The organism is Streptomyces sp. NPDC050535 (assembly GCF_044457665.1).
Classification (GTDB): domain Bacteria; phylum Actinomycetota; class Actinomycetes; order Streptomycetales; family Streptomycetaceae; genus Streptomyces.
The window spans coordinates 1-89,091 of sequence record NZ_JBITHE010000027.1; the positions used below are offsets into that span (position 1 = coordinate 1).

The window sequence follows — 89,091 nt, forward strand, 5'->3', positions numbered from 1 at the left end:
AGCCCACCCCCGACACAGCCCACACCCCAACCCGAACCCGCCAACACCCCGACATACACCCCCCCACGCAACACACCCCACCCACCAAGCCCCAGCCGCCAAAGAACTGTGGCTCGTCCAGCGAACCGCCACCGCGCAAAGCGAGTCCACACCCCAGCGCCAGAGCAACAGATCGAACCGCCCCAGAACCTCACCAACCCACCCGGGACGCTTCACCAGCCCGCCTCCAAAGCAACCACGGCCGCGCCGAAGAAGCCCGATCGCCCGACAGACAATGACGGGGCAGACCGCGAGAACTCCGCCCTTGCGTCACACCCCTTCGCCCTCGGACGGGCCCGCAGGAATCCACGGCCGCGGCGAAGACGGGGAACCGCGGGCACACCGGCGACCTGGTGGACGTACTCGATCAGCGCGCTGAAGGCCCGCCGGGGCGGCCGGATCGACGCGCACGGCGCCCTGCCCCAGGTCGATCATTTCGACTGGCTGGCCTGAGTTCCCCGGAGTAGTCCGGCACGGTGTACGCCAGTCGCCCGACGAAAACACCACCTCCAAGACCACCAAGAGCAACATCAATAAGACTGTTCTTAGTGGAGGCAGGCCGGCCCGCTTAAACCAACAATTTCATGCAGGTTGTCGCTCGCGGACGGTGGAGAATGTGCGGGTGCGCGAGGAGTCAGGCGGGGCCTTGGGCGATGCCGTGCTCGTCGTGAACGCGCACTGCGGAGCGGGGTCTTGGCTGTGATTCGCGACTGTCCCCCGCCGGGGGACGCTCTCCTCAAGCAGTGTGCCGGAACTACGCCTGCAAACACCGGCGGGGCAAATCATCATTGCGACGGCCGCAGCGCCCAGCACGAGCAACGTCGTGTCCCGCGGCTGCTGCCGCGCCGTCAGCTGTTCTCGTCACGGTGGCAGCGCGCACTGCCGCCGTGACGAGGAGCTGGCTGCTCTCTGATGGTGGCAGCCGGCCGGTCCCGCTCGGTGGCGGTCCGTCTCACGTCCATTGCCAGGTGGAGAGCATGACATCCAGGTTGTGGGTGGCGTCCGCCAAGTTGTCCGGGTGGTCGGTGAGTTCGAGACGCAGTTGCTCTCTGCCCCTCTCGATCAGGACGATGTGCAGGTTCTTCTCCGGCACGTCCAGCACCAGCGCCCGTGCTCCGGCGATTGTCGTCCGGTGTCCGCCCTCGGCCAGGACCGAGGGGGTCACGTCGTCGATCGGCCAGCGCGTGGTGCGACCGATCCACACTCTGGCGCGTTGGCCGAAGCCCGGCTTTTGCAGCCCCATTTGCGGTTGGACGACCTTCTGTCCGGCTGCGCGGTCCACCGATGTGCCGGTGCGGGTGACGTCGTACCAGCCGGGCGCCAGCCGCATGCGGAAGTCCCCGCCGTCGATCCATCCCCGGTCGCCGATGCTTACGCCGGCCAAGGTCGCCGGATCGACGCGGCTGTGGTCGACGAGGGTGACCGCGCCCGCGGACAGAGCGGCGGCCGCGGTGAGGGCCAGGGCGGCACGGCACCATCCAGACGTCCACAAGCGGGCCGGCGGCCGGACCCGGGCCGGAACGTTCCACGCCGGGACGACACGCTTGCGCAGGGCTCGGTCCCGCAGGGCCGCGCACGGCAGCAGCAGCACCGCGACCGCCACCGCGGTCCAGCCGACCAGGACCTGGACGACGACCCACATGCCCACCGCGACGGGCGGAGTGAGACATCCCCGGGCGGACACCGGCCCCTCGAGGACGTCGATGCAGTTGCCGAGGGTCAGTTGCGCAATGACGACAGGGCTCGCCGCCGCCGCTGACACCGCCGCCGTCAACAGCCCGTAGCTCAGCGGCCGGTGCCGGGCGCGTGCGGTGGCCACCAGAGCGGTCAGTACCACGGCAACGACAGCCGCCCCCATCTGCAAGAAGTAGAACCGGGCGAAGAACTCGCTGTGCCATCGTTCTGTCAACGGCAGCCGGTGGCCCAGCACCGAGGTCAGCGGCAGGAACACCATCAGCAGCGCCGTGCCGGCCAGGCTGGTGCGTACCGATCTGCGGACCTCGGCCGCCCGCACCTCCCGCCGTGCCGAAAGCGACGGCGACGGCGACGCCGACGGCGTGCAAAACGTGCGCCACAGCACGGCCAGGACCGACAGCACCACCATCACCGCCCCCATGGCCAGCAGCACCGGCACCAACCCCGTCGTCACCACGACGGAGACCAGGGTGACCGGAGCGTTGTAGGACGCCGCGAGCCTCAGCATGTCCAGCACCGGGTTGTCGTCGAAGCCGACCACGGACTGGCCCACCAGGACAGCTTGCGTGAGGAAGCTGTAGCCCACGGCGGCCATCGCGACCGCGCACAGGAGCGCGGCAGGCAGGTGCCGTCCGGTGTAGGGCAGCGCCCTGCTGGCCGTCATCCTGTGCCAGCACGCCACCGCCTCGGCGGTCAGCCTGGGCGTGGGGACGGTCGTGAGGAGGACCAGGAGGATCCAGCCCGGAATCCACACCAGCAGATCGTGCGGGTCCGTCCGGGTGATGAACGAGTCGGGGGAAGCCAACGGAGCCAGCGTCGTGCCGGTGGCCAGTCCCAGGCCGTACGGCCACATGCGCCGGTCAGCACCCTCGGGGTGTGCGGACTCGTAACGCCAGCGGCCCACCACGACGACCGCCGCCACCAGGACCCCGGGGACCGCGCTCATCCACAACGGCACAAAGATGAAGTTGCCGAGGACGGACAGGCCCCGCAGTCCCATGAGCGTGACGGTGGTTGTCAGCCCGGCGCCGACACCGCCCCAATATCCGAGTCCGAACGGCAGGCTGGTACCGCAGAAGCGCCGCGCCCGCTCGGCCGGTGTGGGGTGCAGCGTGCGCAGTCCGGCCACCACCCGGTGGCGCGGCACGGGCATGTCCCGCAGCACGCGGGGCAGGGCGCTGGTGTCCCCTTCCCACTCGGCGACCCGCGCGTCCGCCTGGAACTCCCGCGAACGCACCAGGGCGGCCAGCAGCAGGAGGGTGAGGACGCCCAGCAGCAGCGCCTGCGCGAGTGGGCCGAGGACCAGAAGGCGCAGCGGACCGGGGTTGACGAGACGGTTCACCGAGTCCGCCCCCAGCACCATGCCGAAGGACGCTGTCAGGGTGAGGGCGAGGTAGGTCGGTTCGATGTCCCGGTTGCGCAGGTGCGCCAGTTCGTGCAGGACGACCGCGCGGAAGGCGGCGGGGTCGGTGCGGTGGCGGACCACCAGTCCTGTGCTGAGCGCCAGCGTGCGCCGCCGGGGCAGGCCGAAAACGAATGCGGAGGGCACTGCGTTGAAGGGTTCGAGGCGGAAACGCAGGCGGCCCACGCCGGCCAGCCGTCGCAGCCGCTCCAGTTCCTCCAGCAGGTCGGCCGCGTCGGCGGCGGACAGCGGGCTCAGCCGTCGACGCCGCTCGTACCACGCGGGATGGCCCAGGTAGAGCAGCATGCCCGTGCCGAAGACCACGCCCAGGCCGCCGAGCTGGTACGAGAGTTGACGATGATGCACTGGGGCCATGCACTGCCCCCACTGCGTAATCCGCCGGGACTCCCCCTGGTACGCGTCGATGACCGTGTGCAGATCGAGCGGACCGGCGGACGGTTTGGCGGCACTGCCGTCGCCCATCCGTTTCAGGCACTCGGTGAGTACCCGTCCCTGCTGCAGTGCCTCCCCGGGAGGAGTCAGCAGCGTCGAGAGGAACACCGAACAGGAGAGCGTGATCATGATGAGCAGCAGGACGAACAGGAACGTCGTCTCGACGGGTGGCCCGGACCCGCGCCGGCGGCGTACCGGCTCCTGTCCCGCGACGGCTGCCACGGACGGACCGAGCGAAGCCTCGGCGCCGGTTGTCTCCGGCGCGCTCACGCCTCCTCCCCCGCCGGCTCCTCGGCAGCGGTTGTCTGTGCCGGCTCCCCAGGGCCCGCGGCGCGCCGGTCCGAGGCGCCCGGCAGCACTGGGGTGTCCTGCGGGCCGGACAGGGCACCGACGACGGCATCCGCCATCAGCCGCTGCTGCTCCTCGGGCAGGCCCATGGCCCCGGCCTGCTGCAGGACCCGCCGGTGCACCTCCCGCAGGTGTTCGGGGCTGAACGTCACCGTCGGATCCTCACCGGTTTGCGCGCCGTAGCGTGAGCGCAGACGGTCCAGCAGTTCCTCGGCCCTCGCGTGTCCTGCCCGCACCGTCGCCCCCGCGGCCTCCGCACAGAGCGTGTCCCACAGGCGCCGGCAGACCTCGAGCGCCACCGGGCTCAGCAGCACCACCGCTGTCTCGACCCCGATGCCGAGGAGCGTGTCCCGGCCCGTGCGCTCCAGCCGGATGCCCCGCTTGAAGTACTCCTTGCGCATCGCCGAGAACGCCGGCAGTTCGCCGGGCGCCCGGACCTCGACGACCCCGCGCGCGAGCGCCCCGACGACCCGCTGGCCGTTTTCTGGCAGCCGTGTCAACGGCTTCCTCCCCCGAGAAGACATCTGGTGAAGCCGTCACGATAAGAGGCTCTGCGTACCCTTCAGGGCCTTTTCAGCGTAAGAGCCCACATGAAGGGGTGTTGGTGATATTGCCGTGAGGCGATCGGCTGGGCCACGGCTTGCATGACAGCCCACCACGCCCACGGGTTCGCCAACGCAATGCCCCACCCGCTAAACGCAGCTCTCAGAGGACGTTAAGTCCGATCTTCCTCGGCTCGTGATCGCTCGATCGGGGAACTGATCGCCGTAGGAGCCGACCATCAGTCATGTACATGCTGGGATATAGCCATGGAGCGAAGACCGTATCCGAGCGACTTATCGGACGAGCATGGGGCGTTGATCGAGCCGATGTTCACCGCCTGGAAGCAGGACCGGGCGAGCCGTACGGCGACCGAAGCCCCCGGGACCTGTGATCTCCGGGAGGTCGTGAACGCGATCTTCTACCAGAACCGAACAGGCTGTCAGTGGCGCCACCCGCCCACGATCTGCCGTCCTGATCAGCGATGAGCCAGCTCGAATGCGGCCCGGCACTCGGGATCGGGGACGCTGTCCGCCCGGTACCGCTCGTACTCCGCGAACCCGGGGAACGAGAAGAGCGCGTACGCGATGTCGCTGTCGCCCTCGCTGGGCGGGAAGTATCCGTGGCGGGTGCCCCCGAACCGGTTGACGAGGGTGACCCAGCGGCGGCCGTCCTCCTCGAAGTCTTCGATGTGGTCGGGGTCGATCCCGTACTTCAGGTGAATGGTGATCATGTGATGGCGTGATGCTCGAAAGGGGCAGGCCGCATGGAACAGGGTGCCGCGGCGCCTGCTACCCGTGTCTCACCCCCGTCGCCGGCGTGCGGCCACCGCCTGCGGGTCGATGTCCGGGTGGGACCACCGGGATGCGAGGGCCAGGCTGGTCGCACGGCCGTCCGCGACGTGTTCGTGGGCCAGGCGGGCCGCGAGGTCGCCGTCGCGCGCGGCGACGGCCTCGTACAACTGCTGGTGTTCCGCGCACTGCTGCGCCGGGTCGCGCTCGGCGGTCAGGCGGAAGAGCCAGTGCATGCGTGCCTCCAGGGGACGCATCACCGCACTCAGCAGCGCGTTGTTCGCGAGATCGGCGATGTCGGTGTGAAAGGCCGCGTTGGCGGAGGCGATGGCGCTGCGGTCCTGCTCGCGTAGCGCGGAGCGGGCGACGTCGAGGCGGGCTGCCAGGCGTGCCATCCCCTCTTCGTCAGCCCGCTCAGCGGCCAGGCGGGCCGCGAGGGACTCCAGTGATTCGCGTACGTCGAAGAGGTCACGTACATCCGTCGGCGTGAAGGGCGCGACCAAGGCTCCCCTGTGCGGGACCAGCAGCACGAGTCCTTCGGCCGCCAGGAGGCGCAGCGCTTCCCGCAGGGGGATGCGCGAGACCGCGAGTTCCGTGGCCAGGTCACGTTCGACGAGCCGTTCGCCCGGCTGGAGTTCGACCTCGATGATGCGCCGTCGCAGGGTTTCGTACGCATGGTCGCGCAGTGAGCGGCGCCCTGCGTCGAACGGTTGGGCTGTTGTCACCAAGGCTTTTCCTCCACTCGCGAACAGTCCCACAGTAGGCGGACCGTGCGGCAGGACAGCTCCTGCTAACCGCTCGCTAACACAGCCGCAACATCGAACCCGGAAACTGAGGCCTCATAGCGGTATACCACTAACCGGCTCGCGGGCCCCGTCTCCTGGAGGCACCTCAAGTGGCACCTTCCCGAAGTCTCCTCTCCCCCATCGCTGTCGCCGTCTCCATGGCCTCGGGGATCCTCCTGCTAACCGGCTGCGGCGGTTCCTCCGCCGGAGGCACGGACGGCGGTGGCAAGCTCAAGGTCGGCGTGCTCTTCCCCGGCTCGCTCTCCGACGACGGCTTCATGGCCTCGGCCCACCTCGGCTACGAGCGTGCGGCGAAGCAGCACGCCGGCACGGTGGAGTTCAGCAAGGTCGAGCAGGTGGCGACCGCCGACTACGAGAAGGCACTGGTCCGCTTCGCCACCACCTCGGACCTCGTCATCTCCCTCGGAGGACAGACAGACGCCGACGTCCGCAACGTGGCGGCACGCTTCCCGAAGGTGAAGTTCGCGGAGATCGGTGGCCCTGCCGACGGGAAGCCGCTCGCGAATCTCTCCCTGTACGACCCGCAGCAGGCCGAGGCCGCGTTCCTCTCCGGCGCCGCCTCGGCGCTGCTCTCCGAGAAGGGCACAGTCGGATTCGTCGGCGGCGCGGAGCTGCCCGCGATCGTCAACGCCGCGAAGGAGTACGCCAGGGGCGCCGAAGCGGCCGACCCGGACGTGAAGGTCCTCACCCCTCAGTACGTGGGCGACTTCAACGACGTCGCCAAGGCCAAGCAGTCCGCGCTCGCCGACTTCGGCGCGGGTGCGGACGTCCTCGGCCAGATCCTGAATCTCGGCCACAAGGGGGTCGCCCAGGCCGCGGACCAACGCGAGGGGAAGCTGATAGGCGGTCCGATCGCCCACGCCTGCGGAACCGATCCGGCCTACGCCGGATATGTCGAGACGGACATCGGCGCGGAGATCGAGTACGCCGTGGACCATCTGGTCGCCGGTGACTGGAAGGCGGAGGCCGTCCACTTCGGGCTGACCTTCACGGAGCCGCGCAACGACATCGTGCTCTGTGGCACCTCCGACCCGGCCGTTGGCAAGAAGCTCGACGAGCTGAAGCGCAAGATCACGGCCGGGGAGATCACGACCCGATGAGCACGCCTGTTCCCGCCCTGGAGATCACCGGGCTCACCAAATCCTTCGGTACGGTGCGGGCTCTGGAAGGGGTCGGCCTCGTCGTGGAGGCCGGCACCGTGCACTGCGTGCTGGGTGAGAACGGTGCAGGCAAGTCCACCCTCTGCCACGTCGTGGGCGGATCCCTCACGCCGGACGAGGGCGGCCTGCGGCTGTACGGCTCGCCCTACGCGCCGCGCCGGCCGGCCGACGCGCTCGCCGCCGGTGTCGCCATGGTGCACCAGCACTTCAGCCTCGTACCGACTCTCACGGTCGGCGAGAACCTGAGACTGCTGCGACTCCGTGACCTGCCGCGGCGGGTGGCACGGGTGCGCGAGGAGTACGGGCTCGAACTCGACCTCGACGTGAGGGTGAGCGATCTGCCCGTCGGCGTGCGCCAGCGCGTCGAGATCGTGAAGGCCCTCGTGCGGGAACCCAGACTGCTCGTACTGGACGAGCCGACCGGGGTCCTCGGCCCGGCCGAGACGGATGCGCTCCTGGCGACCTGCCGCCGGATCGCCGAGTCGGGGCGCGCGGTGGTGCTCGTGACGCACAAACTCGGTGAGGCGGCGCGGGCCGGGGACACGGCGACCGTACTGCGCGGAGGGCATGTGTCCGGCGGCGGGCCGCTGGCCGACCTGCCACCGGAGCGTCTGGTGCCGCTGATGATCGGGCGGCCTGCCGAATCGCTGGGCGCGGGGCTCGCGGGGACGATCGGTCTTGCCGCCGGCGAAGGTGCGCCGGCGACCAGCGAGGTCGGCACTCCGCGCTCCTCTCCCGCGACGAAGGAGTCCGACGGCCCGTTCGACGTCAGCACGTCCGATGATCAGTGCGATGCCCCGTCCGACGGCCCGGAGTCCGCCACGGCTGCGCGCCGGGCGAAGGGCCGAGCCACCAAGCCCGCGTTGCGCCTCCGCGAGATCAGCGTGCGCCGCTCCGACGGGACGTACGCGCTCGACACGGTCTCCCTCGACGTCGGAGCCGGAGAGATCGTCGGGATCGCCGGCGTCGAGGGGAACGGACAGAGCGAGCTGATGGCTCTGCTCGGCGGCGCGCTCGCGCCCGAAGGCGGGCGGGTGGAACTCGACGGACGGGATCTGACGCGTGGCGCGCCGCGCGAGCGGACCCGGGCGGGACTGGGCGTGGTGCCCGAGGACCGGCACCGCGAGGGGTGCGTGCCAAAGTTGTCGGTCGCCGCGAATCTGTTTCTCGGACGGCTCGGGCGGTTTCGCCGGTACGGGATGTTCCTGAACCGGCGGGCGATGGGCCGGGCGGCGGATGCGGTGCTCGCCGAGCACGGGATCCGGGCGGACGGTTCGGCGGCCCTCCTGTCGTCGTTGTCCGGCGGCAACCAGCAGAAGGTCGTGCTCGCGAGGGAACTGGCGCTCAGCCCGCTGATCTGTCTGGCCGCGGCACAGCCCACGCGTGGTCTGGACATCGGCGCGGTGGGCGCCGTGCACTCCCGCATCCGCCGCGCGTCCGAGGCGGGGGCCGGCGTCCTGGTGGTCTCCAGCGAGCTGGTCGAGCTGCTCGTCCTGTGCGACCGGATCGTCGTGGCGTACCGGGGGAAGCTGCTGGGGCCTGTCGATCCGGCTGAAGCGGACGCCCGGGAACGAATCGGCGCCCTGATGCTCGGCGTGAACACTTCGGAAGCCGGTACGGAGAGTGCGCGCCGCGGGCCGGATCGTGTCGCTCAGGGGCCGGTACGCGATGGCGCTTCCGGGCGCTGAACCTGCCACCGGGTCCGCTCGCCTCCTACTGCGCCCACTGCGGAGGCCTGCCCTTGCGCCGCCTGCGCCGCACCCTTCCCCTACCTGCTTCCACATCCTCACAGGAGCCACCATGTCGCCCCCACCGCTGCCCGCGGCCGCGCCAACCCCCTTTTCACGTAGGCCACTTGCTCGGGCCTCCGTTGCCCTCCGGCACCCCGTCGCCCTCGGCGTCCTCGCCGTCGTGCTCGCCGGCGCCGTGGGGCTCGGACTCGTCATAGGTGCCGGAACGGCGCCGGCGACAGCCTGGGACGCTCTCGTCGAGGGGATGTTCGGATCGCCGTACACCATCGGAAGTTCCCTCAACTCGGCCGCCGTGCTGGCCCTCATCGCCACCGGCTTCACCGTCGCGCACCGTGCGGGGCTGGTGAATGTGGGTGGCGAGGGGCAGCTCTGCGCAGGCGGGTCGGCTGCCGCGGCCGTGGGGCTGGCGCTGCCCGCCGGCATCCCGTCCGCGCTCGGCGTGCCGGTGGTCCTTGTCTCCGGATTCGTGGCGGGCGCCGCCTGGGCCGGGATCGCCGCATGGCTGCGGATGAAGCGAGGAACCAGCGAGGTCATCACCACGCTGCTGCTCAATTTCGTCGGAGTGGGCCTCGTCTCGGTGGCCGTGCACGAGGAGGCGTTGCTGCGCCAGCCCGTGACCTCGTCCGAGACTCTTCCGCAGTCCGCTCCGTTGCCGCCCGGCGCCCAACTGCCCCTGATCAACGGTGCCGAGTCGCCCGCGACCGCGATCGTGGTGATCGCGGCAGTCGCCGCGGTGATCACCGGTGTCGTCCTGCGGCACACGGCCGTCGGTCTGCGGCTCCGGTCCGTCGGGCACTCCCCCGCAGCCTCGGCCCGCCTCGGGCTGCCCGTGGGACGGCTGGAGGCGGCCAGCCTTGCGTTCGCCGGTGGCGCGGCAGGCCTGGCAGGCGCGGCCCTCGTCGCCATCGCCCCATACGTGCTCGCAGAGCACTTCTCCTCCGGCTACGGCTTCTCCGGGCTGGTGGTGGGCCTGCTGGCACGCGGCTCACTCATGGCTGTGGTCGCCGTGTCGCTCCTCTTCGGCTTCCTGACCAACGGCGGCATCAACCTCCAGCTCGCGGCCGAGGTGCCCGCCTCTTCCGTACAGATCGTCCAGAGCCTGCTCGTGCTGTTCGTCGCCGCCGCCATGTTCAACAACACACGCAACGGGAGCACCTCATGAGTGCGGTCCTCGACGAGCTCGCCTCCGGTGGCGTGCGCCTGGCCATCCCTCTCCTCCTCGCCTCGTCGGGCGAACTCCTCAGTGAACGTGCGGGAGTTCTGAATCTCTCCGTCGAAGGCATGATGCTGACCGGCGCCTTCGCCGGCGCCGCGGGAGCACTCGCCTCGGGGAGTGCGAGCGTGGGTGTCCTCACCTCCCTGACCGCGGGGCTCCTGTTCGCCGCTCTTCAGGCGGTGCTCAGCGTCACCCTGCGCGCCGACCAGATCGTCACCGGTATCACCGCGAACGCCCTTGCTCTCGGCGCGACGACGTACGGCTCCCGGGTCCTGTTCGGCGACACCGCGGCCGAGTCCGTGCCCGGCTTCGAACCGATCCCCGTACCCGTCCTGCACCACATCCCCGTCCTGGGCCCCGCCCTCTTCGAACAGACCGCACTCGGCTACGCCGCCTTCGCCATCGCCGCCGCCCTCGCCCTCGGGTTCGGACGCCGCACGGGGTGGGGCCTGGCCCTCGACGCGGTCGGGGAGGACGCGACCGCCGCGGACCGCTGCGGACTTCCGGTACGCACGATCCGGTACGCGGCGGTCCTGGCCACAGGCGCCGTATCCGGCCTGGCGGGTGCCCAGTTGGCGCTGTCGGAGGTGCACGCCTTCAGCGACAACATCACCGGCGGCATCGGCTATCTGGCGGTTGTCGCGGTGATCGCGGGCCGCTGGCGGGCCTGGCCGACGCTGGTTGCCTGCCTGTTCTTCGGCGTGGCGCAGTCTCTTCAATTCGCGGCGCCCACCCTGGGTCTGCACCTTTCCGCGCCGCTCCTGACGACGCTGCCGTACGTCTTCGCACTGCTCGCGGTCAGTGGGCTGGTCGGTCGCAGCCGGGCACCCTCCGGCCTGACGGTCCCGTTCCTGCGCGGCGCCTGACCTCTCTTCGCCGCACCGCTCCCCGCTACTCCGGCGCGCCCTCAACTCCCCCCAAGGACAAACCACATGACCCTGATCCTGACGCGCTCCGACATCCTCAAGCTGCTCGCGGACGCCCGACAGGACGTAGAGGCGGCGGTGGAGCAGTGCCACCTGGATCTCGCGCTCGGCCGTGCCGTCCTGCCGCCCCCGCCCGCCATGCCGCTCCCCGACTCGGACGGAACGTTCCTCGTGATGGCGGCGGCGTCGGTTCCGGCCGGGCTCGCCACGGTGAAGCTGCTGGCAGACCTGCCCGCCAATCGCGAACACGGCCTCCCCGTTCAGCGCTCGGCCGTTCTGGCGGTGTCGGCGGAGACGGGGGCCTGTCAGGCGCTGCTCGACGGGGCCGAGGTCACCCGCGCCCGGACGGCAGCCGCCACCGCGGTCGCCACCCGCGCCCTCGCCCGGAAGGACGCGCGCACGCTCGGCCTCATCGGCACCGGGCCACTGGCCCGCGCCCATGCCCGCGCACTGTTGCCGGGCCGTGCCTACGAACGGGTCGTGCTCTGGGGACGTGCCCCTGCCCGGAGCCAGGAGCTGGCGGCCTGGATCGGTACAGAGCTGGGCGCCCAGGCAACAGTGATGACCGGGCCGCGGGCGGTCGTGGAGGCGGCGGACGTGCTGTGCACGCTGACTCCGTCCCGCGAACCGCTGGTCCGGGGCGCCTGGCTGGCCCCCGGTCAGCACATCAACGCGGTCGGCGCACCGCCGCGCCCCGATCACCGGGAGATCGACACCGAGGGGGTCGTACGCAGCCGAGTCGTCGTCGACGCCTACGCCACGGCCCGCACCAAGTCCGGCGAGGTCCTGATCCCGCTCGCCGAAGGCGCACTCTCCGAGGACGACTTCCGCTGCGAACTGGGCAACGTACTCGCCGGACTCGAACCCGGCCGGACGTCCGACAGCGACATCACCCTGTTCAACTCGGTGGGCGTGGGCCTCCAGGACCTGGCCCTGGCCCGACTGCTGATCGACCTCGCTCACACACAGGGGGTGGGCACGCACGTGGAACTCAGCAGTTGACCGCTGAGCGTCCGGACGATCGACCTGGACGCGCCCCTGGGAGCGCCCTTCGTCAACCGACCCCGCCGACAAGCGTGTTACCGGTGATCGCGCGGGCGCGCTCGCAACGGGTCGGGATCCGTGGCCGTGGTGTACGCGGCGCTGAGCACGTACACGTCATGCCGCGCAGCGCTACCGAGGTCGGGTTCTAAAGTCCGTCCTCGGTGTCGAGGACGGTGCTGGGGGTCCCGGCGGATTAGATGCGCGTCTTGTGGGGACGTTGAGGGGCGGGCGTCAGAGCGCCCCCTCTTGGCTCCGTTTCCGCCCTGCGGGGACGGGCTAGCCGCCGGTACTGCCGAAACATGACGCGACAACGCCCGTATCCCAGTGACCTCTCCGATGCGCGCTGGGGACTGATAGGGCCCTTCTTCACTACGTGGCGGGTCGAGCGCAGGGGCAGGGGCTGGACATCGGTCGGCCGCCCGAGCACGACCTGCGCCGCCTTATGCACGCCATCCTCTATGTCGACCGTTCCGGCATTGCCTGGCGCTACCTGCCTCACGACTTCCCGCCATGGGAAACGGTCTACGGCTACTTCGCCGCTTGGCAAAAGGAAGGCGCCTTCGATCAACTCAACGGCCTCCTGCGTCGTATGGTGCGGGAAGCCGAAGGCCGCGAAGGCGAGCCAACCGCCTGCGTGGTGGACGCGCAGAGCGTGAAGACCTCCGCGAACGTGCCCGCGGCCGGCCAAGGCATCGATGCCGGCAAGAGAATCGCAGGCCGCAAGCGCCACATCGGGGTCGACACCCTCGGCCTGCTCCTCGCCGTCTGGGTCACCGCAGCGAGTGTCTCCGACAACGTCGGCGGCATACACCGGATGTCTCACATCGCCGCCACTCACCCTCGCGTGACCAAAACACGGGCCGACACCGGCTACCGCACCACAGCCATCGACCACGGCGCCGCCTCGGCATCGACGTCGAAGTCGTCCAACGCGAGCCTGGCGTCGCAGGCTTCAAGGTGATCCCGCGACGCCGGGCCGACGAGCGGACCTTCGGCCGGCACATGCACCACCACCGCCCGGCCCGCCACTACGAAACCCACCCACACCGCTCCGCAGCCATAATCCACATCGCGACGATCGACCTCATGGGCCGCAGACTCACCCGCGAACCCAACCCCAACTGGCGCGACACCCGAACCTCGAACCAAACAACCTCGCCGGGACAAAACGCTCTTTGACACATCGACCGCCAGGACCAGGCGCCTCCCTCCAAACGCGGCAAGGACAGTCCGGCCAGCAGGGTCCGTAGCCCGTCGACGTCGATCCGGCCGTTGTTCAGGCCTCCGTACATCGCTCCGCGCCCACGACGGTGCTCGGGCAGCAGCGTCAGGTCCACCGGGGACTTCGGGCCGTCTATCGCAAACGCCTCAGCTCCACGTCCCGCAGCGGCCCTGAGTCGCATCAGTCGAGGGCGTGGCTGCGGCCGGCCTGCAGGATCTCGTCGGAGAGCTCGGGCTCGACGTGGCGTACGGCGCGGGCGAGCATCAGCGCGCCGACCATTTCGCTGAGCAGGCGGATGGCCCTGTGGCGGGCCTCGGCCGGGTCGAACTCGTGGCCCTTCTCCTCGGCTTCGCGCAGGAACTCGGTGGCGAAGCCGGTGAGGTAACCCTCGACGCCTTCGGCGTACGCGCTCTGCACGGCTTCGCTGTGCCGTCCGGCGTCGGTGACCAGGGAGGCGGAGGGACAGCCGCCGTCCGGGGCGTCACGGTGCGCGGTGGACAGATACCCGGCCACGACCCGCTCCAGCGGAGAGCCGGCCTGGCCGGGGCCGTCCTCGATCGTCCGGGCCAGGCTCCCGAGTGAGGCGGCGAAGGAGGCCCCGCACACCTCCACGACCAGGTCGTTCTTGGAGGCGAAGTGGTTGTAGAAGCCGCCGTGGGTGAGTCCGGCTTCCTTCATCAGCTCGGCGATGCCGACCGCGTCGATGCCCTGCGAGCGAAACATGCGGCCCGCCGATTCGAGGATGTTCTGCCGGTTGCGGGCCTTGTCCTCCTTGGTGATCCGCGGCATTGCCGTCCTCTCGCGTCGCTCTCGACTTGACCTTTTCAATGACGCCTCTCATCATAACAGGAGTTCCAATGACACCCATCATCAAAGATCCATGGAACGGGAGCGTCATGCGCGCCATCACCTACGACCAGCACGGAGAAGCAAGGCGGGTACTGCGCCTGGCCGAGCAAGCCGCCCCCACCGCGCCCACATCCGGGCAGGTGCAGGTGCGGGTGCTGTCCCGGCCCATCCACCCCGGCGACCTGGCGGGAGTGCAGGGCTTTCCGGGTGCGCCGCGAGGGCGGTTCGCCACGCCACGCGTTCCCGGCCTGGAGGGAATGGGCGTCGTCGAGACAGTCGGCGAGGACGTGCGGGATCTGCGGCCCGGTCAGCGGGTCGCCTTCTTCCCGGTGCCAGGCGCGTGGAGCGAACTCCTCACGGCACCGACCGATCTGGTGGTGCCACTCCCCGAGGGCCTCGGCGACGAGACGGCGGCCCTGATGCTGGTCAACCCGCTCACCCTGCTCACTCTGCTGCGGGCGGTCGAGGACGCCCAGCGCGGCCAGGCAGGTCCGGTGGTGCAGACGGCCGCCGGTTCGTCGGTGGGAAAGCTGGTCAGCGCCGCAGCGCTCAAGCACGACATCCCACTGGTCAATCTGGTACGCGGTGCCACGGGGGCACAGGCCTTGCGGCAGCGCTTCCCCACACTGCCGACCATCTCGACGGCCGACGCGGACTGGCGCACTCGAGTCCGGGACGCGACCGGCGGCCGGGGTGCCCAGGTCGTACTGGACGCGGTGGGCGGATCCCTGACCGGTGAGCTGGCCGGGCTGCTCGACGACGGCGGCACGCTGATCACTTACGGACAGCTCGGTTCAGGCAGCACCCCGCTGGAGTCGCTCGCGCTGACACCGCGGGCCCTGACCGTGCGGGGCGTGTCCATCGGCCAGTGGATGACCCGCACGCCCGAGGAACGGGCCGAGGACGTCGCCTTCGCCGCCCGTCTGGCCGCGACCGCTCCGGAACTCTTCGAGGTCGCAGCCGGCTACGACCTCGCCGACTTCCCGAAGGCCATCGACCATGTCCGCCGCCCCGGCAAGAGCGGAACCGTCCTGCTCACCAGCCCCGCATCCTGAACCTCACGAAGGGCACTGCCATGAAGATCGGAACCCTCGGCTCAGGAACCGTCGCCCAGGCCATCGCCCGTCATGCCGTGGCCCACGGCCACCAGGTCGTACTGAGCAACAGCCGCGGCCCCGCCTCCCTGGCCGGGCTCGCCGACGAACTCGGACCGCTCGCCCACGCCGCAACCCCGGAGGAAGCCGCCGCGGCGGAACTCGTACTCCTCGCGGTCGGCTGGCCCCAGATCCCGGAAGCGACAGCCGGCCTGCCGCACTTCGACGGACGCATCGTCATCGACGCCACCAACCAGTTCGCCTCCCCGCCCCCGCACCCGAAGATCGCTGACCTGGGCGAGCTGACCGGCAGCGAATACGTCGACTCACTGCTGCCCGGAGCCCGCGTCGTCAAGGCGTTCAACACCCTCTTCGGCCAGTACATCGCTGCCGACCCGCGCCACCAGGCAGGACGTCAGGTGTTGTTCCTCGCCGGTGACGACGCCGACGCCAGGACGACCGTCAAGGACCTCACCGCTGCCTTCGGGTTCGCCCCCGTCGATCTCGGCTCCTTGCGCGAGGGCGGACGCCTCATGCAACTCGGCGGCCCGCTCTCCGGCCTCCACGCCCTCAGACAGGACTGAGCCGGGCCCTCGCCCGTTCCTCGCCCTCCTCCTCATCCGTCCCTCGACACAAGGAAGTTACTCATGATCACTCAGCCCCTGCTGCAGCCCGTCCGCCTCGGCGCGCTGGAGCTCCCCAACAGGGTCGTCATGGCCCCCATGACCCGCGCCCGCGCTCACAACGCCGAGCTGGCACCCACCGACCTGCACGCGGCCTACTACGCGCAGCGCGCCACCGCCGGGCTGATCGTCACGGAGGGAACCTGGGTCAGCCCTGACGCGATCGGCTTCATCAACGTCCCCGGCATCTACACCGACAAGCAGACCGCCGGCTGGGCGAAGGTCACCGAAGCCGTCCACGAGGCGGGCGGGCGGATCATCTCCCAGCTCGGCCACGTCGGAGCGGCCTCCCACCCCGACCACCTGGGCGGCCGCCTGCCCGCCGGACCCTCGGCCATCAACCCCGGCGAGAAGTCCTTCACCCCCTCCGGCCCGAAGGACACCCTCACCCCGCGCGCCTACACCGCCGCTGAGATCGCCGGCACCATCGCCGACTACCGCCATGCGGCCGAGAACGCCCGCCGCGCCGGTTTCGACGGCGTGGAACTCCACGCCCAGGTATCCCACTTGATACCGCAGTTCCTCAACCCCCGTCTCAACCGGCGCACCGACGCCTACGGAGGCAGCAGCGAGAAGCGGGCCCGGTTCCTCCTAGACATCCTCGACGCCGTCAGTGACGTGTGGGGCAGCGACCTCGTCGGCGTGAAAATGTCCCCGGGCTGGACCAGTGGAACCGCGTTCACCGCGGACGAGGAGACACTCGCCGACTACGACCAGTTGCTCAAGAAGCTCAACGACAGCAACCTGGCCTACCTGCACCTCCTGGGCGCCCCCGGCACCATCGAGGAGCGCATCGCCCTCTTCTCCCGCTACCGAGCCCACTACCAGGGAAACATCGTCGCCAACCTCGGCTTCACCCAGACCCTCGGCAACGAGATCCTCGACCACGGCATCGTCGACGCGGTCTCCTTCGGCGCCCCCTTCATCGCCAACCCCGACCTGGTCGAGCGCTTCGCGCAGGGCCACCCGCTGGCCGACGACGACCGGGACACCCACTACGCCGGTCACACCGAGGGCTACACCGACTACCCCGCCTTCACCGCCAACTGAGCAAGGAAGATCTCCGTGAGCAGCAACATCCGAGCAATGATCGCAAACGTCGAAGTAGAGAACCTCGAAGACGCGGTCCCTTTCTACCAGGACCTGGCCGGAGGCGCGGAAGTCCGCCGATTCCCCTACCGCGAACTGGAGTTGGCACTGGTAGGACCCTTCCTGCTCTACTCCGGCCCGCTGGAGAAGTACGTCTCGCAGAACGCGACCGTCATCGTCGAATCCCTGACCCCCGTTCTCGACACCCTCGGCAAGGTCGGCGCCGAGATCCTCGAAGCACCCAACGAAGTACCCAACGGCACCAGGATCGTCGCCCGCCACCCGGACGGCTCTGTCTTCGAGTACATGCAGCCCCGCGCCTGAGCCCCGAGCGCCGCAGCGCCACTCCACTGCTCGTGAGGCCAGCATCGGCCCGACTTCACGAGCACTGTCAACACCCGCGGATGGGAAGAACTCGCTGCTCCGGCTGGTGCTCCCGAAGCCACCGCGAAGCGCCATCACTCCAGGCGCTGGCGACGCCGTCGCGGCTGTACATCCTCGCTCGCCTTCGCCAGCTGTAGACCATGTCTTCGGCCTCTCGAGTAGCTCTGCGCGGCCGTGGGCAGGTGGGGAGGAGCTGGACCTTGGGCCAGTGGCACAGGCAAACGGCGGTTCAACACGCAGAACTTGACAGGGAACAGACCCGGTCGGTGTAGAGCTTGGTCGTCAGCTGAACACCGCAGCCGCCGAACAGTAAGCGGCACCAGAGCGTGTCGCTCTGGTGCCGCTGGCGGAAACCGTCCAGTTCGATTGCCTCCAGGGGCAGTATTAGCGGCTCTTCGGAGTCCGCCCCGCCCAGCACCGCCGTCTGGATCTGCCGCCTGTCCGCCTGCATAAAAGCGCCCAACCGCCGCTCCACCGCATCGCGACACCGCCTATGACCTATTTCAGTCAAAGCCCTACAAGCCAGCTGAATCCGGTGCCATGCTGTCCGGGCGGGACGCTCTTACCTCCAGGTGGGACACCCCCGTCCTCGGCTCCGTCCTGTGTGCTGCCATGCGGGCGGGGCCGCCTGTCCCTCCCGGTCCTCCCCGCGGGAGGGCACACGGCTGCCCCGATGGGCGAGCGCTTCTCCGGCACTGCGGGCCACGGCCTGCGGGATCTGCCGGGCGGATACGAGCTGGGGGTGCTGGTGGGATGCCTGCGACGGCCGGGTCGCCCGGCGGCGGCAGCATCGACTTCAGGGACGGGCTCCACCGGACGTCGAGAGGGCCGAGCAGCACAGTTCACGGAGTTGCCCGCGGTCGATCTCTGGATTGGCCCGATCATCTGGACGAGGTCGCCAGTCGCGCAGGACGGTCCCGGCCGTGTCCAGGATGCGCATGGCCTGCCCCTCGGGGCGAGACAGGGTTCGCCGAACTGACCAACAAGCAGATGCGGCGAGGCGTCCACAGGTCGGTCCAGGCCCTGGAGAAGGACATTCGCACCTGGATCGCCACCTGGAACACCGACCCGAAGCCCTACGTCCGGACGAAGACCGCGGACGAGATCCTCGAACGCCTCGCCAGCTATCCGAACAGAATTCCCGACTCAGAAAACTAGAACGGATCACCGCACCGCCGTCCGCCAGTGCGGCGACATCTCAGCTGCTCCCCGTACCGGATCGCCGTGCGCAACCGCTCAGCGGTGTCGCGGCCTCATCCCGGCGCGGACAGCGTCACGACTCCGTACCCGGGTCGTCCTGCAGATGCAGCGAGCGCAGAGCCGCTTCGAGTGCGAAGCGGTGATCCGGGTCCGTGAGGCGATCGCCGAGGCGGGCGTCGATGCCGCGTAGACGGTAGCGAACGGTCTGGGCGTGGACCCCGAGCATGTCGCCGACCTGTTCGGCCGGGGCGCGGGTCGAGATGTGGACCCGGAGCGTTTCCACCAGCCGCTCGCGTCGGCTGGCAGGCAGGCCGGCCAGGGGGGCCAGTTCGCGGGCGGCGACCTGGCGCACCAACGGCGGGTCCGACAGGAGCCACAGGGTGGTGAGGTGGTCCTCGCAGCGGACGACGGGGGCGTCCGGGACGATGCCGTCGTCGATGAGCTGGAGGACGCGACGCGACCAGCGCAGGGAGTCGGCCGCCTGCGCTGTCGGCAGCGTCACACCGATAACGGCGCGGGTGCCGTTCAGTGCCAGGCCGAGCATGGCCTGTCGTTCGGAGGTCAGCGGTCCCGGCACCAGGAGGTGGGGGTGGGGAGCGTCGAGTTCGGTGAGCACGTCGTCGGCGAGGTCGGCCTCGATGCTGGCGGGCGCGGATGAGCGGAGCGCGATCAGTGTGCACTCGGCCGGCAGAGGCCAGGCCGCGGCCTCGCACAGGTCCGTGAACGTGGGCTGTGGCAGTGGGGATGCGCCCAGGATCAGATGCAGCAACTGCCGTCGCAGCATGGCCACTTCGGAGGTGCCGCGGGCCTGCACCTCGCTGTAGCCCTCGCGGGACACCTCTGCCAGCTCCTCCACGTAGGCGAAGAGGGCGTCGGCGAAGGCGAGGATGAGGGTGGGCGAGAGGCTGTACTGGCGGCCCACCGACTGTGCGCGCCGCAGGGCTATGCGAGCTCCCAGTCGGTAGGCACCCTGGAGGGACTCCAGGTCGCGTCCCTCGTACGCCTCCACGCGACCGAACCGGCGCAGCAGTGTGTCGCGGAGCGTGGAGGGTTTGTCGGGTTCGGCGACGCGGTCGACGAAGGCGGTGATGGCCTGTTCGACGCCCTGCCGGATGGTGTCCGCGTCCGGTCCGTCGAGGAGGCGGCCGTATACGGGATAGGCACGGGTGACCTCGGTCCGGATCTCCTTGACGAGACTGGGTAACTCCGGTCTCATCAAGGCGGCGAACCCGATGGGCAGTGGATCGAGCGGCTCACCGACTTCCGGTGTACGCGCGGGTGAAGGCATCCGTGGTCCCTCGCTCTTCTTGTGCCCAGGAGAGGTCGCCGGCACGGACACCGAGTTCCCGAACAAGCGGGTTCGGCGTCCGGTCCGGACGTCGGACGCATGACGTCCATGGCAGCTGAAAGTAATTCAACTTCTCCCGCGCGTACACACTTTGGGCACAGTTTGGTCTGCGGAGGCGACTGTGTGCTGCCGGGGCGGCTGAGAACAGCCGCCTCGCGGCCCTTACTTGACGGCGCTGTGCCAGTTCTTCGAGAGCTCCTTGCCGGCGTTCGGTGCGACGGTTCCCGGGGCGCCCAGACCGGCCAGGGAGGTGGATGCGGCGTTGAGTGTCAGGCTGTTGTTGCCGGCGGCGGAAGGCAGGCCCGTCTTCAGGTTCACCGCGGCGTCGATCAGGCCGAACAGGCCGAGTCCGCAGCCGCTGGCACCGGGAACCGCGAAGGTGCTGTCCTTCTGCGTGGCACCCACGAGGTTGACGCGGCTCATCGCACCCTCGTCGTTCAGGTTGCCGGCCCCGTCGAAGAAGGTGAGCCCGAAGTCGGGGTAGTTGACGTTGCTCGGGCGGAGCACCACCGGCTTGGCCGCCGTGCCGATGTAGCACTTGCTGCCCAGGAGGGGGTTCTCGAGGTGGATGCGGACCGGGATGGAGACGATGGGCAGGTCGGTCAGGGCGCCGGCGCTCTGGTCGAAGTTCGAGGGCGTACCGACGGATTCGACGGTTGCCGTGATCTTGTTGAGGCTCGCGTTGGTGATCTGGTTGCAGATGGCCGTGATCGCGGGCACGTTGCTCGGGCACATCAGGCCGATCAGGCCGCCCGGCACGGTGGCGGAGTCGGCGATGAGCGCACCGCCGGACGGCGCCACCACGGTGCTGCTGCCGTCGGAGTTCTGGATAACACCTATCTGCAGGTCGGTGCGGCCCGTGGTCACCGTGGTGTTGCCCAGCTTGATCGAACCGCTGACGGAGGAGGACGCCACGCACTGCGGGGTCCGCTCCAGGCCGTCGGCGGCGACCATGGCGGGGGCGTCGACCGGACACCTGGTGAACGGGGCCCACTCGCCGTTCAGCTGCGCGGTGGCCGCGGTGGCCGTGCCGATCGAGGCGAAGGCGCCGACGGCGGTGGTCAGCGCGGTGGCGACGGTGGCGGATCTGGCCGAAAAGCGCAGGCGGGTCATGAGGTGCCTTTCGTGACGGAAGGGGAGGTGCGGGGGCTGTCGAACGGTTCGGGTGCGTTTCAGCGTTCGGGTACGGGGACCTTGAGGGGCTGGCGATCCTCGGTGCATTCGTCGGGGTTGGGCACCTCGGCAGCGGCGTAGCAGGTCTGGCCCTGCATCTGCTTGATGTAGTTGCCGGTGCCGGATACGGCGGCGGTGAACAGGCGGTCCAGGTTCTCGCCCGCGTTGTCGCAGCCGTGGAAGGCGGGGATGGTGACCTCGCCGGTCAGTGGTCCGCCGGAGAGCAGTTGGTAGCCGGTCGCCGGCTCGCCGGAGTTCTGTTCTCCCCTGCCATGCAGGACGAGGTGGTCTCCGGGGAACTTGGCGCTGTCGGGCTCGGGCGACTTCAGCGGGCCGTTGGTGCGGCATGTGGGGCCGACGTTCAGCGGGACGCCGTCGACCTCGAGTTTGGTCACCCGCAGGACGAGAGGCACCCGGACGTAGGTGTCGGTGCTGGTGAACACGAAGTCGGTGGCGCCGAGTGAGTCGACTGTCATGGGGCCCGCCTGCTCCAGCACCATCGTCGCCTTGGCGGGCATGAAGCGGAAGGTCAGCAACGTCGCCGTGAACGGCATGCTTTCCTTGCGGCCGTTGTTGTAGAGGTCGCCGGTGGAGTGCTGGCGGATGACACCTCCGCTCCAGTCCGGGTAGGGCTCGAACTCGGGCGATCCCTGTTCGAGCATGGTGCAGAACGGCGGGATGAGTGCCGCGGCGTTCTGCTTGCGCACGTTGGCGTACCCGGCGACGTAGCTGTTGAGGGACATCGGACCGATCGGGTAACCCGCGTCGTACCTGCACGGTGGTGCCGCCGGACGGGCGTCGGCCTGAACGGACGGCCGGCCCGCGACCTTCGGGGCACGCTTGTCCTGGCTGCCACCCGTCGTCTCGTCCTCCTGGCCCGGCGCGCCGGACGGGGAGGCGGAGGGCGAGGCGGTCGGTGAGCCGTCCGGTCCTCCCGTGCTGGTGCCGACCGTGACGGTGGCCAGCAGAGCGGGCGCGTCCTTGTCGGGCTTGCACTCCAGGGTGAGTGACTGCGGGTCGGTTTCGGGCGTCGCCGCGGTCAGCGCCAGGTCCACGCTGAGAACCCCGGCGGTGAAGGTCAGGTCACCGTCGTCCTGACCGGTGACGGTGGGGACGTCCCCCGTGGTCTTCAGCGTCAACGGTCCGGTCGACGGGACAGGTTGTGGGTTCGCGGAGCCGCGCCAGAGTGCTTGTGCGGCGGAGTCGCCCTGCGCCACGTCCACCGTGAGCCGGGTGCCGGCCGTGACGGCGGTCGTCTCCTTCTCGGTGAGCTTGTGCACCGTTTCCTCGGACAGTTCGAGGGATGTCTCGACGTCGGCCGCCTGGATGGCCTGTCCCACATCGACGCGGTCGGGCAACGACGCGGAGACGCGCACCGTCGCGTCCACGTCTCCGGACGGCAGGGTGCAGGCGTAGGGCAGCGCGACGTCGACCGTCTGGTCGACGGCGACGACGACTCCGGCGGGCACCATGGCGGCGAGGACGACGAACGCGGCGATCGTGGCGTTGCGGCCACGGGTGCTCTGCCGGGTGGCGCCCACCGTCAGGTGCAGTCTCATCGTGTGGCTCCGCTCGTTCGGATCAGGGGTGTGCGGTGGTACGGGGTCGGGCACGGTGACGACCCGGATGCGCCCGGCCGGTGGTCCGGCCGGGCGCATCCGGGCACGGGTCGACCTACGGGTTGGAGCCCACGATGGTCGGGATGGTGGTCGTGTTCTTGACCTTCACGGCGTAGTTGCCCTTGAAGGTGGGCTTGGTCGAGGTGGTGACGACCGTGCCGCAGCCGGTCGCCGTGGTGACCGTCAGCTCACCGGAGACACTGTTGACCGCGAGGATGCCGGTCGAGTTGGTGTAGGTGGCGGACGCCTTGCCGACGACCTTGAACACGCAGGCGCCGACGGTGATGGTCGCGTTCACGTTGCCGATGTAGCCCTTGGTCACACCGGTCGCGGCGGTGTAGTCCTGGGCGACGACGGTCCACGGGGTGGTGGCCACGGTCGTCACGTTGCCGAGGACGCTGGTGCAGGGCGCAGCGCTGGTGCCGAAGTTGATGGCGGAGATGCTGGCGACCGTCGCGGGGTTTCCGGTGGCGCTCGCCATCGTGCCGGAGGCGGAGGACGTCGTACACGTCATCGGGATGTTCGCCGTCAGCACGATGTTGCCGCTGTTGGTGGCCGTGAAGCTTGCCGGTGTCGGGTTGACGGTCCAGACGGTGGACGGCACGGCCGACGACGGACCGATGGCCAGACCGAAGGCAGCAGCAGCCGCACCTGCGATGACTGCGGTTCTCTTGAGGGACTTATTCATAACTCTCGGACGCTCCTTGTGGATTGACCGGCAGAAGGTGCACATCGCCCGCCGGTAATTTACGGGCTTCTGGCTCCCGCGGCTCTGGATTCCTCGACCGCGCTTCGACGTTACTTGCGAGAAACATGGCTGAACAATGGCGCAGACCATGATTCTTTTGGCTCTTTCCAGGACTGTTTCCCAGGTGAGCGGTCCACTGTCGGCCTTAGTCATCCGATGCCAAATCCCGGCAACACCCTAATCGTTGGCCGAGCGGTCCCGCATCGCCCCGTCACAAGCTGCTCCCGGTGCGGCGGAAGCCGCGGATTGCGCACCGAGTGACAAGGTTTCGGCCGCCTTTTGTCTCCTGGCACACACAACGGGTTTGGCCGAAGCCTGTCGTTCTAAAAACTCGGTGACTGGTATTGCCCGGCTAGGTTACTGGGCCGTAATGTTCCGGTGCGCAGCTGCGGTCCAGGTCGGCGCCCCTGCCGGCCGGACCCACAACAGGCGGTTTCGGCCTCACCCTCCTTCGAGGCCGGATCCCCCGTCAGCAAGGCCTCATACAGCCGACCCCCCGGAGGTACGAGGCCCTGCTATCTCCGCGGAGACAAGATCCGATCCGGGTTTTGTCTCCGCGGTGACAAAGTCGAGGAGCGCCCCCGAGAGCGGGTTCCCTACCCATTGTCAACGAACGACAGAACCACCTAGCGTGCGCCACACGGTGCACACGCGAACCGCGCCTGCTGGAGGTGAAATGGGCATCGAAGTCGTGGTCGAGGGACTGACCAAGTCTTTCGGCCGGCAGAACATCTGGCAGGACGTGACGCTGACTTTGCCGGCCGGGGAAGTGAGTGTCATGCTCGGTCCGTCCGGCACCGGAAAGACTGTTTTCCTGAAGTCGCTCATAGGGCTGCTCAAACCCGATAGGGGACGTGTCCTCATCGACGGAGTGGACATGGCGAACAGTCGGGAACATGAAATATACGAGACCCGGAAAATGTTCGGGCTCATGTTCCAGGACGGCGCTCTGTTCGGCTCCATGTCATTGTTCGACAACATCGCCTTTCCACTGCGCGAACACACGCGTAAGAAGGAGTCGGAGATCCGCCGCATCGTCATGGAGCGGATCGAGGTTGTCGGCCTGCTGGGTGCCGAGGGCAAGCTGCCCGGCGAGATCAGCGGCGGCATGCGCAAGCGCGCGGGGCTCGCCCGCGCGCTGGTGCTCGACCCGCAGATCATCCTGTGCGACGAGCCGGACTCCGGCCTGGACCCGGTCCGCACCGCCTATCTGTCACAGCTGCTCATCGACTTGAACGCGCAGATCGACGCGACGATGCTGATCGTCACCCACAACCTCGACATCGCCGCGACCGTGCCCGACAACATGGGGATGCTCTTCCGGCGCGAGCTGGTCGCGTTCGGCCCCCGCGAGGTGCTGCTGACCAGCGAGGAGCCGGTGGTGGCGCAGTTCCTGCGCGGTCGCCGCGAGGGCCCGATCGGCATGTCCGAGGAGAAGGACGCCGCGACGCTGGCCGCCGAGGCCGCCGCGACCCGGCGCCCGGAGCAGCCCCGCGAGATCGTGCCCCAGTTGGAACCCTCTCCCGGTCTCCCCCAGCGACGTGCCGTTGCCCGCCGGCGCGAGCGGGTGCTCGGCATGCTGGACCGGCTGCCGCCCGCCGCCCGGGCCGCCATCGAGCGCACCTACGCGACGAACGGCTCCAACGCCTCCACCGTGCCGATCCCCGTCTTGGGGAGCGGCGCGTGAACGCTGCACTGCGCCAGACCGGACTGATGTTCGCGCTGGCCGCCGAAGTGTGCCAGGCCGCGTTCCGACGTCCGTTCCAGTTCCGGGAGTTCGTCGAGCAGTTCTGGTTCGTCGCGAGCGTGACCATCCTTCCCTCCGCACTGGTCGCCATCCCGTTCGGCGCCGTGATCGCCCTCCAGGTCGGCTCGCTGACCGAGCAGCTCGGCGCCCAGTCCTTCACCGGCGGCGCCAGTGTGCTGGCCGTTGTCCAGCAGGCCAGTCCGTTGATCGTCGCCCTGCTCATCGCCGGCGCGGGCGGCTCCGCGATCTGCGCCGACCTGGGCTCCCGCAAGATCCGCGAGGAGCTCGACGCGATGGAGGTGATGGGTGTCTCGCCCGTCCAGCGTCTGGTCGTTCCCCGTGTGCTCGCCACCATGGGTGTCGCCGTGCTGCTCAACGGGCTGGTCTCGGTGGTCGGCACGCTCGGCGGCTACTTCTTCAACATCGTCCTGCAGGACGGCACACCCGGCGCCTACCTCTCCAGCTTCTCCGCGCTGGCCCAGCTGCCCGACCTGTACATCAGCGAACTCAAGGCCCTCATCTTCGGATTCATCGCCGGCATCGTCGCCGCACAGCGGGGCCTGAACCCGCGCGGCGGACCGAAAGGCGTCGGCGACGCCGTGAACCAGTCGGTGGTCATCACCTTCATGCTGCTCTTCTTCGTGAACATGGTGCTGACGGGCATGTATCTGCAGATCGTCCCTCCGAAGGGAGGCTGAGCGCCCGTGGCCTCCCCGCTCGTCTGGCTCGACCGCTCCGGCGACCAACTCATCTTCTACGCCAAGACCTTGCTGTGGATCCCGCGCACCCTGCGCCGGTATCTCAAGGAGGTGCTCCGCCTGCTCGCCGAGGTCGCCTTCGGCTCCGGCGGACTCGGTGTCATCGGCGGCACCGTCGGCGTGATGGTCGCGATGACCGCGTTCACCGGCACCGTCGTCGGCCTCCAGGGCTACGCCGCCCTGGACCAGATCGGCACCGCGGCGTTCACCGGGTTCGTCTCCGCGTACTTCAACACCCGTGAGATCGCGCCCCTGGTGGCGGGACTCGCCCTGTCCGCCACGGTCGGCGCGGGCTTCACGGCGCAGCTCGGCGCGATGCGCATCAACGAGGAGGTCGACGCGCTGGAGGGCATGGGCATCCGCTCCAAGCCCTACCTGGTCAGCACCCGTGTCATCGCCGGCGTGATCGCCATCATCCCGCTGTACGCCGTCGGGCTGCTCACCTCCTACCTGGCCTCCCGGTACGTCACCGTGCTCTTCAACGGACAGTCCCTGGGCACGTACGACCACTACTTCAACCTGTTCCTCTCCCCCACGGACGTTCTGCTGTCGGTGCTGAAGGTGCTGCTGTTCAGCGTGATGGTGATCCTCGCGCACTGCTACTACGGCTACCGGGCCGCCGGCGGTCCCGCAGGAGTCGGTGTCGCCGTCGGACGGTCGGTGCGCCACGCCATCGTGCTGATCAGCGTGACCGACTTCTTCCTGTCGCTGGCGCTGTGGGGCGCCACCACGACCGTGAAGGTGGCGGGCTGAGATGAGCACGGTTCTGCTCCCTGAGGAGCGACGCCTGACCCCTCCGCCGCCCAAGCGGCGCCGAGGAAGCTCGTCCACCGCGGTGCGGCGTTCGGCCGGTCTGGCCTTCCCGGTCGTGACCGCCCTGCTGATCTACGGCACGATCGCCGTCTACGACAAGAAGTTCGTGGAGTCCGACCCCATCACGGTGGAAACCGGCAGCGTCGGCAACGAGATGCACCGGGGCGCCGAGGTGAAGCTGCGCGGCGTGGTCGTGGGCGAGGTCCGCGAGATCAGCTCCGCCGGGAACGGCGCCCGGCTCAGCATCGCCCTGCGGCCCGGCGTCCTGCACGACATCCCCTCGGACGTGCGCGCGCAGATGCTGCCGACCACCCTGTTCGGCGAACGCTACGTCGCCCTCGTACCGCCCGCCGCGCCCTCCTCGACGTCACTGGCCAAGGGCGCCGTCATCCGGCAGGACCGCTCGTCCAACGCCGTCGAGCTCCAGCAGGTGCTCGACGACGTCCTGCCGATGCTCACCGCTGTCCGGCCGGCCGAGCTGTCGCAGACCCTGTCGGCCGTCTCCCAGGCGCTGGAGGGACGCGGCGAGAAGCTCGGCGCCACGCTGAGCAAGCTCGACCGGCACCTGGCCCGGTTCAATCCCCAACTTCCCGCCCTCAACAGGGATCTCAAGGAACTCGTGAAAGTGAGCCACGTGTACGCCGACGCGGCGCCCGACATCCTCACGGCGCTCACCGACTTCACCACCACCAGCGGGACGCTCGCCGAGAAGGAGGGCGACCTGTCGCGGACCTTCGGCGCGACGACGCGCACCGCCGAGGACGTGACCAGCTTCCTGCGGCAGAACAAGGACAACATCATCCGGCTCTCCGCGACGTCCCGGCCCACACTGCGGCTGCTGGCCGAGTACTCCTCGGAATTCCCCTGCACGCTGCGCACGCTCGCCGAGTTCGTCCCCGCGATGGACAAGGCGCTCGGCAAGGGAACCGACCGGCCTGGGCTGCACGTGGACGTGACCACCGACACGAGCCGCGGCGCCTACACCGCGGGCAACGACACGCCTGTCTACAACTCCGGCGGCGGTCCGAAGTGCTACCCGGTGCCGTATCTGGGCACGGGTGCCCGCCCCGCGACCACGGTGTCCGCCGCCGTCGAGCAGGATCTCGGTCCGGCCAACTCCCCGCAGGAGAACGCGCTGGTGAACGAGTTGATCGCGCCCGCCGCCGGGAAGCGGGCCGACGACCTGCCCGACTGGAGCAGCCTGCTGGTCGGTCCTGCGCTGCGCGGGACGGATGTGACGCTGAGGTGACCCCCTCCGACGCGCACATCCGGCGCCGCCCCCTGACCGGGCCGCTGCTGAAGTCGCTGATCTTCATCGTGGTCACCGCGCTGGCCACCACGATCCTCGGGTACAGCGTCGCCGGTACCGGGGTCGGCTCCTCGGGCCGTACGTACCGGGCGCTGTTCAGCGACGTCACCGGACTCGTCGACGGCGACAGCGTCCGTATCTCCGGCGTCAAGGTCGGCGAGGTCACCGGCGTGCGCGTCGTCGACCGCCGCACCGCGCAGGTCACGTTCACGGTGAGCGAGGACCGGACGCTGCCCCGCTCGACGACCGCGGCGGTGAAGTACCTCAACATGGTCGGCCAGCGGTATCTGTCGCTCGACCGCGGCACGGGCGGCCTGTCCGGGACTCTCGCGGCGAACTCCACGATCCCGCTGGACCGCACCACGCCCGCGCTCGACCTGACCCTGCTCTTCAACGGGTTCAAGCCGCTGTTCGAAGGGCTGTCCCCGAAGGACGTCAACGAACTGGCCGGCTCCATCGTCCAGGTGCTCCAGGGCGAGGGCGGCACCGTCGACAGCCTGATGCGCCACATCGGCTCCCTCAGCAGCACCGTCGCCGCCAAGGACAAGGTGATCGGCGCGGTCGTCACCAACCTGAACACCGTCCTGAAGACCCTCAACGACCGCGAGGACTCCTTCGACAACCTCGTCGTGACCCTCAAGGAACTCGTCTCCGGCTTCAACGACGACCGCAAGCCGCTGGGCCGGGCCGTCACCGCCGTGGGATCACTGACAACGGTCACCGCCGATCTGCTGCAGGACGGCCGCGCACCCCTCAAGCAGGACATCAGGCAACTCGGGCGGCTCTCCGACAACCTCGGCGACGGCACCCCGCAGATCGAGAACTTCCTCGACCGCACCCCGGCCAAGCTGACCACGCTGTCCCGGCTGGCGTCGTACGGGTCCTGGTTCAACCTCTACCTGTGCGAGGCGAAGGTGACCGGCGTGCGGACCTCAGACGGCTCGAAGCCGCCCACCGGGATCCCCGTCACGGAATCGAGGTGCGGCGCATGACGGCGTCCGTGCACGGCCGTCGGCCCGCGCGACGCGCGCCACGGTTCAAGCCCGTGAAGGAACGCAACCCGGTGGCCGTGGCTCTCGTCGGCCTCTCCGCTCTGACCGTCGTCGGCCTCCTGGCCTACAACGTGCAGGCACTGCCTTTCATCGGATCCGGCACCACGTACAGCGCCGACTTCAGCGAGGCGGCCGGTCTCAAGGACGGTGACGAGGTGCGGATCGCCGGGGTGAAGGTCGGCGAGGTCACCGGCGTCTCGCTCGACGGCGCGAAGGTGAAGGTGACCTTCGCCGTGAAGGACGCCTGGATCGGGGACCGCACGACCGCCGCCATCGCCATCAAGACGCTGCTGGGCGACAAGTACGTGGCCCTCGACCCGCTCGGCGGGGTCCGCCAGAGCCCCGGCGTGCGGATCCCGCTGTCCCGCACCACCTCCCCGTACGACGTCACCCAGGCGTTCCAGGATCTCGGCGGAACCATCGACGACATCGACACGAAGCAGCTCGCGGCGAGTTTCGAGACGATCTCGGAGACGTTCGCCGACTCACCCGCGCACGTCCGCACGGCCGCGACCGGTCTCTCGGCGCTGTCGAAGACGGTGTCCAAACGGGACCAGAAGCTGGCGGACCTGCTCAAGGGGAGCGACAAGTTCACGAAGACGCTCAAGGACCAGAAGTCGAGCTTCGAGACGCTCATCGACGACGGCGGCCCGCTGCTGGGCGAACTCACCGACCGGCGCGACGCCATCAAGGCGCTGCTGACCGGCAGCCGCAAGCTCGGCAAGGAACTGAGCGGTCTCGTCGAGGACAACGACAAGCAGCTCGGCCCCACCCTCAAGGCGCTGAGCCGGGTGACCGGAGTACTGGAGGCCAACAACGAGCAGCTCGACAAGACCCTGGCTCTCGTCGGCCCCTACTACCGGCTCGTCGGCAACACCCTGGGCAGCGGGCACTGGTTCGACAGCTACCTGTGCGGGGTCGTCCCGCCGGAGTACCTGCCCGAGGCGTCCCGGCCGAAGTCGGGCTGCGTGCCGCCCCGGATGACGGGCGCCGGGCAGTCGGCCGCGTCAACGGAAGGCGGCCGGTGATGAGCAGGCGCAGAACACTTTTCGCGGCCGGTGCGGCCCTGGTGGTGCTGGCCGGTGGCATCACGGCCACCGCGCTGGCCGACTCGGACGGCATCCGGCTGACCGCCTACTTCGACCGGGCCGTCGGTGTGTACGCCGGGTCCGACCTGCGCATCCTGGGGGTTCGCGTCGGTGAGGTGGAGTCCGTGCATCCGGAAGGCACCAAGGTGCGGGTGCGGCTCGCGCTCGACGAGGGCATCCATCTGCCCGTGGACGCGCGCGCCGTAGTCGTCGCGCCCAGTGTCGTCGCCGACCGGTACATCCAACTGACCCCGGCCTACAGCGCCGGGCCCCGCCTCGGTGACGGTGCCGTGCTCAGCGCGGCCCGCAACCGCACCCCGATGGAGATCGACCAGCTCTACGACCAGATCACCGAGCTGAGCAAGACACTCGGCCCGGACGGTGTGAACTCCGAAGGGGCCCTGAACAAGCTGCTCTCCACCGGCGCCGCCAACCTGAACGGCAACGGCGCGGCGATCGGCGACACCGTCGAGCAGTTCGGCAAGGCGGCCAAGACCCTGGACGGCAGCAGCGACGACCTGTTCACCACGCTCAGCCAGCTCCAGTCCTTCACGTCCATGCTCAAGAAGAAGGACACCGGGGTCCGCACCGCCCAGGAACGCCTGGACGAGATCGTCGGCTTCTTCGCCGACAACAAGGACGACCTGGCCGGCGCGCTGAAGGAACTCGGCATCGCCCTCGGTCAGGTCAAGACCTTCATCGAGGACAACCGGGGCGAGCTGAAGAAGAACGTGGACAAGCTCGTGCCCATCACCCAGACGCTGGTGAGGCAACGGGCGTCCCTGGCGGAGGCCCTGGACGTGGCGCCGCTCGCCGCGGACAACCTGGTGGGCGCCTACGACCCGGACACGCGCCGGCTCAACGGGCGCGCCGACCTCAACGAGATCAGCGTCCTGCCGCTGCCGGTCGCCGGTGACAGCGCGGCATCGACCTCGGAGGGGGGCGGCGGCCGATGATGCGCAGGAAAGAGCGGGAGAGCTCGGCGGAGGTCAGCCGCGGCGCGACCAGCACGGGCGTCGCCATCGGTTCGAGCCTGCGCGGCGCGATCGCCGTCGGCATCGGCCTCGTCCTGACCGTGGGGGCCGCGGTGGTGGTGCTGCCCGGCTTCGACGGCATCGAGGACGTGCCCCTGCCCGGCGGCGCCGACCTGGGCTCGCACCCGTACCGCGTCACCGCGAACCTGGACGACGTACTGAGCCTGGTCCCGCAGGCCGCGGTGAAGGTCAACGACGTCGCCGTCGGGCGGGTCACCCGGATCCAACTGAACGAGAACTGGTCGGCGCGCGTCACCCTGGAGATCAACGGGTCGGTGCGACTGCCGGCGAACGCCGGTGCCCGGCTGGAACAGTCCAGCCTGCTCGGCGAGAAGTACATCCAGCTCGTGGCGCCGTCGAAGTCCAGCGGTACGGGGCGGCTCGCCGACGGCAGTGTCATCCCCGTCTCCCGCACCAACCGCAACACCGAGGTCGAGGAGGTGTTCGGTGCTCTGTCCCTGCTGCTCAACGGCGGCGGCATCAACCAGCTGAAGACCATCACCACCGAGCTGAACTCCGCACTCGGGGGCCGTGAACCCCAGATCCGGTCGACGCTGAAGCGGGTCGACACACTGGTCACCGACCTGGACAGGCACCGCGGCGACATCACCGACGCGCTGGACGGCGTCAATCGGCTGGCGTCGACGCTGGCCACGCGCACGGAGGACGTCAGCACGGTCCTGACCGACCTCTCCCCCGGCCTCAAGACGCTGGAGGACCAGCGCGGCTCCCTGCTGACCATGCTGCGCTCGCTCGACACGCTGTCCGACACCGCCGTCTTCACCGTCAACGCGAGCAAGGACGACATGATCGCCGATCTCAAGGCCATCGCCCCCAGCCTCAAGGCACTGGCCGACGCGGGGACCGATCTGCCCGACTCACTCCAGGTCCTGCTGACGTACCCGTTCACCGACGAGGTGCTCAGCGGTGTGAAGGGCGACTACCTGAACGTGTATCTGACGATGGCCGCACCCGAGGGCACGACGATCATCCCGCCGCTGATCCCGGCGCAGCCGTCGCCCTCGCCGACGCCGTCCCCCACGACCGACCCGCCCGTCGCGTCGTCCGAGCGTTCTTCGCGCAAGGCGTCGTCGTTGCCGCTGCCGTCGGTCAGCACCGTGGAGTCGGGCGCCGCCGGGCCGAAGGCGACCGCCGGAGGTGAGGACCGGTGATCACCCGGGCCGTCTGGCTCAAGAACGTCGCCTTTGTCGCGCTGTCGGTCATCGTGCTGGGGTTCCTGGGCGTCCGGTACGCCGACCTCGGCCGGTACGTCGGGGCCGCCGACTACTACACGGTGGATGTCGAACTCCCGGCGACGGGCGGCCTGTTCACGCACTCCGATGTCACCTACCGGGGTGTGTCGGTGGGCAGGGTCGGCCCGTTGAAGCTGACCGATGACGGTGTCGTGGCGCAGCTGCGTATCAAGAAGTCCGCGCCCCGGATCCCCTCCGACACCAAGGCCGTCGTGGCAAGCCTGTCGGCGGTCGGGGAACAGTACATCGATCTGCGGCCGGCCAGCGACGAGGGCCCGTATCTCGCGGACGGCTCTCACGTGGACCGCGCGGACACCCAGGTTCCGGCGCCCGTCACGGACGTCCTCACCAGCGTCGACGACCTCGTCGCGTCCGTGCCGCTGGACGATCTGAAAACGGTGGTGGACGAGTTCGGCAAGGCGTTCGAGGGCCGGGGCGACGACCTGCAGGTGCTGCTGGACAGCAGTTCCTCGTTCGTCGACGCCGCCGACGACGCGCTGCCCGCCACGACGCGGCTGATCACGGACTCGGAGACGGTCCTGCGGACCCAGGCCGAAGAAGGCGACGCGATCAGGGACTTCGGGTCGGGGGCGGCCGAGCTGGCCCGCGCCCTGAAGGGTTCGGACACCGACCTGCGTCGCCTGCTGGCGACCGCTCCGGATGCCACGGCCCAGGTCAGCGGACTACTGCGGGACGTCGATCCGAGTCTCGGCGTGGTGCTGGCGAACCTTCTGACCACCTCGGAGGTCGCCGTCACACGCCAGCGCGGTGTCGAGGAACTGCTGGTGAAGTACCCGGCGGCCGTCTCGGCCGGTGCCACGGCTGTCGACGGGGGGAAGGTCAACGTCGGTCTGGCGCTGACCTTCTTCAAGCCGCTGCCCTGCACCGAGGGCTACGGCGCCACCCGCTACCGCAACGGGCTCGATCTGGGGACGGCGCCCCCATTGAACACCGATGCGTCCTGTACCGCGTCCGCGTCGAGCGGCGTCGATGTCCGTGGCTCGGCGAACGCTCCGAGCGGAGGCGGCGTCCCGACACCGGCCCGTCCCGGTTCGCTGCCGTCGGGGTCCTCGTCGGCCTCTGGAACGGCTCAGGGCACATCGCAGAACACCTCCGCGGCACTCCCCGGGGCTCTGGCTCTGCCCGACGCGGGCGGCAGCTCACCGACCGGTATCGCAGGGCTGTTGGGTCTCGACGCGGGGAGCGATCGATGAGGCGGGCAGACGTGCTGACCGGCATAGGGCTGGCCGTGGCGCTCGGTTTCTGCGGCACAGGGGCGTGGACGTACGCGCAGGCCCGGAGCGACGACTCACTCGCCTACGGACAGGCTCGGGACGCGGCGCTCGACGACGGGCGGCACGCTCTGGCCGTACTCAACACACTCGACGCCTCGACGCAGAAGCGTGCCGAGGTCGGCGTACGGGCATGGCGGACCGTCGCCACGGGGCCCCTGCGCGACGAGCTGGGCAGCACCAGGCCGCAGACGGGCCCGTCGGCGCGCGGCGCTGTCACGGAAGCCGCCCTCACGGCACTCGACACCCGGGCGGGCACGGCGAAGCTCATCGCGACGGTACGGGTCGACGTCACGCCCGTCGGGTCGAAGACAGCCACTCCGGAGCGCAAGCGGCTGGAGGCGGCCCTGGCACGCGACGGCGACGGGCAGTGGCGGGTGCGGGCCCTCAGCGCGGTCCCGCAGGGGGACGGCGGCACGAGCGCGACTCCATCGCCGAGCAAGGGGGCCACCTCGTGAACCGGCTCTGGGGCGGGACGCGGACCACGTGGCGGGAGACCCCCGAGGACTCGGCGGACATCCCCGCGGACGAGCCCTCGACCGAGACAGCGCACGCAGCGGAGGCCTCACCCGAGGCCACGATCGAGGGCAGGTTCGAGGCGAAGTCTCAAGCTGAACCTCAGCTGGGGACTCGGGCAGAATCGGGGACCGAAGCGGACGCCGAGAGTTCCGCGTCCGACACCGCCGAACGTGGGGTCAGCGACGACGAGGACGACGCGTCCGAGGCGGCCGCCGTTCCCGGACGTACGGGTCTCGCGGCCGGCCGGCGTCGTATCGGTCTCCTCGCGCTCGCTGTCGTTCTGTTGGTCGCGGGCGCCGGATTCCTGTACGAGGCGCACCGGGCGAGGTCCACGCCGTCCGCCGAGAACCGCGCCCTCACCGACATCGAGGCGACCAACCGCGTCGCCGGTGACGTCGACAACGCCCTGGCGCGGATCTTCTCGTACACCCCGAAGGGAACCGACGCGACCGCGAAGTCGGCCCGTTCGGTGCTCACCGGACGTGCCGCTCGGCAGTACGGCGAGCTGTTCGACCGGGTCCGGTCGGATCTGGCCGGGCAGAAAGTCGCCCTGACCACGGTCGCGGTGCGCACCGGCGTGATCGAACTGCACGGCGGAACGGCGAAGCTGCTCGTCTTCGTCGACCAGACCTCACGACGCGGCGACGCGAAGGAGAGCTACGCGGCCGCCCAACTGTCCGTCACAGCCCGGTTCGAGAACGACCGCTGGCGCATCGCCGACATCCAGACCCGCTGACCATCAGCGCTAGACGGGAGCACCTGATGAAGAACCCGGCACGGGCCCTGACGGGACTGCGGGCCCTATCGGCCGCGGCCCTCGCCCTCGCGCTGGCATCCGCGGGAACCGCCGCGTGGGCCGGCACCGACTGGTACCGGGCCGCGCACGACGACTCCGCCGCCTACGCGGTCCAGCGCGACCAGGCACTGACGGCTGGCGAACAGGCCGTACAGAATCTCAACACCCTCGACCACCGCAAGATGGACGACGGCCTGGACCTCTGGGAGTCCTCGACCACGGGCGATCTGCACAAACAGCTCGTCGACGGACGCGCCGCGTTCAGCGAGCAGGTGAAGGCCGCCGGGACGGTCACCACGGCCCGCGTGCTGTCCGGCGCTGTCACCGAACTCGACGAACGGGCGGGCCGGGCCCGCGTACTGGTGGCGCTGCGCATCACCGTCCGGGCCTCGGAGGGCAGCACCGACAAGGACAGCCGCATGCTCGGCGAGCTCACCCGCACGGGCGGCAAGTGGAAGCTCAGTGACCTCGGCCAGGCCCCCGTGGGCTCGGCGTTGAGCGACTGAGCCCCCGTCCGTCCCGTCACCCGGCCGCACCGAGAGGACCCGCGCACCATGTCGAGCACCCGGCACCACATCAACCACCAGCGCCGCCGCCAGGCACGCGCCGATCGGCCCGGCGCGGCCGTGGACGCCGGCTCCCTGGCCACCGTCGCGGCGGGCACCGTCACAGAGGCGGAGCCGAGCCCGACGACCGAGGGGGCGCGCCGATTCATCCGGGTACCGCTCCGCTCCCCCACCCCGGCGGACACCGTACGCAGCGAGAACAGCGAGCCGGAGGCGGACGCCGTCGCGGACAAGCCCGCGAAGGCTGCTGACCGTCCGCGGCGCACACCCGCTGTCGTGGGCGCGCTGTGCGTACTGACGCTGCTGCTCGGCGGGTTCGCGGGGTGGGCGCACGCCCGGGCCGACACGCTGCGGGATCAGCCCGCCCGGCAGAACACCGCTCTCACCGACGTCTCCGCCACGAGCGAGATCAAGGGCCAGACCACGCGGGCGGTGGCCGCGCTCTTCTCGTACGACCACGCCCACCCGGCGGCCTTCGACGAGGCCGCCCGCAATCTGCTCACCGGAAAGGCCGTCGCGCAGCACCGCGCCCTCTTCGCGGCGGTGCGCGATCGTGCGGACCAGCAGAAGGCCGTGATCACGACGACGGTCACCGACAGCGGCGTGGAGCGGATCGACGGCGACCGGGCCCGGGTCCTCGTCTACGCCGACCAGAGCAGCGTCAGCACCGCGGCCAAGAAGGACGAGGCCGACGACGAGGGCACGTACGCGGGTGCCATGTTCGCCGTGGACGTGGTGCGCCGGGACGGACGGTGGCTGGTCTCCGGCATCGACACCTTCGGTCGCTGACACCGACCGCCGGTCGGCCCTCCCCCATCGACAGGAGCTTGATATGTCCGCACTGCGTCTTCGACGTCCGTCCGCCCGGACCCGCCAGGGCCTGCGGACGACCGCGATCACCGTCGCGGCACTGGCGGTCCTCACCGCTTCCCGCGCTCCCGAGGCGCTGAGCGGCGGCACGAAGCACCGCACCGCACCGGCCGCCGATCAGGACGGCCCCGCCTGGACGAATTTCGCGTCGCCCGAGGCCGGCGGCTCGGGCGACGACTCGTACCACACGGAACTTCCGCCGCTGGTCAGCCCGGACCTGCCCGCGTCGGCTCCGCTTCCGGCCGTGTTCCGCGCCCAGTCAGGCATCCCCGCGACGGTCTTACGTGCCTACCGGGCGGCCGAGACCTCGGTGTCCCGGACGGATCCCGGCTGCCGTCTGCCCTGGCAACTGCTCGCCGCGATCGGCAAGGTGGAGTCGGGGCACGCCGGGGGCGGTGCCGTCACGGCCGATGGAACCACGCGCGGGCGGATCGCCGGTCCGGCTCTCAACGGCGTCGGGTTCGCGCTGATCCGTGACAGCGACGGCGGGTCCCTGGACGGGGACGCGGTGTTCGACCGGGCGGTGGGTCCGATGCAGTTCCTTCCGTCGACCTGGCGGCGCTGGGGTGCCGACGGGAACAGCGACGGTGTCAGCGACCCGAACAACGTGTTCGACGCGGCACTGGCCGCCGGGCACTACCTGTGCGCCGGACACCGCGACCTGTCAAGCGCCGGCGACCTCGATGCCGCCGTGCTCAGCTACAACTACTCCGACGCGTATCTGCGGACGGTGCGGCAGTGGTTCGCCTTCTACCGCACGGGCACCCACACGGTGCCCGACGGCAAGGGTGTCGTGCCCCGCAGCCCGGGCGCGGGCGGCAGGACCCCCGTGACCGAACCGGTCGGCGACGACGACTCCGGCGGGGGCGGCATCGTCGTCGGTCCCGACCCGTCGGAGTCCGGCAGCCCTACAACCACGCCCGGGCCGTCACACACGCAGTCACCGTCGCCGTCGGGGAGCGAGACGCCCGACCCGTCCACGACACCGACGCCGCCCGTCGATTCCCCCTCCCCCACGCCCGATCCGACGGACACGGGCGCACCCACCGACCCGGTGGAATCGACACCTCCGACGGACTGCCCGACGGACACGACGAGCCCCGGCCCTGATCCCTCGACGGATCCGGAACCCGACCCGGCCTGCCCGAGCCCAACGCCGTCACCCACCGAGTCGGATTCGCAGAGCGCGACGGCCTCGACGGAGGCGGCACCCACGCGCTGACACCGTTCGGGATCCTTCAGCTGTTTCCGCGCCGCGTTCTCATCGAGTGCGGGCTGCTGGGCCGCACCACCGGGCGGGAATTCCGTGCGAGGCAAGGGCGGGAAGCGCGAGAGGCGCTTCCCGCCCTCTGCGCGTTTCCTACGGAGACACCCCGTCGACGAACGTCCCGCGTCGGCGAGGCGACCTCGCCGACGCCCTGTCGTGCTCGATCTTCTGCGCAAATAGGGGGGAAGCAGTGTCTGTTCGCGTGCGCAGGGGGAACAGTCGCTGCGGTCAGGGGGTTTGCAGCGCTGAGGGATCGGTGGTGCGCGGGCGCGGCGAGGAACGGTGAGATCGAAAAAGACGTCTGCCACGACGCGATCCCCGTACCCCGTACCTCCGTGTCCGCGGTACGTCCGGTCTCCGATCTCGGGGACGATCGTCCACCCGCCCGCCACGGACGCGGGCCACAGCTCATTTCACACTGGAGGACAGTTCATGAACGACGCGCCCTTGACGCTCATGGCGGTGCACGCCCACCCCGACGACGAGGCGACGGGAACGGGCGGTGTCCTCGCCCGGTATGCGGCGGAGGGCATACGCACGGTACTCGTGACGTGTACCGACGGCGGTTGCGGGGACGGACCCGGGGGCGTGAAGCCGGGCGATCCCGGGCACGATCCGGCGGCCGTCGCCTCGATGCGACGGGAGGAACTCGAGGCGAGCTGCGAGGTCCTGAAGATCAGCCACCTGGAGATGTTGGACTACGCCGACTCCGGGATGATGGGTTGGCCGACCAATGACGCCCCCAACTCCTTCTGGCAGACCCCTGTGGATGAGGGCGCTGCCCGGCTCGCGGAACTCTTCCGCCGCTACCAGCCGGACGTGGTCGTCACCTACGACGAGAACGGCTTCTACGGCCACCCCGACCACATCCAGGCCCACCGCATCACCATGGCGGCGCTGGCGATGACGTCGCCGACACCGAAGGTGTACTGGACGACGGCGCCCCGCTCGATGATGCAGCGGTTCGGTGAAGTCATGCGCGAGTTCGACGCGGACTGGCAGGAGCCGACTCCCGAGGAGGCTGCCGCGATGGCCGAGATCGGGCTCCCCGACGAGGAGATCACCACCTGGGTGGACACCTCCGCGTTCGGCGCTCAGAAGTTCGACGCGCTGGCCGCGCATGCCAGCCAGGGTGAGAACATCTTCTTCCTCAAGATGGGCCAGCAAAGGTTCACGGAGTTGATGGGTGTCGAGACGTTCGTACGCGTGCAGGACAGCACCGGCGCGGCCCTGCCCGAGGATGATCTTTTCGCCGGGTTGCGCTGATCCTTCGCCGCTCGAACAGCGCCTGTAGGAACACGGCACCGGACGGCGGCTGCCACGCCGGGCGGCAGGTGGTCGCGGACACGCTCCGCGACCATCTGCCGCTCCCTGACAGCATCGCCTCGAAGCCTCTCCACGCATGCGCCGGGAGCAAGGGTGAGCCGTGTCTCACCGGAGCGACGCCCCCTGCCTATGCAATTCGTTGCATAGAAGGCTGTCCGCCATGGCGCTCGAACACGCGATCCTCGTCTCCCTGCTGGAAAAGCCCGGTTCCGGCTATGAGCTGGCCCGGCGGTTCGAGCGCTCCATCGGCTACTTCTGGACCGCGACACACCAGCGGATCTACCGCGTCCTCAAGCGCATGGAACACGAGGACCTTCTCGCCGTCCGCGAGGTGCCGCAGCCGGGACGGCCGGACAAGAACGAGAACTCCGTCCCCGACTCCGCCCGCAGCCGTGCCGCGGACCTTCTCTCCCAGGATGAGGTCTTCGCCTTCGGCCTGTCCGAGGAGAACCACGGCGCCGACATCTACTCCACCGACATACTGTTGGAGCCCGACGACGCCGGCGGCTTCCGGACCAGCGGCTCCAAGTACTACATCGGCAACGGCAACGCGGCTGGCCTCGTCTCCGTGTTCGGCCGCCGCACCGATGTCGAGGGCCCGGACGGGTACGTCTTTGGCGACAGCGGCCGCGATGGTGGCCGCGCGAGGCTGGCACCGACCTGTCGGTCCACGGAGACCGGGTCTTTCCAAAGGCCGACGATGAAGACGAGACGTGGGGAATCGAGGACTCGTTCCTCTACCAACTGCCTCCTCTGTGCGACGGGCAGTCGGCCACGTGGCGCCTGGCCATGATCCAGGCCGTGGAAGCGCTCGGTGACGATCTGCGGGCCGGACGGGCGCCGCTCCCCACCCGTACCACCGAGGAACTGGCGTTCCACCTAAACGTGCCCGCGGCCGGACAGGGCATCGATCCCGACAAGAAGATCGCAGGCCGCAAGCGCCACATCGGAGTCGACACCCTCGGCCTGCTCCTCGCACAACAGCAGCGCCCGGATCCCCGGCGCTAGATCCGGGTCAGGAGCACGCGGTAGGCGTTGGAGTAGCCGTGCTTTCGGCCGTACGGGGCGAAAAGCTTGTCGCCGAGGAACGCGAGCACCATCAGTGGCACCGAAATGACCATGCTGGCTTTGCGTACGAACTTGCGCAGCGGACTCGGCGGCTTGGGGTGCCACGGTACGTCGTTGCCGCCGACGACCCAGTTGGCCCACAACGCGATGGCGGCGACCGTGTCCATGCCGCCGTGCGGCTCGGACCGCTGCTCGTCCACCACGGCGAAGCCGACGTCCTCGGCCGCCTGCTTCAGATTGGCGATGGGCATCAGGTTCAGGTGCTGGGGCTGGAGCCAGGGCATCCAGTAGCGGCCGAGGATGCGGCCCCACTTGCACTCGGGATCGGGCAGTTCGATGACGAGGTGCCCGCCGGGCGGCAGCACGGCGGCCGCGGCGGCCAGCTCAGCCTTCGGGTCGAGGGTGTGCTCCAAGTAGTGGAACATGCTGATCACATCGTAGTTCCCGTCCAGTTGCGCGGTCATTTCCGGGAAGTTCCCCCGGAATCCGCGCGTGATCCAGCCGTGCTCCTGGGCCAGCTCGACGCCGGCGCTCATGTCGAGGCCGTGGAACTCGGTGTCGGGCAAGATCTCCGCGGCTGCCTTGCAGAAGTGGCCGTGCCCGGTGCCGACGTCCAGCCAGCGCTTGGGCTGGTGATGCTGGGTGAGCAGCGAGGCCCGGTCCTTGAGCCCGGCGGCGTTGCCCGCGAACATGGCGGCCATCTGCTGCTCGCCGAGACCGTCGTAGCAGTCCCGGTAGTAGAACTCCAGCCCGGCCAGGCTCAGCCGAGGGTTCTGGAAGATGTGCCGGCAGTCGAGGCATTCGGCCAGTTCGAACCGGCCCGGCTTGTGCTGCAACAGGTCCACGGTGCGCAGCCGGGTCGACAGCCGGGCGCCGCCGCACCAGGGGCAGTCGGTTCGACGGGGCTCGTAGAAGCGGTCCAGTCCGGCCGCGATGTCGGCGAGGTACTGGGGGCGCCTCGCGGCGACAGGATCCGTCTCCGGCACGGAGGAAGCGGTCATGCGCCGCAGCGTAGCGGCGATCAACGCCCGCTGTCTGCGCACTGACGGTGGTAAAAACGGGCGGCCCGGGCCCGGTTGCCGCACCACGGCTCGCAGAACTCCTGACGGACGTGGACCTTCACGAAATACCGGACGCAGCGGGGCGCGGTGCGGGCGGTCGGTTCGTCACGGTCCCGTGGCATGGCCGCGTTCTGCTCAGCCTCCCGTCGGCAGTTCCGGGAGTGCGACCCCGAGATAGGTGGCGAGAACGCGGCTCAGCGCTCCGCTGACGACCGGCGAGGGACAGGATGGCCACCGCCTTGGTTACGCCACCGCTGGAGGTGGCTCGGATCGGAGTTGGTGCTGGTGGCTTCCTCTTCGATGCGCGTCGCCGACTGGGTGACCCCAGCGGCATCGTCTTCGGGCGAGCCCAGGATGGGCACGGCCTGGCGGAGTACGCGGGCGGCCCTGACGGCCCGGGCGAGGTCGACGCCGATGTTCGTGGCCGCGTTCAAGGTGAAGTCTCGGCTGTTCGCGGCGATGTCGCTGGTGTTCTGTCCGATGTGGATGGTGGTGTTCCCGCCGATGTTGCGGCGTTCGTAGGCGCTTCTTTCCGCTGAGCCGGTGTGTCCTTGAAGGTGTGCCGGTAGGTCAAGTGCGGTGACGCCAGCCGCTGGATCTGGTCGGCGGTCCCGACCTTGAGGACCCCGAGCACGCACACCACATCCGCGCGCAAGCTGTTCGACGATCCCGCCTGGTTCACTTTGCGCTTGCCCGCCATCAGGCCGGCAAGCGCCAGCGGCAGGAACTCACCAGGGCTTGCCCAGCGTGGCGGGCGAGACCCGGGCAGCATGGGCCGGGCGGCGGGTTCGCGGTGTGCAGGACTCCATCGGGCCCGGCACGCACGGTGGCGGGCGCGGGTGAACAACTCGGCTTCCACGAAACGGCCCCGGTCGGCGTCCGTCCGCCCGCCCCGGGCCCGGAAAAGCTCGGTGCCCTCCTCCTCCACCCTGTGGACGAACAGCACCACGTTGCCGTCCTCGTCGCCTCGTCGAGCAGGGGAGCGTTGACCGGGCTCCAGTAACGCTCCTGCCAGACACCCGGCCGCTCCAGGGACTCGACGTCGTAGCGCTGAAGGGCCATCGCGTCGCGTAGCCCGGTTTGCACCACCCGGCGCAGCGACGCCTCAAGGTTGCGTACCCCGTCGGACGCCGGATCGTCCGGGCGGTCGGGGAACACGTCGAACAGATAGCACCACACCAGCTACTCACGGGAACGGCCGGAACTGTTCAGGTAGTCGTCGTTGGCGTCGGTGTAGACCAGGTCGGGGGTGAGCAGGGCGACCATGCCGGGCAGCACGTGGAACACGCCCGCGTAGTCGTGCGCGACTCCCGCCACCTGCTTCACCGCCTCCCGCCGTGGCGCCCTGGTCGTGCCTACGGTGGAGACGGCGGAGCATCCGACCCTGTCCCAGCGGATCGGCCTTGGCCACGACCCAGCGGTGGTGCGGGGTTCCCATCAGGGCATCGCTCGGCGGCCGTTGCAAGCGCGGAGGGTTCGCGGGCGGCCGTCGGGCGGCCCCAGTACGCCCGGTGTGCGCCTGCCCGAGGGTGGTAGCGACGACGCCTCGGACCGTTGCTCCATACGAGGTTGCTGTGAATTCGGGGGACGGCTGAACACAACGCCGCTCCCTCGCGTATAGGGCTGGGGGTTTTCAGGCGGGGCCGACCACGACGCGTAGGAGCATTTCCTTGGGACGCAACAGGCGCAGACGCCCCACGGGCGCACGACGCGCAACCTCTGCAGCAGTCGCGCTGATTCTGGGCGGAGGCGGGCTCGTCGCCGTCAACGTCTATGCCTCGGCCACCGAGAGCGGTGCGGGTGGAGGCGCGCAGGGCGCGGGCAATCATGTCCTGTCCGCCGGAGCGGCCACCATCGACTGCCCCGACGTCGGCGACAAGTTGACGTCCGTTCCGGACGCGGCGAAGGGCGACGTCGACAAGGAACTCGCCACGCTGGACCAGCAGATCGCCGAGGCCTATCAGCAACTCCGCTCCGACGGGGCGCAGATGGAGCAGAACGGCGACAGCGGCGCCGACGCGGTCATGAACCCGTTGAAGGAGAAGCGGTCCGAGTCGATCGGACGTATCGTCACCGCCGTCGACACCGCGGGCGACCGGCCCGAGGGACTCGACGACCTGGCGGCCTGCACCCTTCGTGCCAGCAGCGACCAGAGCGGCGCGGACGAGAACGGCGACCAGGGCCAGCAGGACCAGGGCCAGCAGGATCAGGGGCAGGACGAGCAGGGCCAGGGCCAGGGCGGCCAACAGGGTGGTACCGCGCCGGCCGGCAACGGCCCCGTGGTCGCGGACTTCGCCGACATCAACTCCGTGCAGCCCGCCGCGCAGACCCCGCAGCCCCAGGACGGCGCCTCCACCGGCGAGTTCGTCACGAGCTGCGGTGTGAACGCGAACGGCCTGTTCAACTCCGACAACGTCATCGTGGCTCCCGGCGTCACCAACGGCGCGCACCACTTCCACGACTACGTCGGCAACCAGGCCAACAACGCCTTCGCCAGTGACGACGACCTGGCCGAGGCCGACACCACCTGCCAGAACCAGGGTGACAAGTCCACCTACTACTGGCCTGTGTTGCGTCTCCAGAACGGCACCATCGAACGCGACGCCGACGCGGCGGGCGGCGGCACCGAGGGCAACGCCGGTGAGATCGTCACGCCCAAGCAGGTCACACTGACCTTCGTGGGCAACGCGCGCGGCACGGTCACCGCCATACCGCGTCTGCTGCGCATCATCACTGGTGACGCCAAGGCCTTCGTCAACGGCACCGCGAACGCGAACGGGTCCTGGAGCTGCACGGGCTTCGAGGACCGGCAGTTGAAGGACAAGTACCCGGTCTGCCCCCAGGGCAGCGACGTGGTCCGCACGTTCAGGTTCCAGAGCTGCTGGGACGGGGCGAACATCGACAGCGCCAACCACCGCACCCACGTGGCGTTCCAGGACGCCGAGGGCAACTGCCCCGGCGGGTTCAAGGCCATCCCGCAACTGGTGCAGCGCATCGTCTACGACGTCGACGCGCCGAGCCTGCAGGACGGTGGCCGTACGTCGCCGCTGTTCGCGGTGGACTCCTTCCCGGAGCAGCTGCACAAGCCGGTCACCGACCACGGCGACTTCATCAACGTCTTCGACGAAGGCCTCATGAAGGACGCGGTCGACTGCATCAACCAGGGCCGGAAGTGCGGGGCCGGCGCGGGTGACGACAACTCCCCGGACCCCGAGGAGACGCCGCAGGAGCCGTCGCAGAGCGCCGAGCCCCCGAATCCCTCGGAGAGCGCGGAGCCCCCGAACGCCTCCGAGGAGCCCTCGGAGCAGCCGGCACCCACCGCCGACGACCCGTCCGACGACAACGGCGGCCAGGCCCCTGGTGACGACGACGGCCAGACCGCGGAGCCCACGGCCGACACGCCGGGCACCGAGCCGGCCGACGACGACACACCGCCCGTCGACGCGGAGCCCAAGGCCGACGTCCCCTCGTCGGGCCACGCCGCCGGGTCCGGTGGCTCGCACGACAGCTCACACGAAGGCTCGGGCGACGTGGGGAACGCCGCGTCGACCGCACCGGTGGCCGGATCCGCTCCGTCGGCCGCCTCGCAGACCGAACCGCAGGCCGTCGGGGGCGGCGGACTCGCCGACACCGGCGCGCAGCTGTGGCCGGCCGCGATCGGCGGGATCTTCGTGATCGCCGGATTCGTCCTGCTCCGCAGGATCAGGCGAAGCGCCCTGTAACCCCTGCCGCCCGACGAGAGCTGAGGACGCCCCCTGACGAGGGCGTCCTCAGCGACGTCGCCGGAACTGTTCAGAGCCTGCGACGCGGACAAGACCGCAGCCTCCGCAACCATCGGCTTCTTCACCACCGGCGGCGACTCTCACAGACGCGGCCCTTGCGTCAGTTCTCGCCCGCGGGCAAGCCCATAGGAAGCGTAGGTCTGGTGACGGTTCTGCCCCCTTGGTCGCCACGCACGCATCGGTGCCGGACCGTTGACCGTGTAGCTCTCCTGTACTTCAAGACCAGGCTCTCGGGCTGCCCCACATCGACCAGCTCGCGGACGCGCTCCAGGGTCACGTCCGCGAGGGACCGGCGAACAAGGAAGCGGCAGACTTCCAGCGCGGCAACCGCGCGGCAGTAGTTCCAGACCCCTGACCGACGTCCGCCGCGCACGCCGGTGTGCGCGGCCGGCCGACGTGGACCTGACCCGGTACGACCGGGCCGCGGCCCGTTTTGGTGCTCAACACACCCATCTGGTGACCGAGTTCGGCACACATGCTCCTGTCATGGGCCAGTCTCCGCCACAATGTGCCCGTGTCCACCACCACGGAATCAGAGTTCGAGGACGGTACTCCCATCAGGTTTCTGCTCACCCCCGCCCAGGCCGTGACGGCCCCGGGCGGGGTGGTGCCCGCGCCTGAGGCGGACCGGCCCGAGGGCATGGGGAAGGCCGTCCCCGTGGCCGCCGGAGGCAGAACGGCCGTCAGCTTCGCGACCGGCGCCCTGCGCGGCGCGCTCCGACCGCTCGGCCCGCTGCTGGAGGAGGTCCACAACTCGGTGAAGTCGACACCGCACCCGCCCGACGAGGTGAGCGTGACCTTCGGGGTCCAGGTCGGCCAGGATCTCAAGTTCGGGATCGTCGGCGGCAACGGCCAGGCCCACCTCACCGTCACCGCCGCCTGGAAGCCCACAGCGGCGGCCGACCCCGCCACGGCCCCGGGCGCGGAGTGATCCATGGGGTGGTTCAGGGCGCTGGGGAGCACCGACGGCAGCCCCCTGGGCGGGTGCGTGGCGTCGGTACGCCGTGCGCAGGACGGCAAGTTGGCGGGCGCGGGGTTCATCCTGGCCGCCGACACCGTGCTGACCTGCGCCCATGTCGTCAACGACGCCCTGGGCAGGGACCTGTTCGAGGCCAGGCCCCCGGGTCCTGACGAGATCCCCGTCGAAGTCGGCGGGCCGCGCGGCCACAAGAGGTACCCCGCACGCGTGGCGCACTGGATCCCGCCGCGCGGCAGGGCCGGCGGCCCGGTGGGCGCGGACGACGACGAGTGGCTCGGCGATCTCGCCGTACTGCGGGTCGACGCGCCGGGCGACAGCGTGCACCCGCCGTCGCACCGGACCGTGATGGAGGCCGGGCAGGAAGTACGCGCCTGGCACGGCAGCGGCGGTGGCAACACCTTCGCGGATCTGACGGTCAAGTTCGCGGAAGGGCGGATCGGTTACCTCGACGGAGACGCCACCGGCATGGCCGTCGGCCCCGGGTACAGCGGCAGCCCGGTGTGGTCCCTGAAGCACAGGGCCGTGGTCGGTCTCGTCGTCGCACACTTCATGCCGCCCCGCGACCCCGCCACCGGAGCGTTCCTGCCGTACAGCCCCCAGCACCTGGTCCGGCGGAGCTGGGGTATTCCGTGGCAGCACGTCGAGGCCGAACTGCGGTCCGTGGGAGCCCTGGACAGCGAGGATTTGCCGTACGCCGAGCCCGACGAGCCGGCCTTCGTGCTGCTCACGGAGGCGATAGACACCGCGTTCCCCTCGCCGTCCGGGCGCGGCGACATCGCCCGCCAGCTCGCCCGTGCCTGCGACGTCGAGGACGGCGGCGAGGTGACACCGCCCACCGTCGAGGAGTTCGCGGACTTCCTCCTCACGCATCCGCGCGCCCTGGCGGCCTTCACCCAGATCCTGCGGCGCCGGGACGCGGAGGCGACCGACCGTGTGCTGGCCGCCGGCCGCCTCGCGCACGGGCCACGGCTGCTCTCCCCCAAGGAGTACACCCACCTGCACCAGCTCCTGCGCGGCGTCGACAAGGCCGTGCTCGGACGGTTCGGGGAGGCGATGCGCGCGGCGCTGCCGCTGGCCGCGGCGCTCCCCGCCGGCGGGAGTCTGGACACGCTGCTCGACCGCCTCGAGGCGCTGCCGGGCGACGGCCACTCCGAGGACGGCGAGCCCAGAGTGCCGGCGCTGCTGCGCGTCATGGAGTACGTCGGTGTGCTGTGCGCCGGCCCGCAGCGCGCCGGGCTGCGGATGTGGTCCGACGGGGTGTCCGTCCGGCTCGGGATTCCCCGCTCGGCGCTCGCCGAGCGCCGCTCGGACGCCCAGGACTGGGCGCGTGGGCTACGGACACGTTCGGCGCGCGTGCGGGTGCTGGTGGAGGTGCGGCGGGCCGAACCGGGGCGCCACCGGCTGCGGATATGGTGCGACGAGGGCGCCGGGCCGCGGCAGGTGTCCGCGACGGCCGCCGTCTCCTACTCCGCACCGGAGGCGGCGCGCGAGCTGCTGCGCGTCCTCGAGTCCCTCGGGCCACTGGCCGTGGAGGGCCAACGCCCTCTCGTGGAAGTCCTGGTGGACCGCACCAGCCTGAACCTGCCCGTCGACGAATGGGCGGGCGGCGCACCTGACGAGATCGTCCCCGGAGTGCTGGGGGTGGAGTTCCCGCTGGTCGTGCACTGCCCGGAACTCCTGCTCCGGCACGAGCGTTTCCTCCCCGACTGGCGGCGCCGCTGGAGCCGCCTCGACTCCGGAGCAACTCTCGTCTTCTCGGACGCGTCCAAGAATCCGAACCAGATCTACTACGAGTTGATGGGAAAGCTCGACGCGGTGCGGGTCTCCGTCGATGTGCCCCCGGGTCAGCGGGAGGGCATCGTGCAGGTCTGCCTCGCGGTGGGGGTACCCGTAGTGGTGTGGGACCGCGGGCGGGACGAGGACTCGCACGTGGTGAAGCACATGGCGGAGGTCGCCACCCGGGAACTGCCCGACGGCGTGCGCTCCTACCGCGCCAACACCATGGCCCGCCCGCAGGAGTTCCCCGGACGCCCGGTCCTCGCCTGGGCGGACGCCGACCGGACAGTGCCCCGACTGCACCTGACCGAACCACAGGAGAGCGCATGACGACCGCTCCCGACGCCGACTGGCGTCTCTTCCGCGGCGACGGCGTGCCCCGGGCCGTCGCCCTGCCCCCGGCCCCGCCGTGGCGCCGCTTCACACCCAGCACGGCCATGCGGCCCGAACTGCCGTACCTGATCGAGCCGCAGCACGCCGATGTGGTCAACGCCGCGCTGCATCTGCGGCGCCCGCTGCTCGTCACCGGCCCCGCCGGCACCGGGAAGTCGTCACTGGCCCGCGCCATCGCACACGAACTGAACCTGGGCGAGCTGCTGCGCTGGCCCGTCAACAGCCGCTCCACCGTGCGCGAGGCGCTCTACCAGTACGACGCGATCGGCCGCCTGCGTGAGACGACCCTCAGCCGTGACCGGGGTGAACGGGAGCCGTCCATCGGCACGTTCATCCGGCTCGGCCCGCTCGGCACCGCGCTGGTCCCCTCCGCCGTACCGCGCGCGCTGCTCGTCGACGAGATGGACAAGGGCGACGTCGACCTGCCGAACGATCTGCTCACCGTCTTCGAAGAAGGCGTCTTCAACATCCCCGAACTCACCCGGCTCCCCGAGGACATCGCCGACGTGGAGGTGCAGACCGCCGACCACCGGGGCACCGTGCGCGTGCACCAGGGGCGAGTGCAGTGTCCCGACTTCCCCGTCGTCGTCATCACCAGCAACGGCGAACGGGACTTCCCGCCCGCGTTCCTGCGCCGCTGCATCCGCCTCGGCCTGCCCGTGCCCGACGAGGAGCGGCTGCGTGCCATCGTCGCCGCCCACCTCGGCGAGGACGCGCTGCGGGAGGCGGAGGACCTGCTCGAGTCGTTCCTGCGTCGCCGCGCCCCCGGCGAACTCGCCACCGATCAGCTGCTCAACGCCGTCTTCCTGCGCCTCGGCGGCGTCGACCTCGACGCTGAGGGCCTCCTGGACGCCGTACTGCACCAGCTCACCGGGGCGATGTGACCGTGGCGGGCGGCGGTGAGGGGCGTGCCGGAAGGCGGTGAGCGGCTCGCCGAGGCGCTGCGGGCCCTCGGCGCGTACGGCCAGGACCTGGACGCCGACCAGGTCCTCGACGTGCTCTGGCTCGCCTGTCGGCTGCCCGTCTCCGAAGCCGCCCCGCTGAACCGTGGTCTGCGCACGGCCCAGGAACCCCCGTCGCCGCCCGCCGCTCCCGAACCCGGCCGGCAGCTCCCACGGCAGCCGGCACCGGAGCCGGACGACCCGGATCTTCCCGACCTCACGGCTCCCTCCCTGTACGCGGCGGCGCGCCAGGCACCGGTTCCCGACGTACAGCTGCGGAGGCCCGCGCAGGAGCCGCACAGGGCACGGCCCGTCCGGGTCCCCGAAGCCAAGGCCCTGGACGACGAGCTCGAACTCGGCCGCGCGCTGCGTCCGTTGCGCCGTCGTCAGCGCAGTCGGCACCGCATGGAGATCGACGAAGAGCGCACGGCCACCGAGCTCGCCGAGACCCGGCTGCCGGACGTGGTGCAGCGGCCGGTCCAGGAGCGCTGGCTGCACCTGGTCCTGCTCGTCGACGACGGCCTGTCGATGCTGCTGTGGCACCGGCTCGGCGCCGAACTGCGCACCCTGTTCGAGCGCCTCGGGGCCTTCGCGACCACCCGCGTCCTCGGCCTCGACACCCGCACCGCCGGCGAACCGCGCCTGCACGCCCGGCCGTTCCAGCACGACAGCACCCAACTGCCTCTGAGCACGGTCAACGACCCCTCGGGTCGCACCCTCGTCCTGGTCGTCAGCGACGGCATGGGGGCCACCTGGCGGCGCGGCACAATGCACGAACTGCTCTCGGCGTGGGCCGGGCGGGGTCCCGTCGCGCTCCTGCACACCCTGCCGCCCGAGATGTGGGAGGCGTCCGGCATCCGCGCCGAGCGCTGGCAGGCCACCACCCGGCGGGTCGGCGGAGCCAACAGGTCCTGGGAGATCACCGACCGGGTGCTGCCGCCCGACCTCGCCGACTTCAAGGGCGTACGGGTGCCGGTCCTGGAGCCCACCGCCGCCGCGCTGCGGGCGTGGGCGCACCTGCTCGCCTCCCCCGGAACCACCGTGGAACTGCCGCTGCTGGCCCGCCCGAGCCAGTACGCCGCCGTGGCCGCCTCCCGCGATCTGCACAGCGCCCAGCACTTCCGGGACGCGGCCACCCCGGAGGCGTACCGTCTCGCGGCCCATCTCGCGGCCGTCTCCCCGCTGTCGGTGCCGGTGATGCGGCTCGTGCAGTCGGCGGTGCCGTGGCCGGCCCGTACCTCCCATCTCGCGGAGGTGTTCCTCGGAGGCCTCATCCGGCCGCGTCCGGCACCCGTGCCGGGCCCGCTGCCCGCAAAGCACCTCATCTTCGACTTCTCCGACGAGTCCAAGTCGGTACTCCTCGATGCGGTCCCGCAGGCCGAACTCCTCAGAACGGGGCGCAGCATCGGGCGCCGCCTGGAACAACTCGCGGGCAATTCCCCGGACTTCCCTGCCTGGCTCGCCCACCCGGACGGAAACGCCCACCTCCCCGGCTCCCACCGCCCGTTCACCAGCGTCGAGCGACGGCTGCTGACGCGCTTCGGTGTGTCGGTCGAGGGGGCGACCCGCGGACTTGAGCCGGAGGAGCTGGGGCGGCCCGTCGCCGGGGCGTACGACTGGGGTCCGTTGAAGGACGACGATCCGGCGCGGCTGGGACCGTACGAGCTGGTGGGGCGGCGGCGGGGGCGGCGGACAGTGGTGTACCGGGGTATCGACCGACAGGGCCTGGAGGCGGTCGTACGCACCCCACGCCCGGATCTGCCGGTCGCCACGGCCCAGTTGCTCGACGTGGAGGCCAGGGTGCTCACCCGGCTGCGCGGGCAGTACGCACCCGTCCTGGTCGGGAAGGGCCTTGAGAACGATCCGCCCTGGCTCGCCATGGCGCTGATCGCCGACGCCGACGCCCCCGATACGCAACCGCCGCGCCTCGCCGACATCATCAACCGCGCCATCCAGGAGAGCGGCGCCCCTTTCGACAAGCTCGCCGGACTGCTCGTCGGCTGGCATCTGGCCAGCGCACTGGCCGTCTGCCACGTCAACGGCCTGGTGCTTGCGGACTTCACCGCCGACAGCGTCTTCGTGCTGCGGCGCTCGGTGGTCCTCGGCGACCTGTCGGACTGCGTCGTCGACGGGCGATACCTGGGGAGGGGGTCGGTCCCCACGGCCGAGGACAACGTGCGGTCCCTGGGTGAGCTGCTCCAGCTCATCAGCACCAAGGCGGGCTGGGAGATACCGGGCCTGCCGGAGGGCATGCACCTGTGGCAGGGCGACACCTGGGAGCCGTTGCGGCTGCTGGTACTGCGGTGTCTCGACCCCGACCCGGCGCAGCGCCCCTCGGCGGGCGAGGTCGCGGAGCTCCTCGCCCGGTACATCGCGATGTCCCGGACCTCGCGCGGCGCCACCGATCCGGCGGGCCCGGTCATGTCCCCGGACCGCACCACACCGCGCGTACCGCTCTCGCTGCCACCGGACGCCGGGCGGCTGCCGGACGACACTCCGCTGCGCCTGGCGCGGTTCGGCGCCGCCCGCCGCGAGGGCCAGGCCCGCATCGACCGGGTCCGCACTCCGCTGCGCCACAGCCGACGCCTCACTCTCGTCGGCGCCTACCACTACAGCGGGCGGGCCACCACCACGGTTATCCTCGGCTCGGTGCTCGCCGCCGTCCGCGGCGAACCCGTACTGGCTGTCGACGGAGCGGCGTCGGAGGGAGCACTGCACTCCTTCCTCCCCGCCATCCGCAACCGGGCCACGCTGCGCGACATGACGGCCCTGCCGCCCGATCCGCCGTACGAGGAGATCCGCGCCCACACCACTCGCCTGGACTCGGGTCTTGAGGTGATCGCGCACCGCTCGGGGCACTTCAGCGCGAATCCCACGCACCCCCAGGAGTACGCGCGGACGCTGGCGCTGGCGGCGCCGTACTACTCCTTCGTGCTGACCGACTGGTCGCCTCTTCGGCTGGACCGGTCCGACGACTTCGTCCTGGCGTTCGCCGACCGGCTGGTCCTGTGCTGCGGCACCGTCGACTGGTCTCTCGACGCCGCGGTGGGCATGCTCGCCATGCTGCGTGCCGCCGGGCACGAGGAGCTCACGGACAACGCGATCGTCGTGGTCACCGATATCGAGGGGCTCGGGAGCCGCCACTACTCGCTCACCGAGTTCGCGGGCCGGCTGGGCATCGGGGCCGACCAGGTGGTCCGCGTTCCCTTCGACCTCTCCTTGCGGTCGCCCGGGTTCCGGGAGTTGGGGCGACTGCGGGCGGCGACCACCCGGGCTTTCCTGGAGCTGGCGGAGCTGGTCGTCGGGGACGGGAGGCGCTGATCCCCGGCGGCCGCCCGGGGATCAGTTGGAGCAGGTTGCCCAATTCCGTGGCAGGCAACATTTGCCCGTGAAGGAGCGGCGTCATGGGGCCCCTTCCGTTCGAGCGAAGCCGTGAAAGGGGAAGCGTGCTCTCGGCTGCCAGCCGGAGGCTTCTCGTAGATAACGGCGTCCGCGGCCAGCTGCGGATGTCCCGGGTGGTGAGGTTGCCCGTGAGGCGGCGGATTTAGCCGGGCACGGCGTACTGGCGCCGCTAAGGGAGCTGTTCCCTGACCTGGGTCCCGCAGAACCGCGAGTTCGGCGTCGTCGACGGCCACCCGACTTGACTACACGGACGGTGTGACTGAGATCGATCCCACGTTGCTCCTCCCGGACCCCGACGACACCTGACGGCGTGGCCCTGCTACACCAAGAGCCCTCGTCATCAGCGAGTGACCGGGACAGGCGCCCGGACTGATCACGCTGCCGCTGGACCAAGGCGGTTGCTCGGGCGGGACAGCTGGTGATTCCGTGGTCGGTGAGGCGGCGGGTCCCTGCGCTGCCAGTCGAGGGCTCGGGCGCCGCCCCGGCTTTCGGCGGAGGCAAGGGCATCCAGGTCTTCGTGCGTCAGTGGCCGCCCCCTGGGATGCCGGTTCGTCGCCACCGATGTGGCCCTCCGCTCGGACGGGATGTGGCGAGTCGTCGAAGAACGCAAGCAGGTTCTCGGCGTCCGGCAGGCGGGTGCCGTACGCGCCCGGCGAACTGAAGGCGGTGTCGGTGACGGCCAAGTCAGTGACCTGCACCCGTCGATCGGCCGAGGCGAGTTGGCCTCTCTGCTGGTGGGTCCCTAGTGGCCGAGGACTCATCACGGACCCTCAGGTCTTGGGTCAACGAATCGTCCAGGTCTGGTTGTCCCTGCCGTTGCACTCCCAGAGCACCGCGCCCGTCCCGCCGGCGCCCCCGTAAATGTCCACGCATTTCTGCGACCTATCGGCCATCAGTGCCGTACCGGAGAGGTGGAACCGCTGGCTGGCGGCACCGCTGCATCCGGTCAGCTGGATCTTGGTCAGACCGGCGATCGACTCTCCGGCCACGGTCATGCACTTCCCCGACGACCGGATGCTGCCGTCCGATCCGATGTGCCACTGCTGCGCCGGGGAGCCGTCACAAGTGGCCTGGAACAACTGTATTTTCTCGGTCCCGGAGCCGCGGCTCAGACACTTCTTCGAGGCGGCGACCACCAGGGCACGGCCGTCCGGCCCGGTGGCGCCGTTCTCCGTCATCGCGTTGACAAGCACCGCGGTCGTGATCAGTGCCGCAGTGGCGACCACTGCGGCAAGTGCGACCAGCTTCTTCGAACGGGCCGTTCGGCCTGAGGGCGGCGGCGTCTCCAGACCGGTCTTGGCGGGCTGCGGGCGCTCCGCCGCCGAGCCGGCAGCGGATTCCTCGCGCGTTCCGTGCGCGGAGTCCGGTTCCGGCTTCGCCGCCGCGGCGTCGACCACCGTACGGGCGGCGGCCGGGGTGACGGAGTGGCCCAGACGTATGCGTTCCGGGTCGGCGTGCACTGCCCGCAGGAGACGCTCCGCTTCCTCGGCCGACATGCGGTCGGCCGGGTCGCTGGTGAGCAGACCCTGGATCAGCTGGGTCAGCGGCCCGGCGCCCCGGACTGCGGGGGCCGGTTCCATGGCGATGGCGTACATCGTCTGCGCCGGTGATTCCCGGAGGAACGGTGAGTGGCCCTCGACCGCTTGGAACAGCGTCGCGCCCAGGGCCCACAGGTCGGATTCCGGGCCCGCCTCCGCGCCCTCGAGGCGCTCGGGGGCCATGTAGTCGATCGATCCGGCCAACTGGCCGGTGCGGGTGAGAGCCGAGGCCTCCGCGGCCTTGGCGATGCCGAAGTCGGTGAGGACCACCCGGCCGTCCTCGGCGAGCAGGATGTTCGCCGGCTTCACGTCCCGGTGCAGGATCCCGGCCCCGTGCGCCGCCCGAAGCGCGGCGATCACACCACGGCCGATCCTGGCGGCCTCTTCGGGCGGCACCGGACCGTGCGCCCTGATCAGGTCACCGAGGGTCCTGGACGGCACGTACTCCATGACGATGATGGGCAGACCCTCGTCGTCCACGACGTCGTGGACGACAACAACGTTGGGATGACTGATCCGAGCAGCACTGCGGGCCTCGCGCCGGGTGCGCTCGAAGAGGGAGGCGAGTTCCTCGGCGTCGAGATCCGGCTGGGGATGGAGCTTCTTGACGGCGACCTGCCGGTCGAGGAGACCATCGTGGGCGCGCCACACGGTGGCCATGCCGCCCCGGCCGACACGGTTGAGGATGCGGTAGCGGTCGGCGATCAGCCGTCCTTCGTCGGACACCGTCGGCTCCTTTCCGCTGCGTCACGACCGACCAGGGCAGCGCTGCCACGGGCCCCTATGGCCAGCCGCCCACTCAACGGCCCCTCACTCGCAGTTTGTTGAGGAGCGCCCTGCCAGTCGAAGGTGGCGATCATACTTTGGCCAGGTGACGCGGCGAGTCCTGGGGACCGGGTGGATGCCGTAACCCGCGGAGGGCGGCTGAGGCGACACGTCGGCCAGCGCCCGGGTGACGCCATCGGTCTGGGGCCGTACCCGGAATCGGCCCGTTCCCGGGCGCGCCGGGCCCGAGTACCGGGGCGCGCGGGTGATTTCCGGACTGCCGTCGACGGGGGCGTGGAACCGCCTCAGCGCCATCGGCAGGGGCCGCTCACAGCGCAGTGCCCGTCTCATCCGCCAGGGTCTGCAGGAGACGGTCCTGTACAGCCGCAGCGGCGAACGGGTCCTGGCGGTGCGGGGGGGGGGGGGGGGGGGGGGGGGGGGCCCCCCCCCCCCCCCCCCCCCGGCCCGCGGTGACGGTCAATTGCCGTCTCCGCCGCCCTCGACCCCGCTCTTGGCGACGTCCGCGATTCCCTTGCCGACCGTCCCCGCCACTTCGGCGGCCACGACCATCGCGGCGAGGGCGGGGTTCACCGCTGCCGCCCTGCCGCCGCTCTTCGAGGCGGCGGATCCGCTGCCCCCGCCGTCGCCCGTGGATGGGTTGCCCTGCTGGGACGAGTTCCCGCCGTTCGAGCCCGAGGAATCGGACCCGCCGCTGCCGTTCGAGCCCGAGGATTCGGACCCGCCGCTGTCCTTCGAGCCCGAGGGGCCCTGGGAGCCGCCGCTTTCGTTTCTGCCGGCCGAGTCGGCCAGGGACTTCGCTCCGGAGGCCAGGCCCCCGGCGACGCCCATGGTGGCGCTACCGACCGAGTCGCCGCCGAGGGCGCCGGTCGCCGGGACGATCAGTCGCAGCAGCGCGGGCAGGGCGATGGCCGACAACAGCAGCAGGCCCATGCCCGCGATCTGTGTGTCGACGTCGCTGTGGCTCTCCGACGAGTCGACCATGATGGCGCCCGAGTACAGCACGAGGCCGACCGTCGGCTTGTACAGCAGCCAGGCGGTCAGCCAGCCGATGTGCTTGCGCCACCAGGTGCCGCCCCAGTCCGTCATGGACGCGGCGGCGGCCATCGGGAGCGTGCCCATCAGGACGATCATCACGCCGAGCCGGATCCACATCAGGAGCGCGTGGATGATGCCGGAGATGATGAGCAGGCACCCGACGACCAGCAGCAGCATGTCCGGAATGTTGCCGTTGCAGTCGATGCCCTCCATCAGGTTGATGAGGCTGCCTCGGAGGAGGTACGTGGAGTACCGGTCCATGAGGTCGACGAACGTGCCGATGACGGCGGTCGCGGCCGTACTGACCAGAATGACGCGCAGGATGCCCCTGAGGGCGGTCCCGCCCGAGTCGCCCTTCCGGTCCAGGGCCATCTTGGCGGCGGCGAAGAGGATCGAGCCGCAGGCGAGGTAGGTGGTGATCCACCGCGTCTGGTCGCTGATCTTGCCCGACGCCGCCTCGTTGGTCGAGGAGATGTCTCCCACGGACTGGAAGATCCCGATGGCGCCCTGGATGATGATCTTCGCCACCATGTTGATCATGGTGCCGATGGGGTCGCCGAACATCCCGAGGAAGTCGAGACCGCCGTCGCATCCATCGCCTGCTGCGGCCAGGAACATGTCACGCCTCCCACATGATGAAGCCGTTGGGCGTCGCCTGTTTCACGGACGAGTAGAGAGACCCGTCACCCAGGAGCGCCACTTTCCAGTCGCCGTCCCGCCAGCGCACCGATACCGACGTCGACAGGTAGCCGCCCATGGGATTGGTGACGAGCAGCCGTACGGTCGCGGAGTCGTCCGCGTACGACTCCACGGAGAAGCCGGTGAACCTTCCGACGGCGTTCTCCCGCGGGTCCGTCTCCTCGGCCTCGGCCTTGCTGGTGACGAAACTGTCGCGCGACTTCCCGGGCACGATCTGCTGCTCCGCGACGATGCGCCAGGAGACGCCGCTCAACTGGACGGGAATGATGTGCGCCGCCAGCACGGCCCCGGTGGGCGTGTGGGCGAAGCACCACCACATGGTGGCGTCGGTGTGGAGAGGGCCTGCCGAAGATGAGATGGGCGCCATCATGGTGACGAGCTGCCGCCACTTGACGTCTGTCGGCGCCGCGGTCGGCCGGGCCGTGTCCCCGTCGTCGGTACGACAGTTCTCCGGCCGGCCGCCCGGCCCCGTCCTGACCTGCTGCGGATCGCCGGGAGACAGCGGGCCGCCGAGCCCGGCGAGGGTCTCCCGGTCGCTCGCGGCGACCTCGCCGCCCGGGGGGTTGACCACGAGGGCGACCAACGACATGACCACGAAAAAGCCCAGGAAAAGAGCCGAGTTGATCCAGCCTCGCTGTTTGTAGAAAGGCCCGTCGACCGGGTCTCTTTTTCGTATGGCGCCGAGCACGTCGTTGGCCTCTCCTGTGATCGGGCTCTACTAGAAGAGGAACTCGACTATGGGCCCCGCGGTGGACACGAGGACGCAGCCGCCCAGCACCATGCCGAGACGGCTGAAGTGCTCGGAGCTCTCACCGCGCTTCATGGACACGGCCATCATGATTCCGGTGATGAGGACGCCGGCCACACCGGCGACGGTGCCGGCCCACGCGGCGATGCCCAGTACGACGTTGACCGCGTCGGCGAGCTTGTCCGGGGCCCCCGAGACGGGCTGGGGGACGGCGGAGGCGGTCTCGCCGTCGGCCAGGTATTTGTGTCCGTCGACGGCGAGCGAGAGCAGGGTGTCCTTCATGAGTTTCTCCAGGTATTGCGGCCGTTAAGGGATTTGTTCGACTTCAGAGAATTGGCACCAGTACAAAATTGACGAGTGGTCCGGCGGTGGTGCCGAGGACGCAGGCGCCAACGACGAAGAACGCCCCTCTGAAGTAGGTCGCCCCCTCGCCCATTTCGCCGCGACGTAGCTGCATGGCCATCTGGAGGCCCACGATGATCAGGCCCGCCACAGAGGCGGCCGATACGACCCAGGTGAGGATGCCGAGCAGTTCGGCGGCCTCGGTTCCCGGGTTGAACGTTCCGTTGGGGGTGAACGCGTCGGGGTCGATGTCGGCCTTGAAGACCGCGTCGGCCAGGAAGGTCATCGGGGCCTCCTCGCCTGCCCGGCCGCGGCCGCGACACGTCGTGCCAGCGCCCGTACCGCCCTGGGCAGTTGCTCGATCTCGTCGCCGAGCCGCCAGGCCGGCACCCACGGAACGCGGTGCACCTCGGCCGCCGAACGCAGCACGCGCACGCGCCGGCCGAGTGCGCGCGGCAGCGATCCCGGCGCGTCGGCGACCAGCACGATGGCGACGAGCTCCACTCCGGCGGGGTGGTCCCCCTTGCGGAGCGCGTTCAGGGCGTGGGACGCCGCCCGCATGCCCGCGTTGTGCGTGCGGGCCACCAGCAGCACCTGGCCGGGTTCGCCCTTGGCCGGGTCGGGCCACCGGCGGCCGATGTCCGAGCCCCCCAGTACCCGCGCGAGCGTGCTCGCCCCGGCCCCGCCGTGCGTGGTGACCCAGGAGACCTGTTGGCCGTGGTGCCGCAACGGCGAACTGCTCTCCGGTACCGGCGGTTTGGGCAGCGCCGTCCGGACCGAGGGCCGCGCCGGCCTGGCCGGCGCGGTCGGTGCCGTTGGAGCGGCTGGTGCGGTCGGTGCCGTTGTAGCCGTAGGTGCCGGCGCGTCCTGTGCCGGTGCGGCCGGTTGTGCTGTCGGCCCGCGGACCCACATCTGAGAGCCGGCGGATGGTGCCGAAGGGACGCCCATGCGCATCCCCCCCTTCCCTCGTGTCGCGTACTGCGACGGATCCCGGATTGAACTGATGGGCCGTCGTGTCCGTTGCGGCGTGCGTGTCCGCGGTGATCCGTCGGGCAGCGACTACGGGAAATCGGGCGACCTGGTTCAAGGGAGCCCCGGGACGCACGTTCGGCAGGCGAAAGCAAGGGGTGTGACGGGTCGTGGGCGCAAGTGGTGGCGGGGAAGGGGAGGGTTCCTCCGACGCCGGGAAGAACACCGTCTACATAGCCGCCGGTATCGGCACGGGGGCCTTCGGCTGCCTCATCGCGCCCCTGCTCTTCCTGCTCCTCCTCGCCGGGACGATCGTCATATGTGCCCTCGGCTGGATCTTCTGGCCCATCGTGCTGCTCTGCGAGATCGGCATCCTCGACTGTGACGGAGGCGGTGGCGGCGGTGGCAGCACAGTGGACACCGACCAGGTCGTGGCGGCGTTCAACAGCGACGGGACCGGGGCGCTGAAGGAGGGAGCGGTGCCCGCGGAATACCTCTCGCGCATCCAGGACGCCGGGGTGGAGTGCAAGCAGATCGGCGCCATCGTGATCGTTTCGCAGATCCAGGCCGAGTCGCAGTTCAACCCGAAGCTGGTCGGTCCCGACGGCAAGGAGGGCATCTCCCAGCTGCCGCCGGACAAGTTCAAGGAGTTCGGCGAGGACGAGGACGACAACGACAAGACCTCGGCCCTGGACGCCGCCGACTCGATCATGGCCCAGGGCAAGTACATGTGCTCGCTGGCCAAGGAGATCGACACCCTCGCCGCCAACAACGAGGTCGCGGGCAACCGCCTGGACATGACCCTGGCGGCGTACTCGGTCGGTCTGGACGCCGTCAAGGCCGCCAAGGGCGTGCCCAAGACCGACAAGGCGCAGAGCTACGTCATCAGTGTCAGGTCGTCGTTCGCCCTGTACTCCGAGTCCGTCGACATGGGGGACGACGAGGAGTATCCGAGCCTCAGCCCGCGTCCCACGCCCAGCACCACCTGAGCAGCAGACCACCTGACCAGCAGACCGCCTGACCCGAAGACCAGCAGACCAGCGCAGCAAGGAGGCACGACGTGTTCAGCAGGCGCATCCGTCCGGACCGACAGGGCGACACCGCACAGGACCACAACGCACGGGACGACATCGCACAGGACCACAGCACACCGGACGACTCCGCGCGGACGGCGTCCCCCTTCGACGTGCTCATCGGCCACGACGGCACCGCGACGGTGGACGGTGAACCCCTTCATGTGCCGCCGGGCGAACCGGTGCACGTCGTCGTGCTCGACATGCTGCACGGCCACGCGCAGGCCTGGGGTGTGCCCGTCGAGGGGGTGATCTTCGACAGGCAGGGGGGCGAGGTCACCCTCGTCGAGGTCGCGCCCGACGGTTCGAGCCGGGTCCTGCTCCACGAGAAGCACGACGAGGCGAGCCCGGAGGCGGAGCCCCGGCAGGAGGCCCCGCCGCCAACCGCCGCCCAGCCCCCGGCCGTTGCCCCACCCCCGGTCCCGGTGAGGTCGGCGCCTCCGGCCGTAGCACCCCCACCGGTGAGGTCCGCGCCGCCGGCCGCCGCCGCCCCGCCACCGGCGCCGACCCCGCCACCGGAGGCCGTCGCCCCGCAGCCGGTAATGGCCGCGCCGTCGACCGCCGTCGCCCCGCAGCCGGTATTGGACCCGCCTCCGGTGGCCGTTGCCCCGCAGCCGGCGATGGCCGCGCCCTCGACCGCCGCCGCCCCGCGCGTCCCCGCCCCGCCCCAGCCGGCGGCCTCCGGCCGTCCCGTCGGCCCGCCGCCCGTCGAAACCGGGTACCCGCCGGCCCCCGAGCCTCCCCGCTCGGACGGCCGCCCGGACGGAACACACCACGCGGCCGTGGACGGACCCGTTCCGGAGGCGGATCCGGACGCGCTTCCGGAGCCCGTTCCGTACGCGATCCCGGAAGCCGTTCCGGACGAACTCGCCGAACTCGTCGCGCTGGTGCGCCGCTCCGTGGACGCCGGCGCGCTGGAACAGGCGGCGGCACTCGCCTTCCGGCTGCGCGAGCACACCGCACGCGCCTTCGGCCCCGAACACCCGTACACGCTCGAAGCCCACGGCCTGGAGGCGTTCGTCGCCCACCGGAGCGAGAACCACCGTCTCGCAACGGCCACTTGTGTCGAACTCGCCCGTATCCGGCACCGGCAGGGCGACCCCCGTGTGCACGAGGAGTTGACGCGGGCGGCCGCCGCGTGGCTCCTGGTCGACGACGTGCCGACAGCCGTGGACCTCGGCCGCGCCCTGCTCGCCGTACTGCAGGCCATGTCGACGGCGGGCGGCGAACAGGGCGGAAGGACGGTCGTGGACGCGGCCTTGCCGCGGCTCGTCAATCGGCGTATGCACGCCCTCACATCGGCGTCGGACACCCGCGTAACCGGAGCCGCCTGAGCCGGAAAGCCCAGCTCAACCGCGCGACAGCGGTGGGGACATCCCGGTGGGGGTGGCCCCACCGCCATGGATGCGTGCGCTCCGGTTCCGGCCGGAACCGCCGGTGTCATGTCAATCGCTCGTCAATTCGACGTGCAACCCGGCTCGCGAGACTCCCAGCGATCGGGGCAGTTGGTCCGGCCTCGACGCCCGACCTTCGCCACGAGGTCACAGAACGAGGGAGTACGACCTTGAGCTGGACCGTGATGGGATCCACTGGAGCGGTCGCCGCCCGGGAGCGAGCGATGCGCACGCTGTACGACGACCACGCCAGGGACCTGTACCACTATGTCCTGCGTCTGCTGGGAGGCGATCGGCACCGGGCCGAGGACGTGGTGCAGGAGACGCTGCTGCGCTGCTGGCGCACCCAGAGCATGGAGGACAACCAGCCGCTGCGACCGTGGCTGTTCCGAGTCGCCCGCAACCTCGTCATCGACGAGTACCGGCTGCGCATGGCCCGTCCCCAGGAGGTCGACGGCACCGCGTGGCTGGACGAGCTGCTGGCCAAGTCCGACGACGTGGACCGCCTGCTCTCCTCGATGATCCTCCAGCAGGGGTTCAAGGCACTCTCGTCCAAGCACCGGCAGGTGCTGTACGAGACCTACTACACCGGCAGGTCGACGCGCGAGGTGGCCCTCGTGCTCGGCATACCGCCGGGCACCGTCAAGTCGCGCCTCTACCACGCGGTGCGGGCGCTGCGTATGGCCCTCGGCATCGTGGAGACCCCCGACGAAGAGGTCAGCGCGAAGCACCAGCCCCAGTGGCACACACCCGCCGCCTGACACCCGCCGGGACCCGGCCTCACGTGGCCGTCCGGCTCTCCTGCGCCGGGCGCTCCCAGGACGGCATCGGGCGCCGCTTCCGTGCCACGCCCGGCGCGCCCGCCGCGACGGATTCCCGCGGCGGCTGTCCGCCCGAGGCGTGGGACGACTCCAGCCATGCCCGGTGTTTCAGGGCGGCGGTGAGCGCCGAGCCGTCCTCACCCGGGATCTGGTTGCGCAGCCGGACCACGGCGATGCCGGCCGACAGCGCGGGGTCCAGCTCGGTGATCTCCAGCCAGAGCGCCTGGGCGCGGGCCGCCGCGGCCTCGGCCCGCTCGGCGTTCCCCTGGTAGTGCCAGCGCTCGGCGACGTCACGGAACAGGTGTACGCCGGCCAGCGCGTCCCCGGACAGGGCGGCGACGCGGGCCCGGATCTCGCGGATGCGCAGGGCGTCGGGATGGGAGACGCCGAGAGTGCCGGCGGCCTGCTCGTCGAGCCGCGCGGCGAGCGCCGCGGCCTTGCCGACCCGGCCCGTCTGAAGAAGCTTCGTGACCAGGGCGAGGGACCCGGCGTACTCCGCGGGATCCGTTCCGAAGTCCACCCCCAGCTCCGTTGCGATATCCGTTCCGAGACCCGTTCCCGGGTCGGGCTCCGGGTCGGCTTCGGTCCTGCGTCCGGCCGGGGCAGCCGCCGCGACGGGCCGGCGGGACACGGCCGCCGGGCCGAGCTGACGCGCCGCGACCACCGTCCTGCCCGGTGCCGGCCCGCTCGGCACGGCACTCACCGGGCGCCCGGCAGCCATCGGCCCCGACGGGGTCCGTACGGCCACGTCCGCCCCGTCGGCCGCTTCCGGGACCGGCGGTGCCGTGGGCTCCGGGGCCGTCTCCGCGGCGCGGGCGGCGGACTTCTCGTGACGCTTCTTCGTCGCCTTGACGCGCTGTCCGCCGCCCGGGAGCTCTGCCACCGCTCCGTCGGGGGAGATGACCAGCCGCCACACGGTGCCGTCCGGCTCGGTGGCCTCCGCGCGCACCGGACGGAAGAGGCGGGCGGCAGCCTCGGCCACCGTGGCGACGGCCGAGGAGCGGTTGGGATGCCCGGCGGCGGGCACCAGCGGGCCGGAGACGTCGACCCGGCCGTCGTCGTGCACGGCGAGGGCGTAGACCGGCCAGGCCGGCACCTCCGCGTGCTCGTACGTCGTATGCATGAAATCCCTCCGGGCTATTGGACGGTGACGTCGGCCACGCGCCACGTCCCGTCGGCCGCCTTGCGGGTGAGTTGCAGATACGCCACGACGGTGGTGGACTCGCCCGCCCAGTCGTCGCGGCCGAGCGGCGTGACGGTGACGGTCCACTGCCCCCACGCCTCGGTGTCGGTGTCGCCGGGCATCGCGGCGTCCTCGGCCTTGCTCAGCGTGACGACGGTGTAGGCGCGGTGGCCGGCCCACTCCCGCCACTGGGCGCCGGGCACCGAAAGGGGCTGCTGCGCGCGCAGCTCTGTCGCGTAGTCCTTGGTCAGCCAGCCCGCGTCCGCGGCTCGCACACCGGCGTCCCGCTGGCCGCTGTCGATGATGGTGTCGAACGTCCACATCACCTTGAGCGTCGACCAGCCGACCTCGTCGGCGTCCCGCTGGTCGACGTCGCGGGGAAGGATGATGCCTCCCTTGGGGGTGCCCTTGGCCCCGGTCGGCAGGGGCTCGGCCTCGCGAGGGGCGGACGGGGTCGGATACGGGCCGGTGCCGGTCGGGGCGGGCGCCGACGTCCGGGCGGACACGTCCTGTTCGGAGCCGGAGCCGGAGCCGGAGCCCGTGTTGGTGTCGGTACCGGAGCCGCACCCGCCCAGGGCGAGGGCGAGCGCGAGCACCGTCGCGGCCACGGCCGTGGTGTCCCGCTTGCCGGGGAGTGTCATCCGAACCGCCTTACCTTCTGGGGCTTCTGCGCGTAGTAGGGCTCGTCGAGGCTGTTGATCTTCACCACGTCGCCGGTCTTCGGCGCGTGGATGAACTGCCCGTGCCCGATGTAGATGCCGATGTGGTCGTAGCTGCCGTTCAGGTTGAACCCGATCACGTCGCCGGGCCGCATGTCGTCGCCTGCCACCGACTCGCCCGCCAAAACCTGGAGTTGGGAAACGCGCGGGAGGAGCTCCTCGCCGCCGCTGGCCTGGTAGACCGCGTACTGGACGAGGCTCGAGCAGTCGAACCCGATCGTGTTCGCGCCCTGGGCGAATCCGCGTCCGGGGCCCTCGGGACCGCCACCGCCCCACGAGTACGGCGTGCCGAGCCACTTCTTGGCGGCAGCCACCACCCGGTCCCCGAACTCACTGGCCTGCGCGTCCGGTTGGGCTCCGGTGAAGTCGGTCATCGACTCGATGATCTTGGTGACGTAGTCCTGGGTCTCCGGGTACGGGGGTACGCCGTCGTAGTCCTGGACCGCGCCGGGGCCCGCGTTGTAGGCGGCGAGCATCAGGCGGGTGGGGTCGCCGCCCGGGTTCACCTTCTTGACCTTGCCGGCCAGCCAGCAGTCGTAGCGGGCCTGGGTCATGATGGCGTCGCCCGGGGTGAACGGGTCGGCCACGCCGTCCGGTTCGGGGCTGCCGTCCCGGCTCGCCGCGTCCACGCCCCAGGTCGCCCAGGTGCCGGGGATGAACTGGCTCAGCCCCTGGGCGTCGGCGGGGCTCACGGCGGTCGGGTCCCAGTTGGACTCCGCCTTGATCTGCGCGGCCACCAGCGGTGCGCTGACCTCCGGGCACTGCTGGCCCGCGCGTTGTATCCACTCCACGTACTCCGTCGGCACGCCCTTGACGTCCAGTGTGGTGGCGAACCCCACGGGCGCGGCCTCCTTCTTCTGGTCCACCGAGCCCACCACCGACAGGCCGACCAGGGAACCGATCAACACCAGGACGCCGGTGCCCACCAGCATCGTCGATCGTGCCTGCGTGTGGCCGGTCATCTGCAACCCCCCAAGGAAACCTGCGATCCGGGAACCAAGCGCTCCGGAAGAGCCTCAACTCGCCCTAAATTTCGTATTCCTGATAAATAATCACTTGTATTGTATTGCTAACTTATGTGTACTATGGGCGCGTTGAGTCAGCAGTGGAAGGAGATGCCGTGGCGGGTGAGGTACCGGTCGTCAACCCCTGGTTGCCGCAGTCACGCCCTTCCGGGGGCAGCAACGGGAAATCCCTGCGATCGGTTCAGGACGTGTCCACGGAGCTCACCGGCCCGGTGGCGCCGCAGGGCGCCGGAGTGCCCCGGCCCGAGCAGGGACTGCCCGTCGCGAACCCGCAGCCCGGCGCCGTTCATGGCTGGTGGTGGCTGGGCGTGCACGGCGGCGCGGGGGTCAGCACGCTCGAGCGGGCCGTGCCCGGCGGTCAGGACGCGGGACTCGCCTGGCCCGCCGCCGCGCAGTCCCCGGCGGTCGTGCTCGTCGCCCGCTCCAGCGCGAACGGCATCAAGGCCGCGCAGAACGCCGCGCGGCAGTGGGCCTCGGGCATGGTCCCGGGCGTGGACCTGCTCGGCCTGGTCGTGGTGGCCGACGCCCCCGGCCGGCGCCCCCGGGTCCTGCAGAACCTGGTGCGGCTGGTCTCCGGAGCCGTGCCCCGCTTGTGGGAGATCCCGTGGGTGGAGCCCTGGCGGCTCGGCGAATCACCCATGACGCACCTGCCCAAGGAGTGCGCGCCGCTGGCGCGCGACCTGTCCCGACTCACCCGACCCGCTTAGGGAGACCCGCGTTGTCCAGTCTGTTGGCGGCCGTTCTGGACGCCTCACCGCACCTGACCCCGCTCGCTCACCTGGCCGCGGCTCCCACCGGTCCGCCGGACGTCGGCGGCGGCGAGGCGCCCCCCGGCGCCGAAGGCCTGCTGACGGTGCTGAAGTGGGTGGCCTGGTGTGTCACCGCCCTGTGCGTCGCGGGCATCTTCGGTGTGGCCGCCAGGATGGCGATGGACCACTCCAAGGGCGGCGGCCGCGAGCACGTCAGGGGACTCGGGTTCGTCCTCGGCGCCTGCCTGCTCGTCGGCTCCGCCTCGGGCATCGTCGGCGCGCTCGTCTAGAGCCTGATCTTCCGGGCGGGCCGCGGACGCCCGGTGCGACGGCCGGACCTGACAACTCGTCAGGCGACCGGCCGGCACTGTGCGTTCCGGCCCGTCCGTCACCCGCCGTCCGACACCCCACGAGGATGAGAGAGGGACCATGGCAGAGCCCGGCGACCGCGCGTCGACGAGCGAGCCGCGCAGCCCGTGGCTGAGCGGCGGCTTCGTCAGCGCCGCCGCGTTCATCGGCTTCATCGCCGTCATCGGGACAGCGCTCGCCGTCACCTCGGACAACTCCGCGGAGAGCGGCTCCACGGCACCGGTGCCCGCCGTCAGTTCCGCGGAACCGCAGCCGTCCGAGGCCGCCGCCGACGGCGCCGCTTGCCCCGAACTGGCGGACGACCAGCAGGACCTGCCCGCCTCCGCTCCCGTGGGCGTGACCTGGAGCCTGTACGGCAGCGTCGCCCTTCCCTCCTCGAAGGAGGCGGGTCCGGCCGTAGCCGGAAAGGACGTCGCGCGCTGCTACGCGCACACTCCGGTCGGCGCCCTGCTGGCCACCAGCCAGATCAGCGTGCGCTACCTGGCCGCGGACGACTGGCTGAAGGTGACCCGCACCCAGACCGTCGGCGCGGGCCGCGACGCCTACATCACCGACCGGACCAAGGCCGAGGCGACGGCGGTCCCGGACGGGGACGGCGGCGGCGCCAACGGACAGATCGCCGGATTCAGGTTCGTCACCTACAACGACACCACCGCGGTGATCCAGACCGTGTGGCGTTTCCCGGACGGCCAGATGCAGGCCGCCACCACGACGGCGCTGTGGCAGGGCGGGGACTGGCGGCTCGAGTACCCGGCCGACCCCGCCGACCCGGCGCCGGTCGACTCCCTCGCCGGATACACCGAGTGGGGAGGCGTCTGATGGCGGGCTGCGACTTCGGCTGGGTACCCCCCACGGTCGGCGGTTACTGCGTGGGCGACGGAACGGGCACGACCCCGAAGGACCTCGGCGACACCGGGTTCGACGACATAGCCGAGAGCGCCGCGCAGGCGGCGAGCACCACGGTCAAGGCACTCGGCAGCGCCTGGATGAACCTGGGCAGTCCCGACCTGGGCGAGGACGGCGGCCCGGTCGCCTTCCTGCGCGGCTCCACGATCTGGTTCACCACCTTCACCGCCGTACTGTGCCTGGTCGTCGCCGCCGGGCATCTCGCCTGGCAGCGCCGCGGCGAGCCCGCCCGGCAGGCCCTCCAGGGGCTGCTCAACCTGGTGGTGGTCTCCTCCGCCGGGGTCGCCACGGTCAATCTGCTGGCCGAGGCGGGCGACAAGTTCAGCGTCTGGATCATCGACAGGTCCACCGGCTGCCGGCAGATCAGTGCCACCGGGGACCCGGTGGCGAGCTGCGTGGCGGAGTTCGAGAAACGCACCTCGGCCATGCTGGCCCTGGACAGCGCCGACTCGTCTTTCCTCGTCCTGATCATGGCGATACTGGTGATCGCGGGGAGTGTGGCGCAGATCGCGCTGATGATCGTGCGGATGGCCATGCTGGTGATCCTCACCGGCACGCTGCCGCTGTCGGCGGCGGCCAGCTCCACCGCCACCGGCCGGGTCTGGTTCCGCAGGTCCGTGGGCTGGCTGCTCGCCTTCGTGCTCTACAAACCGGCCGCGGCCATCGTCTACGCGGCCGCGTTCTCGATGACCGGCGAGACCCAGGAGAACGAGGTCGTCTCCATGGTCTCCGGAGTCGTCCTGATCGTCCTGGCCTGCTTCACGCTGCCCGCGCTGATGCGGTTCGCCGCCCCCGTCGTCCAGGCGGCGGCATCCGGTACGGGCCGGGCGGGCCGGGCGTCCGCCGGCGCCGGCGACGCGGCGGCGGCCACCGGTGCGCTGCCCGTACCGCAGCTGCGCGGCCCGGCCGCCGGCCGGTCGGTGTCCGGGGCCGCCGTGCACCCGGACGGGCACGGCACCAGCGGCGCGCGCATCACCCCGGGCGCGAACGCGGGCGGGCCGGGACCCGCGCGGGGCGCCGACGGGGCACGCGGTGCTCCGGACGGCGAGCGCACCGCGGGCGACACCACCCGGCCGCCGCGTCCGGCGGACCCGGCGGAACCGGACACCGCAGAGACAGAGCCCGAGCACCGCTGGGAGGAGCCGGCCGCCGTGCTGTTGCCGGCCAGCCGGCACACCGACGACCAGCAGGAGGAGTCCCGTGGCAGCCATTGAGGCGACCCAACCCCGCACCTACGGCAACTTCCGCAAGCCCCGTACGTCCGGCCTGCGCGGTCTGTCCCTCGGGGCGACCCTGCTGCTGTTCGCCGGGCTGATCGCCGTCGTCCTGGCCACGCTGGTCTCCTTGTGGGCCGCGCTGGTCCTGGGGCTGGTGCTGGTGATGGTCCTGGCCCCGCTGGCCATGCGGGACCGGCACGGCCGCACCCTCATGCAGCGCGGCGCGGTCCGGATGGCCTGGCGGCGCACCACCTCCTCCGGCGGACACCACTACCGCTCGGGTCCGCTGGGCCTGACCGGCTACGGCACCTGCCAACTGCCGGGCCTGGCGGCCGAGTCCACGCTCACGGAGGCGCGGGACGGCTACGGACGCCCGTTCGCCGTGATCACGATTCCGGCGACCGGCCATCACACCGTCGTGATCTCCTGCGACGCGGACGGCGCCGCCCTCGTCGACGAGCGGCAGGTCGACATCTGGGTGGCGCACTGGGGCCAGTGGCTGTCCGCGCTGGGCGCCGAGCCGGGCCTGGTCGCCGCGAGCGTCACCGTGGAGACCGCCCCCGACTCCGGAGTCCGGCTCCAGCAGGAGATCGCGGCCAACGCCGTCGACGGAGCTCCCGACCTGGCCAGATCGATGCTGCGGGAGGTGCTGGCCGCCTACCCCGCCGGCTCGGCGCAGATCGCCACGCGGATCGCGCTGACGTACTCGGGCGCCGCCCGCGAGGGCACGCCCCGCCGCAGCGTCGAGGACATGGCGCTGCACATCGGCACCCGGCTGCCGGGCCTGACCGCGGGCCTGTCCATGACCGGCGCCGGCACGGCGGCACCGATGACCGCGACCGAGCTCGCCGAGGCGGTACGCGTCGCCTACGACCCCACCGTGGCGTCCCTGGTGGAGGAGGCGCGCGGCACCGGCGGCACCGGTCTCACCTGGGACCAGGCCGGTCCCATGGCCGCCCAGGAATCCTGGGACCACTACCGCCACGACGGCGTGTTCAGCGTGACCTGGGCCATGACGGAGGCACCCCAGGGCGAGGTGTTCTCCAACGTCCTGACCGCGCTCGTCCAGCCCAACCGCGACATCGCCCGCAAGCGGGTCACCCTGCTGTACCGCCCGCACACCCGGGCCGAGGGCGCCCGCGTCGTCCAACAGGACTACAAGAACGCCCTGTTCAACGCCCAGCAGTCCCAGATCGGCCAGGCACGCGACGACGCTGAGCTGACGGCGGCGCGCAGGACCACCGAGGAACAGGCCCAGGGCCACGGAGTGATCCGCTTCGGACTGCTGATCACGGCCACCGTCAACTCCGCCGACGAACTGGGCAAGGCCGCCGCGACCGTGGACAACCTCGCCCCCGCCGCGCGCATCGCGGTGCGGCCGGTCTACGGCTCGCAGGCGGCGGCGTTCGCCGCGGCGCTGCCGCTGGGGCTGGTGCTGCCGCTGCACACGGCGTTGCCGCAGGGGGTGCGGGACTCGATGTAGCCCGGCCGGGCGTCGTAGGGCCCCAGCCGCGCGTCGTGAGGCCTCAGGTGTGCGCCGTGAGGCTTCGGGCTTGCCTCAGAGGCCCTCAGTCGCGCGTCGTGGGCTCGATCCAGGACAACTCGATCCAGTACAGGGGATGTTCGATGGCACGCAACACCAAGGAACGCCGGCCGCCGCGCGCCACCTCCCGGGGCTGGCCCGGCCACGGCGGCGGCATGGTCGGTTACGTCGACCCCGCCCCGGAGTGGCGCGGCACCTCGGTGCAGGTGTGCGGGCTGTGGCCGTTCGGCGCCGGCGCGGGTACGCCCATGGTCGGCGTGCCGCTGGGCCGTGACCTCGACTCCGGGGCCACGGTGTGCTGCGACCCCGTGTCGTGGTTCACCCGTACCGGCCTGCTGGCCAACCCGTCGATGTTCGTGCTGGGCCGCCCGGGCCTCGGCAAGTCGACGATCGTACGGCGGATGGCACTCGGCCTCTCCGGCTACGGCGTCCACCCGCTGATCTTCGGCGACCTCAAGCCCGACTACGTGGACCTGATCCGGGCGATCGGCGGCCAGGTCATCAGCCTGGGCCGGGGCCGCGGCAACCTCAACGTCCTGGACCCCGGCGCGTCGATGGGGGCCGCGGCCCGGCTCACCGGCGACGCGCGGCACCGGCTCCTCGCCGACATCCACGGCCGCCGCCTCCACATGGTCTCCGCGCTGATCACCATCCTGCGCTCGGCGCCGCCGACCGACCGGGAGGAGACGATCATCTCGGCGGCGCTGAACGTCCTCGACGAGCGGCACGGCCCGGGCGACATACCGGTACTCGGCGATCTGGTGCGGGTCATCAAGGAGGCCCCGGAGTCGGTGCGTTCGGTCGCGCTCGACCGCGGCGACATCACCCGCTACCGGGACATCACCGAGAACCTGGAGGCGTCGCTGACCGCGCTGCTCGGCGACGGGCGGCTGGGCGGCACCTTCGCGCAGCAGACCACCGAGGAGATGAAGCTCGACCGGCCGGTCTGCTTCGACATCAGCGGCATCGACGACAGCGAGGTCCTGCTCCAGGCCGCGGCGCTGCTGTCCTGCTGGTCCTACGGCTTCGGCGCGGTCTCCGCGGCGCACGCGCTCGCGGACGCCGGTCTGGAGCCGCAGCGCAACTACTTCCTCGTCATGGACGAGCTGTGGCGCGTCCTCCAGGCGGGCCGCGGCCTGGTCGACCGGGTCAACGCGCTCACCCGCCTGGACCGGCAGCGCGGAGTCGGCCTGGCGATGATCACCCACAGCCTCGACGACCTGCTCGCCCTCCCCACCGAGGAGGACCGCACCAAGGCCAAGGGCTTCGTCGAACGCGCGGGCATGGTGATCTGCGCGGGCCTGCCCCCGGCCGAGATGCCGCAGCTCGCCCAGGTCGTCGAACTGACCGAGCCGGAGAAGCGTCTCCTGGTCGACTGGTCCACCCCGCCCGCCTGGGACGGTGCCAACGGCCGCAGGACCGACCCGCCCGGCCTCGGCAACTTCCTGATCAAGGTCGGCAACCGTCCCGGAATCCCGCTGCACGTGGATCTGACGGCGGCGGAACTGGCGGTCAACAACACCAACAAGCGGTGGAACAAGTAGGAGACGCGTCTTCTGCGCAGTGTCGGCGTCGACGCGCTGAAGGGCGGTGCGGGGCGGCTTCAACGCCGCCCGGCACCGCCCCTTCCGCTCACACGGTGAATCTGACGGCCTGCAGCCAGAGAGAATCGTCCTGAGTGCCGCCCCAGATGAAGTTGCCGGCCGCCTGGCCCTTGGGCTCGTCGCACGCCAGGCCGCCCCAGCGGCCGTTGACGGCCGCGTTCTGGCAGACCGCACCGTCGCCCACGTTGATGACGAAGCCGAGGATGTACGGGTAACCCGCCTTGGTCCTGCCGATGTAGTTGTCGACGCCGTCGGCGGAGCCGTTCCAGGGCTCCTTCCACTTGTCGATGTGGACCCAGGCGCTGGAAGCCGTGCCCTTCGTACCCGCCGTCGCCGTGTTGATCGACTCGATCTTCTGGCTGGTGCCCACACGTCCGGACGTGGTGCCGTCGCACACCGGCTTCTGCCAGCCGTCCTTGCTGAGGTACACGCGGTAGCAGATGTGCCGCCCGGGGTCCCTCGCCTGCAACTTCATGACGGCCTCGGCGGCCGTCTCCTTGTGCGGCTTGGCCTTTTTCGTCGGCGCCGGCTTCACCGTCGCCTTCTTCGTCGCTTTCTTCGCCGGCGTGGGTTTCGGCTTGGCCTTCGCCTTCGCCTTCTTCGAGGCCGAGGGGGAGGGCGAGCGGGACGGCGAGGGCGACAGGGAGGGGCTGGGGGAGGTGGAGTAACTGGGGGTGAGTTCGAGCGGGGTCGGCGGGGTGGTGGGTGTCGTGGTGGTCGACGAGTCGGCGGCCTGGTTCTGGCTCGGACCGCTCCCGGATCCACCCCCTGAGCTACCGATCACTATCAGGGGGACGATGACGATGGCGGCCACGACGACGCCGGCCACCCCTACACCCAGGGGGCGTTTGAGGAACGAGGGCGGCTCGTACTCGTCGTCCGACTGGCGCGAGGCCTTGCTCCGGATGGAGGGCTTGGGGAGGGACGGGAGCGCCGGAAGGCTGGGGAGCCGTGAAGTGAGAGACGCGGCGGAGATTTTGGGCCGTGCCGAGTCCGGGGTGATGGCTACGACGTGGTCGTCATTGTCATCCGGGTTGTAGCCGGGATTGAAGTCGTCGTCTTCGTCATCGTCGTCGTCATCGGTGAAGTCGGTCTGTTCCAGGGGCTGTTCGGACCTGGGTGACGGCGGTGCGGCCGGATCGGGGCCGTCTTCGGAGTCGATCACGAAGATCGGTGCGACCGGGTCGGCGGCGGGGCTCGTCGGCTGTTCGGTCCCGGCGTCCTCCGGGGTGTCGTTCTGGTGTTGTTCGACGAGTCGGCTGGAGCCGTCGGGTGCGACCTCGACGATGGCGACGTATCCCGCGGCGGGGTCGGAGATCGAGGCCGTCACGGTGGTGTCGCGGTTGCGGGCGTATCCGTGGAGTGTGTCGAGGATCGCGACGTCGACCGATTCCCCGCCCATGACGGGTACGGGTATGCCGTCGATGGAGGCGGAGCCGTCGGCGGCGACGATCACGGGGATGACGCCGGGTGTCGCCGGGCCGGAACCCTGCGGGCCTGCGCCCGCTCCCTCCCCCTGTGCGGAGGGCCTGGCACCCCGGTTCGGCTCGTCCTCTTCTTCGTCCAGGCTCATGCCCATCTCCTCCTGACGTTGCCGTCCGTGTGGCCCCGAACCGGATCTTCGACGGACCCGGGCCGGTCGGCCGGAACACGGACGCGGTCCCTGCACAACGCCGCAACGGGTCCCGGGGGCAAACAGTTCAATCCCGGGCCACGACCGGGCTCACCGACGCCGCGCGGTGAACCACTCGGGCTCTTTTCCCGTGGAGGTGACGAGGGCGCCATCCCCCCGGCGACCTCCCGGTCGGCGCCGGACCCGGCGGCTCCCATGCCTCGTCACCGGGTCCGGTCCTCTGGAGACGGACTCCCGCTTCCACTCCTCCGTCGACGCCACGAACTGGAGCCGCAACTGTGGGAATTCTGAAGAACCTTGGACGGGCGGCAAAGTGGGTCGGGAAGAAGATCTGGAACACGAAGGCCATATGGGGGCCAGCGCTGATCGGAGTCGGCATCGGTCTCGCGATAGGAGGGCCGCTGGCTCTTCCGCTGGCGATAGCGCTGGGGGCCGGAGCCGGGTACATGGGCATGAGGTGGCAGACGCGCCAGAACAATGAAAGGGCGGCGGCGCAGGCGCGCGAAGCGAAGAACTCGCAGAAGCGGTCGCAGCTCCCGGAACACGACCCGCGGTCGAAGGAGTCGATGGATCCGAAGCAGGCGCAGGAGTTCGCACAGTTCCAGCGGCTCAAAGAGTTCACCGAGCTTCAGGAGCAGTCCAACGCGCTCAAGGAATTCCGGGCATTCCAGGCATTCCAGGAGTCGAATCCGCGTGCCGGGAATTCCCAGTCCCCGGCTCCCGAGTCGTACGGGGATCTGAGGCGTTCGGAGAGTTTCCACAGCGACATCGAACGGCCGCGGACGATATCGCCGGCACCGTCGCATTCAGCGGAAATGGCCCGGACCATGCCTCCCGGCTTCTCCATGGACAGGAGAGGCTCGCAGGGTCGTGGGAACTCCAACGCGGTGAACGTGCCCGAGCAGAACCGTGAACAGAGCGCGGGCCGCGGACGCAAAAAGAAGTGAGGTCGCCGATCCCCGCGAACCAGGGGCGTGCGATCGTCAACTCGTAGCGCGGCAGCGGCATGTGGGCCAACAGGACCCGCGACCTGTCGTTGGACGGCTTGGGGCCACGGCCGGAGCGGATGAGCGATCACTTCACGCGAGGCCGTGGCCGACCCCTCCACGGTCCCTCCACGGTTTCGTCAGAGAACGACTTCGGCGAGGCGGCTGATCTCGTCGACGTCGGAGATGACGGGGTTGAGGATGAGCTCGTCGGCACCGATCTCCTCGAAGGACGCGACTGTCGCCTTGACGGCTTCCGCACCCACACTGACGCCGCTGCTGATGAAAGCCGCGATGTCGGCTCCGGCCGAGCTGTAGTAGTCGTGCACGTTGGCGCGGCCGGCGTCCGCATCGGCGAAGGCGTAGTAGGCGATCGCGACCAGGCGCGGGGAACCCTCGCGGCCGGCCGCAACCCAGGCCGCCCTGACACCGTCGAAGGCCGGCTTCACCATGGACGCGGGCACCGATCCGGCGATGTATCCGTCGGCGGACCGGGCCACCCGGTCGTACGTCGCCTGCACCATCCCGCCGAGCAGTAGAGGCACCTGTCGGGTGCCCTCGGGAACGGCGGGGTTGTCGCTGCCCGGGAGCTTGTCGCCGCGCCAGACGCTGCGGTAGATCTCGATGTCCGCGTCGAGGCGCTTACCGGTGCCGCGAGCTCCCAGGCCGTCCACGACGTAGTCGTCCGGCCGGCCGCCCAGGCCGACGCCGAGGGTGAGCCGTCCACCGGAGATTCCGTCGATTCCCGCGGCCTCCTTCGCCAGCAGGACCGCGGGCCATACGGGGCCGAGCAGAACGTTGCTGATCAGACCGATGGTGCTGGTCGCACCCGCGGCCGCGGCCATGGCAACGGTGTCCATCACACCTGGGTAGGCGATCCGCCCCACGGTGCCGAGGCTGGTGAACCCGGCGCTCTCCGAGAGCCGGGCCCACTGCGGGATGATCGCGGGCCGGACGTCGCGGACCTGATTGGGGACGCCTATGCCGATCTTCATGCGCGGAACTCCTCGGTGATCAACCGCCCCCGCTACGGCCGGGCGGTCGGTATGGGCGCGAGCTGACGCACCAGGTCGTGAACTGTCGTCGGAACGTGCTTCTGGCCGTCAATGCCGCGGGCAGAGGCCTTTCACCGCTGCGGCTGAGATCAGGATCCGATGCGGGGCGGGGTGGTGGTGCCGTGGACCCGCTTGGCGTACTTGGCGTACTGGCGCGGTGCGACGAGGGGCAGGAGTACGCGGGCCACGAGTGGGACGTGGGAGAGCACGACCTTGACCACGGCCGGGTCGGCCTCGTACATCAACATGCCGAAGATGAGCGGCAGGTCCTTCTTGGGGATCTTGCCCATGCCGTGTTCGCCGAGTCCGGCCCATTCCACGTCGGTCACGTGCTCGGCCGCCAGCGGCAGGATCTCCTTCTCCTCCAAGGCCATATGCTCGACCGCCCGCTCAAGCAGGGCCTCGCAGGCCGCGCCGAGTTCCTGGCCGTTGCCCGCGGTGGAGCGCCAGTCCGGCAGGAGCGCCGACACCGAGGCGAGCGCTTCGTCGATGCCGTGGTGCTGCTCCTCCATCGCGGGCACGATCTCTTCCGCCTGCGCTCCGCTCCGCTCCCGCAGCAGCGGCCACAGGATGAGATCCTCGCCCTCGTGGTGCAGATGCAGCCCCACCAAGAGCAACTCGGCGTGCTCGGCCACCACTGCGGCCCGCGCGGTGTCACCGGGATCGACATCCCGGAAGAGCTGAGGGAGGAGACGTAACTCCCGGCGCACCATAGTGTGCACCATGTACATGTCACGGACGTCCGCCATGGGTTCCCTGACTGCCTGTGTCACTGAAGCCTCGATGAGTGTTGAGCCGGATCTGGACCGGCTGGGATATATGTGCGGACCGCCGCGCTTTTGCGCGAGCCCGGCCGTGCGGGCACACGTTTCCCTCGGGTGTCCGAAATCGGTAGAGGAAATCCTTGACCAGCCGCGGGCTTTCGAGGCCGTACGCGCGCGATGCGGATGAGAAAATTATACGCCGATCTGTTTTCATCGTTCAACTGTTTACGAGCAATGAGAGCGCAATGCGAACCGGGAACGGAACATGGGCCCACGAGCGATTTCTGTCAGCCGCTCTGAATACATCGGCGACATTTACTACCTGCCGGGTCTCAACGACAACTCGGCTCAACGTGTCGGCCGTTGTCAGGCCCCCGCAGCCCGCTCAGTTCAATACCTGCTGTGTGATCACTATGTGCCCGGCGTCGGGATCGAGACTCCCGCCGAGCCGGTCGAACGCTCCGTCCGTCAGGTCGAGACACTTGGGTTCCTGGGGCGTCTGCGCGAACGTACCCCGGTCGGTGATCCGCACCACCAGGGACCTGCCGTTGGCGACGTTGGTGACCTGGACCAGCGTCCCGAACGGCAGTTGCGGCTGTCGGCTGAGTGAAGTGGCGGCCGTGTCCGCGTTGTTGTCGTAGAGCTCACCGCTGGAGGTGAGCGCACCGGCGGGCTGGACCCCGTAGTGCGTGGCCCAGCAATGGTCGCCGACGGGCTGGGCGACGGACAGACCGACGGACGCCGTCCACTTCTGGTTCGCGGCGCCCGTGCAGGTCCATATCTGGGCCCGCGAGCTGTTCGCCGGGTTGTTGTCGGTCACGTCGAGGCACTTGTCCGCCTGCGCGTCGACGATGTCGTGCGCGCTGTTGACGGACCAGACCTGGTTCGCCCCACCGTGGCACGTCCACAACTGCGCCTTGGCACCGTCGGCGGTCGAACCGGCAGTGACGTCCAGGCACTTGCCCAGCGCGCGCAGGGTCCCGTCGGAGCCGACCGTCCACTGCTGGGCGACGGTCGCGTTGCAGTCGTAGAGCTGTACGGGAGTGCCGTCGGCCGGGTTCGCGCCGGCGACGTCGAGACACTTGCCCGCGAGGCCGGTGATGGTGCTGAAGGCGGGCTCGTCCTGGGCCGCGCTGAGGAGGCGGAGGGCGGGGGAGACACCGAGGAGGCCGAGCGGGAGGGCCAGGACGCCAAGAGCGAGAGCGCCGCGCGACGCGGCGGAACGTGCGGGGCTGCGTGCGGCCATGGGAGCGGGTCGGCCTTTCGTCTGCGCGGGGGGCGGGAGTTGAGTCGATACCGGTCTGTTTGCCTCGTGCCCCACGCCTCAGCAGGCGAGGGTGCCGTCGGGCGCGACCCCGAGGATCCCGGTGAACCGCTGGTAGGCGCTGACGCGGGACCCGACCTGGTCGGCCCTCTTGCCGTCGCATTCCATGGCGCCGTTGATGGAGCGGATGGTCTGCCCGAAGCCGGCCTTGTTCACCATGGCGTCGTGCGGGGTCATGGTGCCGGGCCCCGACTGGGTGTTCCAGTACCAGAGGGCGGTCTTCCAGGCGACGGAGGAGTCGCTCTGCACCAACGAGGGGTTGTGCAGCAGGTCGATGCCGAGGGCGTCGCCGGCGGCCTTGTAGTTGTAGTTCCAGCTGAGCTGGATGGGGCCGCGTCCGTAGTAGGCGCCCTGTCCCGCCGGACAGCCGAAGGGCTTGCTCCAGTCGCAGTAGACGCCGTAGTTGGCCACGTTCTCCTCGACGATGCCCGTCAGACCGCCGGTCTCGTGGTTGACGTTCGCGAGGAAGGCGGCGGCCTCCTGCTTCCTGACGGTGTCGTCGCCGGTGGTGGCGAAACCGGGGTAGGCGCTCAACGCCGCGGTCAGCCCGCTGTACGTGTAGAAGGAGTTCCGGCCCGGGAACATCTGGTTGAACTGCGCCTCGCTCACAACGAATCCGGACGGGGTCCCACCCCCGTCCCGCACCAGCGCCATCTTGGCGATCCACTTCTGGTTGGCGGCGCCTGTGCAGGTCCAGATCTGCAGGCGTGTCCTGTTGGCGCTGAGGTTGTCGCGCACGTCCAGGCACTTGTCCGCGGCCGGGTTGACGATGTCGTGGGCGGAGTTGATCACCCACTGCTGGTTGGGACCCCCGTGGCAGTCCCACAACTGGATCGCCGTCCCGTCAGCGGTACCGAAGTCGAGCGCGTCCAGGCACTTGCCGAGCACCCGCAGCGTCCCGTCACCCGGGTCCGACACACTCTGCGCGGCGTTCCCGAGACAGTCGTACAGCTGAACAGGAGTCCCGTTGACACTCCTCGACCCGTCCACGTCGACACACTTGCCGGCCAGCCCGGTAATGGGCCCCACCGGCACGGAAGCCTCGGACGCCAGCCCCAGCCTGACGGGGCCGACGGTGAACAAGGTGGCGGCGGCAACGGCCAGGACGGCACCCACCATGAGCCCGATCCGGACGAGCCGTCCGGGGGAACGCCAGTTGAAGTGGGGGGCGGTGGACATCATGGACGTCACTCCTTGCCGTCCTTGGTGGGTATGCGCGAGCGCCCGGCGATCGTGGTGTCGGCCGGTGCGCGCCCGGCCGACCTGGGACCGCCGGGCGCCCTCACTTGCCCAGGTGGATCGGATCACTCAGAGGGGGTGGTTCCGCCCTCTGGATCAGCGCTTCTTCCCCTTGGGCTTTTTGCGCTCGGTGTCACTTTCACTGGCCGGGTCGTAGTAGTCCTGCTGCCGGTTGTTGAAAGACTCGTTGGGGAGGTAACTCCCGGCGCCATACCCACTCCCGCCGGACATCACGGCGTCCGACATGGTGTACGACCGAGAGACCGCCGGGTTGTCCATCGTCGGGCTACTGGTCGAGTACATCGAGCCGTAGTCGGCCCCCGAGGTGACCGCGGGCGCCGTGGCTGTGTACGCCGAGCCGTAGTACGCTCCCGAGGTGACCGCGGGCGACGTGATCGTGGTCGCGGACATCCTCTCCGCCAATGTTGTCGGCGGGAAGTACGAATCCCGCCCGTGGGTCGGCGAGTCGAGTTCGCCCGGCGACAGGAACGGGTCGAATGCCGGGTTTATCTGGGTGTTGAGGTCGTAGTTCGGTTGCTGGAACTGCGGCGGGTTCATGCTGCCCGCGAAGCTGCCGCCTGTCCCTATCATCCCCGCGCCTTCAAGGGCCTTCTGTTGGTCCGAGGAAGGCCAAGGGGTTTGGCCTGCCGCGTTGAGGAGACCTCCGACAACGCCGGACACCTGGGCCGCGGTTTGGTAGCCGTCCTGGTTCGGGTAGTTGTCCCAGAGCTTTTTGCCGTCCACGGCCGCCCGCGCAAGGGCACCGCCCCCGGTGATGAGGCTTCCCGTGGTGGTGAACCCTGCGGACTGTGCGAGTTTGCCCACGCCTTGGGTGACCTCAGGCGCGACAGGCCCGATGAACTTGGCGACGCCCAAGGCCATGTCGTACCAGTGGCCCTTGTTTTCCGAGACCCACTTTTGAGTGTCCTTGGCGAACCGCTGGATGGCCCAGTCGCCGTTCTCCCTCTGCCGGGCCGCGAACTGATGCGTCTCCGCGGCCCCCCTGATCGGCTGCTCTTCGATCTCGAAAAGCGTGTTGTGCCTCTTGGGCGGCTTGGGTCCTTGGGCATACTCGTTCGTCGGTGTGACGGCGGAGGACCTCCTCCGGGTTTGGGGGTCCCGGGTTTCGGTCGCGCTGAAGCGGCGGTACTGAGGCGCCGTGGCTGAGGTGTTGGAGCCTTCTCCGGCCATTTGTGGATCTCCTTTCGTGGAGTAGAAGATCTGCCTTGCGGGAAGCACAACGGAACCTGAGGGTGGACGGTTCAACGGGTGTCGGGGTATGTCGACCCGAGGGCTCCAGCAGGAAAGGCTGCTGAGGCCTTGACCGCACCGTGCCCGGGGCTCCTCGGCCCGTTGTTGTCGGCCACGGTGCTGTTCGACAGAATCCGGCCCCCACACGGCACCGCGCCGCCTTGTGAACCGTTCGTCGCTCGTCCACGTGGTGGCCACAGATCCGGGGACGCACATCGCGCAGCTGGGAGCCCTTGAGGGCCAACGGTGCCTCTCTCCCCGGCCGGACGCAAAAAGCGCAGCCGACAGAAAGCAGGACGGTCATGTCCACTGAGACCGCCGAACCCACCGGAGCCGGGCAGGGCGCCGCTCCCGCGGAGGAGGCCGGTGCGAAGACGGAAAGCTCGGCTCCCCAGGGGAAACCCCCGACCCCGCCACGCTTCATCCTCTACATGGAGGGGCGCGCCTACGCGGAGACGCTGAGGCAGTTGACCCTGTGGACCCACCACGTGCTGCTGCCGGTCTACGGCAGGGAGGTCACCTCATCGGCGCCGTGGTGTTCCCGTTGGTGGGAGCATCCGGAAGCGGTGGCCCAACTGCATGGTCTGTGGCTCGCCTGGGGCGATCTGACCGGTCCCGGCTCCGGGATGAGCGGGCCCGCGAACTGGCACCGTGACTACCTGGCGGGGGTGATGAACTCCCTGCGGGATCCGATGGGCCCCTTCGCCGGCTGCAAGCCGGGTGCTCATCGTGCGAAGGAGGCCCCTCCCGTCGACGCCAAGGACCCGTTCGGCCCGCCACCAGGACCGCCCCCCGTGGCGGCCCGATAGCGGCACCACGGGCAACCCGCCCAACGAACCGAGCGGATGTGCGCCTCACGCGCACATCCGCTCGTCCTTTGCCCGCCGCCCTCAGCCACCTCAGCTCTTCGGGAAGCTCCACTCGTGGTCGTCGCGGGCGTTGCACGGGTAGACCGTGACGTTGGTGGTCTCGGCCGTCCTGTTCGTGCGGGCCACGTCGAGGCACATGTCGCCGCTCTTCTGGTTGCGGATCCAGTACGTGCCGTTGGGGCGCTTCTTCAGCCACCAGAGCTGGTTGTCCGTCTCGCGGCCGGGCCGGCAGTGGAACACGCTGACCGGGGTCTGTGCCAGGACGGTGCCGAAGTTCGGCAGGTCCAGGCAGAGGTTGGAGCTGACGTTGCGGATCAGGTACAGGCTGGCTCCGCCGGTGCCGCCGCTCCTGGAGACCAGGTCCAGGACCCAGTCCTGGTTGTCGCCCGACGGTTTGCACCGGTAGTCCTGGACCCGGGTGTCCACCCCGACCGAGCCCTCGCCCGGAAGATCGACGCAGAAGCCGTACTTCTTGTTCTTGATCAGCACCCTGCCGGTGGGGATACCGGCAGGCTTCGTGGTCTTGGGGGTCGACTTGGGCTTCGACTTCGCTTTCGGCTTCGGTGTCGATTTGGGCTTCGCCTTCGGCCCGGACGTCGCCTTCGGTTTCGCCTTCGTCTTTTCCTTCGCCTTCTTCGACGGAGAGGCCGAAGGCGAGGGGGAGCGGGACGGCGAGGGTGACAGGGAGGGGGAGAGGCTGGGTGAGGGCGAGTAGCTCGGGGTGAGTTCGAGCGGGGTCGGGGGCGTCGTGTCCTTGACGGTGGAGGACTCGGCGGCCTGGTTCTGACCCGCGGCGTCCCCGGTACCGCCCCCCGAGCCGCTGCCGAGCATGACCAGCGGGACGATGACGACCGCCGCCGCGACGACGCCGGCAATTCCTATGCCCAGGGGGCGCTTGAGGAACGCGGGCGGCTCGTACTCGTCGTCCGACTGGCGTTGCAGTTTGCTGCGGACGTTGCCCAGGTTGCTGCGGACGTTGCCCAGGCCGATGCTGGGGACACTGAGGGTGGGCGCCGAGATCCGCGGTCTTGCCCGCTCCGGCACGATGGCGACGGCTTCTTCCTCGTCATCGTCATCCGCGTCGTAGCCGGGGGCGAAGTCGTCGTCATCGGTGTCGGAGAAGTCGATCTGCTCCAGGGGCTGTTCGGACCTGGGTGACGGCGGTGCGGCCGGATCGGGGCCGTCTTCGGAGTCGATCACGAAGATCGGTGCGACCGGGTCGGCGGTGGGGCTCGTCGGCTGTTCGGTCCCGGCGTCCTCCGGGGTGTCGTTCTGGTGTTGTTCGACGAGTCGGCTGGAGCCGTCGGGTGCGACCTCGACGATGGCGACGTATCCCGCGGCGGGGTCGGAGATCGAGGCCGTCACGGTGGTGTCGCGGTTGCGGGCGTATCCGTGGAGTGTGTCGAGGATCGCGACGTCGACCGATTCCCCGCCCATGACGGGTACGGGTATGCCGTCGATGGAGGCCGAGCCGTCGCCCGCGACGATCACGGGAATCACCCCGGGTGTCGCCGGGCCGGAACCCTGCGGGCCGGAACCCTGCGGGCCTGCGCCCGCCCCCTCCCCCTGCGCGGAGGGCCCGGCACCCCGGTTCGGCTCGTCGTCTTCTTCGCCCAGGCTCATGCCCACCCCTTCCCTTGTGTGCTGTCCGAGTGGCGTCGGTGCGGGGACCGCCGCGGCCCGCGAGCGGCCACAGACAGGGCGACACAGCGGCCCCCGCACCCCCCAACGGGCTCCGGAGGGAAACAGTTCAACTCCGGTGGGCGTCAGGCGACGATCCGGAAGCGGAGTCCGTCGCCTCGCTCGGCGAACGCCGTTGAACCGTATGGCCGTTGATCACGTCATGGGTGGCAACTGATCACGTCATGGGTGGCAACGCGACAACGGCGACGGCCGCGCCCGGGTCTCCCTCGCGGCCGTGTGCGGCAGGACAGCCCGCGCAGTCGGCCCGCGTACTCGGCACGTCGGCCCGAGCGACAGGCGGGACGGCCGACGCGGGCGGCACGGCCAACACCGTCGCCCCGGCCGGTACTTAAGGGCAGACCTCCGTGCCCTTTGGTTCCCCGAGCCTTCCCCCGGAAGCCTCCCCACCAGCACGGCAGGTCATCAACTGCCGGTATTCAGGGGCCTGTTACATGTAACGGAAGGGCAGGTTCCGTGCAACAGCGGAACCCGGAGGCCATCTGGCCCCATCGTTCAAGGTGTGAACACGGCATACGAGAACTCTGGACGCTTAACTGATTCGGTGCGCTTCGCTGTGCTGGGGCCGGTCCGGGCATGGCGCGGTGACCAGGAACTGGACCTCGGTTCACCTCAACAGCGGGCCGTACTGGGGGCGTTGCTGTTGCGGCGTGGGCGCCCCGTCACGGTCGGCGAGCTCGTCAGCGCCGTCTGGGGCGAGGAGCCGCCGACGGCGGCCGTGTCCGTCCTGCGTACTTATGTGTCGCGTCTGCGGAAGGTGCTGGAGCCCGGGCGTGACGCCGGCGGTTCCCCGCAGGTGGTCATCTCGGCGGCGGACGGATACCTGGCCCATGTTCCCGAGGACGCCCTGGATCTGGGGGTGTTCGAGCAGCGGGTCGCGGGTGCCAAACGGCTCCGTGCCGCGGGCGAGGTGTCCGCCGCCGCGGAACTGCTGCACGCCGCGCTCGACGAGTGGGAGGGAACACCATTGGCCGGCCTTCCCGGCCCACTGGCCGAGGCGGAACGGTCCCGGCTGCACGAGGAGCGGCTGAACATACTGGAGAACCGCCTCGATCTCGACGTACGGCTCGGACGCCACGGTGACGTGATCGCCGAGCTGACCGCACTGATCGGCGAGCACCCGCTGCGGGAGCAACTGTGCCGGATGCTCATGCTGGCGCTGTACCGGTCCGGACGGCAGGCCGACGCCCTCGCGGCCTACCGCAGGACGCGGCGCACCCTGGTGGCCGAGCTGGGTATCGAACCCGGCGCGGCCCTGCGGGAGTTGCACGAGCGCATCCTGGCGGCCGACTCGTCCCTGGAGCTCTCGCCGTCGGCGAAGGGTGCCGATCCGCCGGCGGCCCCCGCCGTCCTGCCCTCCACGCCCGCGGCAGGTCCCTCCCAACTCCCGGCCGACCTGGCCACGTTCACCGGCCGCCGCGCCGAACTCGACCAGGCCCAGGCACTGTTGCCCGACAACGGGAAATACCCGGCCACCGTGCTGATCAGCGCGATCGGCGGCATGGCCGGCATCGGCAAGACCACCCTGGCGGTGCACCTGGCCCACCGGATCGCCCACCGCTTCCCCGACGGACAGCTCTTCATCAACCTGCGCGGCTTCGACCCGACCGGCACGATCGTGCCGCCGAGTGAGGCCATCCGCATCTTCCTCGACGCCCTCGGTGTCCCCCCGCACCGCATACCCGCCGGCCTCGACGCCCAGGCGGCGCTCTACCGCAGCCTGCTCGCCGGCCGCCGGATCCTGATCCTCCTCGACAACGCCCAGGACACCGAACAGATCCGCCCCCTGCTGCCCGGCACCCCCGGCTGCCTGGTCATCGTCACCAGCCGCAACCAGCTCACCGGTCTGATCGTCAACGACGGGGCGCGTCCGCTGACGCTGAACCCGCTGGCACCCGCCGAGGCACACGACTTCCTGGCCAACCGCCTCGGCGCGGGACGGCTGGCGGCGGAGCCCGAGGCGGCGGACGAACTCATCGCGCACTGCGCCCGGTTGCCGCTGGCGCTGGCCATCGTCGCCGCCCGCGCGGCCACCAACCCCGGCTTCCCGCTCAGCGCCGTCGCCATGGAACTGCGCGACAGCCACGGCAGCCTCGACGCCTTCGCCGGCGGCGACCTCACCAGCGACGTACGAGCTGTCTTCTCCTGGTCGTACGAGGCCCTGTCGGCCCCGGCCGCCCGGCTGTTCCGCCTGCTGGGTCTCTACACGGGGCCCGACATCACCGCGCCCGCCGCGGCCGCTCTCGCGGGGCTCCCCCTGCGTGAGACCCGCGGTCTGCTCGTCGAGCTCACCCGCGCCCACCTGCTCGCCGAGCACCAGCTCGGCCGCTACACCCTGCACGACCTGCTGCGCGTGTACGCCAGTGAACGCGCCCAGGCCGAGGAGGAGCGGCAGGAGCGCGAACAGTCCGTCGAGCGGCTCCTGTCCTGGTACCTGCACACCGCGGACGCCGCCTACCCGTTCCTCACCCCGCATCGCAGACGGGTCCCGCTCGAGCCGCTGCCCCCCGACTGCCAGCCGCTGGCGTTCACGACGCACGAGCAGGCCCTCAGTTGGTGCGAGGCCGAGCGGACCCACCTCGTCGCCGCCGTGCACCAGGCCGCCGCGACCGGCCGGCCGGGCATCGCGTGGCGACTGACCGGAGCCCTGTGGGGGTTCTTCTACCTCCGCAGCCATCTGCACGACTGGCACGACACCGCCCTGACGGGCCTCACCGCCGCCCGCTCCGTCCACGACCGCAGGGGCGAGGCCTGGAGCCTCGGGGACGTGGCCGCCGCCCTGACACAGATGCACCGGTTCGACGAGGCCATCGACCATCTCCGGCAGGGGATGAACCTGTGCCGGGAGCTCGGGGACGCGCAGGGCAGGGCCCAGTGCCTCGGCAACCTGGGCAACGCCTACCTGCAGAGCGGCCGGATAGACAAGGCCATCGAGTACAGCCGCCGGGCGCTGGCCGTCTACCGGATCGTCGGAAGCGTGTGGTCGGAGGGGATCATGCTGGCCAACCTGGGCGACGCCTACCAGCGGCTCGACCGGTTCGACGATGCCGTCGACTGCCTGGAGGAGGGGCTGCGCGTCCTGCGCGACAGCGGCAACCGCTGGGTCGAGGGCGTCACCCTCGACATCCTCGGCACAGTCTACCGTCGGCTCCGCCGTCATGACGAGGCGCTGGAGCAGTACCGCCAGGCGCTGGAGACGCATCGCGACGTCAGCAACCGCTGGGGTGAGGGCCACACCCTCGGCCACATCGGTGAGGTCTACCTCGCGGCCGGCCGGCTCGAGTCGGCCCGCACCACCTGGAAACAGGCATTGGCGATCTTCGAGGAGTTCGACCACCCGGACGCCCTGGAGATGCGAAGAAGGGTCGGCAGCCTCGACGAAGGTGCCCGCGCCCTTCCGTCCGGCACCCGACCGGATCCCGCGACCGGGAGGTGACGCCGGGAATGTCATCCCTCGATCCCGCTCCCGCAGCCACGGCCCACGAGGGTCACCGCCGGGGGACGGATCCCAGCCGTCCCCGCGAACCCGCGTGCGCCGCCCATCAACAAACCCTCCAGTCGTGGCCTCGCCGCGGCCTCCGCATGAAACACGACGAGTCGCACCCCGAAACGTGCCAGAGGCGAAAACGGTTCAACTTCTGTTTCCCGCCGCGGTCGCCCACGGTCCGCGGGCGGTGAACCGATCCCCCACGTGGTCCGTTGTCCCTCGTGCCCGCCTTCCCGAAATGAATAGAGGGGCGCCATGGCCGGAACCAGCCCGCCTCCTCCCACAACCCGACTGACGAAACCGCCCCCGAGCGACAGGAACGGCGATCCCGCGGCGGCTCTGGCACAGGCGCTGATCACCGAGCAGCTCAAGGAGACGGAGACCTCCCGCTGGCGCAACATGTGGGAGTTCCTGAAACGGCTGTTCCGGCGGTCCACCTCCTCGGAGTCGTCCTCGGCCGGCTCGGAGTCGTCCTCGGCCGGGCGGGGAAACGGTCGCTCGAACTCCTGGGCGGGTGACGAGCAGACAGAGCCCTTGCTGCGCCAGGAGCGGGAACCGTCGGCCGCCCAGGAGGAGCGGAAGCCCTCCGCGGCGCGGCAGGCGCTGGAGAGTCTTTCGCCGGACAAGGTCCGCGAAGTCGCCGTCGCGATGTGGAAGTTGATCGACGAGAACCCCAAGTACCTGAAGGCGTACGACGAGGGCCGGCTGCCGTTGGCCGGGGAACTGCGGGAATTCCTGCCTCGGGATTCCGAGATGACGATGTCGCCGCTCGCGAAGAGCCTGACGCTGCCCCCGTCCGCCGAGGAACGCTTCAGCCGTACGGCACCGGTGTCCGACGACACGACCAGGACAAGGCCGGGGACGTCGGACGCCGAGTCGAGGTCGGAGACGAAATCCGAGGGCGATGACGTGTCGGAGACGATGTCCGTGCTTGATGACGTGTCGGACACGATGTCCCTGATCGATGACGCCGAACCCGTTCCCTTGCTGGACCAGTCGAACAAGGCTTTTCTGGACAGGATGATGCGGGGCGCGGATCCAGCGCGTGGAGGGCCTGGCGATCACGGCGACGCCCTCACCGCGCAGACCATTTTCGAACGACGGCGCGCCGAGCTGAGGTCGGAGAGAGAGCGGCCGACAGACTCGGTGACTCCCCCTGGCCCGGAGCGTACGAACGGCTCGGACCAGAACCCGGTGAAGACCTCCGCGGTGAACCTGCTGCCCCAGCTGAGCCCTGGGTCACAGTCGGGCGAGCAGACCCGCTCGCAGTACGTCCTGCCCCCCAACCACACGTCATCGGCGGCGGTCGGCGGCCAGAAAAGGGGCCGCAAGTAGAGCCGTACGGGCATCGCACACCGCTCGAACGCCACGGGCCGCACCGTTCCTCCGGTGCGGCCCGTGCCGTGTCCTGCTGATGCCTGCCCGTCAGGAGCCCTCGACGAGCGGCACCCCCGCGTCAGTTCGCCGCGCGATAGGCGTTGCCGCTGCCGTTCGGCGCGGTGCCGTTGTAGAGGCCGGTCGGGCTGGTCTGGGTGGACAGGGCGAACCATGCGTAGCGTTCTACGAAGTCCAGGCCGTCCAGCATGGTGGTCGAGGACTGGATGAAGGCGGTCTGCTCCTGTTCGCTGGGGTAGCGGGGGGCGCCCTGGGACCAGTCGGTGAGGGCGTACTCCGTCAGCCAGATCGGCTTTTGGTAGCGGTCATGGACCCGCTTGAGGTAGTCCTCCAGCTGGCCCGCGGCGCCCGGGCCGAAGTCGGCGCCGTACCAGTGCACGGGGATGAAGTCGACGCGCAGCCCACGTTGGGCCGCTCCCTGCATGAAGCGGTCCAGCCAGCCGCCGGCGACGTCGGCGTTGGCGGCGACGGCCGGGGCGCCCATGCGCAGCCCGGTGTTCTGCAGCCGGGGCCACAGGTCCAGGGCCTGTTCGGGGCTCATGTTGGCCTGTGTGGGCGAGTCCGGCTCGTTGAAGCCGAGCAGGTTCTTGCCCTCACGGGCCGCGTTGCCCAGTTCGGCGTCGGTGACCGACCCGGAACCCCAGATCGTCGGCACGAATTCCGTACCGGCCGGCTTGGCGAGGTCGCCGCCGGTGGAGGCCCAGTTGTGGTACCAGGTCGAGCCGGAGTCGGCCAGCGCCTGTGCCGTGCCGGCGAAGGGGTTCAGGGCGACGCCCTTGTGGGGCGCCGCGGCGGTGTCGACGGGGCGCTTGACGATGGTCGGGCCGGGGTTGGGGTTGCCGGTGGCGGCCGTGCCGTGGAAGGCGACGGTCAGACCGCTGCACTTGCTGCACTGGCGCACGGTCTGGTTGCCCGACTCGGCGTCCTGCTTGGACCACGCGTACGCCTTGGGGCACTGCTTGCTGATCGCGTCGCTGTACGCGGTCTTCGCGTCCCGGTTCGGGTTGACGCACACCAGCGGCTTGTTGGTGCCCTGCTCCTTGGTCAGGTTCTCCGGCGGACATACGGACAACAGGTCACCGGGGCAGCCCATCTCGGCGCATTCGCCGCCGTTCTGCGGTGGCGCGACGCCGTCGGGAGTGATCGTGATGGGTACGGAGACGGCGTTGACGTAGCTGACGTTGTACCAGGGTGCCAGCGCGTCGGCCGAGTCGAAGTTGAACTCGGCGAGGCTGGCGGGCTGTTCGCCGAGGGAACAGCGGTCGGCGTACGGTCCGCAGTCGGCGACGGCGCAGTGGAACGTACTGCCTTCCTCGCCGCTGCAGCCCTGTCGGGCGAAGAACTTGCCCCGCCAGTGTCCGGCGCCGGAGCGCTCGGGGATGGTGATGGTGGCGGACTGGCCCGGGTCCAGCGTCGGGAGTCCGGCGAGCGGGGTCGAGCCGTCGGCGTTGACCGTGGCACCGACCCAGACGCGGCCGCTCGTCTGGTTCTGGAAGGTGACGGTGTGCTCAGCGGCGGCCCCCGCCTTGGCGAAGCTGTCTTCGGAACCGCCGGAACGGGCCTGGACCACTGCCGCTGTGCCGGACACACCAACAATGACCAGTAAGAAAGCGAAGAGAAGTACCCGGATGCGCATACAGCAATGCCTCTCCAGTCAGGCTTGCGTCGGATCGACGATCCAGTGATCGCCTGCGCAGGCACGACGGATGCGCGCGACGGAAGGTTCACCGAGGTCAAGGAGAGGGTCGAGAAGGAGAGCGTCCGGCGAGCGGGGCCCAACGACGCGGAAGGTACGGGCTCTGTCGCCGCAGGAGCGCCGACGTTGTCGCGTGACCCGGGCGGGGGGGGGGGGGGGGCCGCGCCCCCCCCCCCCCCCCCCCCCCCCCCCCCCCCCCCCCCGGGCCGCCGGGGCTACCGCGGGCCCCGTTCCCGAGCGGTCGCACGCACCGCGTCGACCTGGTCCAGCAGCGGAGCGGGACCGGGCCCGTCCGCCAC

70 protein-coding genes and 8 pseudogenes are annotated in these 89,091 nt (G+C 70.2%); 47 read left to right on the forward strand and 31 right to left on the reverse strand.

Annotation, left to right across the window (positions count from 1 at the left end; translation table 11 throughout):
• Nucleotides 1–991: 991 nt before the first annotated feature.
• Together ACIBLC_RS36540 and ACIBLC_RS36545 are read right to left on the reverse strand one after the other, a co-directional pair.
• Entirely contained in the window at nucleotides 992–3,859 is a 2,868-nt protein-coding gene (locus tag ACIBLC_RS36540; protein WP_399215746.1) for a M48 family metalloprotease, read from the reverse strand.
• Complete coding sequence (locus ACIBLC_RS36545; RefSeq protein WP_399215747.1) at nucleotides 3,856–4,437, reverse strand: hypothetical protein; 582 nt, start codon at nucleotides 4,435–4,437, stop codon at nucleotides 3,856–3,858. Before ACIBLC_RS36545 ends, ACIBLC_RS36540 begins: the two co-directional genes overlap by 4 nt.
• Nucleotides 4,438–4,746: 309 nt before the next feature.
• Here ACIBLC_RS36545 and ACIBLC_RS36550 point away from each other — a divergent pair.
• Nucleotides 4,747–4,929 (forward strand): annotated as a pseudogene (locus tag ACIBLC_RS36550) (transposase); the annotation flags it as partial.
• A gap of 26 nt (nucleotides 4,930–4,955) precedes the next feature.
• Here the strand turns inward: ACIBLC_RS36550 and ACIBLC_RS36555 are convergent.
• Both ACIBLC_RS36555 and ACIBLC_RS36560 read right to left on the reverse strand, forming a co-directional pair.
• Nucleotides 4,956–5,210: an NIPSNAP family protein gene (locus ACIBLC_RS36555; protein WP_399215748.1), complete on the reverse strand. Its 255-nt coding sequence runs from the start codon at nucleotides 5,208–5,210 to the stop codon at nucleotides 4,956–4,958.
• A 69-nt stretch (nucleotides 5,211–5,279) separates the two neighbouring features.
• A complete protein-coding gene (locus ACIBLC_RS36560; protein ID WP_399215750.1) occupies nucleotides 5,280–5,993 on the reverse strand; it encodes a GntR family transcriptional regulator in 714 nt (237 codons plus the stop codon).
• A gap of 170 nt (nucleotides 5,994–6,163) precedes the next feature.
• Between ACIBLC_RS36560 and ACIBLC_RS36565 the strand changes: the two genes are divergently transcribed.
• From ACIBLC_RS36565 to ACIBLC_RS36590, 6 genes and pseudogenes are all read left to right on the forward strand, one after another.
• On the forward strand, nucleotides 6,164–7,174 hold the full coding sequence (locus ACIBLC_RS36565; RefSeq protein WP_399215751.1) for a BMP family protein: 1,011 nt from the start codon (nucleotides 6,164–6,166) through the stop codon (nucleotides 7,172–7,174).
• Nucleotides 7,171–8,922, forward strand: a complete 1,752-nt coding sequence (locus tag ACIBLC_RS36570) for an ABC transporter ATP-binding protein (RefSeq protein WP_399215752.1) — start codon at nucleotides 7,171–7,173, stop codon at nucleotides 8,920–8,922. The genes ACIBLC_RS36565 and ACIBLC_RS36570 overlap by 4 nt, the downstream gene beginning before the upstream one ends.
• 112 nt (nucleotides 8,923–9,034) lie before the next feature.
• Nucleotides 9,035–10,147 carry an ABC transporter permease gene (locus tag ACIBLC_RS36575; protein ID WP_399215753.1) on the forward strand — a complete coding sequence of 371 codons (1,113 nt, stop codon included), beginning with the start codon at nucleotides 9,035–9,037 and terminating at the stop codon, nucleotides 10,145–10,147.
• Nucleotides 10,144–11,067 (forward strand): ABC transporter permease, encoded by a 924-nt coding sequence (locus ACIBLC_RS36580; protein ID WP_399215754.1) that lies wholly within the window; start codon nucleotides 10,144–10,146, stop codon nucleotides 11,065–11,067. Before ACIBLC_RS36575 ends, ACIBLC_RS36580 begins: the two co-directional genes overlap by 4 nt.
• Before the next feature lie 66 nt (nucleotides 11,068–11,133).
• Complete coding sequence (locus ACIBLC_RS36585; RefSeq protein ID WP_399215755.1) at nucleotides 11,134–12,129, forward strand: ornithine cyclodeaminase family protein; 996 nt, start codon at nucleotides 11,134–11,136, stop codon at nucleotides 12,127–12,129.
• Nucleotides 12,130–12,470: 341 nt separating this feature from the next.
• Nucleotides 12,471–13,350, forward strand: a pseudogene (locus ACIBLC_RS36590) (IS5 family transposase).
• On the opposite strand, the pseudogene ACIBLC_RS36595 reads toward ACIBLC_RS36590, so the two are convergent.
• Both ACIBLC_RS36595 and ACIBLC_RS36600 read right to left on the reverse strand, forming a co-directional pair.
• Nucleotides 13,321–13,574 (reverse strand): annotated as a pseudogene (locus ACIBLC_RS36595) (transposase); the annotation flags it as partial. The pseudogenes ACIBLC_RS36590 and ACIBLC_RS36595 sit on opposite strands and share 30 nt — an antisense overlap.
• The gene (locus ACIBLC_RS36600) at nucleotides 13,574–14,182 is read right to left on the reverse strand and encodes a TetR/AcrR family transcriptional regulator (protein WP_399215756.1); all 609 of its coding nucleotides are present in this window, start codon (nucleotides 14,180–14,182) and stop codon (nucleotides 13,574–13,576) included. The pseudogene ACIBLC_RS36595 and the gene ACIBLC_RS36600, both read right to left, overlap by 1 nt.
• A gap of 68 nt (nucleotides 14,183–14,250) precedes the next feature.
• On the opposite strand from ACIBLC_RS36600, the gene ACIBLC_RS36605 reads away from it, so the two are divergent.
• The 4 genes from ACIBLC_RS36605 (at nucleotide 14,251) to ACIBLC_RS36620 (ending at nucleotide 17,432) form a co-directional block, all read left to right on the forward strand.
• Nucleotides 14,251–15,297: an alcohol dehydrogenase catalytic domain-containing protein gene (locus tag ACIBLC_RS36605; protein WP_399215757.1), complete on the forward strand. Its 1,047-nt coding sequence runs from the start codon at nucleotides 14,251–14,253 to the stop codon at nucleotides 15,295–15,297.
• Nucleotides 15,298–15,317: 20 nt separating this feature from the next.
• Nucleotides 15,318–15,920: an NADPH-dependent F420 reductase gene (locus ACIBLC_RS36610; protein ID WP_399215758.1), complete on the forward strand. Its 603-nt coding sequence runs from the start codon at nucleotides 15,318–15,320 to the stop codon at nucleotides 15,918–15,920.
• Between the two features lie 63 nt (nucleotides 15,921–15,983).
• Nucleotides 15,984–17,069, forward strand: a complete 1,086-nt coding sequence (locus ACIBLC_RS36615) for an alkene reductase (RefSeq protein WP_399215760.1) — start codon at nucleotides 15,984–15,986, stop codon at nucleotides 17,067–17,069.
• 36 nt (nucleotides 17,070–17,105) lie between these two features.
• Entirely contained in the window at nucleotides 17,106–17,432 is a 327-nt protein-coding gene (locus ACIBLC_RS36620) for a VOC family protein (protein WP_399215761.1), read from the forward strand.
• An 830-nt stretch (nucleotides 17,433–18,262) separates the two neighbouring features.
• On the opposite strand, the pseudogene ACIBLC_RS36625 reads toward ACIBLC_RS36620, so the two are convergent.
• A pseudogene (locus ACIBLC_RS36625) lies at nucleotides 18,263–18,462 on the reverse strand (FAD-dependent monooxygenase); the annotation flags it as partial.
• Between ACIBLC_RS36625 and ACIBLC_RS36630 the strand changes: the two are divergent.
• A pseudogene (locus ACIBLC_RS36630) lies at nucleotides 18,450–18,650 on the forward strand (IS630 family transposase); the annotation flags it as partial. The pseudogenes ACIBLC_RS36625 and ACIBLC_RS36630 sit on opposite strands and share 13 nt — an antisense overlap.
• A 115-nt stretch (nucleotides 18,651–18,765) precedes the next feature.
• Here the strand turns inward: ACIBLC_RS36630 and ACIBLC_RS36635 are convergent.
• The 4 genes from ACIBLC_RS36635 to ACIBLC_RS36650 all read right to left on the reverse strand — a co-directional run bounded on the left by ACIBLC_RS36635 (nucleotide 18,766) and on the right by ACIBLC_RS36650 (nucleotide 23,520).
• Nucleotides 18,766–19,980, reverse strand: coding sequence for a helix-turn-helix domain-containing protein (locus ACIBLC_RS36635; protein WP_399215762.1), 1,215 nt, complete (start codon nucleotides 19,978–19,980; stop codon nucleotides 18,766–18,768).
• A gap of 222 nt (nucleotides 19,981–20,202) precedes the next feature.
• Entirely contained in the window at nucleotides 20,203–21,153 is a 951-nt protein-coding gene (locus ACIBLC_RS36640) for a hypothetical protein (protein ID WP_399215763.1), read from the reverse strand.
• Nucleotides 21,154–21,212: 59 nt separating this feature from the next.
• Nucleotides 21,213–22,772: a DUF6801 domain-containing protein gene (locus ACIBLC_RS36645; protein ID WP_399215764.1), complete on the reverse strand. Its 1,560-nt coding sequence runs from the start codon at nucleotides 22,770–22,772 to the stop codon at nucleotides 21,213–21,215.
• A 115-nt stretch (nucleotides 22,773–22,887) separates the two neighbouring features.
• Entirely contained in the window at nucleotides 22,888–23,520 is a 633-nt protein-coding gene (locus ACIBLC_RS36650; protein WP_399215765.1) for a hypothetical protein, read from the reverse strand.
• 736 nt (nucleotides 23,521–24,256) lie between these two features.
• On the opposite strand from ACIBLC_RS36650, the gene ACIBLC_RS36655 reads away from it, so the two are divergent.
• The 17 genes and pseudogenes from ACIBLC_RS36655 to ACIBLC_RS36735 form a co-directional block, all read left to right on the forward strand.
• The gene (locus ACIBLC_RS36655) at nucleotides 24,257–25,267 is read left to right on the forward strand and encodes an ABC transporter ATP-binding protein (protein ID WP_399215766.1); all 1,011 of its coding nucleotides are present in this window, start codon (nucleotides 24,257–24,259) and stop codon (nucleotides 25,265–25,267) included.
• Between the two features lie 26 nt (nucleotides 25,268–25,293).
• Nucleotides 25,294–26,025, forward strand: a complete 732-nt coding sequence (locus ACIBLC_RS36660; RefSeq protein WP_399215816.1) for an MlaE family ABC transporter permease — start codon at nucleotides 25,294–25,296, stop codon at nucleotides 26,023–26,025.
• 6 nt (nucleotides 26,026–26,031) lie between these two features.
• Nucleotides 26,032–26,838 carry an MlaE family ABC transporter permease gene (locus tag ACIBLC_RS36665; RefSeq protein ID WP_399215767.1) on the forward strand — a complete coding sequence of 269 codons (807 nt, stop codon included), beginning with the start codon at nucleotides 26,032–26,034 and terminating at the stop codon, nucleotides 26,836–26,838.
• Nucleotide 26,839: 1 nt separating this feature from the next.
• Complete coding sequence (locus ACIBLC_RS36670) at nucleotides 26,840–28,147, forward strand: MCE family protein (protein ID WP_399215768.1); 1,308 nt, start codon at nucleotides 26,840–26,842, stop codon at nucleotides 28,145–28,147.
• Complete coding sequence (locus ACIBLC_RS36675; protein WP_399215769.1) at nucleotides 28,144–29,199, forward strand: MCE family protein; 1,056 nt, start codon at nucleotides 28,144–28,146, stop codon at nucleotides 29,197–29,199. The genes ACIBLC_RS36670 and ACIBLC_RS36675 overlap by 4 nt, the downstream gene beginning before the upstream one ends.
• Nucleotides 29,196–30,287 carry an MCE family protein gene (locus ACIBLC_RS36680; RefSeq protein ID WP_399215770.1) on the forward strand — a complete coding sequence of 364 codons (1,092 nt, stop codon included), beginning with the start codon at nucleotides 29,196–29,198 and terminating at the stop codon, nucleotides 30,285–30,287. The genes ACIBLC_RS36675 and ACIBLC_RS36680 overlap by 4 nt, the downstream gene beginning before the upstream one ends.
• The gene (locus ACIBLC_RS36685; protein ID WP_399215771.1) at nucleotides 30,287–31,303 is read left to right on the forward strand and encodes an MCE family protein; all 1,017 of its coding nucleotides are present in this window, start codon (nucleotides 30,287–30,289) and stop codon (nucleotides 31,301–31,303) included. Before ACIBLC_RS36680 ends, ACIBLC_RS36685 begins: the two co-directional genes overlap by 1 nt.
• The gene (locus tag ACIBLC_RS36690) at nucleotides 31,303–32,553 is read left to right on the forward strand and encodes an MCE family protein (protein WP_399215817.1); all 1,251 of its coding nucleotides are present in this window, start codon (nucleotides 31,303–31,305) and stop codon (nucleotides 32,551–32,553) included. The genes ACIBLC_RS36685 and ACIBLC_RS36690 overlap by 1 nt, the downstream gene beginning before the upstream one ends.
• Entirely contained in the window at nucleotides 32,550–33,848 is a 1,299-nt protein-coding gene (locus ACIBLC_RS36695; protein ID WP_399215772.1) for an MCE family protein, read from the forward strand. Before ACIBLC_RS36690 ends, ACIBLC_RS36695 begins: the two co-directional genes overlap by 4 nt.
• A complete protein-coding gene (locus ACIBLC_RS36700; protein ID WP_399215773.1) occupies nucleotides 33,845–34,384 on the forward strand; it encodes a hypothetical protein in 540 nt (179 codons plus the stop codon). The genes ACIBLC_RS36695 and ACIBLC_RS36700 overlap by 4 nt, the downstream gene beginning before the upstream one ends.
• The gene (locus ACIBLC_RS36705) at nucleotides 34,381–35,181 is read left to right on the forward strand and encodes a hypothetical protein (protein ID WP_399215774.1); all 801 of its coding nucleotides are present in this window, start codon (nucleotides 34,381–34,383) and stop codon (nucleotides 35,179–35,181) included. The genes ACIBLC_RS36700 and ACIBLC_RS36705 overlap by 4 nt, the downstream gene beginning before the upstream one ends.
• 26 nt (nucleotides 35,182–35,207) lie before the next feature.
• Nucleotides 35,208–35,747, forward strand: coding sequence for a hypothetical protein (locus ACIBLC_RS36710; RefSeq protein WP_399215775.1), 540 nt, complete (start codon nucleotides 35,208–35,210; stop codon nucleotides 35,745–35,747).
• Nucleotides 35,748–35,795: 48 nt separating this feature from the next.
• Nucleotides 35,796–36,596, forward strand: coding sequence for a hypothetical protein (locus ACIBLC_RS36715; RefSeq protein ID WP_399215776.1), 801 nt, complete (start codon nucleotides 35,796–35,798; stop codon nucleotides 36,594–36,596).
• Between the two features lie 43 nt (nucleotides 36,597–36,639).
• Nucleotides 36,640–37,899, forward strand: coding sequence for a hypothetical protein (locus tag ACIBLC_RS36720; RefSeq protein ID WP_399215777.1), 1,260 nt, complete (start codon nucleotides 36,640–36,642; stop codon nucleotides 37,897–37,899).
• 477 nt (nucleotides 37,900–38,376) lie between these two features.
• A complete protein-coding gene (locus ACIBLC_RS36725) occupies nucleotides 38,377–39,210 on the forward strand; it encodes a PIG-L family deacetylase (protein WP_399215778.1) in 834 nt (277 codons plus the stop codon).
• Between the two features lie 220 nt (nucleotides 39,211–39,430).
• Nucleotides 39,431–40,063, forward strand: coding sequence for a helix-turn-helix transcriptional regulator (locus tag ACIBLC_RS36730; protein ID WP_399215779.1), 633 nt, complete (start codon nucleotides 39,431–39,433; stop codon nucleotides 40,061–40,063).
• An 89-nt stretch (nucleotides 40,064–40,152) separates the two neighbouring features.
• Nucleotides 40,153–40,248: pseudogene (locus ACIBLC_RS36735) on the forward strand (IS5/IS1182 family transposase); the annotation flags it as partial.
• A 26-nt stretch (nucleotides 40,249–40,274) separates the two neighbouring features.
• Here ACIBLC_RS36735 and ACIBLC_RS36740 read toward each other — a convergent pair.
• The 3 genes and pseudogenes from ACIBLC_RS36740 to ACIBLC_RS36750 all read right to left on the reverse strand — a co-directional run.
• Nucleotides 40,275–41,339, reverse strand: coding sequence for a class I SAM-dependent methyltransferase (locus ACIBLC_RS36740; RefSeq protein WP_399215780.1), 1,065 nt, complete (start codon nucleotides 41,337–41,339; stop codon nucleotides 40,275–40,277).
• A gap of 20 nt (nucleotides 41,340–41,359) precedes the next feature.
• A pseudogene (locus tag ACIBLC_RS36745) lies at nucleotides 41,360–41,491 on the reverse strand (CGNR zinc finger domain-containing protein); the annotation flags it as partial.
• Nucleotides 41,492–42,228: 737 nt separating this feature from the next.
• Nucleotides 42,229–42,665: pseudogene (locus ACIBLC_RS36750) on the reverse strand (protein phosphatase); the annotation flags it as partial.
• A 404-nt stretch (nucleotides 42,666–43,069) separates the two neighbouring features.
• On the opposite strand from ACIBLC_RS36750, the gene ACIBLC_RS36755 reads away from it, so the two are divergent.
• The 5 genes from ACIBLC_RS36755 (at nucleotide 43,070) to ACIBLC_RS36775 (ending at nucleotide 52,591) form a co-directional block, all read left to right on the forward strand.
• Nucleotides 43,070–45,121, forward strand: a complete 2,052-nt coding sequence (locus tag ACIBLC_RS36755; protein WP_399215781.1) for a DUF1996 domain-containing protein — start codon at nucleotides 43,070–43,072, stop codon at nucleotides 45,119–45,121.
• A gap of 574 nt (nucleotides 45,122–45,695) precedes the next feature.
• Nucleotides 45,696–46,112 (forward strand): CU044_2847 family protein, encoded by a 417-nt coding sequence (locus ACIBLC_RS36760; RefSeq protein WP_399215782.1) that lies wholly within the window; start codon nucleotides 45,696–45,698, stop codon nucleotides 46,110–46,112.
• Nucleotides 46,113–46,115: 3 nt separating this feature from the next.
• Nucleotides 46,116–48,266, forward strand: a complete 2,151-nt coding sequence (locus tag ACIBLC_RS36765; RefSeq protein WP_399215784.1) for a trypsin-like peptidase domain-containing protein — start codon at nucleotides 46,116–46,118, stop codon at nucleotides 48,264–48,266.
• Nucleotides 48,263–49,213, forward strand: coding sequence for an AAA family ATPase (locus ACIBLC_RS36770; protein ID WP_399215785.1), 951 nt, complete (start codon nucleotides 48,263–48,265; stop codon nucleotides 49,211–49,213). The genes ACIBLC_RS36765 and ACIBLC_RS36770 overlap by 4 nt, the downstream gene beginning before the upstream one ends.
• 24 nt (nucleotides 49,214–49,237) lie before the next feature.
• On the forward strand, nucleotides 49,238–52,591 hold the full coding sequence (locus ACIBLC_RS36775; RefSeq protein ID WP_399215786.1) for an SAV_2336 N-terminal domain-related protein: 3,354 nt from the start codon (nucleotides 49,238–49,240) through the stop codon (nucleotides 52,589–52,591).
• 863 nt (nucleotides 52,592–53,454) lie between these two features.
• Here ACIBLC_RS36775 and ACIBLC_RS36780 read toward each other — a convergent pair.
• From ACIBLC_RS36780 to ACIBLC_RS36805, 6 genes are all read right to left on the reverse strand, one after another.
• Nucleotides 53,455–54,936 (reverse strand): serine/threonine protein kinase, encoded by a 1,482-nt coding sequence (locus tag ACIBLC_RS36780; RefSeq protein WP_399215787.1) that lies wholly within the window; start codon nucleotides 54,934–54,936, stop codon nucleotides 53,455–53,457.
• 516 nt (nucleotides 54,937–55,452) lie between these two features.
• Nucleotides 55,453–56,649: a hypothetical protein gene (locus ACIBLC_RS36785; protein ID WP_399215788.1), complete on the reverse strand. Its 1,197-nt coding sequence runs from the start codon at nucleotides 56,647–56,649 to the stop codon at nucleotides 55,453–55,455.
• Nucleotide 56,650: 1 nt separating this feature from the next.
• Complete coding sequence (locus ACIBLC_RS36790) at nucleotides 56,651–57,418, reverse strand: hypothetical protein (RefSeq protein ID WP_399215789.1); 768 nt, start codon at nucleotides 57,416–57,418, stop codon at nucleotides 56,651–56,653.
• Nucleotides 57,419–57,448: 30 nt separating this feature from the next.
• A complete protein-coding gene (locus ACIBLC_RS36795; protein WP_399215790.1) occupies nucleotides 57,449–57,760 on the reverse strand; it encodes a hypothetical protein in 312 nt (103 codons plus the stop codon).
• Between the two features lie 43 nt (nucleotides 57,761–57,803).
• Nucleotides 57,804–58,106 carry a hypothetical protein gene (locus ACIBLC_RS36800; protein ID WP_399215791.1) on the reverse strand — a complete coding sequence of 101 codons (303 nt, stop codon included), beginning with the start codon at nucleotides 58,104–58,106 and terminating at the stop codon, nucleotides 57,804–57,806.
• The gene (locus ACIBLC_RS36805) at nucleotides 58,103–58,549 is read right to left on the reverse strand and encodes a DUF6668 family protein (protein WP_399215792.1); all 447 of its coding nucleotides are present in this window, start codon (nucleotides 58,547–58,549) and stop codon (nucleotides 58,103–58,105) included. The genes ACIBLC_RS36800 and ACIBLC_RS36805 overlap by 4 nt, the downstream gene beginning before the upstream one ends.
• A gap of 410 nt (nucleotides 58,550–58,959) precedes the next feature.
• On the opposite strand from ACIBLC_RS36805, the gene ACIBLC_RS36810 reads away from it, so the two are divergent.
• The 3 genes from ACIBLC_RS36810 to ACIBLC_RS36820 all read left to right on the forward strand — a co-directional run bounded on the left by ACIBLC_RS36810 (nucleotide 58,960) and on the right by ACIBLC_RS36820 (nucleotide 62,017).
• Complete coding sequence (locus tag ACIBLC_RS36810) at nucleotides 58,960–59,778, forward strand: lytic transglycosylase domain-containing protein (protein WP_399215793.1); 819 nt, start codon at nucleotides 58,960–58,962, stop codon at nucleotides 59,776–59,778.
• 71 nt (nucleotides 59,779–59,849) lie between these two features.
• Nucleotides 59,850–61,196: a hypothetical protein gene (locus ACIBLC_RS36815; protein ID WP_399215794.1), complete on the forward strand. Its 1,347-nt coding sequence runs from the start codon at nucleotides 59,850–59,852 to the stop codon at nucleotides 61,194–61,196.
• Between the two features lie 230 nt (nucleotides 61,197–61,426).
• Nucleotides 61,427–62,017: a sigma-70 family RNA polymerase sigma factor gene (locus ACIBLC_RS36820; protein WP_399215795.1), complete on the forward strand. Its 591-nt coding sequence runs from the start codon at nucleotides 61,427–61,429 to the stop codon at nucleotides 62,015–62,017.
• A gap of 19 nt (nucleotides 62,018–62,036) precedes the next feature.
• Here the strand turns inward: ACIBLC_RS36820 and ACIBLC_RS36825 are convergent, their stop codons facing one another.
• From ACIBLC_RS36825 to ACIBLC_RS36835, 3 genes are read right to left on the reverse strand one after another with little or no spacing between them, the layout of a single operon-like run.
• Nucleotides 62,037–63,200: a hypothetical protein gene (locus ACIBLC_RS36825; RefSeq protein ID WP_399215796.1), complete on the reverse strand. Its 1,164-nt coding sequence runs from the start codon at nucleotides 63,198–63,200 to the stop codon at nucleotides 62,037–62,039.
• 14 nt (nucleotides 63,201–63,214) lie between these two features.
• Nucleotides 63,215–63,901: a hypothetical protein gene (locus ACIBLC_RS36830; protein WP_399215797.1), complete on the reverse strand. Its 687-nt coding sequence runs from the start codon at nucleotides 63,899–63,901 to the stop codon at nucleotides 63,215–63,217.
• On the reverse strand, nucleotides 63,898–64,941 hold the full coding sequence (locus ACIBLC_RS36835; protein ID WP_399215798.1) for an NlpC/P60 family protein: 1,044 nt from the start codon (nucleotides 64,939–64,941) through the stop codon (nucleotides 63,898–63,900). Before ACIBLC_RS36835 ends, ACIBLC_RS36830 begins: the two co-directional genes overlap by 4 nt.
• 158 nt (nucleotides 64,942–65,099) lie before the next feature.
• Here ACIBLC_RS36835 and ACIBLC_RS36840 point away from each other — a divergent pair, with 158 nt between their 5' ends.
• From ACIBLC_RS36840 to ACIBLC_RS36865, 6 genes are all read left to right on the forward strand, one after another.
• Nucleotides 65,100–65,711: a DUF6668 family protein gene (locus ACIBLC_RS36840; RefSeq protein WP_399215799.1), complete on the forward strand. Its 612-nt coding sequence runs from the start codon at nucleotides 65,100–65,102 to the stop codon at nucleotides 65,709–65,711.
• Between the two features lie 11 nt (nucleotides 65,712–65,722).
• The gene (locus ACIBLC_RS36845; RefSeq protein ID WP_399215800.1) at nucleotides 65,723–66,043 is read left to right on the forward strand and encodes a hypothetical protein; all 321 of its coding nucleotides are present in this window, start codon (nucleotides 65,723–65,725) and stop codon (nucleotides 66,041–66,043) included.
• A 139-nt stretch (nucleotides 66,044–66,182) separates the two neighbouring features.
• The gene (locus ACIBLC_RS36850) at nucleotides 66,183–66,941 is read left to right on the forward strand and encodes a hypothetical protein (protein ID WP_399215801.1); all 759 of its coding nucleotides are present in this window, start codon (nucleotides 66,183–66,185) and stop codon (nucleotides 66,939–66,941) included.
• Entirely contained in the window at nucleotides 66,941–68,242 is a 1,302-nt protein-coding gene (locus ACIBLC_RS36855) for a hypothetical protein (protein WP_399215802.1), read from the forward strand. Before ACIBLC_RS36850 ends, ACIBLC_RS36855 begins: the two co-directional genes overlap by 1 nt.
• Nucleotides 68,229–69,728 (forward strand): SCO6880 family protein, encoded by a 1,500-nt coding sequence (locus ACIBLC_RS36860; RefSeq protein WP_399215803.1) that lies wholly within the window; start codon nucleotides 68,229–68,231, stop codon nucleotides 69,726–69,728. Before ACIBLC_RS36855 ends, ACIBLC_RS36860 begins: the two co-directional genes overlap by 14 nt.
• 143 nt (nucleotides 69,729–69,871) lie before the next feature.
• A complete protein-coding gene (locus ACIBLC_RS36865) occupies nucleotides 69,872–71,332 on the forward strand; it encodes an ATP/GTP-binding protein (RefSeq protein ID WP_399215805.1) in 1,461 nt (486 codons plus the stop codon).
• 88 nt (nucleotides 71,333–71,420) lie between these two features.
• Here the strand turns inward: ACIBLC_RS36865 and ACIBLC_RS36870 are convergent, their stop codons facing one another.
• Nucleotides 71,421–72,965, reverse strand: coding sequence for a hypothetical protein (locus tag ACIBLC_RS36870; RefSeq protein ID WP_399215806.1), 1,545 nt, complete (start codon nucleotides 72,963–72,965; stop codon nucleotides 71,421–71,423).
• A gap of 338 nt (nucleotides 72,966–73,303) precedes the next feature.
• Here ACIBLC_RS36870 and ACIBLC_RS36875 point away from each other — a divergent pair, with 338 nt between their 5' ends.
• Nucleotides 73,304–73,972: a hypothetical protein gene (locus tag ACIBLC_RS36875; protein ID WP_399215807.1), complete on the forward strand. Its 669-nt coding sequence runs from the start codon at nucleotides 73,304–73,306 to the stop codon at nucleotides 73,970–73,972.
• A gap of 179 nt (nucleotides 73,973–74,151) precedes the next feature.
• Here ACIBLC_RS36875 and ACIBLC_RS36880 read toward each other — a convergent pair whose 3' ends face one another.
• The 5 genes from ACIBLC_RS36880 to ACIBLC_RS36900 all read right to left on the reverse strand — a co-directional run bounded on the left by ACIBLC_RS36880 (nucleotide 74,152) and on the right by ACIBLC_RS36900 (nucleotide 79,584).
• Complete coding sequence (locus tag ACIBLC_RS36880; RefSeq protein WP_399215808.1) at nucleotides 74,152–75,006, reverse strand: LLM class flavin-dependent oxidoreductase; 855 nt, start codon at nucleotides 75,004–75,006, stop codon at nucleotides 74,152–74,154.
• A gap of 149 nt (nucleotides 75,007–75,155) precedes the next feature.
• Nucleotides 75,156–75,815 carry a hemerythrin domain-containing protein gene (locus tag ACIBLC_RS36885; protein ID WP_399215809.1) on the reverse strand — a complete coding sequence of 220 codons (660 nt, stop codon included), beginning with the start codon at nucleotides 75,813–75,815 and terminating at the stop codon, nucleotides 75,156–75,158.
• 400 nt (nucleotides 75,816–76,215) lie between these two features.
• Nucleotides 76,216–77,076, reverse strand: a complete 861-nt coding sequence (locus ACIBLC_RS36890; protein WP_399215810.1) for a ricin-type beta-trefoil lectin domain protein — start codon at nucleotides 77,074–77,076, stop codon at nucleotides 76,216–76,218.
• A gap of 78 nt (nucleotides 77,077–77,154) precedes the next feature.
• Complete coding sequence (locus ACIBLC_RS36895; protein WP_399215818.1) at nucleotides 77,155–78,273, reverse strand: glycoside hydrolase family 19 protein; 1,119 nt, start codon at nucleotides 78,271–78,273, stop codon at nucleotides 77,155–77,157.
• Between the two features lie 216 nt (nucleotides 78,274–78,489).
• Nucleotides 78,490–79,584 (reverse strand): hypothetical protein, encoded by a 1,095-nt coding sequence (locus ACIBLC_RS36900; RefSeq protein WP_399215811.1) that lies wholly within the window; start codon nucleotides 79,582–79,584, stop codon nucleotides 78,490–78,492.
• Nucleotides 79,585–80,075: 491 nt separating this feature from the next.
• On the opposite strand from ACIBLC_RS36900, the gene ACIBLC_RS36905 reads away from it, so the two are divergent.
• A complete protein-coding gene (locus tag ACIBLC_RS36905; RefSeq protein ID WP_399215819.1) occupies nucleotides 80,076–80,453 on the forward strand; it encodes a DUF4913 domain-containing protein in 378 nt (125 codons plus the stop codon).
• Nucleotides 80,454–80,543: 90 nt separating this feature from the next.
• Here the strand turns inward: ACIBLC_RS36905 and ACIBLC_RS36910 are convergent, their stop codons facing one another.
• Nucleotides 80,544–82,136 (reverse strand): RICIN domain-containing protein, encoded by a 1,593-nt coding sequence (locus tag ACIBLC_RS36910; RefSeq protein WP_399215812.1) that lies wholly within the window; start codon nucleotides 82,134–82,136, stop codon nucleotides 80,544–80,546.
• Between the two features lie 622 nt (nucleotides 82,137–82,758).
• Here ACIBLC_RS36910 and ACIBLC_RS36915 point away from each other — a divergent pair.
• Nucleotides 82,759–85,650: an AfsR/SARP family transcriptional regulator gene (locus tag ACIBLC_RS36915; RefSeq protein WP_399215813.1), complete on the forward strand. Its 2,892-nt coding sequence runs from the start codon at nucleotides 82,759–82,761 to the stop codon at nucleotides 85,648–85,650.
• A 306-nt stretch (nucleotides 85,651–85,956) separates the two neighbouring features.
• Nucleotides 85,957–87,036, forward strand: a complete 1,080-nt coding sequence (locus tag ACIBLC_RS36920) for a hypothetical protein (protein WP_399215814.1) — start codon at nucleotides 85,957–85,959, stop codon at nucleotides 87,034–87,036.
• Nucleotides 87,037–87,157: 121 nt separating this feature from the next.
• On the opposite strand, the gene ACIBLC_RS36925 is transcribed toward ACIBLC_RS36920, so the two are convergent.
• Nucleotides 87,158–88,684 carry a glycosyl hydrolase gene (locus ACIBLC_RS36925; protein WP_399215815.1) on the reverse strand — a complete coding sequence of 509 codons (1,527 nt, stop codon included), beginning with the start codon at nucleotides 88,682–88,684 and terminating at the stop codon, nucleotides 87,158–87,160.
• Nucleotides 88,685–89,091 lie beyond the last annotated feature (407 nt).

Coding starts and splice junctions, on each gene's coding strand:
- ACIBLC_RS36880 (WP_399215808.1), bottom strand. CDS start 75,006: ATGAAGATCGGCATAGGCGTCCCCAATCAGGTCCGCGACGTCCGGCCC.
- ACIBLC_RS36570 (WP_399215752.1), top strand. CDS start 7,171: ATGAGCACGCCTGTTCCCGCCCTGGAGATCACCGGGCTCACCAAATCC.
- ACIBLC_RS36700 (WP_399215773.1), top strand. CDS start 33,845: ATGAGGCGGGCAGACGTGCTGACCGGCATAGGGCTGGCCGTGGCGCTC.
- ACIBLC_RS36905 (WP_399215819.1), top strand. CDS start 80,076: ATGGAGGGGCGCGCCTACGCGGAGACGCTGAGGCAGTTGACCCTGTGG.
- ACIBLC_RS36635 (WP_399215762.1), bottom strand. CDS start 19,980: ATGCCTTCACCCGCGCGTACACCGGAAGTCGGTGAGCCGCTCGATCCA.
- ACIBLC_RS36765 (WP_399215784.1), top strand. CDS start 46,116: ATGGGGTGGTTCAGGGCGCTGGGGAGCACCGACGGCAGCCCCCTGGGC.
- ACIBLC_RS36895 (WP_399215818.1), bottom strand. CDS start 78,273: ATGGTGGGTGCCGTCCTGGCCGTTGCCGCCGCCACCTTGTTCACCGTC.
- ACIBLC_RS36650 (WP_399215765.1), bottom strand. CDS start 23,520: ATGAATAAGTCCCTCAAGAGAACCGCAGTCATCGCAGGTGCGGCTGCT.
- ACIBLC_RS36850 (WP_399215801.1), top strand. CDS start 66,183: ATGGCAGAGCCCGGCGACCGCGCGTCGACGAGCGAGCCGCGCAGCCCG.
- ACIBLC_RS36800 (WP_399215791.1), bottom strand. CDS start 58,106: ATGACCTTCCTGGCCGACGCGGTCTTCAAGGCCGACATCGACCCCGAC.
- ACIBLC_RS36605 (WP_399215757.1), top strand. CDS start 14,251: ATGACACCCATCATCAAAGATCCATGGAACGGGAGCGTCATGCGCGCC.
- ACIBLC_RS36795 (WP_399215790.1), bottom strand. CDS start 57,760: ATGAAGGACACCCTGCTCTCGCTCGCCGTCGACGGACACAAATACCTG.
- ACIBLC_RS36720 (WP_399215777.1), top strand. CDS start 36,640: ATGTCCGCACTGCGTCTTCGACGTCCGTCCGCCCGGACCCGCCAGGGC.
- ACIBLC_RS36575 (WP_399215753.1), top strand. CDS start 9,035: ATGTCGCCCCCACCGCTGCCCGCGGCCGCGCCAACCCCCTTTTCACGT.
- ACIBLC_RS36830 (WP_399215797.1), bottom strand. CDS start 63,901: ATGACACTCCCCGGCAAGCGGGACACCACGGCCGTGGCCGCGACGGTG.
- ACIBLC_RS36610 (WP_399215758.1), top strand. CDS start 15,318: ATGAAGATCGGAACCCTCGGCTCAGGAACCGTCGCCCAGGCCATCGCC.
- ACIBLC_RS36615 (WP_399215760.1), top strand. CDS start 15,984: ATGATCACTCAGCCCCTGCTGCAGCCCGTCCGCCTCGGCGCGCTGGAG.
- ACIBLC_RS36740 (WP_399215780.1), bottom strand. CDS start 41,339: ATGACCGCTTCCTCCGTGCCGGAGACGGATCCTGTCGCCGCGAGGCGC.
- ACIBLC_RS36900 (WP_399215811.1), bottom strand. CDS start 79,584: ATGGCCGGAGAAGGCTCCAACACCTCAGCCACGGCGCCTCAGTACCGC.
- ACIBLC_RS36835 (WP_399215798.1), bottom strand. CDS start 64,941: ATGACCGGCCACACGCAGGCACGATCGACGATGCTGGTGGGCACCGGC.
- ACIBLC_RS36725 (WP_399215778.1), top strand. CDS start 38,377: ATGAACGACGCGCCCTTGACGCTCATGGCGGTGCACGCCCACCCCGAC.
- ACIBLC_RS36920 (WP_399215814.1), top strand. CDS start 85,957: ATGGCCGGAACCAGCCCGCCTCCTCCCACAACCCGACTGACGAAACCG.
- ACIBLC_RS36585 (WP_399215755.1), top strand. CDS start 11,134: ATGACCCTGATCCTGACGCGCTCCGACATCCTCAAGCTGCTCGCGGAC.
- ACIBLC_RS36680 (WP_399215770.1), top strand. CDS start 29,196: ATGACGGCGTCCGTGCACGGCCGTCGGCCCGCGCGACGCGCGCCACGG.
- ACIBLC_RS36600 (WP_399215756.1), bottom strand. CDS start 14,182: ATGCCGCGGATCACCAAGGAGGACAAGGCCCGCAACCGGCAGAACATC.
- ACIBLC_RS36660 (WP_399215816.1), top strand. CDS start 25,294: ATGTTCGCGCTGGCCGCCGAAGTGTGCCAGGCCGCGTTCCGACGTCCG.
- ACIBLC_RS36890 (WP_399215810.1), bottom strand. CDS start 77,076: ATGGCCGCACGCAGCCCCGCACGTTCCGCCGCGTCGCGCGGCGCTCTC.
- ACIBLC_RS36785 (WP_399215788.1), bottom strand. CDS start 56,649: ATGTTCCTGGCCGCAGCAGGCGATGGATGCGACGGCGGTCTCGACTTC.
- ACIBLC_RS36870 (WP_399215806.1), bottom strand. CDS start 72,965: ATGAGCCTGGACGAAGAAGAGGACGAGCCGAACCGGGGTGCCAGGCCC.
- ACIBLC_RS36690 (WP_399215817.1), top strand. CDS start 31,303: ATGCGCAGGAAAGAGCGGGAGAGCTCGGCGGAGGTCAGCCGCGGCGCG.
- ACIBLC_RS36825 (WP_399215796.1), bottom strand. CDS start 63,200: ATGCATACGACGTACGAGCACGCGGAGGTGCCGGCCTGGCCGGTCTAC.
- ACIBLC_RS36855 (WP_399215802.1), top strand. CDS start 66,941: ATGGCGGGCTGCGACTTCGGCTGGGTACCCCCCACGGTCGGCGGTTAC.
- ACIBLC_RS36620 (WP_399215761.1), top strand. CDS start 17,106: ATGATCGCAAACGTCGAAGTAGAGAACCTCGAAGACGCGGTCCCTTTC.
- ACIBLC_RS36685 (WP_399215771.1), top strand. CDS start 30,287: ATGAGCAGGCGCAGAACACTTTTCGCGGCCGGTGCGGCCCTGGTGGTG.
- ACIBLC_RS36580 (WP_399215754.1), top strand. CDS start 10,144: ATGAGTGCGGTCCTCGACGAGCTCGCCTCCGGTGGCGTGCGCCTGGCC.
- ACIBLC_RS36655 (WP_399215766.1), top strand. CDS start 24,257: ATGGGCATCGAAGTCGTGGTCGAGGGACTGACCAAGTCTTTCGGCCGG.
- ACIBLC_RS36865 (WP_399215805.1), top strand. CDS start 69,872: ATGGCACGCAACACCAAGGAACGCCGGCCGCCGCGCGCCACCTCCCGG.
- ACIBLC_RS36670 (WP_399215768.1), top strand. CDS start 26,840: ATGAGCACGGTTCTGCTCCCTGAGGAGCGACGCCTGACCCCTCCGCCG.
- ACIBLC_RS36710 (WP_399215775.1), top strand. CDS start 35,208: ATGAAGAACCCGGCACGGGCCCTGACGGGACTGCGGGCCCTATCGGCC.
- ACIBLC_RS36715 (WP_399215776.1), top strand. CDS start 35,796: ATGTCGAGCACCCGGCACCACATCAACCACCAGCGCCGCCGCCAGGCA.
- ACIBLC_RS36730 (WP_399215779.1), top strand. CDS start 39,431: ATGGCGCTCGAACACGCGATCCTCGTCTCCCTGCTGGAAAAGCCCGGT.
- ACIBLC_RS36640 (WP_399215763.1), bottom strand. CDS start 21,153: ATGACCCGCCTGCGCTTTTCGGCCAGATCCGCCACCGTCGCCACCGCG.
- ACIBLC_RS36885 (WP_399215809.1), bottom strand. CDS start 75,815: ATGGCGGACGTCCGTGACATGTACATGGTGCACACTATGGTGCGCCGG.
- ACIBLC_RS36910 (WP_399215812.1), bottom strand. CDS start 82,136: ATGAGCCTGGGCGAAGAAGACGACGAGCCGAACCGGGGTGCCGGGCCC.
- ACIBLC_RS36645 (WP_399215764.1), bottom strand. CDS start 22,772: ATGAGACTGCACCTGACGGTGGGCGCCACCCGGCAGAGCACCCGTGGC.
- ACIBLC_RS36770 (WP_399215785.1), top strand. CDS start 48,263: ATGACGACCGCTCCCGACGCCGACTGGCGTCTCTTCCGCGGCGACGGC.
- ACIBLC_RS36555 (WP_399215748.1), bottom strand. CDS start 5,210: ATGATCACCATTCACCTGAAGTACGGGATCGACCCCGACCACATCGAA.